Genomic DNA, 115,343 nt, shown 5'->3' on the forward strand with positions numbered 1-115,343 from the left:
GGATGGCCTTTTTGCGTTTAAGCACCTCAGGAATTTGTAGGTCGGGTAGGGCAAAACCACCCCCCGGTAAGTCAGATCGCACTCCACTCCACTATAAACTGCGCAATCCCTTCTACATCATTTAAATCCAGCATCGGAACTTCAAGCGGCAATACAACATCACTGGCCACCGCAATCACATGCTCATCCAGCGTTAATTCGCTGAAATCATGCCCGGCATCGCTTCTGAACAGCAGGATCTTAGGCACGGCCTCATGCTTAAATCCCTCAACCAGCACCAGATCCAGCGTGGCATGATCCATCCTGCTGACCAGATAAGCGAGATCCAGCGGCGCCTCATCCGGCGTTTCTGTCATCAGCGCCCAGCGTTGAGTACTTGCCACCATCGTTTGCGCTGCACCCGCTTTACGCAATGCATAGCTATCTTTGCCCGGTCTATCGACATCCATATTATGATGGGTGTGCTTAATCAATCCTGGACGGATACCTCTGGCACAAAGCGCAGGAATGAGCTTTTTCAGCAGCGTGGTTTTTCCGGTCCCACTCCAGGCGGAAATGGCGACAACAGGTATCATCTTTTCTCCTGCATCACCTGCAAATCGTCAGGCGTATTCACGTTCACAAAAGCTGATTTTAAATCGCTAAAATCAACGGGATGACCACCAGACTCGCGCATAAAAGCCATCACCCTGCGCTCTCCCGCACTCAGATAGGCCTGCAGAGCTGGCGCCAGGGATCGGTGCATCAATGCGATAGCAGGATGATCACGCTCGCCGTCATGTACCCAAACCACAGGAGCCGTACCCCGAAGCAGCAACAAACGTTCGACAAGACAGGACGGAATAAACGGGGTATCGCAGGGACAGAAGATGAACCACTCTCCGCGAGACTGTTGCATGACCGAAAGCATCCCGGCCAGCGGTCCCGGGTAATCCTCAAGGATATCCTGGTAAACGGCGTACCCGCTGAGCTGGTAAGTGTCGATATGCCGGTTAGCACTGATGGCCATTGTCGACACCTGGCCTGCAAGCGTGTCAGTGACACATTGCCATAAGGGTTTGCCGTTCAGGCGTTGAAGCCCCTTATCTTTTCCCCCCATTCGCGTTGCTCTGCCACCTGCCAGAACGACCCCAATGATTTCCTGGCTAAGATTCACGAATATCGCCTCTTTTATTGTGGGATTGACCCTGCTAACGTGTCACTCTAAATGAAAGGAGCACCACCATGAAATGTAAACGTCTGAATGAAGTTATTGAACTCCTCCAGCCCGCCTGGCAAAAAGAGCCAGAGCTAAATCTGATGCAATTTTTACAGAAACTGGCGAAAGAGTCAGGTTTTGACGGCGAACTGGCAGACCTTTCTGACGATATCCTGATCTACCAACTTAAAATGCGTGACTCTGCCAAAGATGCTGTTATTCCTGGTATTCAGAAGGATTATGAGGAAGATTTTAAGACCGCATTACTGCGCGCCCGAGGCGTAATTAAAGAGTAAAAGCTTGTAAGCGGCGGCACCGAAATCGTCACAAGATGATATCCTGAATCATTCGTATAATTTCCGGATGATCGGATGAACGACCAGGCTTTTACTTTCCAGACATTACACCCGGACACCATTATGGATGCCCTGTTTGAACAGGGTATTCGGGTGGATTCCGGGCTAACACCGTTAAACAGCTATGAAAACCGCGTCTATCAATTTCAGGACGAGGATCGTCAGCGCTTCGTCGTAAAGTTCTATCGTCCTGAACGCTGGTCCGCAGAACAAATTCAGGAAGAGCATCAGTTTGCTCACGATCTGCTGGATGACGATGTTCCCGTTGCCGCGCCGCTAAAATTCAATAATCAAACGCTCCTCACGCACGAAGGGTTTTACTACGCTGTATTCCCGAGCCTGGGTGGCCGCCAGTTTGAAGCGGATAATATCGATCAGATGGAGTGGGTTGCCCGCTATCTTGGGCGCATACACCAGACGGGACGCAAAAAAGTCTTTATTGCCCGCCCGACTATCGGAATTCAGGAATACCTTCTTGAGCCACGCGAAATATTCGAAACGTCTGCCATGATCCCCACTGCGTTAAAGGATGATTTCCTCAACGCCACCGATAAGCTCATTGCAGCTGTTAAAACCTGCTGGCGTGACGATATTTCCGTCCTGCGCCTGCATGGCGATTGTCATGCAGGAAATATCCTCTGGCGTGATGGCCCGCTGTTTGTCGATCTCGATGATGCGCGTATGGGGCCCGCGGTTCAGGACCTGTGGATGCTGCTCAATGGCGACAAAGCCGAGCAACGCATGCAGCTTGAAACGATCATTGAAGCTTATGAAGAATTTAGCCCGTTTAATTCAGACGAAATTGCCCTGATTGAGCCTTTACGTGCGATGCGTTTTGTTTATTATCTCGCATGGTTAATCAGGCGTTGGGACGATCCCGCATTTCCCCGGAATTTCCCGTGGCTTACCGGAGAGGATTACTGGCGTAGCCAGATATCTACATTTACTGAGCAGGTCAAGGTTCTTCAGGAACCCCCTCTGCAATTAACGCCGATGTATTAATTGGACACACCCAGGAGAGAGTTAATCATGAAAAAAATTTGGCTGGCGCTGGCAGGTATGATTCTGGCATTTAGCGCTTCTGCTGCGCAGTTTACCGACGGCAAACAGTACACCACGCTGGACAAACCGGTCGCTGGCGAGCCACAGGTTCTGGAGTTTTTCTCGTTCTACTGCCCACACTGCTATCAGTTCGAGCAGGTGCTGCATGTTTCGGATAGCGTGAAGAAAAAGCTGCCAGAAGGCACCAAAATGACCAAGTACCACGTCGAGTTCCTGGGCCCATTGGGTAAAGACCTGACCCAGGCGTGGGCGGTTGCGATGGCACTGGGCGTGGAAGATAAGATCACTGCGCCAATGTTTGAAGCCGTACAGAAAACCCAGACCGTTCAGACCACTGCGGATATCCGCAAAGTGTTCGTTGATGCCGGCGTGAAAGGTGAAGAGTATGACGCTGCATGGAACAGCTTTGTGGTGAAATCTCTGGTTGCTCAGCAGGAAAAAGCGGCTGCTGACCTCCAGCTTCAGGGCGTTCCGGCGATGTTTGTTAACGGCAAATACCAGCTGAACATGCAGGGCATGGACACCAGCAGCATGGATATCTTCGTACAGCAGTATGCTGATACCGTGAAATACCTGGTTGAGAAGAAGTAATTTCGCTGATGTAAAAACGCCGGTCACTGACCGGCGTTTTTGTATAAAGATTTAATATTGTCTATCTGTTCGTCTTTCTCTTTCCAGAGCGTATTAAGCCACTGCTGGAAACGACGCTTGAAACTCTTATCGTTAACGTAATCACCGTGCAGCCCGGCATCTATCGGGACCAGATCGACACGCACAACAATGCGCGTCAGTTTGCCGCTGAGCATATCGTAGAACGGCGTCTTATCGTTTTCCGGATAGCAGAGCGTGACGTTCAGGAGTTTATCGAACTGCGATCCCAGCACGTTAAGCGCCATCGCAATACCCGCAGCCTTTGGCGGCAGCAAGTGCTGGTAAGGAGAGCGGGTTTGTTGGTGCTTCTCCTCCGTAAATCGGGAGCCTTCAACAAAGTTTACGATGGTCGTAGGATGCGCGCGAAACTTTTCGCAGGAACGGCGTGTGGTCTCCACATCTTTGCCGCGACGCTCGGGATGACGAATCAAATAGCTGCGCGAATAGCGTTTCATAAACGGCATATCAAGCGCCCAGCAGGCCAGCCCGATAAAAGGCACCCAGGCGAGCTGCTGTTTCAGAAAGTATTTGTTCATCGGGATGTGTTTTCGAAAAAGTACGCATAACACCACGATGTCCGCCCAGCTGTGGTGATTGCAAATCAGCAGATACCAGTTCTTCTTGTTAAGACTCTCCAGCCCTTTGATATCCCACTTCAGATGCGGGTTCAGGCACAGCAGGATCGCCAGTCCTTCGCACCAGCAGTACATCATGAAATTACAAAATGCGGACACGGCTCGCCACACCACAGAGACAGGCAACAGCAGTTTAACGATCCCGGCGATAATGATCGGTACAGAGCAGGCGACAGTCACCAGGATAGTTAAAATGATGCTTAACAGTAATGTTATTGCAGCAAGCAATCTCGACATGATGAGCTTTTTCAAATGGTTAGCTGTAATTGAGCGGTCGGCTATGCAACGCCGGGCGCTGATTTTACCAGAAAACAGACAAATTAATGGCGATTTGACGTGATGATTTCGCCGCTTTTACCCTGTCGCAGAAGATTTCTCTGTGATTCCGCGGTTAACAAGGCTTATATCCACATAGACTAAATTGCCATCAGGTGACCATATAGAGAAGATCTAATACGATAACAGCATGATAATTAAGATCTAAAAATTAACTCATATGTATTTTTTACGTCTGTTATTCATATGAAGTGAAAATATGCACAAACTTATCCACAGTTTGATTTTTGCGAGCGATCCTCACGATCGCAAAATCTTTTCCTGTATCTGGCGCTAATACCTGATGTTTTCATCCTTCTGTGGCATCCTTTACCCATAAATTGATTAAAGGCACGGACATTATGGTTCAGATCCCAGAAAACCCTCTTATTCTCGTCGATGGCTCTTCTTACCTGTATCGGGCATACCATGCGTTTCCTCCTCTGACCAATAGCGCAGGGGAACCTACCGGCGCAATGTACGGCGTGCTGAACATGCTGCGCAGCCTGATCCTTCAGTATCAGCCAACCCATGCGGCTGTGGTCTTTGATGCGAAAGGTAAAACTTTCCGCGATGAGCTGTTTGAGCATTACAAATCTCACCGTCCGCCAATGCCTGACGATCTGCGCGCGCAGATTGAGCCGCTGCATACCATGGTAAAAGCGATGGGGCTGCCGCTGCTGGCCGTCTCTGGCGTTGAGGCTGATGACGTTATCGGCACGCTAGCGCGTGAAGCAGAAAAGATGGGTCGTCCTGTGCTGATCAGCACCGGTGATAAAGATATGGCGCAACTGGTGACGCCAGGCATCACCCTGATTAACACCATGACCAACACCATTCTGGGGCCAGAAGAAGTGGTCACAAAGTATGGCGTGCCGCCTGAGCTGATTATCGACTTCCTCGCGTTGATGGGCGATTCCTCGGATAACATCCCGGGTGTCCCTGGTGTCGGTGAAAAAACCGCGCAGGCGCTGCTCCAGGGGCTGGGTGGTCTGGATACGCTCTACGCGGAGCCAGACAAAATCGCCGGGCTCTCCTTCCGTGGCGCAAAAACCATGGCCGGAAAACTGGAAGAGAACAAAGAGGTGGCTTATCTCTCCTATAAGCTGGCCACAATCAAAACCGATGTCGAACTGGAGCTGGGCTGTGAGCAGCTAGAAGTGCAACAGCCTTCCGCTGACGATCTGCTGAGCCTGTTTAAGAAATACGAATTCAAGCGCTGGACCGCTGACGTGGAAGCCGGTAAATGGCTGCAGGCGAAAGGGGCTAAACCTGCTGCAAAGCCGAAGGAGACAATCGTCGTTGACGCAGAAGAGCAGGCGGAAGAAGAAGCCGTGGCGCTTTCCTTCGACAACTACGAAACCATTCTTGAAGAGTCACGGCTGATCGCCTGGATCGAGAAACTGAAAAAGGCGCCCGTCTTCGCCTTTGATACCGAAACAGACAGCCTCGATAACATCTCTGCCAATATGGTTGGCCTGTCATTTGCGACAGAGCCGGGTATTGCCGCCTACGTTCCCGTGGCGCACGATTACCTGGATGCGCCGGAGCAAATTTCCCGTGAACGCGTGCTTGAGCTGCTGAAGCCAATCCTGGAAGACGAAAAGGCGCTCAAGGTCGGGCAAAACCTCAAGTACGACCGCGGCATTCTGCAAAATTACGGCATTGAACTGCGCGGGATTGCCTTCGACACCATGCTTGAATCCTACATTCTGGACAGCGTCGCGGGCCGCCATGATATGGATTCCTTATCTGACCGCTGGCTCAAGCACAAAACGATCACCTTTGAAGAAATTGCCGGTAAAGGGAAAAATCAGCTCACCTTTAACCAGATTGCTCTGGAAGAAGCGGGGCGCTACGCGGCGGAAGATGCAGATGTCACGCTGCAGCTGCACCTGAAGATGTGGCCAAAACTGCAGAAGCATGAAGGTCCGCTGAACGTGTTCCAGCATATCGAGATGCCGCTGGTGCCCGTGCTGTCACGCATTGAACGCAACGGCGTGAAGATTGACCCAACGGTGCTGCATAACCACTCCGGGGAGCTGGCGCAGCGTCTGACCGAGCTCGAGCAAAAAGCGCATGAGCTTGCAGGCGAGCCGTTTAACCTCTCTTCACCGAAGCAGCTGCAAACCATTCTGTTTGAAAAGCAGGGCATCAAGCCGCTGAAGAAGACCCCTGGCGGCGCGCCGTCAACCTCTGAAGAGGTGCTGGAAGAGCTGGCGCTGGATTACCCGCTGCCAAAAGTGATTCTGCAGTACCGTGGCCTCGCGAAGCTGAAGTCTACCTACACCGACAAGCTTCCGCTGATGATCAACCCGAAAACGGGTCGTGTGCACACGTCGTACCATCAGGCTGTCGCGGCGACCGGTCGTCTCTCGTCAACCGATCCCAACCTGCAGAACATCCCGGTACGTAACGAAGAAGGCCGCCGTATTCGCCAGGCTTTCATCGCACCAGAGGATTATCTGATTGTCTCTGCTGACTACTCGCAAATTGAGCTGCGCATTATGGCGCATCTGTCCCGCGACAAAGGCCTGCTGACTGCATTTGCAGAAGGGAAGGACATCCACCGGGCAACCGCGGCGGAAGTCTTCGGCTTGCCGCTGGAGAGCGTGACCAACGAACAGCGCCGCAGTGCTAAGGCGATCAACTTCGGTCTTATTTACGGCATGAGCGCATTTGGTCTTTCGCGCCAGCTCAACATTCCGCGTAAAGAGTCGCAGAAGTATATGGATCTCTACTTCGAGCGTTATCCGGGCGTGCTGGAATATATGGAACGCACCCGCGCGCAGGCGAAGGAAAAAGGTTACGTCGAAACCCTGGATGGCCGCCGTCTCTACTTACCGGACATCAAATCCAGCAACGCGGCGCGTCGCGCTGGCGCAGAGCGTGCGGCGATCAACGCCCCGATGCAGGGTACCGCGGCGGACATTATTAAGCGTGCAATGATCGCCGTTGATGCCTGGCTGGAAGAAGAGAAGCCTCGCGTGAAAATGATCATGCAGGTACACGATGAACTGGTATTTGAAGTGCATAAAGACGACCTCGACGCCGTGTCGAAGAAGGTCCACGAACTGATGGAAAGCAGCATGACGCTTGACGTGCCGTTGCTGGTGGAAGTAGGAAGTGGCGAAAACTGGGATCAGGCTCACTAAGGGTTCTTCGCATAACGCGCTTTTTATGTAAGTTTGCAACATAACAACGCGCGTTTTGTGACAATCATTAGAATTCCCTATGTAAAGAATGAAAAAAAACTACAAAAAGTGCTTTTTCTGCAGCACAAAAAGGGGTAGAGTTGTCGGCGTAGGGTACAGAGGTAAGATGTTCTATCTTTCAGACCTTTTACTTCACGTAATCGGATTTGGCTGAATATTTTAGCCGCCCCAGTCAGTAATGACTGGGGCGTTTTTTATTGCGGCAAAGAAAAATTCAGGCAAAAAAAACGCGACTATCGCCGCGCTCGGTATTACTCTTCTTCCGCTTCCGTCGCGGGTTCCAGCTCGCTAAACCAGGTATCGAGCTTCTGACGCAGCTTGTCCACGCCCTGCTTTTTCAGCGAGGAGAACGGCTCAACCTGCACATCACCGTTGAACGCAAGCACCGCTTCGCGAACCATATTCACCTGCGCTTTGCGCGCGCCGCTCGCCAGCTTATCGGCTTTCGTCAGCAGCACCAGCACGGCGATATCGCTTGCTACCGCCCAGTCGATCATCTGCTGATCCAGATCTTTCAGGGGATGGCGAATATCCATCAGCACCACCAGACCTTTCAGGCACAGGCGTTTTTCCAGGTATTCACCCAGCGCACGTTGCCACTTGATTTTCATCTCTTCCGGTACCTGCGCGTAACCGTAGCCTGGTAAGTCGACCAGGCGTTTGCCCTCTGCGACTTCAAACAGGTTGATCAGCTGGGTACGGCCAGGTGTTTTTGAGGTGCGCGCCAGGCTCTTCTGATTGGTCAGCGTATTCAGGGCGCTGGATTTCCCCGCATTGGAGCGGCCAGCAAATGCCACTTCAATACCGGTATCAGAAGGAAGGTGGCGAATATCGGGCGCACTGGTGACAAAATGCGTCTGTTGGTAGTTCCAGGTAGTCACGTTGTCGTCTCCAAAATCGTAATCTGAAGGGGATTATACCCGAATGCAGGCAAAAGGCTTTTCTGATTGCTATGAGCTGTAGGCGAATGCCACAACCGGTGTGAGAGATCGGCCAGGGATGCTATGGGAGATTTCAGAGAATTCGCAGGCGTCAAAAAAGGCAAACTGTTTTAAATCATAATCTTATTTCCGGGTAATTGTCTGAAAAACTCTTTTTGTACCGTTTCGTTGCTTGTTAGTTTAACGGAACAAGGTAAAGTGTGCGTCAGGGCGAGGAAGCCAACAGGAAATCGACTTAAGGATTAGGGTCAGGAGCGCCAGGAGGCGAAGACGCAGGATTGTCAGGATGACCAGCGCCTGGAGGCGTTTTAAAAGGAAATGGAACCGTATCACGGACGGTATTAGCCAAGGGATAAACAGGGTTTGTTGTTGGCAAACACGGAAAGTCTGACCCGCTAAGGGTTGTGAGTCAGGAAAAAAGGCGACAGATTGCTCTGTCGCCTTTTTTCTTTGCTTGCTTTCTGCTAGATTTCGCCGCAATTCTATACTGAAGAAAACGACTTAAAGATAAAACATCATGAAAAAACCAACCTCCGCTGCGGGCGCGAAACGCCCTGCAAAAGCACGCCGCAAAACGCGCGAAGAACTGAACCAGGAAGCGCGCGACCGCAAACGCGACAAAAAACATCGCGGTCACGCTGCGGGTAGCCGTGCCAACGGTGGTGGTGCAGCGGGTGCTTCTGCAAAAGGCAAACAGCAGAAAGATCCTCGTATCGGCAGTAAAACTCCCATTCCACTGGGCGTGACAGACACCCCGGTCACTAAGCAGCATAAACCAAAGAGCGAGAAACCTATGCTTTCACCGCAGGCTGAGCTGGATTTGCTGGAGAACGATGAGCGCCTGGACGCGCTGCTGGAACGTCTTGAAGAGGGTGAAACCCTGACCGCTGAAGAGCAGTCATGGGTGGATGCCAAACTGGATCGTATCGATGAACTGATGCAGAAGCTGGGCCTGTCATACGACGATGACGAAGAGGAAGAAGAAGACGAGAAGCAGGAAGATATGATGCGTCTTCTGAAGGGTGGAAACTAACATTTGCACCCGGCAGGCACGATAGTCCTGCTTATAACCCTTCCGGTTATATGTTATCTGGTGTGGTTATTCGTTAAACTACGGCGGTTGTCGCGGCGACAGAAGTGGCTGCGCACCCGAATGATGGCCCGCGATGGGGCCAGAACGGGCCGCCGTATACGAACGCGACACCAACGGAAGGAGTGAGCATGTCAGCACCAACTATCGACTGGGATTTGGCCCTAATCCAGAAATATAACTATTCCGGGCCGCGTTATACGTCATACCCCACCGCGCTGGAGTTCTCCGATGCCTTCGGCGAGGCTGATTTCCAGCAGGCTGTCGCACGCTATCCTGAGCGTCCGCTGTCGCTCTACGTCCATATTCCGTTCTGCCATAAGCTTTGCTACTTCTGCGGCTGCAATAAAATCGTTACCCGTCAGCAGCACAAAGCCGACCAGTATCTTGACGCGCTCGAACAAGAAATTGTCCATCGCGCGCCGCTGTTTACTGGCCGTCACGTCAGCCAGCTGCACTGGGGCGGCGGGACGCCAACCTATCTGAATAAAGCGCAAATAAGCCGCCTGATGACCCTGCTGCGCGGCAATTTCAGTTTTAACGCCGACGCTGAAATCTCAATCGAAGTCGATCCGCGTGAAATTGAGCTGGATGTACTGGATCTCTTACGCGCCGAAGGCTTCAATCGTCTGAGCATGGGCGTGCAGGATTTCAATAAAGAGGTTCAGCGTCTGGTGAACCGCGAGCAGGACGAAGAATTTATCTTTGCCTTACTCAATCACGCGCGTGAGATTGGTTTCACCTCGACCAATATTGACCTGATATACGGCCTGCCAAAGCAAACGCCGGAAAGCTTCGCCTTCACCCTGAAGCGCGTGGCCGAACTCAACCCGGACCGCCTGAGCGTCTTTAACTATGCGCATCTGCCGACGCTCTTTGCCGCTCAGCGCAAAATCAAAGATGCCGATCTTCCTTCTGCCCAGCAGAAGCTGGATATCCTGCAGGAAACCATCGCCTCGCTGACCGAAACCGGCTATCAGTTTATCGGAATGGATCACTTTGCTCGTCCGGATGACGAGCTGGCGATTGCTCAGCGTGAAGGCGTTCTGCACCGTAACTTCCAGGGCTACACAACCCAGGGCGATACCGATTTGCTGGGGATGGGCGTCTCCGCTATCAGCATGATTGGCGACTCTTACGCGCAGAACCAGAAAGAGCTGAAGCTTTACTACCAGCAGGTTGATGAAACGGGCAACGCGCTGTGGCGCGGCATTGCGTTAACGCGCGACGACTGCATCCGTCGCGATGTCATTAAGGCGCTCATCTGCAACTTCCGTCTCGATTTCAGCGACGTTGAGTCGCAGTGGGATCTGCACTTCAGCGATTATTTTGCGGAAGACCTGAAGCTGATTGCACCGCTGGCGAAAGACGGGCTGGTGGATGTGTCGGAGAGCGCGATTGAGGTCACGCCGAAAGGGCGTCTGTTGATTCGTAATATCTGCATGTGCTTTGACGCGTATCTGCGTCAGAAAGCGCGACTGCAGCAGTTCTCGCGGGTGATTTAAGGCGCATTGCCAAAAGCACTAAACGTAGGCCGGGTAAGGCGAAGCCGCCACCCGGCTTTTACGTTCAACTCGCTAGCTAAACAGCCCAACCAGCGCCGCACACAACATAGCCGCAACGGCTGTTTGTGGCGTGTGGCTTTCAGCGGCTCCGCTAGAGATCATATTCACAATTGTTTCCAGCATGATGTTCACCCCCAATTTCCGGGCACGATCATACAAAACTCATCGGAACAGTAAAGCGCAAAATAACGGCAATTTGCGCTCAATTAATAACCTTTACACAGCGGCGTGCGATCACTCCATTCCCAGCTCTTTAAGCTTGCGCGTCAGGGTATTACGTCCCCATCCCAGCAGGCGAGCGGCTTCCTGCTTATGACCCTGCGTATGACGAAGCGCGGTAGTTAACAGCGTACGCTCCATCTCCGGCTGAGCTTCAGACAGCAGGTTTTGATGACCGGAACGCAGCGCGCGGTCGGCCCATTGCGCCAGCAGCGTCGCCCAACTGTCCGGCAGCGCGTGCCCGGTACTGCTTTCAGGCGCGGTCGCTTCAAACAGCTCGGCCGGTAAATCCTGAATCAGCACTTCCTGCCCGGCTGCCATCACGGTTAACCAGCGGCAGGTGTTTTCCAGCTGACGCACGTTGCCCGGCCATGCCAGACGCGTCAGAGCGGCATCGGTTTCCGGGTGAAGCTGCTTGGCTTCCACACCCAGCTCGCGGGCGGCCACCTGCAGGAAATGACGTGCCAGGCGGGGAATATCTTCCCGACGCTCACGCAGCGGCGGCAGATGAACGCGGATTACGTTCAGACGGTGGAATAAATCCTCACGGAATTTTCCTTCCTGAACGCGTTGCTCCAGGTTCTGGTGGGTCGCGGCGATAATACGCACGTCCACCTTCACCGGCGCATAGCCGCCCACGCGATAAAACTGCCCGTCGGCCAGCACGCGCAGCAGGCGTGTCTGGACATCCAGCGGCATATCGCCGATCTCATCCAGGAACAGCGTACCGCCGTCAGCCTGTTCAAACCGCCCCTGGCGAATGGTATTGGCGCCGGTAAATGCCCCTTTTTCATGGCCGAAGAGTTCGGACTCAATCAAATCCTTCGGGATCGCCGCCATATTCAGGGCGATGAACGGCGCTTTTGCCCGCGGGCTGTGGCGGTGCAATGCATGCGCCACAAGCTCTTTACCGGTTCCCGACTCACCGTTAATCAATACGCTGATGGACGAGCGGGACAAACGGCCAATAATGCGAAACACGTCCTGCATCGCCGGTGCTTCACCGATGATGTCTGTCGTTGGCCCAAAATCGGGTGCGTGGCGCGGCTGTTGCTGCTCCTGATAATGGCTAATCGCGCGCTCAACCAGCGCCACCGCTTCGTCGATATCAAACGGTTTGGGCAGGTAATCAAACGCCCCTTGCTGATAGGCGCTTACTGCGGCATCCAGATCGGAGTGCGCGGTCATTATGATGACCGGAAGCATAGGGTGGCGTTGTTTGATCTGCTTTAACAGCGCCAGCCCGTCCATGCCCGGCATACGAATATCCGAAAGCAGAACATCTGGCGTTTTGGTGGTGAGTGCGTCGAGCACTTCGCTGCCGCTCTCAAACGTCGTGCAGCTTAATCCTGCCCCTGTGAGCGCGCGTTCAAGCACCCAACGGATGGAGCTATCGTCATCGACTACCCAGACTATCCCTCGTTGCATAAACGTCACCTTTATTTTTTAATCGGCAGGAAAACCGAAAACTCGGTATGTCCCGGCCAACTGGTAAATTCAATTTTCCCGGAGTGTTGATCGATCAAACTGCGGGCAATGGATAAGCCCAGGCCGGTTCCGCCTTCGCGACCGCTTACCATCGGGTAGAACAGGGTGTCCTGCAAATGCGATGGAATGCCGGGCCCGTTATCCTCAACGTCGATTCGGGCGGCCAGCCGGTAGCGCACGCCGTGTAACGTGAGCTGGAAGGCGGTGCGGGTGCGTAAAATAATCTCACCGCCTTCAGGCCCCAGCGCCTGCAGGGCATTACGCACAATATTCAACAGGACCTGCTCAATCTGGTCCGGGTCATGGGCCAGTTCCGGCAGGCTTGGGTCGTAATCACGTACTAGCGTGACGTTCTCTGGCAGCTCCATTGAGACGAGCTTCACCACCCGCTCAGCCACTTTATGGATGCTTTCTGTGACGTGCATTCCCGGCTGCTGCGGCCCGAGAAGACGGTCTACCAGATTCCGCAGACGGTCCGCCTGCTCAATGATGACGTTGGTATACTCCGCCAGCGCGGGATCGGGCAGCGCCTTGGTCAGAAGCTGCGCCGCGCCGCGTAATCCACCCAGCGGGTTTTTGATTTCATGCGCCAGACCGCGCACCAGATCACGGGCGGCAATCTGCTGCGCATGCTGAAGCTGCTCCTGGCTCAGTCGACGCTGATTATCCATCGGCGCCATTTCCAGCAGGATCAGACCTTCGGGAAGACGTTGCGCGGTTAACGACAGAATGTGCGAGCGCCCGTCGATCACCAGCGTGACTTCGTTATCGGTAAACCCCTGGCCAGCCTGCAAACTTTCCTGCATCAGGCCAATATTCAGCGAAAAATAGCTCAGGAGTTCAGGAAGCGGGGTGCCGAACAGTTTACGTGCGCTTTGGGCGAGCAGCTGCTGCGCGGCCGGGTTGGCGTAATGAACGGCCAGCTCGTCATCGACCAGCAATATGCTGTTAATCAAAGAATTGAGGATCTGCCCAGCATCGGGCAGCGTGCCAGTTGCCATTCAGCAGTCTCCTGGAGTCGTTTGCACTAATTTAGTGCAGTATAGCGTTTTCGGCGTAAAAAGCGCGTGAGATCAGGTTGTTGGTGGAGAAAAAAGCCCATCCGGAGATGGGCTAAAAGTTTCCACGGCAACTACCCCCGGCGTTTATCACGCCGGGTAAAACAACTTTTATTAAACGCTGTAGTACAGTTCGAACTCAACCGGGTGTGGAGTCATACGCACGCGGTCGTTCTCTTCCATACGCAGGGCGATGTAGGCATCGATAGCGTCGTCAGTGAATACGCCACCTGCAGTCAGGAACTCGCGGTCTGCGTCCAGCGCCTGCAGGGCTTCTTCCAGAGAGCCAGCAACCTGTGGGATCTCTTTCGCTTCTTCTGGCGGCAGGTCGTACAGGTTTTTGTCCATCGCTTCGCCCGGGTGGATCTTGTTCTTGATACCGTCCAGACCGGCCATCAGCAGTGCTGCGAAGCACAGGTATGGGTTAGCCGCTGGGTCCGGGAAGCGAACTTCGATACGACGCGCTTTAGGAGAAGCCACCACCGGGATACGGATAGAAGCAGAACGGTTACGTGCAGAGTAGGCCAGCATCACTGGCGCTTCGTAGCCCGGGACCAGACGCTTGTAGGAGTTCGTAGTTGGGTTCGCCAGGGCGTTGATTGCTTTAGCGTGTTTGATAACACCACCGATGTAATACAGCGCCTGCTCGGACAGACCGGCATATTTGTCGCCAGAGAACAGGTTGGTACCGTTCTTGGACAGAGACATGTGGCAGTGCATACCGGAACCGTTATCGCCAAACATTGGTTTTGGCATGAAGGTCGCGGTTTTACCGAAACGGTGCGCAACGTTGTGCACAACGTATTTGTAGATCTGAATTTCGTCCGCTTTTTTGGTCATGGTGTTGAAGCGGGTTGCCACTTCGTTCTGACCAGCAGTCGCCACTTCGTGGTGGTGAGCTTCAACAACCAGGCCCATCTCTTCCATCACCAGACACATGGTGGAACGGATGTCCTGTGCAGAGTCGACCGGAGGAACCGGGAAGTAACCGCCTTTCACGCCAGGACGGTGACCTTTGTTACCGCCTTCGTATTTGGTGGAAGAGTTCCATGCACCTTCGATGTCGTCGATAGCCACGTGGGAGCCAGAAATAGAGGCACCGAAACGGATGTCATCGAACAGGAAGAATTCTGGCTCTGGCCCGAACAGAACGGTGTCTGCGATGCCGGTAGAACGCAGGTACTCTTCAGCGCGTTTCGCGATAGAACGCGGGTCGCGGTCGTAGCCCTGCAGCGTGCCTGGCTCGAGGATGTCGCAACGGATGATCAGGGTTGGTTCTTCGAAGAACGGATCAATGACCGCAGTGGTCGCGTCTGGCATCAGAACCATGTCGGATTCGTTAATGCCTTTCCAGCCACCAATGGAGGAGCCGTCAAACATTTTGCCTTCTTCAAAGAATTCGGCGTTCACCTGATGAGCAGGGATTGTGACGTGCTGTTCTTTACCTTTGGTATCGGTGAAGCGCAGATCAACAAACTTCACTTCATGTTCGTTCAGCATCGTCAAAACGTGTTCAGCGGACATACTTAACTCTCCAGATTGGTCATTGTCGTCGTGGTAACGAGGTCTTCAATTTCTGTTTGTACTGGCTGGTGCCATGTATTTTTTATAAAGCGAAATCTGTGCCAACTTTTAAATCACCCCAAAAAGGCGTTATCATGCGCACCATAGTGCAAAAGGGCTGCACCACAATGGATTTGTTGCACCAGTATAGTGCTTCAATGTGAACATTGAGCACCATATTGGTGCAATTTACGTTAAAGTGCCCTTTTACCGCTCCGTGAAAGCGATCACAAAGCATCTCTGCAATACTTGTTTGCGGGGGATGTTTGTGATCCTGTTTTGTAGTGCGATTAATCCGTGTACAATAACGCGCTATTTCTAAATGCCTGAGGCAAAGTTGTGATCGAAAATTTGCGTAACATCGCCATCATCGCGCACGTAGACCATGGTAAAACTACCCTGGTTGACAAGCTGCTGCAGCAATCCGGTACGTTTGATGCGCGTGCCGAAACCCAAGAACGCGTGATGGACTCCAACGATTTGGAGAAAGAGCGTGGGATTACCATCCTCGCGAAAAACACCGCGATTAAATGGAATGACTACCGTATCAACATCGTTGATACCCCAGGGCACGCCGACTTCGGTGGTGAAGTTGAACGTGTAATGTCCATGGTAGACTCCGTTCTGCTGGTCGTTGACGCAATGGATGGCCCAATGCCACAGACGCGCTTCGTGACCAAAAAAGCTTTTGCCCATGGTCTGAAGCCAATCGTTGTTATCAACAAAGTTGACCGCCCTGGCGCGCGTCCTGACTGGGTTGTTGACCAGGTCTTCGACCTGTTCGTTAACCTCGATGCGACCGACGAGCAGCTGGACTTCCCTATCGTTTACGCATCTGCGCTGAACGGTATCGCAGGCCTGGACCACGAAGACATGGCTGAAGACATGACCCCGCTGTATCAGGCGATTGTTGACCGTGTTCCTGCGCCAAACGTCGATCTCGACGGTACCCTGCAGATGCAGATCTCTCAGCTCGACTACAACAACTACGTTGGCGTAATCGGCATTGGTCGTATCAAGCGCGGTAAAGTGAAGCCGAACCAGCAGGTCACTATCATCGATAGCGAAGGCAAAACCCGTAACGGTAAAGTCGGTAAAGTACTGACTCACCTGGGTCTTGAGCGTATCGAGAGTGACGTTGCGGAAGCGGGCGACATCATCGCTATCACCGGTCTGGGTGAACTGAACATCTCCGACACCATCTGCGATCCGCAGAACGTCGAAGCGCTGCCAGCCCTGTCCGTTGATGAACCAACCGTATCCATGTTCTTCAACGTCAACACCTCTCCGTTCTGTGGTAAAGAAGGTAAATTCGTTACCTCTCGTCAGATCCTTGACCGCCTGAACAAAGAGCTGGTGCACAACGTTGCGCTGCGCGTTGAAGAAACCGAAGATGCTGATGCATTCCGCGTTTCTGGTCGTGGTGAGCTGCACCTGTCTGTTCTGATTGAGAACATGCGTCGTGAAGGTTTCGAAATGGCGGTTTCCCGTCCGAAAGTAATCTTCCGCGAGATCGATGGCCGTAAACAAGAGCCATTCGAAAACGTAACGCTGGACGTTGAAGAGCAGCATCAGGGTTCTGTGATGCAGGCTCTGGGTGAGCGTAAAGGCGACCTGAAAAACATGAATCCAGATGGCAAAGGCCGCGTACGTCTCGACTACGTGATCCCAAGCCGTGGCCTGATCGGCTTCCGTTCTGAGTTCATGACCATGACCTCCGGTACCGGCCTGCTGTACTCCACCTTCAGCCACTACGACGACGTTCGTCCGGGCGAAGTGGGCCAGCGTAACAACGGCGTACTGATCTCCAACGGTCAGGGTAAAGCTGTTGCGTTTGCGCTGTTCGGTCTGCAGGATCGCGGTAAGCTGTTCCTGGGTCACGGTGCTGAAGTTTATGAAGGCCAGATCATCGGTATTCACAGTCGTTCTAACGACCTGACCGTAAACTGCCTGACCGGTAAGAAACTGACCAACATGCGTGCGTCCGGTACTGACGAAGCAACGGTTCTGGTTCCACCGATCAAGATGACTCTGGAGCAGGCTCTGGAATTCATCGATGATGACGAACTGGTAGAAGTGACTCCACAGTCAATTCGTATCCGTAAACGTCACCTGACCGAGAACGATCGTAAACGTGCTATGCGCGGTGCGAAAGAAGAGTAATACAGGTTAGCGTTAACGCTGTCCTGTATGTAAAAAGCCGCTGAGCGATCAGCGGCTTTTTTATTAGAACGAATACCGTAACCCTAAACGGATCCGGTACTGCTCCCGGTTGTAATCATTCCATCGGTCCAGCCACTGCAGTTCGAGGTACGGCAGCCAGTTTCTGTCGATCTTGTAGCTGAATTTATTGGTAATTTCCCAGTGATGGTCTTTGCCATTTTTGCTGTGGTAATCATTCACCCGCTGGAAAAAGTGCGGTTCAAAGGTGTAGAAAAACGCATCCGTCACTTTGAAATTCCAGTAGTTGGCAAATTCGTGCGTGTCGTTTTTATCCATCTGCCCGTTATAGTCCGGCGTATCGTAATTGTTATGGTTATAGCGATAGCGGAACGTCAGATTAAACCAGTCCGTAAATTTGTAGTTGGTATCTAAATAAACTGCGCCACCGGACCCTGCGCTGCTGTCGTTAATCAACCCACCGGGCTGGAAGGTGAGTTCGTCGGTCGGCTTAAAGAGCGGATACCACCCCTCGATTTCGTTATAGCTGTGCTTCAGCTCATCCCATTTGCCCACGTTATAGGCGTTGGTGAACATCAGTCCCGCGCCCATATCAAAGTTAAATCCTGCACGCAGGATCACCTCGTGCAGCTCTGAGGCCGTATTGTAGGCTTCGCGCGTTTCGACATAGGCCCCGGCAAATACCGGGCAGGACACAGACGACACGATCAGTACAGTAATGATTCTTTTCATAATTTGTCCATGTATCAGGTACAGAAAGGCCCCCCTCCTGATTAACAGGAAGGACATATTGGCCGGATTTATTGTTATAAAGTGACTGCTGACGCTTTATTATTGGTGGTTATCTCAGGGGTATTCGCGGTTTGTTTTTTCCGTTTTCCAATCTCCTCGATAATAAAGGCGAAGCGCGCTTCGTTGAGTTTATAAAACAACCCCATGGTCATGGCGGCGACGATCGCCAGGCCGCACGGCCAGAGGAAAATCAGCTGACGCAACCCAAGCAGTGTGCCCGCGCTCTGCACCGCATGAGGAACGTAGCCAATCTGGGTCAGCATAATACCGGGCAGGAAACCGGCGAGCGCGGCGGAGATTTTGCGCGAGAAGGTATAGCCGGTATACACCGACCCTTCGGCGCGAATGCCGGTTTTCCACTCGCCGTAATCAACGGTATCGGGTACCAGCGCCCAGTTAAGGCTGTTCACAAACGCCGTGCCGAAGAAGGCCATGCAGGAAAACAGCACGAACAGCAGGGAACTGGCCCCCCAGAAGAAGTTCAGCACGTCTCCCACCGCCCACAGCGCCAGCCCGCCCAGATAGACCGGTTTCTTGCCAAAGCGCTTCACCGCGCCGGGCACCAGAAACACGCCAATCAGAATGCAGCCCATGCTGAAAAAACCCATCCACGACAGCAGATGCAGATCGTTCAGCACGTACTGGGTGTAATAGACCTGAATCGCCAGCTTGATGTTAAACGCGGCGAGGGTACACAGGTTGGCAACGCACAGCACCAGCAGCGGCGGATTGCGGAAAATTGCACAGAACGATTTCAGAATGCCGGGCTTATGGTGATCGGGCGTAACCTCCACATAGCGCTCTTTCACCCCGCTGTAGCACCACCACATGCAGAACAGGCCGCCGGTGACGAATGCAATCGCGGCCACCAGATAGCCTAAAGAGGGCTGGTGGACGAACAGCGCCTGAATGGGCATAAAGCCGACGGTACAAAGCAACAGCCCCACCGTTGCGCCGCCCTGACGCCAGGCCGCAAGCTGTGCGCGCTCGTTCGGGTTTTTGGTGATGGCCGGGACCATCGCACCGTAGGCGCAGTTCATCAGGCTATAGCAGAGGCCAAACATCATGAAGAGGACGGTGGCGAGCGCCGTTTTCACCGTCAGGTTAAAGTCGTTGGCCATAAACTGCGCCGTCGCGACCAGCGCCACCGGCATGGAGGCGTAAAGAATAAATGGCCGGAACTTCCCCCTCGGACCGATGTTACGCCGGGAGTCGAGCATCACGCCGGTCAGCATGTCGGTAAACGCGGTAAAGAACTTTGCCACCAGGAAAATGATGCCGCCATAAAACGCCGGCATGCCCAGTTCATCGGTGTAAAACTTCAGCAGATACAGCGTGCCAATACACAGCATCAGGTTCGAGCCAAAATCGCCCATCCCGTAGGCGCACTTCTCTCGCAGGCTCAATTTCAGGGTTAACGGATCAGTATTATGCGTCATGGTCGATCCTCAGAACGCCCCGCAGGGCGCTCTATCACGTCATTTATGCCGTACGTTTGCGCAGTTCGATCTCTTCGACGATGCGCACATACATCTTCTCGTTGAGGTTGTAGAAGCAGCCCATCGCCACGATGGTGATAACCGCCAGCAGGCTCGGGTAGATAAATATCAGCTGCCGCAGCCCTTCAACCGTGCCGGCGGATTGCACCACGTTGGGCACATAGCCGATCTGCGTGAGCATGATCCCCGGGAAGAAGCCCGCCAGCGCCTGGGATACCTTCCGGAAGAAGGTAAAGCCGGTATAGACCGTCCCCTCGGAGCGCACGCCGGTGCGCCACTCGCCGTATTCCACGGTATCGGACACCAGCGCCCAGTTCAGGCTGTTAACAAACGCGGAACCAAAGAACGCCAGGCAGGAGAACGCCACAAAGCTCACCGATCCGCCTCCGAAGAAGTAGTTGAGCAGATCGCCCGCCACCCAAATCATCAGCCCGCTGATGTAGACCTTTTTCTTGCCGAAACGCCGCACCGCGCCGGGCATCATAAAGACGCCGATAAAAATACAGCCCATGCTGAAGAAGCCCATGTATGACAGCAGGATCGGGTCGTTCAGCACGTACTGCGTGTAGTAGACCTGAATGGCAAGTTTGACGTTAAAGGCACCCAGCGTGCACAGGTTCGCGATGCACAGGATAAACAATGGGCGGTTCCCGGCGATGGCGCGAAACGACTGCAGCAGGCCCGGTTTTTGCGCCGGGTTTGCAGGCTGTGTCTCGACATAACGCTCCGTCACGCCCTTATAGCACCACCACATAAAGAACAGCCCGAACAGCGAGAAGAGGGTGGCGGCAAAGATATAGCCAAGCTGGTCATTGCCCTCAATGAGATTCATCACCGGTACAAAGCCCACGGTACACAACAGCAGGCCAAGCGTTGCGCCGCCCTGACGCCAGGCTGCCAGCGAGGCGCGCTCGTCCGGGTTTTTGGTAATGGCGGGCACCATCGCGCCGTAGGAGCAGTTCATCATGCTGAAGAACAGGCCGTACAGCATGAACAGCACCGTCGCCATCACCGTTTTACCGGTGATTTCAAATGGCGTGCCGACGAAGTTGGCAATCGCCAGTAAGGTCACCGGGAAGGCCGCGTACAGTACGAACGGGCGGAATTTCCCTTTCGGGCCGATCCTGCGCCGGGAGTCGAGCATGATCCCGGTGCCCATGTCGGTGAAGGCGGTAAAGAACTTCGCAATCAGGAAGATAATCCCGCCGTAGGTGCCCGGCAGCCCCAGCACGTCGGTGTAAAACTTCAGCAAATAGAGCGTGCCGATATCCAGCAGGATGTTAGAGCCGAGGTCGCCCATCCCGTAGGCGAGTTTTTCTTTAAACGGCAGTCGTAGGGTTGCCGGATCGGAAGTATGTTGACTCATTATTATTCTCCGTCTGCCCGCAGGTTTCCCTGCGGGCGAGCCTTATCAGATATGACGTAAGGTGCTAAACAGATCTGCCCATTCGCTGTGCTGGCGATAGAACACCGGCGGCTTGCCGAGCGGGGCATCAACGGTCACGTCACCGCCCTGGCAGGTTTCCCCGTTCCACGCATTCACCCAGCTGTCCTGTGGCAGATAGAGCGTCCAGTCGCGGCGTCCCTCTTCATAAACCGGTGCCACCAGCAGATCGCGGCCAAACAGATACTGGTATTTCAGCGAGTAGGCGCGCGCGTCGTCCTCGTAGTGCAGGAACAGCGGGCGCATCACCGGCAGGCCGCTTTTCGCGTTCTGCGCGACCGCGGCTTTGATGTACGGCTTCAGGGTGGTGAAGACGGTGGTCATGCGCGCGAAGTGCGCGATGGTTTCCGCGTCGCCGTCGAACTGCCAGTTATCGCCGGGACGGTTGCCCTCATGGGTACGCATCATCGGCGTAAAGGCGCTGAAGTCGCACCAGCGCAGCAGCAGTTCCTTGCTGCGCTTCATCTCGAACAGGGTGGTATAGCCGCCGATGTCGCTGTGGTGCAGGCCGTGCCCGGTCATCGCCAGCGACAGCGCCGCCGGTACGACAGACGCCAGACCGTCGTCCAGGCTCCAGTCAACGTTTTGATCGCCCGCCCACATCATCACCGAGTGCTTCTGGCTGCCGGTGTAGCCCGCACGCATGAAGAACAGGATCTCCCCGAGCTTGCCGGTTTCCTGAAGCGCTTCGTAATTACATTTAGCCCACAGGGCAGGCCAGGCGTTATGCATGATTTCTGCGCTGACGCCGTTGTGCAGGAAGGTATTGGGCGGCAGATATTCCCCGAAATCGGCCATCCAGCCGCCGCAGCCCAGCGCGATCAGGTTCTTTTTGATGACCTCTTTGTACCAGTCGTAGGCTGCCGGGTTGGTTAGGTCGATAACGCCCGCGTAGAACTCGCCGAACTCGACGTGGTAGTCCTTGCCGTCGGCGTTTTTGGTCAGATAGCCGCGCGTTGCCGCCTCTTCGCAGAGATCTTTATCGCTGGCGACGTACGGGTTGATATAGGAGAGGAACTGCACGCCTTCCTGTTTCCACTTCGCAATCCGCTCATCAAGCTGCGGATAAAGTTCGCTGTTCCACTTCCAGTTCCACATCACGCGTTTGCCAAAGGAGGTCATCCGGATGCCGGACCAGTCCTGCGCCCAGATGCCGTTTACCTTCACGCCGCCCTCGCGCATGGCGTCGAGCTTTTGCTGACACACCTCGGTGCCGCCCTGAATGCCCAGCGTCACGCCGTCGTAAACCCAGTCCGGTAGTTCAGGCTGACGCCCCAGCAGGCCGGTCAGTTTTTCCAGCAGATCGACGTAGGTTTCCGCACATTCGAAGCGCAATGTGGCGTTATCTTCCCAGAACGCCAGCTCGTGGAAGTCCGGCGCGCTGAAGTCGAAGTTCATATAACAGCTGTTATCCACGTGGCAGTAGTACTTCTGGGTGCTCACGAAGGTAGGCTGCGGGAAGAAGGTCCAGTAGTAGTCGCCGCCCGCGTTCTCTTTGCAGTCGGCCTGCCAGGTCACGTAGGTTTGCTTATTGCGACCCACGCCCTGCTCGCTGGTCCACAGCGGGAACGGCTTGCCGCGCAGATCGAAATACGAGAACTGCTCGCCGCAGCCGTAGATATGATCTTGTGGCTGAGCCGCCAGCCGCAGCCAGATGCGGTTATGGCCGGGAGCATCGTTTTTAAGCTTCAGCTCCAGACGGCCTTCGCCATCCACGCCCACCAGCAGCGTTGCGCTCACCGCGTCGCCGCGGGTAAAGCGGATCGCCCAGCCCGCGCTTTGCTGCGTGACGGTCGCGTCCGTCAGGGCAATCTTTTCGTTGAGCTTGTCTTTGATGCTGAAGTTGCCGCGAAACATCTCGATATCCGCCTCGCCTGCGCCGATCCACAGGCAAGGGGCATCCGCGGTGTGGGATAAAATCAGACGGTCCTGCCAGTGCAGGGTGAAACCACTTTCGTTATTTTTCAGGTCAATATTGTGTAGGGTACGCATAAAAACTCCGTCTTTATTATTTGGCCAGGCTATCCAGTAATCCGGCGGCTACGGCTGGGGCTAAGCCCGGCGTCAGCGGCAGGCGGGGGATCGCCAGACAGTGCAGCAGGTGGTAAATATCCTGCTTGCCGTCCCAGACTTTGGTGGTCACTTCGTTATTGGTGTCCAGCTCCTGCCACCAGGAACCGTTTTCGTAATCCATCAGGTACTTGATGCAGTAATCCCACCATTTCTGATACCAGGCTTCGTACTGCGCCTCACCGGTGACGGTGTAGAGGGCATAAGCCGTGCCCATCGCCTCGACGATCGGCCAGCGCACGCGTTCGCGCACGATAGGCTTACCGTCCCAGCCCACGGAGTAGACAAACCCGTCGGCCCCGTCGGGTGCCCAGGCGTCGCGGATAGTGGCGTGAAACAGGCCTTTCGCATCTTCCAGCAGCCACTCCGGCGGGGTTTCAAAGCGGGCTTCCAGCGCGGCGCGCAGGTGCAGCATCAGGCGGCCCCACTCAATCCAGTGCCCCGGCGTACCGCCGTAGGCGCGGAAGCGGTGGGCGGGATTATCGATGTTGTAATCGCGGATCGGGTTCCAGTTCGTATCAAAATGCTCGTTAACGCGATACTCTCCTTTGCGCGCCACGTCGTGAATAATCACCGAGGCGATGCGCAGGGCGCGGTCGAGCCATTTGCGGTCGTGGGTCACGTCGTAGACGATCAGGAAGGCTTCCACGGCGTGCATGTTGGCGTTACCGCCGCGGTAATCTTCCGTTTTGCTGAAGGCTTCATCCCAGGACTCCAGGCACATCTGCTCCTGTTCGCTCCAGAAGTAACGCTCAATCACCTCGATGGCATCGTCCAGCAGCCTGCGTGCCTGCGGGTGGCCCGTGGTCACGGCGCTCGCTGCGCCCAGCAGGACGAAGAAGTGCTGATAGCCCTGCTTGGACGCATCAATCACGCCTTCATCGTTAACGCAGGCGTACCAGCCGCCGTGCTGTTTGTCGCGCAGCGGACCGTTCAGGGCATTAATGCCGTGCTCAACCAGGGCGTACGCGCCGGGGCGCCCCATGTTCGCCGCCACCGCGTACACGTGCAGCATGCGGGCGGTGATCCACAGATGGGTGCCCATATCGCTGCGCACCTGCCCGTTATTGCCCAGCCAGCCAAAGCCGGTTGGTACGGCGGCGTTTTTACCGAAATCGAGAATGCGGTCGGTCTCTTGTTCGAGCCAGCGGTTATGGCTCAGGGTGTTAAACCATTTCATGTTCGGGTCCTTTCTTAACGGCGAGCCATCATTTCGTCGACGATCTCACCCAGACGCTGCAGTTTGGGTACAGAAATATCGCGGAGCATCAGCCCGGTGTCCGGCAGGCCAATCACCGATGACCAGACGGCGCGACCGGCTAAAAAGCCCGATGCCCCCGCCTGCATGGCGACGCTTACGGCGCGCGGGAATAACTTATCGTCCACGCCGGAGGAGAGGATCACCCACGGCATGGCGATGTTCTCGTTTAGCCTTTGCGAGGCGGCCAGCAGTTCCTGCTGCGTGCCTTTGCCAAACAGCGGCATCTCCACTTTGTAGAGGTCGGCGCCGCTGTCGCCCAGCTCTTTGGCCGCGTCGATAATCGCCTGATCGCGGTTAAACGCTGCACCGCGACGGGGAGGACGTACTACCGGCTCGATAATGCTCAGCAGCCCGTTATCGTGGCACAGCGTGTTGAACGCCTTCACCATCTCCAGGCGCTGCTGCGGATCTTCATCGCTGCGCCAAAGCACCAGCAGCTTCAGCGCTTTGCCGCCATCGCGTTTGACGGCCTGCGCGTCGATGTTTTTGTCAATCACCACGCTGTCGACCGGGATGCCGTTCCCCGGGATAAACTCGTCGGCAGCCACAATCATTGCGCAGCTTTTGGCCACAGCATGCTGTTCCACAATCTGGCGATAGCAGAACTGCTGGTCGACGAGAATGGCAGAGGCGTACGGCGACAAAATTTTTGCCGCCTTGACCTTAAAATCCGTCAGGTGCTGGTCGGTTACCGGTACCGGCGCACCTGCGGCGGCAAACATCAGGCGCATCGCTTCGCGCTGATCCACTGCCAGCATCGCAAAACCGCCGGAAGGTCGGGTGATATCTTTCAGGGTGTACATCGTCATTCCTCAGTCCTTTCGTATCAGTGTGATTTTTTCAGCCCGGCAGATGCGCGAACCTGTTCAAGAATGGCCGTCCAGTCTTCGCGCCCGCGCCCGGCGGCGCGAGCCTGGTTGTAAACCTCGCGGGACGCCGCGCCCAGCGGCATCGGGACGTGGAGCTGGTTAGCCACGTCCAGGGCGATCCCCAGATCTTTATGCGCAAGATCGATCATGAAGGCGGGTGAAAGATCCCCTTTCAGCACCTTGTTTGGCCATGAGGTGGTGAAGTGCCCTTTACCCGCAGGCGTTCCGCTCATCACCTTCAGCGCCACGTCAAAGGAGAGGCCAAGCGCTTCACACAGCACGGCCGCCTCGGCGGAAAGGGCGTTCAGGGCGATGCTCATGTAGTTATTGATAAGCTTCACGCGGATGCCCATGCCCGGCCCGCCGGCGTTAATCAGCTCATTGCCCATCGCCATTAATACGGGGGTGGCGCGCTCAACCTGCTGCGCGGTGCCGCCTGCCAGCAGGAGCAGCGTGCCGGCGATGGCATGGTCGGACGTGCGTCCCACGGGCACGTCCATCAGGCTGAAGCCGCGTTCAGCCATGTCGCGGATCAGCGCGTCGGTTTGCAGCGGGTGAATGGTGGACATGTCAATCACCAGCGCGTCGCGAGATAACCCTTCGCACACGCCGTGCTCGCCGAACAGGACGCTGCGTACCAGGTCGCCGTTTGGCAGCATGGTGATGACGAATTCGGCGTCCGTGGCTGCCTGTGCGGGTGTAGCCGCCGCCCGTGCGCCGCTCTCTACCAGCGCCTGAACTGCCTGCGGGTTCACGTCAAACACGTTAAGCTGGTGGCCTTGCTTTAACAGATTCTTCGCCATTGGCGCGCCCATCTGCCCTAAACCGATAAATGCGATTGCTGGCATGCCTCTCTCCTGTCACATCATGTCAATTTTTGTGCGTTTATGTTGTCTGTTTTTGATCGTATTTGTAATTTATAGTCAAAAAATTGACACGAGTCACTTTTTAAACATTTGGTGAAATTAAAATGAAGGCATCAGAAATCGCAGAAGGAATCACCATGACTCGCATCGTTTGTGTCGGCATTACCGTGCTGGATCGCATCTGGTATCTCGATGATTTACCGAAGGAAGGAGGGAAATATGTCGCAAAGGACTATACGGAAGTGGGGGGCGGCCCGGCGGCAACGGCGGCTGTGGCGGCGGCAAAGCTGGGCGCGGAAGTGGATTTTATTGGCCGGGTGGGCGACGACGATACCGGCAGACGACTGCTGGCGGAGCTGGAATCCCTGGGGGTGAAGACCCGCTACACGCGCGTGTTTAAAGATGCGCGTTCGTCACAGTCTGCGGTCCTGGTTGACGGCTGCGGGGAGCGCGTGATTGCGAACTACCCCAGCCCCGATCTCCCTGCCGCGGCAGACTGGCTGCGTGAAATTGACTTCTCGCAATGGGATATCGTGTTAGCGGACGTGCGCTGGCATGACGGAGCAAAACAGGCATTTACCCTGGCCCGTAAGCAAGGTGTGCCGACGTTGCTGGATGCGGATGTTACCCCGCAGGATATCGCGGAGCTGATTTCCTTAAGCGATCACGCGGCCTTCTCCGCGCCGGGATTGCGGCGTTTAACGCAGCTGGATGAAACTGAAGACGCGCTGAAAAAAGCACAAACGCTCACAAATGGACATGTGTATGTTACGCAGGGGCGAGAGGGTTGCTTCTGGCTGGAAAACGGCGCATTGCGTCATCAGCCCGGTTTTGAGGTGGACGTGGTGGATACCACCGGGGCGGGCGACGTTTTCCACGGCGCGCAGGCGTTCAGTCTGGGGCAACAATCGTCCACTGCAGACGCCGTCCGCTTTGCCAGCGCCGTCGCAGCGCTGAAATGCACGAAGCCCGGTGGGCGTGCAGGTATACCCGACTGTGATCAAACCCGCTCTTTTTTGTCACTTTTTGTATAAAATGCGGGGCGAGATGGTTTTCAGAGGACAGCCCATGAGTCTTACCGAACTGACTGGCAACCCGCGTCACGATCAGCTTCTGACGCTGATTGCCGATCGCGGCTATATGAACATTGATGAACTGGCGCAACTGCTGGATGTCTCCACGCAAACGGTGCGCCGGGATATCCGCAAGCTGAGCGAGCAGGGACTGATCACGCGTCATCATGGTGGGGCGGGCAGGGCATCCAGCGTGGTGAACACGGCGTTCGAGCAGCGTGAAGTCTCGCTTACCGAAGAGAAGCGGGCGATTGCCGAGGCCATTGCGGACTATATTCCCGATGGCTCAACTATATTTATCACTATTGGGACGACCGTGGAGCACGTGGCCCGGGCGTTGCTTAACCATAACCACCTGCGCATTATCACCAACAGTCTGCGGGTGGCACACATTCTGTATAAGAACCCACGCTTTGAAGTGATGGTGCCGGGCGGCACGCTGCGCCCGCATAATGGCGGGATTATCGGGCCTGCGGCGACGGCGTTCGTATCGGGATTCCGTGCGGATTACCTGGTCACCAGCGTCGGGGCGATCGAACACGACGGTGCGATGATGGAATTTGACGTCAATGAAGCCAGCGTGGTGAAAACCATGATGGCCCACTCTCGCCACATTCTGCTCGCGGCCGATCATACGAAATATCAAGCGTCTGCGGCGGTTGAAATTGGCAACGTGGCTCAGGCGACGGCGCTCTTCACCGACGAACTGCCCGGCTCGGCGCTGCAAAATCATCTCAAATCCAGCAAAGTTGAAATGGTTGAAGTGATTTCAACCGACGAACAGCATGTAGGTTAACGCCTCTTCTGGCCTGGTTTTCACGTTCGGGCCATTCCTTTCTTTAAGCTGAATCTGACGCATAGCCAAACTTTATCTTTCCCGCTACAGTTACCTCTCCACGGCGAGCAGGAGATAACCATGCTTTATATCTTTGATTTAGGAAACGTAATCGTCGATATCGATTTTAATCGCGTGCTGGGTGCGTGGAGCGACTTTAGCCGCGTTCCGCTGGCGACACTGAAGCAGAATTTCGCGATGGGCGAGACCTTCCATCAGCATGAACGCGGCGAGATCGGTGATGAAGAATTCGCTGAACGTTTCTGTCAGGAGATGGATCTACCGTTGAGCTACGAGCAGTTTTCGCACGGCTGGCAGGCGGTATTTGTCGCCATCCGACCTGAAGTGATCGACATCATGCATAAGCTCCGCGAGCAGGGCCATCGGGTCGTTGTGTTGTCCAATACCAACCGTCTGCACACCACGTTCTGGCCTGAGGAATACCCTGAAGTTAAGGCGGCGGCCGACAAGATCTATCTTTCGCAGGAGATGGGTATGCGTAAGCCTGAAGCGCGAATTTATCAGGCTGTTCTGCAGTCAGAGGGATTCACCGCGGCCGATGCGGTCTTTTTCGACGACAACGCCGATAATATAGAGGGAGCTAACCAGTTAGGTATAACGTCAATTCAGGTGACCGGAAAAGAGACGATACCAAACTACTTTGCGAAGCAGCTATGCTAAAAACCGTTCATCAAAAAGCCACGCATCATACTCGCCCGCTGAGGGCATGGCTGAAACTGCTCTGGCACCGTATTGATGAGGACAACATGACCACGCTGGCGGGTAACCTCGCCTACGTGTCGTTGCTCTCATTAGTGCCGCTGGTGGCGGTCATTTTTGCCCTGTTTTCCGCCTTTCCGATGTTTGCGGACGTCAGCCTGCAGCTTCGCCATTTTGTCTTCGCGAATTTCATTCCTGCAACCGGGGATGTCATCCAGAACTACATTGAGCAGTTTGTTGCCAACTCCAATAAGATGACGGCAGTGGGGGCATGCGGTCTTATCGTTACCGCGCTGCTGTTGATGTACGCCATTGATAATGCGCTGAACACTATCTGGCGGAGTAAAAAAGCGCGGCCAAAGGTCTATTCCTTTGCCGTGTACTGGATGATTCTCACGCTGGGGCCGCTGCTGGCCGGGGCGAGCCTGGCGATCAGTTCGTATCTTCTCTCCTTGCGCTGGGCGAGTGAGTTAAACGGCGTAATTGATAATGCGCTTCGCATCTTCCCGCTGATCCTGTCGTGGCTCTCGTTCTGGCTGCTCTATAGCGTCGTGCCGACCACGCGCGTGCCTAACCGCGATGCGGTTGTGGGGGCGCTGGTGGCGGCGTTGCTTTTTGAGCTCGGTAAAAAAGGGTTTGCCCTCTACATCACCATGTTTCCGTCCTATCAGCTGATTTACGGCGTGCTGGCGGTGATCCCCATTTTGTTTGTCTGGGTCTACTGGACCTGGTGTATCGTCTTGCTTGGTGCCGAAATAACTGTCACTCTCGGTGTGTACCGCGAACTTAAAAAAGCAGCAGAAGCTGAAAAACAATTAGAAGCAGACCAACCATGATTGCATTGATACAGCGCGTAACCCGTGCCAGCGTCACCGTGGAGGGAGAGGTGACGGGTGAAATTGGCCCAGGACTTTTGGTGTTGTTAGGTGTCGAAAAGGATGACGACGAACAAAAAGCCAACCGCTTGTGTGAGCGCGTGCTGGGCTACCGTATTTTCAGCGATGCGGAAGGCAAGATGAACCTGAACGTTCAGCAGGCGGGCGGCAGCGTGCTGGTGGTTTCCCAGTTTACGCTGGCAGCGGATACCGAGCGCGGCATGCGCCCGAGCTTCTCTAAAGGCGCCGCGCCGGATCGTGCGGAAGCACTTTACGAGTACTTTGTTGAGCGTTGTCGCCAGCAGGAAATGAATACGCAAACCGGACGATTCGCTGCAGATATGCAGGTTTCGCTGGTGAACGATGGCCCCGTCACATTCTGGCTCCAGGTATGAGCCAACTGGCGGCGTGGCCGCGGGTAACAAGAGAGAGTACAGCTATGTATCACCTTCGAGTACCGCAAACGGAAGAAGAGTTAGACGCTTATTACCAGTTCCGCTGGGAAATGCTGCGCAAGCCACTGCATCAGCCAAAAGGATCTGAGCGCGACGCCTGGGATGCGATGGCCCACCATCAGATGGTGATGGACGAAGAGGGTAACCTCGTCGCCGTCGGGCGCTTGTATATCAACGCCGATAACGAAGCGTCGATTCGCTTTATGGCGGTTCATCCCTCCGTTCAGGACAAAGGTCTGGGAACGCTAATGGCGATGACCCTTGAGTCCGTCGCCCGTCAGGAAGGCGTTAAGCGCGTTACCTGTAGCGCCCGAGAAGATGCCGTAGAATTTTTCGCCAAGCTCGGCTTTGTGAATCAAGGGGAAATCACAACCCCGCAAACCACGCCGATTCGTCATTTTTTGATGATCAAACCCATCGCCACGCTGGATGATATTCTTCATCGCGCCGACTGGTGTGGACAGCTGCAGCAGGCCTGGTATCAGCACATTCCGCTCAGCGAAAAAATGGGCGTGCGCATTCAGCAGTACACCGGACAAAAATTTATTACCACCATGCCGGAAACCGGTAATCAGAACCCACACCACACCCTGTTTGCCGGAAGTCTGTTTTCCCTCGCGACGCTCACCGGGTGGGGTCTCATCTGGCTAATGCTTCGCGAGCGTCATCTGGGGGGCACGATCATTCTCGCCGATGCCCACATTCGCTATAGCGCACCGATAAGCGGCAAGCCGAGTGCCGTGGCCGATCTGGGGTCACTGGGTGGCGATCTTGACCGTCTGGCACGCGGTCGCAAGGCGCGCGTACAAATGCAGGTTGAACTGTTTGGCGATAAAACACCGGGGGCGGTGTTTGAAGGCACCTACATTGTTCTTCCAGCGAAGCCCTTCGGTGCGTATGAAGAGGGTGGGAACGAGGAGGAGTAATCTCCTGTTTACGCTCCCCGGGCGTGCTGAATCCGCCCGGCGATATCCCGCATAACATCTCGCGCTGATTGGCTGACGCCGCCAAGCTGAAAGAAGCCATGGATGACGCCCAGCCAGCGCTGAGCAGTACATTTCACACCCTGCTCAGTCAGATGCTGATACAACATTTCTCCCTCATCGCACAGCGGATCGTACTCTGCGGTAATGATGTGCACTGGCGGGAGTCCGTAGAAATCATCGCGCCACAGCGGGCTGGTTTCCGGATGCTGGCGGTCAGTCTCTGCGAGATACATTTCATACCCGCTGAGCAGGGTATCGCGGGTGATAATATAATCCGTGCCATTAAGGGCGTAGCTTTCAAAACTGGCCGTGGCGTCGAGCATGGGGTAGATAAGAATAAGCTGTACAGGCTGCCAGAGCCCTTTAGCCTTAAGCCGCAGCGCCGTTACCAGCGCAAGATGCCCTCCTGCACTGTCCCCACAGAGGGTGAGCCGGTTCTTATCCACGCCTAATTTGTCCGCATACTGCCAGACCAGATCTGCACCTCTTTCCGCATCGTCATGTGCGGCGGGGAAGGTATGCTCCGGCGCCAGCCTGTATTGAATCGCAACCACCCGGCAATTGCCGTAGCAGGCTAACTGACGGAGCTGGTTGTCATGGGTATCAAAGCCGCCGCTGATAAAGCATCCGCCGTGGTAGTAGATGGCAGCAGGCAATAGTTCAGGCGCATTAAGAGGTGAAAATACACGAATGGTAAGGCCCTCAAGCACTAGCGTCTCCACCTGAACGCGCGTTTCTGTCTTCCCGGCAAGCCCCGTGCTGGCAATGTACCCTGCTCGTCGTACCTCAATGGTCTGTCGACGTGACGAAGGCCGGCCCGCAGCGATAAACCCCTGAACCAGCTGCGCAATACCCTGTTCCAGTGCCATGAAAATTCCCTTTAACTGTATGGATATACAGCTTTATAACCTGGTTTAATTCAAAAGAAAACAAGAATATTGTCGAGGACAAAAAACCGGAAAGCGGCCCGCAAAGGTGAGTCATGTTTTTATTATCTGCTTCAGCCACACCTGTAAAGCGCATGCCTTGTCTGGAAATTAATCAGGGATGAAATAGTCAGGGGGGATATGAGTTCTTTGGCGGGCCCTGATATGGGCAGAATACTTATCGGTTTATCTGATGTCGTGATTCTACGGCTGGATAATCTCAAGCACGAAAGACTATTCGGGCATTACTGGAGTCGTTTCACCTCACCAACTGTAGGCCGGGCAAGCTTACGCCGCCCGGCACTGTCAGAGGGAATTACTCCCCTTCACCCGGGAACAGGAACGGGTTGATCGAGCTGCGGGCAAAGCCCTCCTGCTCCATCTTAGCGTCCAGAATCAGCGAGGCGAGATCGTCGGCCACCGCTTCGACTTTCGGGTCCTTTTCCTGATAGAGAATCTTCAGGTAGGTGCCGCAGTCGCCGCAGCTTTCGGCTTTCACCGCCGCGTCTTCATTTTCCAGCGACCAGTAGTTCAGATCGCGGGTCTGCTCGCAGTTGCTGCACTTGATGCGCACCACGTGCCACTCGGTTTCACACAGGTTGCAGTGCAGGTAGCGCAGCCCCTGAGTCGTGCCGATTTGCACCATGCTCGATACCGGCATGGAGCCGCAGACCGGGCAGAACTGGCGCGCCTCGCCGTATTCGGCGCGGGCTTTACCGGGGATCAGGCTTGCCATTTGCGCCCAGTAGAGCGACAGCGCAGCCCAGATAAACGGCGCTTTATCGCTGCTGACCAGAGCGAAGTCGGAGGCAAACAGCGCGCTCGCCATCTCTTCCAGCTCCAGGTCAGAGGCTTTTTCCAGATTCTCAATGACCGCCAGCGCGGTACCGCTCATCTCCGGCTTCAGCTCGGCAATCAGCGAATGCAGCAGCTTTTGCCAGTGCTTGTCGCGCGGCAGGACGTGAATGTCCAGCGGCGGCTTGCCCTGCGCGTTGGCTTCTTTGATGCGCGCGGTCAGATCCATTTGCAGCGGGTGGTCGTACAGCACCACTTCCTGCGCGTGGGCAACCAGCGCGGCAAAGCGCAGAAAATCGCCCAGCGGGTTGTTCTCTGCCAGCTCGCGCAGACGCTCTGCGCGGCGGTTGTAGAGGTTCTTGAGTCTGGGGAATAACAACGGCGGAATATAATCCGCCGTGCGTTTCTCGCTCGACCCCAGCTCATCTTGCGGGATTATGCGAATACTCATTCAGATGACTTTTCCTGTTTCTGGCGGACTTCACGGTACCAGCGTGGGTGATGTTTCTTCGCCCACGTGCTGGTTACCCATCCTTCCACCATCGCGGTAATGGTGCCTTTCACCCAAAGGGCGGCGTAGATATGCACCATGATAACCACAATTAACGCCACTGCGGCAAATGAATGCAGCATCAGCGCAAATCGGATCACCGGGATTGAGAAAGCAGGCGCAAAGTACGGACGCCAGATGATCACGCCGCTCACCAGCAACAGGACCAGGAAGATAATCGCCGCCCAGAATACGCATTTCTGGCCGAAATTATAACGCCCGGTATCACCCACTTCCTCGTTGACGACGATCTTACGAATATTCTTCGCCCAAAAGATATCATCCCGATTGATTAGGTTATGGTGCCAGTAGCGGAAAAACATGATGATAAACGAGGCAAACATCACCACTCCCACGAACGGGTGAAGGATGCGCGCCAGCTGTGGCGTACCCAGTACCTGCATCAGCCAGTTGAAGGACGGGAAGAAGAACCCCAGCCCGCTTATCGCCGCCAGCATGAAGCAGAAGGCGGTGACCCAGTGGTTGATGCGTTCCGGCGCGGTGTAGCGCACGATGGTGTCACGTTTTCTCATTTGCGCACCTCGTCTTTCTCTTCATGCAGGTTGTCGTCTTCCTCTTCCGCGCGGTTCGGACCAACGCCGACGTAGTGGAAGATGCTCGCTGCGAAGGTGGCAGCAAAACCGACCGCTGCCAGCGGTTTCCAGATGCCTTTCCAGAACTTCACGGTGGCGCTGATTTCCGGGTTCTCCGGCAGGCCGTGGTACAGATTCGGCTTGTCGGCGTGGTGCAGCACATACATCACGTGCGTACCGCCAACTCCGGCCGGATCGTACAGGCCTGCGTTGTCGTAACCACGGGTTTTCAGCTCGCCCACGCGCTCTGCTGCCAGCGTTTTCATATCCTCTTTGGAGCCAAAGTGGATAGCGCCGGTTGGGCAGGTCTTCACGCACGCTGGCTCCTGGCCGACGGTGACGCGGTCAACGCACAGCGTGCATTTGTAGACGCGGTTGTCTTCAGGGTTCAGGCGCGGTACGTCGAACGGACAGCCCGCGATGCAGTAGCCGCAGCCGATGCACTGTTCGGACTGGAAGTCGACGATGCCGTTGGCATACTGAATGATAGCCCCTTCTGACGGACATGCCTTAAGGCAGCCAGGATCCGCACAGTGCATACAGCCGTCTTTGCGGATAAGCCATTCCAGTTTGTCGTTCTGCTCAACTTCCGAGAAACGCATCACCGTCCAGGACTTGGCGGTCAGGTCCGCCGGGTTGTCATACACCCCGACGTTGTGACCCACTTCGTCACGCAGGTCGTTCCACTCTGAACACGCCACCTGACAGGCTTTGCAGCCGATACAGGTGGTTACGTCGATAAGCTTCGCCACTTCCTGCTGGTGGTCCCGCGCCTGAGGCGCGGGCGTGAAACCGTTAGTCGCGGAACGACGGATAATGTCTTGAGATTGATAAGCCATAAGTCGTCTCCGTTACACCTTTTCCACGTTCACGAGGAAGGCCTTAAACTCCGGCGTCTGCGTGTTCGCATCGCCGACGAACGGCGTCAGGGTGTTCGCAATGAACCCTTTCTTCGCCACGCCCTCGTAACCCCAGTGAATTGGGATGCCGATGGTATCCACCTGCTGTCCGTGAACGTTCAGAGTGCGGATACGCTTGGTCACCACCGCCTTGGCCTTGATATAGCCGCGATTAGAGGAGACCTTCACGGTATCGCCATGGGCGATGCCGAGCTTGCCCGCCAGCTTCTCGCCGATCTCCACGAACTGTTCCGGCTGCGCGATGGCGTTAAGCAGCGCGTGCTTGGTCCAGTAGTGGAAGTGCTCGGTCAGACGGTAGGTGGTACCCACGTACGGGAACTTGTCCTTTTTACCCAGCGCTTCGAAATCGCCCTTAAAGATACGGGCTGCCGGGTTAGAGACCACGTTCGGGTGCAGCGGGTTGGTACCCAGCGGCGTCTCAAAGGGCTCGTAGTGTTCCGGGAACGGACCTTCCGCCATCTTATCGATAGCAAACAGACGTCCCATCCCTTCAGGCTGCATGATAAATGGCCCAACGTCGCTGCCCGGTGCGGCAGTGCTGTAGTCCGGAATATCCACGCCGCCCCATTTCGCACCGTCCCACTTCAGAAGCTGACGCTTCGGATCCCACGGGTTGCCCTGCGGGTCAGCGGACGCGCGGTTATAGAGGATGCGGCGGTTGAGCGGCCACGCCCATGCCCAGCCCAGCGTATTGCCAAGGCCCGACGGGTCGGCGTTATCGCGGTTGGCCATCTGGTTGCCTTTTGGCGTCCAGCTACCGGCGAAGATCCAGCAGCCGCTTGACGTGGTACCGTCATCGCGCAGGTGCGCGAAGGTGCTGAGCTGATCGCCTTTCTTCGCCAGCACGGTACCGGTGGCCGGGTCGATAACGTCCGCCAGCGCCTTACCGTTGCTCTCCATCGCCACTTCTTCCGGCGCTGGGTTTTCCGGCGTCGAGTAGTTCCAGGTCATGTTCAGCACCGGTTCCGGGTTCGCGCCGCCTTCTTCCGCATACATCTTACGCAGGCGTAAGAAGATACCGGCCAGGATCTCGCCGTCGTTCATGGCGATGCCCGGGGCGTCCGCGCCTTTCCAGTGCCACTGCAGCCAGCGTCCGGAGTTGACGATAGAACCGTTCTCTTCCGCGAAGCAGGTCGACGGCAGACGGAACACTTCGGTCTGAATCTTCGACGGATCGACGTCGTTCGATTCACCGTGGTTCTGCCAGAAAGTTGAAGTCTCGGTATTGAGCGGGTCAATCGTCACCAGGAACTTCAGCTTCGACAGAGACTCAACAACCTTGTTCTTGTTCGGGAACGAGGCAACCGGGTTAAAGCCCTGGCACAGATAGCCGTTCACTTTGCCCTGATGCATCATCTCGAAATACTGCAGAACGTCGTAACCCTTGTCCCACTTCGGCAGCCAGTCAAAGCCCCAGCTGTTTTCAGCCGTCGCTTTGTCGCCGAAGAAGGCTTTCATCATTGAGACGAAGAACTTCGGATAGTTGCCCCAGTAGTTTACCTGGCCTTCGAGCAGCGGTTTAGGCGTGCTGGCCGTCAGGTAGGTTTGCAGATCGGTCTGTTTCTCGCTTGGCAGGTTCATGTAACCCGGCAGGCTTTGAGACAGCAGGCCGAGGTCGGTCAGCCCCTGAATGTTGGAGTGACCGCGCAGGGCGTTCACGCCGCCGCCTGCCATCCCCATGTTGCCGAGCAGGAGCTGAACCATCGCCATGGTACGGATGTTCTGCGCGCCGATGGAGTGCTGCGTCCAGCCGAGGGCGTACAGGAACGACGCGGTTTTGTCCTTCGCGCTGGTCTCGGCGATAAGCTCGCACACCTTCAGGAAGTCCGCCTTTGGCGTACCGCAGATGTTTTCGACAACCTCCGGCGTGTAGCGAGAAACGTGCTCTTTCAGCAGGTTCCACACGCAGCGCGGATGTTGCAGGGTGGTGTCGCGCTTCGCAAAGCCTTTTTCATCCAGCTCGTAGTTCCAGCTGGTTTTGTCGTATTTGCGTTTTTCGGCGTCGTAACCGCTGAACAGGCCATCTTCGAAGTGGTAATCCTCACGCACGATCAGGCTGGCGTTGGTATAGGCTTCGGTGTATTCGCGGTTATATTTTTCGTTGGTCATCAGGTACAGCAATACGCCTGACAGGAAAGTGATGTCAGTACCTGAACGAATAGGGGTGTAGAAATCCGCCACTGACGCAGTTCGCGTAAAGCGGGGATCGATCACAATCAGTTTCGCACCGTTGTGGATTTTGGCTTCCATCGCCCAGCGGAACCCGACAGGGTGCGCTTCAGCGGCGTTACCGCCCATCACCACAATGAGGTTGGCGTTCTTGATGTCGACCCAGTGGTTGGTCATCGCACCGCGACCAAATGTTGGAGCAAGACTTGCTACCGTTGGTCCGTGTCAGACACGCGCCTGGTTGTCGACCGCGAGCATACCGAGTGCGCGCGTAAATTTCTGGGTTAAATAACCGGTTTCGTTGCTGGAAGCAGAGGCACACAGCATCCCGGTGGAGAGCCAGCGGTTGACCGTAACGCCGTCGGCGTTCTTCTCAACAAAGTTGGCATCGCGGTCTTCTTTAATGTGTTTTGCGATGCGGTCGAACGCCTCTTCCCAGCTGATTTGCTGCCATTTGTCGGAGCCTGGCGCGCGATATTCCGGGAACTTGAGGCGGCTTTCGGAGTGGATAAAGTCCACCAGACCGGCCCCTTTCGGGCACAATGCGCCGCGGTTGACCGGATGATCCGGGTCGCCTTCGATATGGAAAATAGACGCTTTGGCGTTTTTAGCACCGTCGCCGAGGCTATACATCAACAGCCCGCAACCGACAGAGCAGTACGTACAGGTATTACGGGTTTCACGGGTGCGCAGCAGTTTATACTGCCGCGTTTCCGCCAGCGCTACGCCGGGCGCAAAGCCCAGTGCCGCTGCCGTGGTGCCTGCCATACCGCCAGCGCAGATCTTAAAGAACTGCCTTCTGCTGACCTGCATGGGTCACTCCTTGTTTCGACATTGCTTACATATGTAGTTTTAACTTCGCGGTTGAGAATTGACCGCAAAGGAGAAAAATTTGCGTTAATCCCTCAATTCCACGAGGGATATCATCAGAATACCACAATGTCGGTACAGCTGTTCTAATGGCGTTAATACAAAGTGAACGTATTATCACCCTGTTGACTATAAAGTGTGATATTAATCACATTATTAACCCCGCATGTTAAAGGGGTGTAGCATGCGTTTTGTTGTACCTCTCACAAGTGAGTAGGTAAACTTGATGCTGAAAAGTTGATCCATACTATGCGTAAGCCCTGTTGTTTGTGATGCAATAGCAGGCTCACCTCCGTGGTTGTTCAGGAATACCGCTGTGTCTAAACAAAACCGTGCTCCCCTCTCGTCACCCCTGCCTGCGGGCATTGTGGAACTGTCGGTACACAGACCGCCCCACATTACCCATGCCACGCCGGATTTTCTGGCGGAAGAGGTGCCCGTTGCGCTCGTTTACAACGGCATCTCCCATGTGGTGATGATGGCTTCGCCGAAAGATCTCGAGCTGTTCGCCATCGGTTTTTCCCTCTCGGAAGGCATCATTGACCATCCGCAGGAGATCTACGGCATGGACGTGGTGCAGGCTTGCAACGGCCTTGAAGTGCAAATCGAACTCTCCAGCCGCCGCTTTATGGGGCTGAAAGAGCGCCGCCGCGCGCTGGCCGGGCGTACCGGCTGCGGCGTTTGTGGCGTTGAGCAGCTCAATGATATTGGCAAACCCGTTGCGCCACTGCCGTTTACTCAGACCTTTAATCTGGCTCACCTCGACCATGCGCTCAAGCACCTGAACGATGTACAGCCCATCGGCCAGCTGAGCGGCTGCACGCACGCGGCGGCATGGGTGTTGCCGTCGGGCGATATTGCCGGGGGCCACGAGGACGTGGGCCGCCACGTGGCGCTGGACAAGCTGCTCGGTCGCCGTGCGCGTGAAAGTGACGTGTGGAAGCAGGGGGCGGCACTCGTTTCCAGCCGCGCCAGCTATGAGATGGTGCAAAAATCCGCGATGTGCGGTGTGGAAATTCTGTTTGCGGTATCGGCGGCGACCACGCTGGCAGTGGAGGTGGCGGAGCGCTGCAACCTGACGCTGGTGGGCTTCTGCAAGCCGGGAAGGGCGACCGTTTATACCCATCCTCAGCGATTAATAGTTGATCAATAATTTTGAATGATAATAGCAAATCCTTCCGCTTTTAGTTGTTCATGATGAGGTCTAGTATTTATCTCATCAAGGCACGGTGCCTTACCTAAACAACTTAATGAAAGGGTTTATATTATGAAAAGCATCAAAACTTTTGTCGCTGTAATCGCTCTGGCTACTTCTTTCGGTTCTTTCGCTGCTCAGACCGTGACCGCAACCGCGTCAACCATTGACGGCGCAGAAGCGAAAATCGCGGCTCAGGCTCAGGAAGCCGGCGCGTCATCTTACAAAATTACCCAGGCGTTCTCAGGTAACCGCGTACACATGACTGCTGAACTGACTAAATAAGCTGTCACACCGTCGAAAGAGCGCCCCCGGGGCGCTTTTTTAGTTTATGCCCGCCACGCGCAGCAGCGCGGTTACCACTGCCGCCGCCACGATCACCACAATTAACGGCACCTTTCGCCAGGCCAGAAATACCGCAAACGCCACGCCCAGCACGCGCGCCATTCCGGCAAAGTGGTCACCTTCATAAAACGTGGTCGCCAGCGCCACGGAAAACAGCAATACCGTTGCCGCATCTGAAAGCAGCGCCTGTGAACGCTCTGACAATGCCAGCCTGCTGCCCAGTTTCGCCCCGCCAAGACGCATCAGATACGTTCCCGCAGACAAAATGGCGATGCCGAGAATAAAAAACGTCATATTTCCCATTATTTTTTCCTCGCAGCGAGACCCAGTAAGGAGAGCAGCACCGGTAATCCCACCGGGGCAAACGGCACGGCGGCCAGTGAAAGCGCGGCGCCGCTGCAGGCGCGGATCAGCGTGGTACGGTTTTTAAACGCGGGAACCACCAGCGCCAGCAATATGGCCGGGAATACCGCATCCAGGCCAATGGTTTCCGGATCCGGCAGCAGCTTTCCGACCATGGCGCCCAGCAGGGCCCCCAGCGGCCAGACAATCGCCACGCCTAAACCACATAGCCAGTACGCCGCTTTGCGCTGTTCGGGCGTTTTTTGCGACAGGCCAAACACCACGCTTTCGTCATTCATGATGTGGCAGCCCAACAGGCTCAGGCCACGTTTGCCGACCAGCTCACGCACCGTCACGCCAAACGGCACGTGCCGCGCGTTCACCAGCAACCCCGCGGCTGCGGCCGCCAGCGGGTTACCGCCGCTTGCCACGATGCCAATAAACATAAACTCTGACGCGCCCGCGAGTACGGTGATGGAGAGTACAAACGGTACCCAGACCGGGAAACCGTAGGCCATCGCCAGGGAGCCGTATGACATCCCGACCACGCCGACCGCGAGGCAGACCAGGATGATTGCTTTTATGGTGTCGCCTTTCAGGCAAGAGAGATGATGCTTCATACAATTTTAGCCATATCGAACGTGTATCCATTATAATGAACGCAACGAAACTGATTTTCAAGACGAACGATTCGTTCGTTTTATAGAACAAGAGGCCGTAATATGACGCAGCCGATCAGCCTGATCGCCAAAAGTCTGGTGCGAGAACGCCTGCGAACCGGGCTTTCACTGGCGGAAATTGCCCGCCGTGCCGGGATCGCAAAATCCACCCTTTCCCAGCTGGAGTCCGGCAACGGTAACCCTAGCCTGGAAACGCTGTGGTCGCTCTGCGTGGCGCTGGATATTCCTTTCGCCCGCCTGCTGGAGCCGCAGTTGCCGACCACGCAGGTGATCCGCCGTGGTGAAGGGACGAAAGTGGTGGCTGGACAGGCTAATTATGAAGCCATTTTACTGGCGGCATGCCCTCCGGGCGCGCGACGCGACGTATACCTCCTGCTTACCCAGCCGGGCGCAGACCGCATTTCCCAGCCGCATCCGCCGGGGTCCGTTGAACATATTATTGTGACGCAGGGGCGCGCGTTAGTCGGCCTGATCGACGCGGCGGAAGAACTCGGCCCGGGAGATTACATCTGTTATCCCGCCGATCTGCCGCATATCTTTAAGGCGCTGGAGCCGGATACGCACGCGCTGCTGGTGGCGGAACAAAACTAACAGAGATAAGGAAAATCATGTCGCTTAAAGCCATTGCTAAAGAACTGGGGCTGTCAGTCACCACCGTCAGCCGCGCCCTCAACGGATATGACGACGTCTCCGCCGAGACGCGCGCACGCGTGGAAGCAGAGGCTCAGCGCCGTGGTTACCGACCAAACACCTTTGCCCGCCGCCTGAAGATGGGCAAAATTGACGCCGTCGGGCTGGTGTTTCCCGTACATCCTGTTCCGCTCAATAACAGCGTATTTATGGACATGGTCGGCGAAATTAGCCATGAACTGGCGCGACATGAGATCGACTTATTGCTCATCGCCGACGACGATCTGGCGGATAAGCACAGCTATATGCGCATGGTGCAAAGCCGACGCGTCGACGCGCTGATCGTGGCGCATACGCTGGATCACGATCCGCGTCTTGTGCAGCTTCAGGCCGCCGGTTTTCCTTTCCTGGCACTTGGGCGCAGCCACCTCCCGCAGCCGTACGCGTGGTTTGACTTCGATAACTATGCCGGTACCTGGCAGGCGACCCGCTGGCTGATCGAGAAGGGCCATCAGCGTATCGCGCTACTTGGCGAAAGCAACAATCAGGCGTTTATCACACAGCGCCGTCAGGGTTATCTCGACGCCCTGCGGGAAGCCGGGCTTTCCAGCGAATGGCTGCGCGCCATGCCGCCTTCGCGCCGCGTCGGGTATGCCACCACGAAAGAGCTACTTGCCCTGCCGCAGCCGCCCACGGCCATCATCACCGACTGCAACACCCACGGCGACGGCGCGGCGATGGCGCTGGCGCAGATGGGGCGTTTATCCGGGGACAACGCCGTCTCGCTGGTGGTTTATGACGGCCTTCCGCAGGACAGCATCGTTGATATTGAGGTGGCGTCGGTGATCCAGTCCACCCGCCAGGGCGTCGGGAAACAGATTGCCGATATGGTGCGCCAGCTGATTAACGGCGACGATATTGAACAGCTTCAGGTGCTCTGGCAGCCTGAATTCTCTCCGGGCCAGACGGCCTAAATACCGCAAAATTTTAAACCCGATCACAGAACCGAAACGTTTTGGTTTGTATCCGAAACGTTTCGGATCAACACTCAGATCATCCCGATGACAGGAGATATCTGATGCAAGATCCCGTTTTACGACTCGAAACCACGACGGTAGACGTGGTGATCAAAACCCATCCGTTCGCCGAAATTCTCTACTGGGGGCCTCACCTTCAGCACTTTTCGCCGCAGGATGTTGCTACGCTCGCGCGTCCTGTTGCCAACGGCAGGCTTGACGTCGACTCCCCGGTCACGCTGATGGCCGAGCTGGGACATGGTCTGTTTGGTTCGCCTGGCATTGAGGGGCATCGCCAGGGGCTGGACGGTTCCCCGGTGTTCAAAACCACGCAGGTGCAGCAGGACGTAAACACCCTGACGATTACCGCCGAAGATGAGCATGCGGGCTTGCGCCTGACCAGCGAGCTGGTGCTGGATGCCAGCGGCGTGCTGGTGGTTCGTCACGGTTTAACGAACCTGAAAGCGATCCCCTGGCAGGTTGACCGTTTCGCCGTCACGCTGCCGGTGGCCGAGCGCGCACAGGAGGTGATGGCCTTCCACGGTCGCTGGATCAGGGAGTTTCAGCCGCACCGCGTTAAGCTTGAACACGACAGCTTCGTGATTGAAAACCGTCGGGGTAAAACCTCCCACGAGCACTTCCCGGCGCTAATTGCCGGTACGCCGTCGTTCAGCGAAATGCAGGGTGACGTCTGGGGCGTGCATCTGGGCTGGAGCGGTAATCACCGCCTGCGCGCGGAAGCGAAAACCGACGGTCGTCGCTATCTCCAGGCCGAAGCGCTCTACCTGCCGGGTGAAATGGCGGTTGAGGAGGGCGATACGCTCTGGACGCCGCGCCTGTATGCCAGCTACTCCACGCAGGGCCTGAACGGCATGAGCCAGCCGTTCCACCGCTACCTGCGCAACAACGTCATCCGCTTCCCGGAAAACAAACCGCGCCCGGTGCACCTCAATACCTGGGAAGGGATCTACTTCAACCACGATCCGGATTACATCAAGCGCATGGCCGACGAGGCTGCCGCGCTGGGCGTGGAGCGCTTCATCATCGATGACGGCTGGTTCAAAGGCCGCAATGACGACCATGCCGCGCTGGGTGACTGGTATCTGGACGAGAAAAAATACCCGAACGGCCTGACGCCGGTGATCGACCACGTCAAACGGCTCGGCATGGAGTTTGGCATTTGGGTTGAGCCGGAGATGATCAACCCGGATTCAGATTTGTACCGCGCGCATCCTGACTGGGTACTGGCGCTGCCGGGCTATCCCCGGGCGACCGGACGACACCAGCTGGTGCTCAATCTCAACATCCCGGAGGCCTTTGCTTACCTGGTGGAGCGCATGAGCTGGCTGCTGGGCGAGCATGCGGTCGACTACGTAAAGTGGGACATGAACCGCGAGCTGGTGCAGCCTGGACACAACGGTAAAGCCGCCGCCGATACCCAGACCCGTCAGTTTTACCGCCTGCTGGACGTGCTGGGTGAGCGCTTCCCGCACATTGAGTTTGAATCCTGCTCCTCCGGCGGCGGTCGCATTGATTATGAGGTACTGACCCGCAGCCACCGCTTCTGGGCGTCTGACAACAACGACGCGCTGGAGCGCAGCACCATCCAGCGCGGCATGAGTTATTTCTTCCCGCCGGAGGTGATGGGCGCGCATATCGGTCATCATCAATGCCACGCTACCTTCCGCCAGCACGGCATCGCCTTCCGCGGGCTGACGGCCCTGTTTGGCCATATGGGGCTGGAGCTGGATCCGCTCACCGTGGACGCACAGGAGCGCGAAGGCTATCGCCATTACGCCGCGCTGCACAAGCAGTGGCGGGATGTCATTCATCGCGGCACCCAGTGGCGAATTGATATGCCGGACGCCACCACGCTGGCGCAGGGTATTGTAAGCGAAGATAAGGCACAGGGGCTGTTTATGGTCAGCCAGCTCGCGATGCCGGACTACAGCCTAATGATGCCGCTGCGCATGGCGGGGCTGGAGGCCAGCGCGCGGTACCGCGTCACGCTGCTCGATCACCCGAATATTCAGATTACGGGCGAGGGAGGGCACACCATGCGCAAGCTACCGGCGTGGATGGAAACGCCGCAAACGGTGAGCGGCGAGTGGCTGATGCAGGCGGGCATTGCGCTGCCGATTCTGGATCCGGAAACCGCCATTCTGATTGGCGTTGAACGCGTGTAAGGGTGACGGGCCGGGCAGCCGGCCCTCCGTTGAGGATAAAAATAATGAACACAACAACCTGTACCCACAAAGACAACCCTAACTTCTGGATCTTTGGGCTGTTCTTCTTTCTCTACTTCTTCATCATGGCCACCTGCTTTCCGTTCCTGCCGATTTGGCTGTCGGACATCATCGGCCTGAATAAAACCCATACCGGGATTGTCTTCTCCTGCATCTCGCTGTCGGCTATCGCCTTCCAGCCAGTGCTGGGCGTGATTTCGGACAAGCTGGGGCTGAAAAAACACCTTCTGTGGATCATCGCGGTGCTGCTGTTTCTGTTCGCGCCGTTCTTCCTGTACGTCTTCGCGCCGCTGCTGAAAGCCAATATCTGGCTGGGTGCGCTGAGCGGCGGGCTGTATATCGGTTTTGTATTTTCGGCCGGATCGGGGGCGATTGAGGCCTATATTGAGCGCGTGAGCCGCAACAGCTTCTTTGAGTACGGCAAGGCGCGGATGTTTGGCTGCCTCGGCTGGGGCTTGTGCGCCTCAACGGGCGGGATCCTGTTCGGCATCGATCCGTCGTATGTTTTCTGGATGGGATCGGGAGCGGCATTGCTGCTGATGCTGTTGCTGGTGGTGGCGAAGCCAAAGCCCAACCAGACGGCGCAGGTCATGGATGCACTGGGCGCGAACCAGCCGCAAATCACTGCGAAAACGGTCTTTAGCCTGTTCCGTCAGCGCAGGATGTGGATGTTTATTCTGTACGTGATTGGCGTAGCCTGCGTCTATGACGTATTTGACCAGCAGTTTGCCACCTTCTTTAAAACCTTCTTCGCCACGCCGCAGGAAGGTACTCGCGCCTTTGGTTTCGCTACCACGGCGGGGGAAATCTGCAACGCGATCATCATGTTTTGTTCGCCGTGGATCATTAACCGCATCGGCGCGAAAAACACGCTGCTGATCGCCGGGGTGATTATGGCGACGCGCATCATTGGCTCGTCATTTGCCACCACCGCTGTAGAAGTGATTGCCCTGAAGATGCTGCACGCGCTGGAGGTGCCGTTCCTGCTGGTGGGGGCATTCAAGTACATCACCGGGGTGTTTGATACCCGACTGTCAGCGACTATCTATCTGATCGGCTTCCAGTTCGCCAAGCAGTCGGCGGCCATTTTCCTCTCCGCTTTTGCCGGGAATATGTATGACCGGATCGGCTTCCAGGAGACGTATCTGATGCTGGGCTGTTTCGTGCTGGCGATTACGGTGGTGTCGGCGTTTACGCTGAGCAGCAGGCAGGAGATCGCTGCCGCCGCGGGGGCAGCAGCGTTAACACATCAGTCCAGGTAAAAGACCTCTTTCAGCTCGGTACTCACCGGGCTGTTATCCGGGTTCGACGGCATGACGTCGCCCATATGTTTCCACCAGCGCTGGCAGACGTCGGTACTGGCTACCGCGCTCCAGCGCTCCTCCGATTCAATCTCTACGGTCGCAAACAGCAGGTTGCGGGCTTTGTCGAGATAAATGGCGTAATGGTGTGCGCCGTGGTCTTTCAACACCTTTTCCAGCTCCGGCCAAATCGGATTGTGGCGGCGCGCGTACTCCTTGTGCGCGTCCGGGTTTACCTGCATCACAAAGGCTTTGCGGATCATAGTGCCTCCAGATAGAGCTCGCGAACTTCCTCACGGCTGGCGGCGCGCGGATTGCATGGCGCACACGGATCGGCGAGCGCTTTATCCAGCCAGCCTTCAATATCGGCTTTGGTCACGCCGAGCTGGCTAAAGCCCGCAGGGATGCCGACGCGAGCGCTCAGGTTGCGAATCGCCTGAATGGCGGACATGCTGGCGGCTTCAACGCTCATGCCGCGAGTATCGATGCCCATCGCCTGCGCCACGCGGGCGAAGTGGGCAACTGCGTTCGGGCGGTTAAAGCTTTCGACGATCGGCAGCAGGATGGCGTTGCATACGCCGTGCGGCAGGTTGTGTGTCGCGCCCGGCTGGTGCGCCAGGGCATGCACAAGTCCGAGACCCGCACTGTTAAACGCCATGCCCGCCAGATACTGGCCAAACGCCATCTGCTCGCGCGCCTCAAGGTTATGACCGTCTTCGACCGCTTCCGGCAGCCAGAGGTTGATCAGGCGAATCGCTTCCAGCGCGTTGGCGTCGGTCAGCGGGTGCGCGCCAACGGACACGTAGGCTTCAATGGCGTGGGTCAGGGCATCCATACCGGTTGCGGCGGTCACGGAGGCCGGAATATCCAGCATCACGCTGGCATCGTCCACGGCGATGTCCGGGATGATGTTCGGGTCAATAATCACCTCTTTCACCTGACGAGCGGAGTCGATGATCACCGCATTGCTGGTCATCTCCGCCGCCGTACCTGCGGTGGTGTTAATTGCCACCAGCGGCACGCCCGCGTTTTTCACCTTGCCGACGCCGGCATAATCGGTGGATGGGCCGGGGTTGGCGGTGAGGATCTTAATGGCTTTGGCGGTATCAATCGGGCTGCCGCCGCCGAAGGCAATCACGTAATCACACTCCGCGTCCCGGTATGCCGCAAATCCTTTTTGCACCAGCGCTTCCGTCGGGTTCGGGAACACCTCGTCGAACAGGTGATACGACATCTGATGGGTGTCCAGCGCGGCAAAAAGGCTGTCGAGCAGGCCCAGCTTTACCAGCTGGCCGTCGGTGACAATCAGCGCTTTTCCCCACTGCTTGTTCGCCACCAGGTTAACCATATCGCCGATTGCGCCCGCGCCGTGCAGACTGATTTTTGGAAGTGCCAACATAAAACTCATGATAATTCTCCTTAACTATCGCCCGTACCGTCCGGTCAGCGAGGGTTTATGCATATATTTCCAGCACTGACCGGAGCGGGGTTACGCCGAAGCGCTTGCCGAGCGCAATAAGCTCTTCGCGGGTAATGGTCTGCTTCATACCGCCCATGGAATAAACCTTTACCAGCACTTCCGCGGATTTCTCGGCGGTGTCGATCAGGCCGAAGGTTTCATCCAGCGTCGGACCGCTGCCGAAGACGCCGTGGAATGGCCACAGCACCAGCGAATGTTTTTGCATATCTTTGGCGGTTGCCTGGCCGATTTCGTCGGTACCCGGCACCATCCACGGCAGAATGCCGACCCCGTCCGGGAAGACCACCAGACACTCGGTGCTGCCTTCCCACAGCTTGCGGGTGATGAAGTCAGAGCTGTTTTCCAGCACGTAGGTCAGGGCGATCAGGTTGGTGGCGTGGCAGTGCATGATCACGCGGTCTTTGCCATTAGTCGCCCTGATGCGCTCGCAGTGGGAGAGGAAGTGCGCCGGCAGTTCAGACGTGGGTACCGCCTCATCGGTCAGGCCCCACAGAATGTGGTAGCCCGCGCCGTCGCTGTCCACTTTCACCACGCCGAGGTTGGCCTGTGGATCAAGCTGAACGTTGCGGAAGAACTTGCCGGAACCGGTGACGATAAACGGCGTGTTGGCCAGCAGCGGCATCGGCTGGCTCAGCGCGATATAGCGCGGCTTCTGGTGGAAATCGGCCGCGAACGGTTCAATATCCGCGTCGTCCAGACGCAGCGTCAGGTTGCCGCCGTTGCGCTCGTCCCAGCCTTTCAGCCAGGCGTCGGAGGTGGCTTTGATCATGCCCTGGACGAACCAGGAAGTGGTGATGGTCTGCATAGTCTTCATTTTCCAGTTATCGCGGTGAGGTTGAACCCTCTCCCTGTGGGAGAGGGTTAGGGTGAGGGCAAAATTACCCGCGCTGACTCAACACGTCGTTCTCGTATGCCCGCACGTTGTCCAGCCACTGGCTGCCCGCCGGGGCGTCGTTACGCTGGCAGTACATCTCCCACACCGCCTGCCACGGCAGGGATTTCTGCTCTTCCAGCAGCGCCAGACGCGCGGTGTAGTTGCCGTTAGCCTCCAGCTGTTTCAGCGCGGCGACAGGCTCCAGCAGCGCGCGCAGCAGGGCTTTCTTCATATTGCGGGTGCCGATAACCCATGCAGCGATGCGGTTTATGGAGGCATCGAAGAAGTCGAGGCCGATGTGTACGCGGTCAAAGAGGTCATGGCGGATGATTTCGCTGGCAATCGCCTGGGTTTCGTCATCCAGCAGCACCACGTGATCGCTGTCCCAGCGCACCGGACGGCTGACGTGCAGCAGCAGGCGCGGCACGTAGAGCATGGCGGCGGAGATTTTGTCGGAGATCACCTCGGTCGGGTGGAAGTGGCCGGCATCCAGACACAGCGCGGTCTGGCGGCTGGTGGCGTAACCCATGTAGAACTCGTTCGAGCCCACGGTGTAGCTCTCGGCGCCAATGCCGAACAGCTTGCTCTCTACGGCGTCGATGTGGTGCGCCGGGTCCAGCTTCTCACTGATGGCCTCATCCAGCGCGGCCAGCAGGCGCTGGCGCGGGGCCAGACGGTCGACGGTGATATCCTTCATGCCGTCCGGGATCCAGATGTTCATCACCGACGGCGTGCCGAGCTGTTCGCCGAAATACGCCGAAACGCGGCGGCTGGCCTTCACGTGGTCGATCCAGAACTGGCGGATGTCGTCGTCCGCGTGGGCGAGGGTAAAACCGTCCGCGCTCAGCGGATGTGAGAAACAGGACGGATTAAAGTCCAGCCCCAGCTGGTTGGCTTTGGCCCACTCCACCCAGTTCTTAAAGTGTTCCGGTTTGATTTCGTTGCGCGCCACCGGCTCGTCGGATTCGAGGTAAATCGCATGCAGGTTCAGGCGTTTTGGCCCCGGGATCAGGCTCAGTGCCAGCTCCAGGTCGGCGCGCAGTTCGGTCGCGTTACGCGCTTTGCCGGGGTAGTTACCGGTGGCCTGAATACCACCCGTCAGCGAACCGCCTGGGTTCTCGAAACCGGCGACGTCATCGCCCTGCCAGCAGTGCATGGATACGGGCAGACGGTCGAGCTGGCGCAGCGCCTCTTCGACATCCACGCCGACGGCGGCGAAACGCTGTTTAGCCAGACCCCAGGCTTGTTCTAATTGAGTTGTCATGCGCAAAGCTCCTTAGTCAGTCGGTTTTGCTGAAACTGCGCCCGAAAGCGAGCAATTTCACGGCAGGGATTGGGGGTGAAGGTGGTCAGGCTGGCGTTAGCCGCCACCACCGAACGGAAGTCGTCAACGCTGGAAAGTTCGTCCAGGGTCATCAGCTGAATGCCGATATTCCCGAGCGTGGAGGCCTCCACGGGACCCGCCACCACGGTGATGCCGCAGGCATCGGCGCAGAGCTGGTTCAGCAGCTGGTTCTGGCAGCCGCCGCCCACGATATGCAGCTGACTGAACGGTTTTCCGCGAAGGCTCGCCAGCTCGCTGAGGATGTCGGCATACAGCAGGGCGAGGCTGTCAAAAATGCAGCGCGCCAGTTCTGAAGGACTCGACGGCACCGGCTGCCCGACCTCGACGCAGGCGGCCTGAATTTCGGCGCTCATGTGTGCCGGGTTGATAAAGCGGTCATCGTTCGGGTTGATCAGGAACGTACAGGCCTTCAGCTTCTTGGTTTCGGCGATAAGCGCGGGTAGGTCGTTAATGTTCTGCTCTTTCAGCACCCGCTGGAGCAGCCACAGCCCCATGATGTTTTTCAGTACGCGGTAGCGGCCTTCGGCACCGCCTTCGTTGGTAATGTTTGCCGCCATCGCGGCATCGCTGGCGTACGGAGTTTTGCTCTCAAAGCCCATCAGCGACCAGGTGCCGGACGAGAGGTAAGCCGCGTCTTTGCTTGCAAGTGGGGACGCTATTACCGCGCTGGCGGTATCGTGGCTGGCGACGGCAACGACAGGGATTGCGTTCCCCTGAGGGCAAATCCAGTGACCGATCACGTTACCCGGGTGGGTTGGTGTGCCGAACCAGGAAGGCGACGCCCCCGTCCAGGCCAGCAGATGTTCATCCCAGCTATCCGAGTTGATGTTGACCAGCTGCGTGGTGGTGGCGTTGGTATATTCCCAGTTCATGTTGCCGGTCAGGCGATAGCTCAGGTAGTCCGGGATCAGCAGAGCATGGGCCACGTCCGCGACCAGCTCCGGCTGTTGCTCGACCAAAGCACGCAGCTGATAAAGTGTGTTAAACGGCAAAAACTGAATGCCGCTGCGCCCGTAGATGTTGTCCTTGCCAAGCTGGGCGATAGCGTGCGCCATCAGGCCGTCGGTGCGGCTGTCGCGATAAGACACCGGCAAGCCGACGCGCTCGCCATGGCTATCAAGCAGAACGTAGTCCACGCCCCATGTATCAATGCCGATGCTGTCGATGCGAATGCCGTCGTTGCAGACGTTGTTCAGTCCGGTACGGATCTCCGCCTCCAGGGCATCAATATCCCAGGTATCAAAACCGTCCTGCTTTTGCAGGCAGTTGGCGAAACGGTGCATTTCGCGAAGTGAAAGCGTGTGCTGCTCACGGTCCCAGCTCGCGAGCATTACGCGGCCGCTGGATGCCCCTAAATCGACAGCTACACAATGGCGAAAAGTCATGGTCGGGTCCTTTCTTAAGTCATTAGCGGTGAGTGTAAAAAAGGGAAGAAAAAGTCACCTTCTCGCCACTGACAGGCCAAATCTCGCGCTGGCAAGAAAGCAAAGGTGAATGTGAGGACGTTCACAGTTTCCAGCAGTGACGGGATGCTCAGGCAGTGTGACGCTGAGCGCATTTCCCGATCTTTCCCCCTGTTTCTTGAATAATGGACAGCTTTTGCAAGGTTTACTGCCAAAAATTGAAGGTGAGTGAGGGAGGCCTTAATTACTATTTTGAGAACATTTTTCATTGGTGGGAGCCGTTATGACCGTACTGCACTGCGTGGATTTTTTTCCTTCAGGAGGTTCGCCTGTCACGATTGAGCCACGGCTTCCTCAGGCAGCGTTTCCGGAGCATCATCATGATTTTCACGAAATTGTGATTGTTGAGCGCGGGACGGGTATTCATGTTTTCAATGGCCAGCCCTATACCATCAGCGGTGGTACGGTTTGCTTCGTGCGCGACCACGACAGGCACCTGTATGAACATACCGACAACCTGTATCTGACGAATGTGCTTTACCGTTCCCCGGACGCGTTCCAGTTTCTTTCGGGGCTGAGCCAGCTGTTGCCCCAGGAGCAAGACGGACACTATCCGTCGCACTGGCGGGTGAATCAGTCCATCCTGCAGCAGGTGCGTCAGCTGGTGAGCCAGATGGAGAAGAGCGAAGACGGGCAGGAGACGCACGCGATTGCCACGCGCGAACTGCTGTTTATGCAGCTTCTGGTGCTGCTGCGCCGCAGCAGCCTGGTGGAAGGGCTGGAAGATAACAACGCGCGCCTGAACCATCTGCTGGCCTGGCTGGAAGATCATTTCGCCGAGGATATCTGCTGGGAAACGCTTGCGGATGATTTTTCACTGTCTCTGCGCACCCTGCATCGCCAGCTTAAACAGCACACCGGGCTGACGCCGCAACGCTACCTTAACCGTCTGCGCCTGATCAAAGCGCGTCATCTTTTACGTCATACCGACGATAGCGTCACGGATATTGCCTATTGCTGCGGTTTTGGCGACAGCAATCACTTTTCAACGCTGTTTCGCCGGGAATTTAACTGGTCTCCGCGCGATATTCGCCAGGGAAAAGACGCGATGCTTCAGTAACGCGAGGGCAGTCACCGTTTTATTTCCGCAAAAAAGCTAATAGTGTCAGGTTATTCGGCGTAGAGGTCGTGGTGTGGCTGCTCAGTTAATTCTTCGCAAAGATGATTTTTTTGCCTCCGCGAGTCAGGCCGTCACGGTGGCCGATCGCTACCCGCAGGACGTCTTTGCCGAACATACCCACGAGTTTTGCGAGCTGGTGCTGGTTTGGCGCGGTAACGGCCTGCACATCCTCAACGACCGTCCCTACCGCATCACGCGCGGAGACCTGTTCTACATTCGCGCGGATGATAAACACTCCTACGCCTCGGTTAACGACCTGGTGCTGCAAAACGTTATTTACTGTCCTGACAGGCTCAAGCTTAACGTGGACTGGGCCGCGAGCATTCCGGGCTTTCTTGATGCTAAGGGTTCTCCGCACTGGCGCTTAAGCAGTAGCGGCATGGCTCAGGTACGGCAGGTTATTTCTCAACTGGAGCAGGAGAGCCAGAAGAACGACCCCGTTGCTAATCAGCTGGTGGAGTTGCTTTTCGCCCAGCTGGTGATGACGTTGAAGCGCCATCGTTACGCTACTGATAACCCCTGCGCCACAACGCAGGAAGCGCTGCTGGATAAGCTCATCACCCGGCTTGCGGGCAGCCTGAATAAAAACTTTGTACTGGAGAAATTCTGCGAGCAGGAACAGTGCAGCGAGCGCGCGTTGCGCCAGCATTTCCGCACTCTGACAGGGATGACGGTGAACCACTATCTGCGCCAGCTGCGCATCTGCCATGCACAATATCTCCTCCAGCATACGGAGTGGATGGTCAGTGATGTGGCGATGCGCTGCGGCTTTGAGGACAGTAACTACTTTTCAGTGGTGTTTAACCGCGAGGTGGGGATGACGCCGATACAGTGGCGTCATCGCAGTCGAAAGGGGGCGTAATCAGTTTGCCATGCCGAGGCCGACGATATTGGCAGCGATAATAATCACCACGCAGCCGAGGCTCAGTACGCCAACCGGACGACGTCCGGCGTTCGTCCACTCTTTCAGCACCAGCCCAACCAGCCCGCCGCAAAGTACGTAGAAACTCATGTGCAGCATCCAGCTTATATAGTCGTATTGCGCCGGAATGCTGGCGTGGCCCCAGGCGTAGAAAAAGAACTGCAAATACCACATCAGGCCGCCCAGAGCGGAGAGCAGCACGTTGGTGATGATGAGCGATGTTGCCAGCGAGAAATCGGTTTTTACCGACAGGTTTTTTACTTTTGCCAGACGAATGAAGCAGAAGCCCAGGTTAACCATCGCGCCGCCACCCATAATCACGACATAGCTTGGTAGCGCAACGTACAGCGGATCGACGCCCAGCGCGGCAGCCGCTTCGTGCATCGGTTTGGCGGCGTTCATCGCGAACGACATGCCGGCCGAGAAAATGCCGCACATCACCGCCAGCAGCAGACCTTTCTTCAGGTTAAAATCTTCAGCTTTAATCCCCAGCTTACGCTCTTTCAACTGCCCCGCGCGAGTCACAATTCCTACGCCAATGACCGCCACCAGCACGCCCAGGAGCGTCATCCGCCCACCCTGAGTATTAATAAGCACGTCGAAGTTGCCGTTGAGAATAGGCGTCATCAGGGTACCGACGATCAGCGTGATGCCAATCGCGATACCAATCCCCATAGACATGCCGAGATAGCGCATGGTGAGGCCATAGTTGATGTTGCCGACGCCCCACATCGCGCCGAACAGGAACACCGGCAGCAGGGTGGCAGCGCTGAATGAGGAGAAGTAGTCCCAGAAATCGGGCAGCAGCATGGCGCTAATGGTCCAGGGCAAAATCAGCCAGGACACGATACCGCCAACGGACCACATAGTTTCCCATGACCAGCCTCTCACTTTTTTAAAAGGAGCATAGAAACAGGCTGCACTGGCAGCGCCTATCAAATGCCAGAAGATACCCATCGTAATCGCATGATTCATTTTTACACCCTCATCGTTTTTATCGTCAGTGGCTTCCCACCGACTTGAGGAGTGTAAAAATTAGGCGGTTTGGGGACCTTCAGAAGGTTGCCGCACATGCGTTCTGGATGGCAATCAGCACGTTAACCACGTGAGCAGACTCACAATATCGCGATTAATCGGAAAATGAATAACCTTATAAAAACTACGGCATTGATAATCATTTTCAATATCATTTAATTAACTATAATGAACCAACTGCTTACGCGGCATTAACAGCTGTGCCGCCCGACAATAATGGAGAGGATTATGAGTTATACACTGCCATCCCTGCCGTATGCCTACGACGCACTGGAACCGCATTTCGACAAGCAGACGATGGAAATCCATCACACTAAACACCACCAGACCTATGTGAACAACGCGAACGCCGCGCTGGAAAGCCTGCCAGAGTTCGCTAACCTGTCTGCTGAAGAGCTGATCACCAAGCTGGACCAGCTGCCAGCGGACAAGAAAACCGTTCTGCGTAACAACGCTGGCGGCCACGCTAACCACAGCCTGTTCTGGAAAGGCCTGAAGACCGGTACCACCCTTCAGGGCGACCTGAAAGCGGCTATCGAGCGCGACTTCGGTTCCGTTGACAACTTCAAAGCGGAATTCGAAAAAGCCGCTGCAACCCGTTTCGGCTCTGGCTGGGCGTGGCTGGTTCTGAAAGGCGACAAGCTGGCGGTAGTGTCTACTGCTAACCAGGACTCCCCGCTGATGGGTGAAGCAATCTCTGGCGCATCCGGCTTCCCAATCCTGGGCCTGGACGTGTGGGAACACGCTTACTACCTGAAATTCCAGAACCGTCGCCCGGACTACATCAAAGCCTTCTGGGACGTGGTGAACTGGGACGAAGCAGCAGCGCGTTTCGCCGCTAAAAAATAAGGTTGCATAGACGCCTGTGAGAAGCGAGTCTTATGACTCGCTTTTTTTGTATCTGCGTAATGGAGGCAGCAATGCATTACCCGGTGAACGTGTTTACAGGCAAGGTAAGGGAGTACGACGGCAGCCGCCCGAGTGCCATCGCCAAAATTCAGGTCGACGGTGAGCTGACGTTAACCGACCTCGGGCTTGCGGGTGACGAGCAGGCCGAAAAGAAAATCCACGGCGGGCCCGATCGCGCGCTGTGCCACTACCCGCGTGAACACTATCAGCACTGGAAAACCGAATTCCCCGAGCAGGCGGATCTCTTCGTCGCCCCCGCGTTTGGCGAGAATCTCTCCACCGAAGGGCTCACCGAAAAGAACGTGTTTATCGGTGATATCTACCGCTGGGGCGATGCCCTGATTCAGGTGACGCAGCCGCGCTCGCCGTGCTTCAAGCTCAACTACCACTTCGGTATTCAGGATATGTCGGCCCAGCTGCAAAAAGCGGGTAAAACCGGCTGGCTGTATCGCGTGGTGCTGGCTGGGAAGGTTTCAGCGGACGCGCCGCTTGAGCTGGCGTCGCGCCTGAGCGATGTGTCTGTTTATGACGCCTGCGCTATTGCCTGGCATATGCCGTTTGACGACGAACAATATCACCGCCTGCTGTCGGCGGCGGGGCTATCGACCAGCTGGACGAGAACGATGCAGAAGCGGCGTTTAAGCAGCAAGATCGAGGATAATTCGCGGAGATTGTGGGGGAAATAGTCCTCCGCAGAAAGTAGGCCGGGTAAGGCGAAGCCGCCACCCGGCACTAACACCTACGAACGCTTATACAACGGTAGCCAAAGCGTTAACCGTAGCCCACCCAGCGGGCTGTCGTCGGCTTTCACCCAGCCGCGGTGCTGCTGCATGGCGGTTTCAACAATCGCCAGACCCAGTCCCGTGCCGCCCGATTCCCGGTCGCGCGCCTCATCGGTACGATAGAACGGACGGAAAATCTGCTCGCGGTCTTCCGGGCTCACGCCTGGGCCGTCATCATCGACAATGACGGTGATCCCGTCTTTATCCACCGAGAACGCCACCTCAATCTTCGTATGCGAGTAGCGAAGAGCGTTACGCACGATGTTCTCCAGCGCGCTTTCCAGCGTGTTGGGGTTACCGTACAGCGGCCACGGGCCCGGCGGGAAGTTGACGGTAAAGGATTTACCCATCTGTTCCGCTTCGAACGCCGCGTTGTCCAGCACCTCGTGCCAGAGGTGATTCGCTTTCACCGTTTCGCTGACCAGCGCGTTTTTCTGCTGATTGCGCGACATGACCAGCAGGTCGTTGATCATGCTGTCCAGGCGGTGCGCTTCTGTTTCAATACGCTCGAGCTCTTTGCTCTCACCGCTGCGGCGGCGCAGCAGCGCGGTGCCAAGCTGCAAGCGCGTAAGCGGGGTACGCAGCTCGTGCGAGATATCCGACAGCAGACGTTGCTGAGCGGTCATCATGCGGTCGAGCGCGCTCACCATCTGGTTAAAACTGGTTCCGGCGGCAAGGAACTCCTGCGGACCTGCTTCCAGTTCAGGGTGCTGTCGCAGGTTACCCTGCGCCACTTCATCGGCGGCATTTTTCAGCTTGCGCGCTGGTTTTGCCAGGCTCCACGCCAGCCATAACAGCAGCGGCGAGCTGACCAGCATGGTGACAATCAGCAGCAGGAGAGGGCGGTCAAACAGCAGGTTGATAAAATCAGACTGGGAGTTGCTCGCTGGACGGATCAGGTAGAGCTGATAATTATCCTCTCCGTCTCTGACGGAGAAAGGCCCCACCATCTCTACGCGGCCATATTTCTTCTTCTGGGGATGATCGGCATTATCCGCCTGGCCAATGAAGTTGCGGATGATCTGCATTTCATTGCGATCGGCCCCAATCACGCGGCCTTCGCTGGTCACCAGCAGCAGGCGTTGTCCGGGCGGCGCCCACTTGTCGATAGCGCGAAACAGCCTGCGCCACCACATTAAATCGTTCGGCGGATCGTTTGCCAGCTCGGCTTCCACGTGCTGCTCGATCATCACGCCCTGACGTTGCTCGCTGTCGAGAAGCTCCGTCATCTGGCGTGAGTCGAGTTTTGGCAACATCAGTACGAGCATTAAAACCAGTGCCAGCGTCAGCCAGAAGATGGCGAAGATGCGGGCGGTTAAGCTTCCTATCATGAAGCAGAAACCATCAGATAACCGCGACCACGCAGGGTTTTAAACCATGGGTGACCGTCTTTACGCTCCGGCAGCTTACGGCGCAGGTTAGAGATGTGCATGTCGATGGCGCGGTCAAACGGGGTGAGGCGTTTGCCCAGCACTTCCTGGCTTAGATGTTCACGCGAAACCACCTGGCCGAGGTGCTGCGCCAGCAGATACAGCAGGGTGAACTCCGTGCCGGTCAGTTCCAGCGTCTGGCCATCAAAGCTTGCTTCCTGACGGCCCGGGTTCAGGCTCAGGGAGTCGACTTCAAGGGTGGGTGAGCTGTTGTCGGTATTTTGCTGCTGCTCGCTCCAGTGGGAACGACGCAGGATAGCGCGAATACGGGCAACCAGTTCACGGTCGTTAAACGGCTTGGGTAAATAGTCATCCGCGCCCAGCTCAAGGCCGAGTACGCGGTCAAGTTCGCTGCCGCGTGCGGTCAGCATGATTACGGGAGTCTGGTGTGTCTGGCGAAGCTCTTTCAACGTATCAATACCGTTTTTCTTCGGCATCATCACGTCAAGCAAAAGTAAATCGATGCTGTCGTCAAGGAGACTCAGCGCCTGCTCGCCATCATGGGCAACCAGGACGTTGAAACCTTCCATGTCGAGCAACTCCTTTAAAAGGGATGTGAGCTCTCGGTCATCATCAACTAACAGGATTTTATTCATTGTTTAAATACCTCCGAGGCAGAAATTACGACATCAAGGCTGTCTAATCCATGACTTTACGTTGTTTTACACCCCCTGACGCATGTTTGCAGCCTGAATCGTAGACTGTCTCTCGTTGAATCGCGACACGAAAGATTTTGGGAGCAAGTGATGCGCAAAGTTACCGCTGCCGTCATGGCCTCAACGCTGGCGTTCAGTGCGTTTAGCCAGGCTGCTGAAGCTATCATCAGCGATAACAGTCCCTTACAAGAGGGCGCAACGCAGAACAGCAGCCAAAGCCATATGTTTGACGGCATAAGTTTAACCGAACATCAGCGTCAACAGATGCGAGATCTGATGCAGAGGGCACGACACGACCAGCCCCCTGTTAATGTTAGCGAAATGGAGACAATGCATCGCCTTGTCACCGCAGAAAATTTTGACGAAAGCGCTGTTCGCGCTCAGGCCGAAAAAATGGCACAGGAACAGGTTGCCCGCCAGGTAGAGTTGGCGAAGGTCCGCAACCAGATGTTCCACCTGCTAACGCCCGAGCAGCAAGCGGTTTTGAATGCCAGACATCAGCAGCGAATGGACCAGCTGCGTGAGGTTGCACGGATGCAGCGAAGCTCAGAAACGACGTTTTTCAGTAGCAATAGCAGTACCCGTAGTAACCAGTAAACCCTGTTTTCCTTGCCATAGACACCATCCCTGTCTTCCCCCACATGATGTGGGGGTTTTTTTTGCCCCGCATCCGCGCTGTTAACCGTTTATTCATCCTTAGACTCCCCATGCTTCCGTTATACTAGCGGCATGACATGACAGGAGCGTTTATGAATCAATCCTATGGAAGACTGGTAAGCCGGGCCGCCATTGCGGCGACCGTCATGGCCTCCAGCCTGTTACTGATTAAAATCTTTGCCTGGTGGTATACCGGCTCGGTCAGTATTCTGGCGGCGCTGGTGGACTCGCTGATGGACATTGCCGCCTCGTTGACCAACCTGCTGGTGGTGCGTTACTCGCTGCAGCCAGCGGATGAAGAGCACACATTTGGGCACGGCAAAGCGGAGTCGCTGGCCGCGCTGGCGCAAAGCATGTTCATTTCCGGCTCTGCGCTGTTCCTGTTTTTAACCGGCATTCAGCATCTCGTTTCGCCGACACCGATGAACGATCCCGGCGTGGGTGTAGTTGTGACGATCGTTGCGCTTATATGCACACTTGTTCTGGTAACGTTCCAGCGCTGGGTTGTTCGCAAAACGCAAAGTCAGGCTGTATGGGCGGATATGCTTCATTATCAATCTGATGTTATGATGAATGGGGCTATTCTTATTGCGCTCGGTCTGGCCTGGTATGGCTGGCATCGCGCCGATGCGTTATTTGCGTTAGGGATTGGTATCTATATTTTATATAGCGCCCTGCGGATGGGGTATGAAGCGGTGCAATCACTGCTTGACCGCGCCCTCCCGGACTCAGAACGTAATGAAATTTTTTCTATCGTGACCTCCTGGCCCGGCGTCAGCGGTGCACACGATCTTCGAACGCGGCAGTCAGGACCGACCCGCTTTATTCAGATTCATATTGAAATGGAAGACAACCTGCCACTGGTTCAGGCTCACGTTATTGCTGAGCAGGTCGAGCAGGCGATTTTGCAGCGTTTTCCTGGTTCAGACGTCATCATTCACCAGGATCCCTGCTCGGTTGTACCCGGTCATGTTGGGCTTTCGTAATTCGTTGTAAAAGAGTGAGCCAGGCCAGCATTTTGTGTATAAATTACCGCCGTTTGGTCTGACCTGAATCAATTCAGCTGGAAGGGATTGATATACTATTTGCAGTATTCGTTGGTCGATAAGTTTCTTCCGGCAACAGATTTCAATTTTGCATTCCTAAGTTCAGAGGTAGTCATGATTAAGAAAATCGGTGTGTTGACAAGCGGCGGTGATGCGCCGGGCATGAACGCGGCAATTCGTGGTGTTGTCCGTGCAGCGCTGACGGAAGGCCTGGAAGTTTTTGGCGTTTATGACGGTTATCTGGGCCTGTATGAAGATCGTATGGTTCAGCTCGACCGTTACAGCGTGTCTGACATGATCAACCGTGGCGGTACTTTCCTCGGTTCCGCGCGCTTCCCGGAATTCCGTGATGAACACGTTCGTGAAGTGGCTATCGAAAACATGAAGAAACGCGGCCTGGACGCCCTGGTGGTTATCGGCGGTGACGGCTCCTACATGGGTGCAAAACGTCTGACCGAAATGGGCTTCCCGTGCATCGGTCTGCCGGGCACCATCGACAACGACATCAAGGGTACTGACTACACTATTGGCTTCTTTACTGCGCTGGGTACCGTTGTTGAAGCGATTGACCGTCTGCGTGACACCTCTTCTTCTCACCAGCGTATCTCTATCGTTGAAGTGATGGGCCGTTACTGCGGCGACCTGACGCTGGCGGCAGCCATTGCGGGCGGTTGCGAATTTATCGTCGTGCCAGAAGTCGAATTTAGTCGTGAAGATCTGGTGGCTGAAATCAAAGCGGGCATCGCGAAGGGTAAAAAACACGCGATCGTGGCTATCACAGAGCACATCTGCGACGTTGACGAGCTGGCGAAGTACATCGAAGCCGAAACCAAACGCGAAACCCGCGCGACCGTACTGGGTCACATCCAGCGCGGCGGCTCCCCAGGCCCTTACGACCGTATTCTGGCGTCCCGTATGGGCGCGTACGCTATCGATCTGCTGCTGCAGGGCCACGGCGGCCGCTGCGTCGGTATTCAGAACGAAAAACTGGTTCACCACGACATCATCGACGCGATTGAAAATATGAAGCGTCCGTTCAAAGGTGACTGGCTGGACTGCGCGAAAAAACTGTACTGATCGGCTCTGTTGCCCGGTGGCGGCAAGGTAAATGCAAAACGGTAATCCTTGGGTTACCGTTTTTTATGGTTGCTCCCTCTCCCGTGGGAGAGGGTTGGAGTGAGGGCATCAGGCCGCTCATCCACTTCTTTTATTCCACTACGTTATAGCCAATCTTTTTTTATTCTTTAATCCTCGATTCGCTTTCTGGCACGCTGCATTCATCAAAACACTACACAAGAGAGCTGGGCGATGAATAAATGGGGCGTGGGTTTAACATTATTGCTGGCATCGACCAGCGTTCTGGCTAAGGATATCCAGTTACTGAACGTGTCATACGACCCGACGCGTGAACTGTACGAGCAATACAACAAAGCGTTTGCGGCACACTGGAAGCAGGAAACCGGCGACAACGTGGTGGTTCGCCAGTCGCATGGCGGCTCCGGCAAGCAGGCGACGTCCGTGATAAACGGTATTGAAGCCGACGTGGTGACCCTGGCGCTGGCCTACGATGTTGACGCGATCGCCGAGCGCGGCCGCATCGACAAAAACTGGATCAAACGCCTGCCGGATAACTCCGCACCCTACACCTCGACCATCGTCTTCCTGGTGCGTAAAGGAAACCCGAAACAAATTAAAGACTGGAACGACCTGATCAAACCGGGTGTTTCTGTAATTACCCCGAACCCGAAAAGCTCCGGCGGCGCTCGCTGGAACTACCTCGGCGCGTGGGGTTATGCACTGCATCACAACAATGGCGACCAGGCCAAAGCGCAGGAATTTGTGAAGGCGCTGTATAAAAACGTTGAGGTGCTGGACTCCGGCGCGCGTGGCGCCACCAACACCTTCGTCGAGCGCGGGATTGGCGACGTGCTGATTGCCTGGGAAAACGAAGCTCTGCTGGCGACCCACGAGCTGGGTAAAGACAAATTCGAGATCGTGACCCCGAGCGAATCGATTCTGGCTGAGCCGACCGTTTCCGTGGTCGATAAAGTGGTTGAGAAGAAAGATACCAAAGCGGTGGCGGAAGCCTACCTGAAGTATCTGTACTCGCCAGAAGGCCAGGAAATTGCGGCGAAAAACTTCTATCGTCCACGCGATGCGGCGGTCGCCAAGAAATACGAAGGGGAGTTCCCTAAACTGAAGCTATTCACTATTGACGATGTGTTCGGCGGCTGGACGAAAGCGCAGAAAGAGCACTTCTCCAACGGCGGTACCTTCGACCAAATTAGCCAGCGCTAACCATTAGCCTGTGACACGGTGACCCGGCGTGAGAAATCCGCCGGGTTTTTTATTTGGTCATCATTTTGCGTTACTCTTTTGCCTCTATTGAAAACAGGGAACGCGTTGTGAAAAAAATTATCTTATTGCTCCTCATTGTCATCGCCCTTGCCGCTGGCGGCGTGTACTGGATGAAGGCGGGTAATCCGAATGCGTTGCGCCATATCGTTCTCGACCAGTGTGTGCCGAATCAGATCCAGAACCGTAACCCGGCACCCTGTGCGCAGGTGAAAACGGATGCAGGCTATGTGGTATTTAAAGATCGTAACGGGCCGCTGCAATACCTGCTGATGCCAACATATCGCATCAACGGTACCGAGAGCCCGCTGCTGACCGACGCTCATACGCCGAACTTTTTCTGGCTGGCGTGGCAGTCGCGCAGCTTTATGACCCTGAAGCGTGGATCCGAGGTGCCTGATAGCGCCATTTCGCTGACGATTAACTCGCCGACTGGCCGCACGCAGAACCATTTTCATATTCATATCTCCTGCCTGCGCCCGGACGTGCGCGAGAAGCTCAACGCGGCACAGGGAGAAATCAGCACCCAGTGGCTGCCTCTTCCGGGGGGGCTGGAAGGACATGAATATCTTGCTCGTCGCGTGACGGAGAATGAACTGGTCCAGCGCAGCCCGTTTATGATGCTGGCGGAAGAGTTGCCGGAAGCGCGCGACCATATGGGGCGTTTCGCGCTGGCAATGGCGCAGCAGTCGGATGGCTCTTTTGTTTTGCTGGCGACCGAGCGTAACCTGCTCACGCTTAACCGCGCGTCTGCGGAGGAACTACAGGATCATCAATGCGCTATCCTGAAGTAACCCCACCATAAATCGCGTTTACTCGGGCTGCCTGTCACCGTAGACTTGCTGAAAAATTCTACAGGAGACAGGTATGTCGCTCTGGTTAACGTATCCTCTGCTGCTGCCCTCACTGATTGTTGGCGTCACCATCGTGCTGTGGGCGACGTCGCTATTGCCGGAATTTATCACCGCGCTGCTGTTCTTCACGGCGGCGATGACCGCCAGAATCGCCCCGCCGGAGGTCATCTTCGGCGGTTTTGCCTCGTCTGCTTTCTGGCTGGTATTCAGCGGCTTTGTGCTTGGCGTGGCGATCCGTAAAACCGGACTGGCGGACAGGGCCGCCCGGGCGCTGTCGGCAAAGCTCACCGACTCCTGGGTGTTGATGGTGGCGAGCGTGGTGCTGCTGAGCTACGCGCTGGCGTTTGTGATGCCGTCGAACATGGGACGTATTGCGCTGCTGATGCCGATTGTCGCGGCGATGGCAAAACGCGCCGGTATCGCCGACGGCTCCCGCGCCTGGTTCGGGCTGGCGCTGGCCGTGGGGTTCGGGACTTTCCAGCTTTCGGCGACGATCCTGCCTGCCAACGTCCCTAATCTGGTGATGAGCGGTGCGGCGGAAGGCTCGTACGGCATCCATCTGAACTATGTCCCGTATCTGCTGCTGCACACGCCGGTGCTCGGTATTCTCAAAGGCCTGATTCTGATTGGCCTCATCTGCTGGCTATTTCCCGGTAGCCCAAAACCGCCGAAGGAACAGGCGCCGTCAGAGCCTATGGGGCGGGATGAAAAGCGTCTTGCCTGGCTGCTGGCGGTGGTGCTGGGGATGTGGGTCACGGAGAGCTGGCACGGCGTTGGGCCGGCGTGGACGGGGCTGGCGGCATCGATCATCGTCATGCTGCCGCGCGTTGGCTTTATCACCGGGGAAGAATTTTCAGCGGGCGTGAACATGCGCACCTGTATTTACGTCGCGGGGATTCTTGGGCTTGCGATCGTGGTGACGCAAACCGGTATCGGAACGGCCGTGGGCGAGGCGTTGCTTCGCATTATGCCGCTGGATGCAGACAGACCGTTCACCAGCTTCCTGGCGTTGACCGGGATCACCACCGCGCTCAACTTCATTATGACCGCCAACGGCGTTCCTGCGCTGTATACCACCCTGGCGCAAAGCTTCTCGGATGCGACCGGCTTCCCGCTGCTGTCGGTGATCATGATTCAGGTGCTCGGCTATTCCACGCCGCTGCTGCCGTATCAGGCGTCGCCGATCGTGGTGGCGATGGGGCTAGGAAAGGTGCCTGCCAGGGCGGGGATGGTGCTCTGTCTGGCGCTGGCGATAGCGACCTATCTGGTGCTGCTGCCGCTGGATTACCTGTGGTTTAGTTTGCTGGGGAAAGTGTAGTTCGGTGCGAGCGGTTTCCCCTCACCCCAACCCTCTCCCAAAGGGAGAGGGAGGAGAAGAGCGGCGGGTAAGCGCAAGCGCCACCCGCCGCAAAGGCAATTACGCCTGTTTAGCCGCTTCTGCTGCCTTAACGATCACCGCGAAAGCGTCAGCTTTCAGGGATGCACCGCCAACCAGCGCGCCATCGATGTCTGGCTGGGTGAACAGCTCAGCAGCGTTGGAGGCGTTTACGGAACCGCCGTACTGAATAATCACTTGCTCAGCGACCTTCGCGTCGGCTTTAGCAATGTGGTCACGAATGAATTTGTGAACCGCCTGAGCCTGCGCAGGGGTTGCAGATTTGCCGGTACCGATCGCCCAGACTGGCTCGTATGCGATTACCGCGCCTTCGAACGCTGCCGCGCCCTGAGTTTTCAGTACTGCGTCGATCTGACGTGCGCACACTTCTTCGGTTTTGCCCGCTTCGTTTTCCGCTTCGGTTTCACCGATGCACAGAACCGGGATTAGACCCTGCTCTTTCAGCACGGCGAATTTCTTCGCGATGAACTCGTCGGATTCTTTGTGATAGGTGCGACGCTCGGAGTGGCCGATGATGATGTATTTTGCGCCGATATCTTTCAGCATTTCAGCGGAGGTTTCACCGGTGAACGCGCCAGACAGGTTAACGTCAACGTTCTGCGCGCCCAGAATGATGTGGCTGCCGTCAGCGGCATGTTTAGCCAGATCCAGGTACATATCCGGCGGAGCGATAGCAACCGCGCAGCCCGTCACGCCAGCCAGCTCTTTACGCAGGTTCGCAACCAGTTCGTTTACCATGTGGCGGCTGCCGTTCAGTTTCCAGTTACCCATCACTAAAGGATGTCGCATTTCAATTCTCCACGCTAAATAAGCGAATTAAGGAATATGGCCACCCTGTCGGGCAGCATGGTCTGTGAATCAGTATAGAGATTTTCCCTCGAAAGGCTTTGCTTTTTGTCATTAATTCGCCCCGCCGAGAGTGTCAGATAGTGCCAGCTTAATCGGTTCAACAGCGAAGGTCAGTCCTTTTTCGCCGTTGTCCGCCACAACATAGCGGATCGCGCCTTCGGTATCGGCGTAGTAACGCTTGTTTTTCCCGGCGGTAAGGAGTTTTTGCAGCTTTTGCTGGCTTTGCTTTTTCGTCAGCGCAGGGGTAAAGGCCTGCAATACCGCGCTCATATACTCCAGCGCTTTCGCCTTAGCGGCTTTCTGCTCTGGCCCCTGTATCGGCAGCCAGGTGATTTGCATGCTTTTGATTTTTAACGTACCGCGCTCCAGCGCCGTGGAAGCATACAAATTCTCATTTATCTTGCTTGCCGCACGGGTCAGTGTGGGGGTATCTCGTGAGCCATCAATAGCGCGAAACTCATCCAGCGGCAGCGTGGGGTTGGTCTGATTGAAGGTTTCACGAAACTGGCTGATGGACTGATCGAACGACGGCGCGCCCGCCAGCAGATAGGGTGCTGTGGTCGGGGCTGTGGTTTCGGCGGCGTGCAGGGGATAACCCGCGCTGAGCAGCGCTAAACACAGGAAAAGAGAACGTGCCGAACTTTTCATCAACATTGCCCCTGGCCGTAAGTGCTCATGATTAAAACGATATCTGGTCGGCTTGTCAAAAGGTCACAACTCCAGGGTAAAATGCGCGCTATACGATAATAAGGAACCTTACATGACCATACAGCAGTGGCTGTTTTCATTCAAAGGGCGTATTGGACGCCGTGATTTCTGGATCTGGATGGTGACGTGGGTTGTCGCCATGCTGCTTTTGTTTTTCGTTGCTTACAACGCCTGGCTGAGCACGCAAACGGCGGCCTTCGCGCTGGTCTGTCTGCTATGGCCAACGGCGGCGGTTGTCGTAAAACGGCTGCACGATCGCGGACGTTCCGGCGCGTGGGCTTTTCTGATTATTCTGGCCTGGATGCTGGTGGCGGGAAACTGGGCGATGCTTCCGTCCATCCTGCCGTGGGTTGTGGGCAGGCTGCTGCCGTCGGTCATCTTCGTGATGATGATTGTCGATCTGGGCGCGTTTATTGGCACCCAGAGCGAAAATAAATACGGTAAAGACACCGTCGAGGTGAAATACCGCTGATCACCAGTAGTGTTCGGCGGTCATATGGCCCGGCCGGCGGCGAAGATGTTTTGTCATCTGCCGGGTATCCTTCAGAAGCTGCTGCGTGTCACGCACCATCTGCGGGTTGCCGCACAGCATGACGTGGCTGGTTTCAGCGTTCAGCGGCAAACCCACCGCGTCTTCCAGGGCTCCACTCTCAATTAGCGCCGGCACGCGGCCGGTAAGCGCTCCTGCTACGGTTTCACGGCTGACCACCGTCTGAATCTTTAACTTCCCGCCGTACTGCTGTTCAAGAGCCTGCATCTGCGGCAAATAGCTCAGGTCCGCGGCGTAGCGCGCAGCGTGCACCAGCACGATGTTTTTAAAGCGCTCCAGATCTTTGCCGTACTGCAAAATAGAGAGATAAGGGCCGATGGCCGTACCGGTTGCCAGCATCCAGAGCGTGTCGCAGTCAGGGATCTCTTCGAGCACAAAGAAGCCTGCCGCTTCACTCACAATTTGCACCTCGTCGCCGGGCTTCAGGGCGGCAAGGCGCGGGCTGAGCTTACCGTCAGGAACGGTGACCAGATAGAACTCGAGATCCGGGTTATCAGGTGCGTTAACGTAAGAATAGGCGCGCTGCACGCGCTCGCCGTCGACGTCCAGCCCCAGCTTCGCAAATTGCCCGGCCTTAAACGGGTGAACGGGAGCATGTACGGTGAGACTAAATAGCGCATCGGTCCAGAACTGTACCTTTGTGACTTTACCTGTTACCCAGTCCGCCATGATCTTCTCCTGTGCTGTTTCTCTGTTCTATCTTCCGTACTTGTGGTGATAATTTCCAGCCCGTCAGGGCCGGAAAGCTCTATCGATCAAACGGTTTTACAGAATGTGCGTCTGCACGTCCGGGTCTTTGCGGTCAAGATAGTGGATAGACTGGATGCGGCGAATGGTGCGTGATTTACCGCGGATCAGCAGGGTTTCAGTGGTGGCCATATTGCCCTTGCGGGTGATGCCGTCCAGCAGATCGCCTTTGGTGATGCCGGTCGCCGAGAAGACAACGTTATCGCTACGCGCCATTTCGTCCAGAGCCAGCACTTTATTGGCCTCGATGCCCATCGCTTCGCAGCGCGCAAGCTCATTTTCCCCGATACGGCGGTTCTCTTCGCTGTCGCCTTTCACCTCATGGCGGGGCAGCAGACGGGCCTGCATATCGCCATCCAGCGCGCGGATCACTGCCGCGGAGACCACACCTTCCGGCGCGCCGCCGATGCCGTACAGCACGTCGACTTCGCTGTCCGGCATGCAGGTCAGGATCGAGGCGGCAACGTCGCCGTCAGGGATAGCAAACACGCGCACGCCGAGCTTTTGCATCTGCGCGATGGTGGCGTCGTGGCGCGGTTTCGCCAGAATGGTGACGGTGAGTTCGCTAAGGGGTTTGCCCAGGGCTTTGGCGATGTTTTGCAGGTTCTCTTCCAGCGGCAGGCTAAGGTCGATTGCGCCTTTCGCGCCTGGACCTACAATCAGCTTTTCCATGTACATGTCCGGCGCGTTCAGGAAGCAGCCCTTATCGCCGACGGCCAGCACCGCTAACGCATTGGCCTGACCCATCGCCGTCATGCGGGTGCCTTCGATCGGGTCGACGGCGATATCCACGGCATCGCCTTTGCCGGTACCGACTTTTTCACCGATGTAGAGCATCGGCGCTTCGTCGATCTCGCCTTCGCCGATCACGATGGTGCCGTCAATGTTGACCTGGTTAAGTACTATGCGCATGGCATGGACGGCAGCGCCGTCTGCGGTATTTTTGTCGCCACGGCCCAGCCATTTATAGCCTGCAAGGGCGGCCGCTTCGGTGACGCGGGAAAACTCGATAGCAAGTTCACGTTTCATGAGGTACTCGTGCAATCAAAAGGAATTGCACGAAGTTTATCACAGAGTGGGGAGGGGTGAGGGGGCCGGTGCGGTTGGAGCCCCTCACCCTAACCCTCTCCCCAAAGGGGCGAGGGGACTTAAAACACCCTCTCCCCTTTGGGGAGAGGGCGGGGTGAGGGGGATTACTCTTCGTGCTCTTCCCACGCCAGGGCGCGTTTCACCGCTTTTTTCCAGCCGCTGTAGCGGAAGTTACGCTCGGTGGTTTCGATGCCCGGGCGGAATTCGCGTTCGATAACCGCTTTTTCCTGCAGTTCGTCCAGGTTCTGCCAGAAGCCTACCGCCAGACCGGCGAGGTACGCCGCGCCCAGCGCCGTCACTTCACGCACTTCAGGGCGCTCAACGCGGGTGCCGAGAATGTCGGACTGGAACTGCATCAGGAAGTTATTCGCTACCGCACCGCCGTCCACGCGCAGGGCGTGCAGACGAATACCGGAGTCAGCCTGCATCGCTTCCAGCACGTCGCGCGTCTGGTAGGCGATGGATTCCAGGGTAGCGCGAATAATGTGGTTAGAGTTCACACCGCGCGTCAGCCCGAAAATTGCGCCGCGTGCATACGGGTCCCAGTACGGTGCGCCCAGACCGGTGAACGCAGGCACCACGTACACGCCGTTGGTGTCTTTCACTTTGGTCGCAAAGTACTCGGAGTCGAACGCATCGCTGATCAGCTTCATTTCGTCGCGCAGCCACTGAATGGATGCACCCGCCATGAACACCGCACCTTCCAGCGCATAGTTCACTTCGCCGCGCGGACCGCAGGCGATGGTGGTCAGCAGGCCGTTTTCTGATTTCACCGCCTTCTCGCCGGTGTTCATCAGCATAAAGCAGCCGGTGCCGTAGGTGTTCTTCGCCATCCCTTCCTTGACGCACAGCTGGCCGAACAGCGCCGCCTGCTGGTCACCGGCGATACCGGCGATAGGAATACGGGTGCCGCCTTTACCGCCGATGTTGGTCTGGCCATATACCTCAGAAGACTTGCGCACTTCAGGCAGCATCGCGCGTGGGATATCCAGCGCATCCAGCATCTTGTCATCCCACTCCAGGGTGTTGATGTTGAACAGCATGGTACGCGAGGCGTTGGTGTAGTCGGTGACGTGAACGCGTCCCTGGGTCATCTTCCAGATAAGCCAGGTATCGACGGTACCGAACAGCAGCTCGCCGCGTTTAGCACGCTCGCGTGAACCTTCTACGTGGTCGAGGATCCATTTCACTTTGGTGCCGGAGAAATACGGGTCAACCACCAGACCGGTAGCGCTGCGCACGTACTCTTCCATACCGTCGCGCTTCAGCTGTTCGCAGATCTCGGATGTACGGCGGCACTGCCAGACGATAGCGTTGTAAATGGGCTTACCGGTTTCACGTTCCCAGACAATCGTCGTTTCACGCTGGTTGGTAATACCAATCGCGGCAATCTCGTCGGAGCTGATATCGGCTTTCGCCAGCACTTCGACCAGCGTGGAGCTTTGTGACGCCCAAATCTCCATTGGGTCGTGTTCTACCCAGCCTGGACGAGGATAAATTTGCTCAAATTCGCGCTGTGACACGCTGACGATGTTCGCGTCATGATCCATTACGACAGCGCGGGAGCTGGTAGTGCCCTGGTCGAGCGCAACGATATATTTTTTTTCGGTCATGGTATGTGTCCCGTAGTCAGATTACAGCGAAGCTTTTTGTTGTGCGGTAGAAGTCGTTTCCTTCTCCTCTTCCACACAGGTGTCGCACGGTAAGTGGCGACCAATTAATTTACGGTAGCTAAACGCACCCAGCGCAGCCCCGACAACCGGCGCAAACAGCGGTACCAGGAAGTAAGGAATGTCTTTGCCACCGGTGAAGGCGACGTCGCCCCAGCCGGCGATAAAGGCGAAGGCTTTTGGTCCGATATCACGTGCTGGGTTCATCGCGAAGCCAGTCAGCGGGCCCATGGATGCGCCAATCACCGCAATCAGCAAACCAATCAGCAGGGGTGCCAGCGGGCCGCGCGGAATGCCGTTTCCGTCGTCGGTCAGCGCCAGGATAACGCCCATCAGAATAGCGGTAATCACCATTTCAACTGCGAAAGCCTGCACAAAATTGATATGCGGGTTAGGGTAGGTTGAGAAGATGCCTGCCAGATCCAGACTTTCGACGCTGCCGCGTACCATATGATGCGTCTGTTCGAAGTCGATGAAAAGATTGTAATAAAGCCCGTAAACTAACGCCGCTGCGCAAAACGCGCCGGCAAACTGAGAAAGAATGAAAGGAACAACTTTGCGTCCGTCGAAGCACGCGAACAGCCACAGTGCGATTGTCACCGCCGGGTTAAGATGTGCACCAGAAACCCCTGCAGTCAGGTAGATGGCCATCGCCACGCCCAGACCCCAGATGATACTGATTTCCCACTGACCAAAACTGGCACCCGCCACTTTCAGTGCAGCGACACAGCCCACTCCGAAGAATATCAACAACCCGGTACCAAGGAACTCGGCAATGCACTGGCCTTTTAAGGTTGATGTCTGACTCATAATCGGAATCCTGAAGAAATTGATGTTTATTGTTAGCATGGCCGCCCGTGACAGCCACGATGCCCTGTAGACATAGTGTTAATTTATCGTTAACGAGCAAAAACGAGAAATATCGAAATCAAAATGTGTGGTCTGTGTCAATAAAATGAGCGTTTTCGCGCCATAAAGCACATTTTTGCATCAGTACAGGAATGTGAGCTGAATCATTTCATTAACGAATCAGTTAACAATTTAGGGGTATATGACGCGAACACACCAGGACCAGACCTAAAAGTGTTGCAAACCGCGATCTGCGCGGTGTGTCGCTGGACACAGAGCGCCGCGCTCCATACAATCGACGGTATATGTCGTGCGCGTTTATGTTAAAGCGTCGCCTTGCAATTCAGGAGAGGTAGCATCATGTCTTTAGAAGTGTTTGAGAAACTGGAATCGAAAGTACAGCAGGCGATTGACACCATCACCCTGCTGCAGATGGAAATTGAAGAGCTGAAAGAAAAGAACAACAGCCTGGCGCAGGAAGTTCAGAACGCTCAGCACGGCCGCGAAGAACTGGAGCGCGAAAACAACCAGCTGCGCGAACAGCAGAACGGCTGGCAGGATCGCCTGCAGGCGCTGCTGGGACGTATGGAAGAAGTCTAATTTCTCTCGGGAAATACAGATGAAATAAGCCGGGTAAGGCGTCGCCGCCACCCGGCTTTTTTATGGTTGTAGCTGACTTCTTACTACTCGATATCCAGCGGATCTTCGGACAGGATAATGCCGGTATTATCGGCGTAGAGATGGTCGCCGGAGAAGAAGGTCACGCCGCCGAAGTTAACGCGCACGTCGCTTTCGCCAGTATTCGGTTCATGACCGATAAGCCCCTCAGTCCACATGGTCCTGCCCGCCATATTTGGCTTTCAGCCGGGCAACGACCCGGTCCATTGCTCCGCGCTCTTTTGCAAACGTGCGGGTATAACGCTCCTTGCCCTGCAAGCCCAGCATCGGTCGCCAGACCTGCGGTGGATTATGCTCAGCGCCTTTATTGACAGGGTCATTCTCGTCCGGCTGACAGGCCGCAGCTACCTCCGCAGGCCATTCCGGTATTTTGCAGGTCAGCATGACCAGCCAGCGCGGAAAACTGAGAACAAAAAAGAGAGGCAACTGCAGCGCATTCACCAGCAGACCGAGACGTCCGAACCACTGCTTGCTGAGGTAGAGCAGTCCGAACAGCCAGCCTTCTTTCTGTTTTTCAACCGGCGGGCACCAGGCAATGGAGTCCGCGAGGTCCGGGAGATACTCATCCCCTTCTTCCATATAGCAGCGGATAAATTCCCAGTACATGGTCAGGTCTTCGGGGTCCCAGGCCAGATTAATAGGAAGGGGGAAAGTTCGCGTGATCGTGTCCCCGTCATCTCCTATAACACACCCTATAATGGCCCATTCTGTAATGGTGAAATTCTTTCCATTGGTCAGAACAAAGCGAAAATCCTGCCACGGTATCGACAAAACATCTCCACCGGACTGGTAGACATACACCATCCCATTTTTACGGTTAAAGCGGATCGGGTAATAGGTACTGAAAAAAACTTCAGAGACCATTATCCGGCTTGCCCCCCAAGATAGCAGTAACATAACGATCCAGAGAATGATGGCAACAATCCATATGCCAATGCTATGAAAGCCAGTTTGTAACAGTGTAATTAGTGGCTGAAAAAACAAACCCAGGAACAGACAAAAAAAGAAAGCTCCCGCAAATGTCCAACCTCCACGCCATCTGTAATTCCGATCAACCAGCTCCAGGTACGTTGAGTTCAGCCGCACCACGCTGTCAAATCCGTAAATCCCTTTCACATCCGGGTCGCCCGTTTTCTGCGAATAAACCCGGGAGACGCCTTTATCACTGAGGCGGAGAAACATTTTATCGAACTGTTTGGACGGGTCGGCAGGGAATCGTTTAAAGGGATTAAACATGCGCGCTTCCTTGAGCCGTCAAAGCCATATAGCCCTCCTTTTCTATTTGTGCATCCGGGCAGATAGCCGGGATGTCACTCTCGCCCGGCGGCACCCGACGCCACTGTGTGCTGAGCAGCCAGGTCTGTATGTCGTTACGGGTATGGCTTAACAGCCAGGCTCCCGCCCCCAGAACCAGCAGCATCCCAACAAATATCCCTGTAGGTCCCAAGAAAAAGACCGCCAGTTCCGATCCGGCCAGAATGGTCCTCGTGATACCAAAGAATGAAAGAATAGCAACCGAGATCTCGCTACCGCCCCCGACAGTCATCATCCCGACACCGAGAGCATTTATCAGATGGGTGATACCGATATCTGTCTTTCCGCTATTAAGTCCCTTCCAACCGCTATCTATTTCAGTCCCGGTGTAAACCAAACCGCCAACATATCCTAACCTGTTAAAGAAACTCGATCCGACGACTTTCATTACTCCGTTTCTTATCGTGGACACTGCCGATGGTACTTCCAGCCTCATCAGTGGCGTCATCGCCAGCTTCAGCGCTTCCGCCGTTGACGCCACCGCCATGCTGGCATTGGCACCGAACACCGTCGCTGCTTTACTATCGGACGGCAGGCCGCTGTCTTTCATACCGTACCCCAGCAACATCCACTGAAAGTACGCTGAGAACACCGTCCCGCCAAACGTCATGCCTTTCGCCGCCATCTCCGTCGCCAGCGTGCCGGGTTTCATCCCGCTCAGTTGCGCCACCGATGAGCCCAGCGATTTCGGGAACAGCATTCGCGCCAGCTCGTCCTCCGTGAGCATTGCCGTACTGAGCTTCGCCAGCCGCTCTTTAACCGGCAGGGCGGCCATTGCCTTCGCTTCCTGCACGTCAATAATCCGCGGCAGAGATATTTTCTCCAGCGAGCTCTCCGGAAGCTCCTTCACCAGTCGGTCGGTCAGCTTTTGCATCGCGGTATATAATTGCCCGCCGCTGCGTCCACTCATTTCCAGCATCCCGGCCATTCCCCGGGTCATCGCCCCGACAAAGTTTTTCGTCCCCGGCACCACGCTGACGGCTGAGAACGCCTTACCCTGCATCGCCAGTATCCCGACAGCAAAGCGCACTGGCGTCCCTTTCACCATCAGATCCACCGATTTCATCATCGTGTCAGACCAGAGCATGCTGAGCTTTTCCAGCCCGGTCAGGATCGCACTGGCGTAGCTGCCGCTGTACTCCTTCGCGCCGTCCGCCAGACGGTCCCAGCTTATGCCCAGCCACCAGTCTGGTCCGCCGCTTTTCAGCTGTGCGTTCACCTCGGCAATCCAGCCATCATGATTAAAGAAGGCCGCTCGCTGAAGAAAGTTTTCCGGCGTCAGCGGAGCCTGATTCAGCTGCTGATCGATGTGGGTAATCACTCCGCCTTTGTCGTTCATTCCTGCCAGTACTTTCGCTACTGTCTGGATATAGCGTCCGCCGCTGTGCGCGCAGGTCGGATCAAAGTGCTGCACAAAGTAATTCGCCATCGCCGGTCCCTGCAGCCAGGCCAGATACATCCGGGTGATGGGAATGACTGAACTGTTGTCATACTCGGTCAGCCAGTCTTTCAGTGTCTGACTGAATGTCTGTGTCTTCGCCCGGTCGATGTATTTTTCGTAGCCGGTCTGCCATGCCTCATCCACCCGGTCCTTCCGGCTGGCCTCATTCAGGACATGCATCCGGTCGGCCATGTCCGGAGCCGGAAATCTCGGTCCTGCTGGCGTGTCCCTGCCGTAGCGCATCTGGCGCTCATAGCTTTCATCCCCGGCTTCTGCCCGCAGGTAAAAATAATTACGCATTGCCAGTTCGACGCTGCCGAGCATTGTCAGCAATGCAGTGCCACGGCTCAACTCCGGATCCGTGGCGATAGCCTGCTGCATCCGGTAGCGTGCCAGGGCTGAAATCTCCGTCGCCACCCCAACCGGGTCAGACAATATCAGAATCGCACCGCTGCCCGCGTTCAGATTATCTGCCGCCTGTCGTAAAGCGGCCGCAGAATGACTACTGACCGCTTTGAGGGGAGAGGGAGTCCAGGCTTTAAGGGTGCTGTTGCGCAGTCCTGGACTGTATTCAGCCACGCAGCTGGCGAGTTGACGGAAGGGCAGGGCCTGCTGGCCGCTGTGGCTGGCAAGCCAGGCATCCATATCAAATTTCTGCATATACTGGCGCCGCCAGGCGACATCTTCATGCTGTTTGCGTACCATCGGTGTCCACGACTCTTCAGACCACGCAAACCAGTACACCCCGTTAAGGATTCCGGCGGGCTTTACCGGCAGTGTCACCAGGGAAGCGGTTGCCAGTTCATCTGGTCGGGTAATACAGGGGGTAATGTCCCCGCTTTCCACGCGCGGCGGCACGGTGCCGTCCTCTGGAAGAGGATAAAAATAGCCGTCGCCGGTAGCATAATAGTTAATCCAGCGTTGTGAACGTTCCGCCCAGATGTATAAAAAGCCCTGCCTCAGCAGACGGGCGGTATAGTCTGCACCTCCTTCGGCCGTTACAGGTACGGTGATACTGCCAGATAAAGCCGGTAACGCGTCACCTTTTTCCATGATTGCCGGACGAACCGGCAGGACGGGTAAACCGACGCGCTGGCAGAACTTACATCCCTTTTCATTGCTCATGATGAATCCATTCTTCTTCTGTCAGGTAAGCCCGTCCGGTAAGCAGGAAAGGTAACCCTGAAATTGTGGCGGTTATTTACTCATAATACACCGTAAAGACGTTAACCTAAGCTAAATTTTCTTTATTTCGCAAGCAGTTAGTGCGCACCTGCTGTGCAGGGAAAGTACGATGTGATATGCAAAATATGTGGCAAACGACGGCGATTGAATGAACGGTTATTCTGGAGAGCCGAAACTATCAGGAGACGCTCCGGGGGAGTGTCATTGCAGTATAAAAAGAGGAGATATCTAAACCTGTGTTAACTTCACGGTTTGGGTGATGATAAAAACAAAGGCCATCCGATAAAAGATGGCCTGTTAAATTACTCGATATCCAGCGGATCTTCGGAAAGGATAATGCCGGTATTATCGGCGTAGAGATGGTCCCCGGAGAAGAAGGTCACGCCGCCGAAATTGACGCGCACGTCGCTTTCGCCGATTCCATCACCTGCCGCCCCTACCGGTATGGCCGCGATGGCCTGAATCCCGATATCCAGGTCTTCCAGATCGTCCACCTGACGCACGGAACCGTACACCACAAGGCCTTCCCACTCATTCTGAACGGCAATGCCGGCCAGTTCAGCATCAATTAATGCACGGCGCACGGAACCGCCGCCGTCGACCACAAGAACGCGGCCGCGGCCATTCTGTTCGAGCAGATCGTACAGCAACCCGTTGTCCTCGAAACATTTCACCGTGACGATTTGACCGCCAAACGACGACCTCCCACCAAAATTGGAGAACAGCGGTTCAACGACGTTGACATCTTCCTGGTAGATGTCACAAAGCTCGGAGGTATCGTATTTCATAGGTTTAACGCTCAGTTGCTGCGAATGTGTTCAGTATATCGTGCGAAATGCGTTGTTGGCAAAATCATCAATTGTTAATTGATATTTGTCAGCTAACGCAGCGTCTGGCTTAAAACAATCCCAATGACGAACAACAGGTTAGTCAGCAACGCGCCTTTTACCGTGCGTTCCAGCATTGGCGGCATGGCGGACGGGCTGAGTTCACGCATCACAAAGCGGGCCTGCTTAATCAGCAGCGGCGCGGCAAGCACAAACAGCCAGCCCCACAAGCTCTGCAAGGAAATCAGGTTAAACAGTGCCAGGCAAACCAGCGCGCCAATGAGCAGACAGGCGTGATAGCGGCGCGCATTGACCGGCCCAAGACGAACCGCCAGGGTGTTTTTGCCGTTCTCGCGATCGCTGTCGATGTCGCGCAGGTTGTTGATGTTGAGCACCGCCGTCGCCAGCAGACCGCAGGCGGTTGCGGGCAGGAACAGGGCAGGGATCACCGTATGCGCCTGCAGGTACCAGCTTCCCATCACGCTCAGCCAGCCGAAGAACATCAGTACGGAGATATCCCCAAGCCCAATATAACCGTAAGGACGCGTGCCGACGGTGTAGGTGATGGCCGCGATAATGGCCAGTAAACCCAGCACCAGGAAGCCAATGAAATCGCTGGTGGTCTTAGACGCCACCGTCACCAGCGCAAGGCCGGATACGCAGATCAGCGCTACGGTGATAATCAGCGCGCGTTTCATCTGCGCCTGGGTAATCACCCCTTTCTGCATTCCGCGCAGTGGCCCTATGCGGTCCGGCTTGTCGCTGCCTTTTACCGCGTCGCCGTAGTCGTTGGCGAGATTGGAGAGAATTTGCAGCAGGCCGGCGGTAATCAGTGCCAGCGCGGCGACCAGCGGATCAAAATAACCCTGCCACCAGGCAAGGGCGGTGCCAACGATAATCGCGGCAAAGGCCAGAGGAAGCGTTTTAGGGCGCAGACTTTCGAGCCACGCCTGAGTACGGCTGATGTCAGTCATAAGTATTTAGCCAATAAAAATGGGGGCATTAGCCCCCATTAAACGTGATGAGAATCCAGTAACCGCGATTATAGGATAAAACGGCTCAGATCTTCATCTGCCACTAACGCATCCAGATGTTTACTCACATATTCTGCGTCAATGGTAACGGTTTGACCGTTAAGGTCGCTCGCGTCGTAAGAGATATCTTCCACCAGGCGTTCCAGCACGGTATGCAGGCGACGCGCACCGATGTTCTCGGTGGTTTCGTTGACCTGCCATGCGGCCTGGGCAATACGCTTGATACCGTCTTCGGTGAACTCGAGGTTCACGCCTTCGGTCGCCATCAGCGCTTTGTACTGTACGGTAGCAGAGGCGTTCGGCTCGGTCAGAATACGTTCGAAATCTTCGGTGGTCAGCGCCTGCAGCTCAACGCGGATAGGCAGACGCCCCTGCAGTTCGGGGATCAGATCCGACGGGCTGGCAACCTGGAACGCCCCTGAAGCGATAAACAGGATGTGGTCCGTTTTCACCATGCCGTGCTTGGTGGAGACGGTACAGCCTTCAACCAGCGGCAGCAGGTCGCGCTGAACGCCTTCGCGGGACACGTCCGGGCCGGAGCTGTTGCCGCCGCGCTTACAAATTTTGTCGATTTCGTCGATAAACACGATACCGTGCTGCTCAACCGCGTCGATAGCGTCCTGCTTCAGCTCTTCCGGGTTTACCAGCTTCGCCGCTTCTTCTTCAATCAGCAGCTTCATCGCGTCTTTGATTTTCAGCTTACGCGCTTTCTGCTTCTGGCCGCCCAGGTTCTGGAACATGGACTGCAGCTGGCTGGTCATCTCTTCCATGCCCGGAGGCGCCATGATTTCCACACCCATTGGCGCGGCAGCGAGATCGATCTCAATCTCTTTGTCGTCCAGCTGGCCTTCACGCAGTTTTTTGCGGAATGCCTGACGCGCAGCGGACGGTTCCGCCTGCTGCTCTGCCTGGCCCCAGTTGTTTTTTGCCGGTGGGATCAGCACGTCGAGAATGCGCTCTTCGGCCATCTCTTCCGCGCGATAGCGGTTTTTCTCGATCGCCTGGACGCGCACCATCTTGATCGCCGAGTCGGTCAGATCGCGGATGATGGAGTCCACTTCTTTACCCACATAGCCCACTTCGGTGAACTTGGTGGCTTCAACTTTGATGAACGGCGCGTTAGCCAGCTTGGCCAGACGACGGGCAATTTCGGTTTTACCGACGCCGGTTGGACCGATCATCAGAATGTTTTTTGGCGTCACTTCGTGGCGCAGCTCTTCGTCAAGCTGCATACGACGCCAGCGGTTACGCAGAGCGATAGCCACGGAGCGCTTGGCGTTATCCTGGCCGATAATGTGTTTGTTCAGTTCGCTGACAATTTCGCGTGGGGTCATTTCAGACATGGGAGATCCTTACGCTTTGGAGGTCAATTCTTCGATGGTGTGGTTGTGGTTGGTATAAATGCAGATATCGCCTGCAATATCCAACGCCTTCACCGCGATATCACGCGCGTTCATGTCGGTATTTTCCAACAGCGCGCGGGCAGCAGCCTGGGCATAAGGGCCGCCAGAGCCGATGGCAATCAGGTCATTTTCCGGCTGAATCACGTCACCGTTACCGGTGATGATAAGCGATGCGGTTTCATCGGCGACCGCCAGCAGCGCTTCGAGCTTGCGCAGCATGCGGTCGGTACGCCAGTCTTTCGCCAGCTCAACGGCAGCTTTCACCAGATGACCCTGGTGCATTTCCAGTTTGCGTTCAAACAGTTCAAACAGCGTAAAGGCGTCCGCCGTGCCGCCTGCAAAACCGGCGATCACTTTGTCGTTGTAGAGGCGGCGCACTTTTTTCACGTTGCCTTTCATGACGGTATTACCCAGCGTGGCCTGGCCATCACCGGCGATTACCACATGGCCGTTACGGCGTACACTTACTATTGTTGTCACGAGCAGACCCCCTGGTTACAGAATCGGGAAACAGAAGCCCTGAGCCTGTGCTCAGGGCTGAATTAAATGATAGATGGGGGGGATTTTGGGGGTTTCAACCCCCGGAGGCGAGTCGAATGCAGTTTGTGTGACCGGCGATTTTCAACCGCGAAATGGTGCCATCGGCATTTTCTTTGCCTTTGACCGGACCAATCACCACGCGATTCCAGCCGTTATTGGTGGTAATACGCGAATCAAACCCTTCAAAGGCCAGCTGCGCGCGCACCGTTTCCGCCTGCTCGGCACCTTTGAACGAACCGCACTGCACCATCCAGCGGCGCTCGTCTTTTTTCTCAGCCGTCTGCTTCGGCGCTTCGGTCTCTTTGGTGACCGGCGCGGCCTGTTGCGTTTTCGGCTGCTGCGCGGTGGTATGCGCTGGCGTCTGGAGCAGATCCTGATACGGCTGAGCCGCCTGTTTCTGCGGCTGCGTTTTCGGCTGCTGCTGAACAGGCTGGGACTGCGCCGTACGCGTCTGCTGCTGGTATGGCTGTTCCGTTACCCGCGGCTGTGCTTTCGGCTGCTGCACCGGCTGGGTTTGCGCCCACTGCTGCTGCTGTTGTTGCTGCTGCTGGATTTGCTGTTGCGCCTGACGTCGCTGCAGCGTTTGCTGGCGCTGCGCCGGGGTCTGCTCATTCCAAGGCACTTCGTTCAGCTGCGTAGGCTGCTGGCGCATATCGGCCTGCATTTGGGCCAGCAGCTGGCGCTGTTCATCCGTCAGCTGATTCGCATTCTGCACTTCACCACCCGCAGAAGGTTCGGTTGGCGCACGCACCCCGGGCTGACGGCTTTCCAGCTCTTTGATATAGCGCCAGCGCTCTTCAGGCTTCGGAGGAAGGCCGTTTCCGGCAACTTTACTGGCCTGAAGCGCCTCAGACTCTTCTTTTTTATGGTGCGTGATAAAGTACAGGCCACCAATAAAGGCGACGACTACAGCCGCAGCAATAGCGACCATTGCTGGCGAGACAGCAGGCAGGTTACGTTGCTTTTTCCTTGAGCTACTCTTTTTGCGTCGCGAAGGTGCCGGCTGGCCGCGACGTACATAATCTCGTTGTGCCACTATCGTTTCGCTGTATTTATTCGTTCGTCAGTCCGCCATGTTACTTAAGCGGCGGGGCTTTGACCAGATAAGGGTATCCGAAAGACGTTTACTTTAAGTCAATGCCTGGGTAGTGCCGCGGACAATCAGTTCACAGTCCAGCAACCGCGAGCCGCTGCTAACTGTTTGACCGTGAAGCTGATCCAGCAGAAGAAGCATCGCTTCGCGGCCGATTTGGTAGCGCGGCTGAGCGACCGTTGAGAGCGGCGGATCGCAAAATTCTGAAAGCGAAATATTGTCGAATCCGATGATCGATAAATCTTTCGGTATCCGCAGGCCGCGGCGTTTGGCGTACGATAATGCGCCCAGCGCCATCACGTCGCTGTGACAAAATACGGCGGTTGGCGGCTCAGGCAGGTCCAGAAGTTTCTCCAGCGCTTGTCCACCCGCGGCGAAGGTAAAATCACCGCGCGCAATGTAGTGCGGATCGACGGTGACGCCGGTACGGCGCAGCGCCTGAACGTAGCCCTGTAAGCGATAGTGACACAGCGGCATCTCTTCAGGTCCGGCAATACAGCCAATACGCTTATGCCCCAGCTCCTGGAGATAGTTTACGGCGTTGAACGCGGCGGTGAGGTTATCAATGTGGACCGTCGGCAGCTCCAGCTCCGGCGCAAACTCGTTCGCCATCACCATCGGCGGTAAATTACGCTGCTCTTCAATGCTGGCATCAAAAGGCAGGCGAGAGCCAAGCAGCAGCATGCCGTCGATCTGCTTGGTGATAATGAGATCGATGAAGGTTTTTTCCTGCTGGTTCTGATGAGCGCAGTCGCCAATCAGCACCAGGTAACCCTGTTCCGCTGCGGTGACTTCAATACCGCGGATAATCTCGCTGAAGAAGGGGTCACAGATGTCCGGCACAATCACCAGGATGGTGCGCGACTCGTTGCGTTTGACGTTACGTCCCATTGCCTGCGGAAAATAGCCCACTTCAAGCGCAGCCTGCTCTACCCGGTTACGGGTCGCCTGGGAGACTTTATCCGGGTTCATTAATGCGCGGGATACCGTTGCCGTAGAGACTTGTGCTTTCTGGGCAACGTCTTTCATGGTCGCCGGTGCAACCTCTTTCCTGGACTTCAACGTCTTCTCCTCGCCTGAACACCGAACTTCTGACATCACCATTTTTACAGATAGTTAATGGAATCGGTTACAGAATTTTCATAAAAAGTGTGAGGAGCGTTAAATTTTTCGATCCGTCTTCAGCCTTCGATGGGATCGACGTCCAGTACCCACTTCACTTTTCGCGCTTCCGGCAGCGTGTTGATGAGCGCCAGCGTGCCGCTGACGATATGCTGCAGGCGAACGCGTGAGGGGTGCTGAAGTAAGATTTGCCAGCGAAAACGCCCCCCGCGCTTTGGTGCGAGTGCCGGCACAGGGCCCAGGAGCCACAGCTGATTATCCACCAGCGGGCTGGCCTGCAGGAGATTTCTCAGCTGCTGCAGGAAAAGCGGCGCCTGCTGGTTGTTATGATCTTCCGCGCGGATGATGACGTGGCTGGTCCACGGCGGCAGCTGCATGGTCTGGCGTTCGGCCAGCGCCTGCTCGGCAAAGGCGTCATAGCCTTTATGCAGCAGGGTTTGCAGCAGCGGATGCTCAGGGTGGTGCGTTTGCAACACCACTTCGCCCTGTTTACCGGCGCGACCGGCACGCCCTGCCACCTGGGTATAAAGCTGGGCGAAGCGCTCGGCTGAGCGGAAATCTGCCGAGAACAGCGCGCCGTCTACGTCCAGCAGGGCAACCAGCGTGACGTCCGGGAAGTGGTGGCCTTTGGCCAGCATCTGCGTACCAATCAGGATGCGTGCGCCACCGCGATGCACTTCCGCCAGCTGCTCTTCCAGCGCGCCCTTGCGGCTGGTGGTGTCCCGGTCGATACGAGAAATCGGCACGTCCGGGAAGAAGGGGCCAAGCGCCTGTTCCAGCTGTTCCGTCCCCAGACCGACCGGCACGATATGCGTTGAGCCACACGACGGGCACTGGCGCGGCACCGGGCGCTGGCTGTCGCAGTGGTGGCAGCGCAAATGCCGCTGGGCCTGATGGAAGGTGTAGTAGTGGTCGCAGCGCGGGCACTCGGCAATCCAGCCGCAGTCGTGGCACAGCAGGGCGGGCGCGAAACCGCGGCGGTTAAGGAACAGAATGACCTGGTTCCCCGCCTGCAGGTGCTGGCGCATGCGGGTAATCAATGCCGGCGCTAGCCCGGCCTGAACCTGCTGACCTTTCAGATCAAGCACGTGCTGAATGGCCGGGCGGGCATTCCCCGCCCGACGCGTCAGGCGCAGCATATGGTATTTACGCTGGCGCACGTTGTGCAGCGTTTCGAGCGCAGGCGTGGCGGAGCCGAGAATAATAGGAATCTGCTCACTGTGCGCGCGATAAACCGCCAGGTCGCGGGCGTGATAGCGCCAGCCTTCCTGCTGTTTATAGGAGCTGTCGTGCTCTTCGTCGATCACGATAACGCCAAGATTTTTAAACGGCGTAAACAGCGACGAGCGGGTGCCGATCACAATCGCCGCTTCGCCGTTTTTCGCTTTCAGCCAGGCGCTGAGGCGTTCGCTGTCGTTCAGGCCGGAGTGCAGCACCTCAACCGGCGCGTTAAAGCGCTCGCGGAATCGGGCGATGGTTTGCGGCGTCAGGCCAATTTCCGGCACCATCACCAGCGCCTGTTTGCCCTGCGCGAGCACGTTTTCCAGCACGCTCAGGTAGACTTCGGTCTTGCCGGAACCGGTGACCCCCGCCAGCAGCCAGGCAGAAAAATGATCGGAGGCGCTATGAATCGCGCCCACGGCGGTGGCCTGCTCGGTATTCAGACGCAGGCGATCCCCTGAAACGGAGAAACTCTCCCGCCAGTCGTAAAGAGCGGGGGCTTCGCTGGCCAGTTCGCTCAGCCCTTTCTTTCTTAAGGCCTGTAGCGCCGTTTCGCTGACCTCAAGCTCGTCGACCTGATGTCGCCAGATTTTTCCCTGACGCAGCGCCGCCAGCGCCTGCTGCTGTTTCTGCGATCGCTTCAGGCTGTTGATGTCCACCGCCTGGCCCTGCTCGGTGGCAAACCAGTACCACATCGGCGCATGGCTGGCGCTTTTGCCCTGGCGCAGCATAATCGGCAGGGCGTGGAACAGCACGTCGCCAATCGGGTGATGATAATAATCCGCCGCCCACAGCAGCAGTCGCCAGGTGCTGGTAGAGTAAACCGGCTCGCTGTCCAGCACCTCAACGACTGATTTCAGCTCATTAAGCGGTAGCTCGCTTTTATCGCTGACGGAGACGACGATCCCCACGCGCTGCTGTTTGCCAAACGGCACGGTCACGCGGCAGCCCGCTTTGGCGCTCATGCTGTCGGGCAGCAGATAGTCAAAGGTGCGGGGAAGCGGAACGGGCAGGGCAACGTGAGCGACGGGCATCGAATCTTCCTGACTTGAAAAGTGGCGCGTTAGTATACACATTAGTAAAAGCGGCGTGCGGATCAGTTTGCATACGTTGGTCAAATTCTGTATGATTCGCCGCCTTTGGTGTACTTTACGCCAAAGAACTTACAATCAACATCGCGTGGTGTCTGGCGTTAGGGCTGGAAGAGCGACGCGGCCTTAACTGAGGTTCTCCCATGAAAAAAGATATTCACCCGAAATACGAAATGATTACTGCAAACTGTTCTTGCGGTAACTCTATCCAGATCCGCTCTACCGTGGGTCACGATCTGAACCTGGACGTGTGCGGCAAATGCCACCCGTTCTACACTGGTAAGCAGCGTGACGTTGCAACCGGTGGCCGTGTTGACCGCTTCAACAAGCGTTTCAGCATCCCGGGCGCTAAATAAGTTTCCCGAAAAAAAGGCACCGCAAGGTGCCTTTTTTGTATCCGCTTCTCAGTATTCCCACGTATCCGGGTCAATACCCAGTTCACGCATGATCACCTTCGCCTCTTCCGGGATTTCATCACTGCGCTCTTTGCGCAGATCTTCATCGTTCGGCAACGGTTGACCGGTAAACGCATGCAGAAACGCTTCGCACAGCAGTTCGCTGTTGGTCGCGTGGCGCAGGTTGTTCACCTGACGACGCGTACGTTCATCGGTGAGGATCTTCAACACCTTCAGAGGAATGGAAACCGTAATTTTCTTTACTTGCTCACTCTTCTTACCGTGCTCAGCGTATGGGCTGATATATTCGCCGCTCCATTCAGCCATGAGATACCTTTAATCCTCTCAGTCATTTATTTAAAGGTGCAAAACCTGTAACCACCCGTTTTGAACCGCAATCTTGTCTAGTTTACCGTAGAGACGATACCGTGGCACGGATATTGCCGCTGCAGCGTGCACTAAAGCATATAATTTTAACGGCTATTAGCGCATTGCTCAATCTATACGCAAAGAAGTTTAGATGTCCAGATGTATTGACGTCCATACTTTCAATGTTTACTCTGGTGCCTGACTTTTCACCTCATTCGCCAGGAAGCCCTCACCATGACGCGTAAACAGGCCACTATTGCAGTGCGTAGCGGATTAAATGATGACGAGCAGTACGGCTGCGTTGTCCCGCCGATTCATCTTTCTAGTACCTATAACTTCACCGGATTTAATGAACCCCGCGCGCATGATTATTCGCGTCGTGGCAACCCTACGCGTGACGTGACCCAGCGCGCGCTGGCCGAGCTGGAAGGTGGCGCAGGTGCAGTATTAACCAATACGGGGATGTCCGCCATTCATCTGGTGACCACGGTGTTCCTGAAACCGGGCGATCTGCTGGTTGCGCCGCACGACTGCTACGGCGGCAGCTATCGCCTGTTTGACAGCCTGGCGAAACGCGGCTGCTATCGCGTGCTGTTTGTCGATCAAAACGACGAACAGGCGCTGAAACAGGCCCTGGCAGAGAGACCGAAGCTGGTTCTGGTGGAAAGTCCAAGCAATCCATTGTTGCGCGTTGTCGATATTGCGAAAATTTGTCAGCTCGCAAGGGATGCGGGAGCGATAAGTGTAGTGGATAATACGTTCCTCAGTCCGGCCCTTCAGAACCCGCTCGCACTGGGTGCCGATCTGGTATTGCATTCATGCACTAAATATCTGAACGGCCATTCTGATGTGGTGGCGGGCGTGGTGATTGCTAAAGATCCCGACGTTGTCACCGAACTGGCATGGTGGGCCAATAATATTGGCGTCACCGCGGGGGCCTTCGACAGCTATCTGCTGTTGCGCGGCATCCGCACGCTGTCGCCGCGCATGGACGTGGCGCAGCGCAATGCCCAGGCGATTGTCGATTTCCTGAAAACCCAGCCGCTGGTGAAAAAGCTTTATCACCCGTCGCTGCCGGAAAATCAGGGGCACGAGATTGCTGCGCGTCAGCAGAAAGGGTTTGGCGCGATGTTAAGTTTTGAACTGGACGGTGACGAGCAAACGCTGCGTCGCTTCCTGAGCGGGCTGTCATTGTTTACGCTGGCGGAATCCTTAGGTGGGGTTGAAAGCTTGATCTCCCACGCCGCGACCATGACGCACGCAGGTATGGCACCCGAAGCACGTGCCGCCGCCGGAATTTCTGAGACGCTGCTGCGTATCTCAACCGGCATTGAAGATTCTGAAGATTTAATTGCCGATCTGGAAAATGCCTTCCGGATCGCAGCCAAGGGGTAATCATGAGTGTGATAGCGCAGGCAGGGGCGAAGGGTCGTCAACTGCACAAGTTTGGTGGTAGTAGTCTTGCTGATGTGAAATGTTACCTGCGCGTTGCAGGCATCATGACGGAATATTCACAGCCGGGTGACATGATGGTTGTCTCGGCGGCGGGCAGCACCACCAACCAGTTGATTAGCTGGCTGAAACTGAGCCAGACCGATCGCCTTTCTGCGCATCAGGTGCAACAGTCCTTACGCCGCTACCAGAGCGAGCTGATTGCCGGCCTGCTGCCTGCGGACGTGGCGGACGGGCTGATCGGCGCCTTCACGCATGACCTTGAGCGTCTGGCTGCCCTGCTGGACAGCGGGATTACCGACGCGGTGTATGCCGAAGTGGTGGGCCACGGTGAAGTGTGGTCCGCGCGCCTGATGGCCGCCGTGCTGCAGCACCTGGGCGTGGAAGCGGCCTGGCTCGACGCGCGTGATTTTCTGCGCGCCGAACGCGCCGCGCAGCCGCAGGTGGATGAAGGGTTGTCCTACCCGCTGCTGCAACAGCTGCTGGTGCAGCACCCGGGCAAACGTATTGTCGTCACCGGCTTTATCAGCCGCAGCAACGCGGGCGAAACCGTGCTGCTGGGTCGTAACGGCTCCGACTACTCGGCAACGCAGATTGGTGCCCTGGCGGGCGTCTCCCGCGTCACCATTTGGAGCGACGTGGCCGGTGTGTACAGCGCGGATCCGCGCAAAGTAAAAGATGCCTGCCTGCTGCCGCTGCTGCGTCTCGACGAAGCCAGCGAGCTGGCGCGTCTGGCCGCGCCGGTACTGCACGCGCGCACGCTGCAGCCGGTTTCCGGCAGCGATATCGACCTCCAGCTGCGCTGCAGTTACACCCCGGATCAAGGCTCCACGCGCATTGAGCGCGTGCTGGCGTCCGGTACCGGGGCGCGTATTGTCACCAGCCACGACGACATCTGCCTGATTGAGTTCCAGGTGCCTGCGGGCCAGGACTTCAAGCTGGCGCATAAAGATATCGACACGATCCTGAAACGCGCCCAGGTGCGTCCGTTGGCCGTTGGCGTGCATAACGATCGTCAACTGCTGCAGTTCTGCTACACCGCTGAAGTGGCGGACAGCGCGCTGAAAATTCTGGATGAAGCTGGCCTGCCGGGCGAGCTTCGCCTGCGTCAGGGGCTGGCGCTGGTGGCGATGGTGGGCGCGGGCGTCACCCGTAACCCGCTGCACTGCCACCGCTTCTGGCAGCAGCTGAAAGGCCAGCCGGTGGAGTTCACCTGGCAGTCGGAGGAGGGCATCAGCCTGGTCGCCGTCCTGCGCAAAGGCCCAACCGAGAGCCTGATTCAGGGCCTGCACACCTCCCTGTTCCGCGCGGAAAAGCGCATCGGTCTGGTGCTGTTCGGGAAAGGCAACATCGGTTCCCGCTGGCTGGAGCTGTTCGCCCGCGAACAGGTGACGCTCTCGGCGCGTACCGGATTCGAATTCATTCTTGCGGGCGTGGTGGACAGCCGCCGCAGCCTGCTGAACTACGAAGGGCTGGACGCCAGCCGCGCGCTTGCCTTCTTTAATGATGAAGCCGTAGAGCAGGATGAAGAGTCGCTGTTCCTGTGGATGCGCGCGCATCCGTATGACGATCTGGTGGTGCTGGACGTTACCGCCAGCGAACAGCTTGCGGATCAGTATCTGGATTTCGCCAGCCACGGTTTCCACGTTATTAGTGCGAACAAGCTGGCGGGGGCGAGCAGCACCGATAAATACCGCCAGATCCACGACGCGTTTGAAAAAACGGGGCGCCACTGGCTTTATAACGCCACCGTTGGGGCTGGCCTGCCGGTTAACCACACCGTGCGTGACCTGATTGAAAGCGGCGACAGCATTCTGGCGCTGAGCGGTATCTTCTCCGGCACGCTCTCCTGGCTGTTCCTGCAGTTTGACGGCACCGTACCCTTCACCGACCTGGTGGATCAGGCGTGGCAGCAGGGCTTAACCGAGCCCGATCCGCGCGTTGACCTTTCCGGCAAAGACGTGATGCGTAAGCTGGTGATCCTGGCGCGTGAGGCCGGTTACGATATCGAACCGGATGCCGTACGCGTCGAATCGCTGGTGCCTGCCGGCTGTGAAGAAGGTTCTGTGGATCATTTCTTTGAAAATGGTGAAGAGCTTAACGAGCAGATGGTACAGCGTCTGGAGGCGGCGAACGAGATGGGGCTGGTGCTGCGCTACGTGGCGCGTTTCGAGGCCAACGGAAAAGCGCGAGTCGGCGTCGAGGCGGTGCGTCCTGAACATCCGCTGGCGGCGCTGCTGCCGTGCGATAACGTCTTCGCCATCGAAAGCCGCTGGTATCGCGATAACCCGCTGGTGATCCGTGGTCCTGGCGCGGGGCGCGATGTCACCGCTGGAGCCATTCAGTCCGACATCAACCGTCTGGCTAAGCTGCTGTAACTCCTCACCCTGGCCCTCTCCCCGGACCGTACAGTGGGAGAGGGCACCTGTCAGGACAGATTAAACCAACCGGTTTTTCGCATCCGCTATCGCCTGCGCCACCTGCTTAGGCGACACGCCGCCTTTCGCGGCACGTTTATCCAGGCAAGACTGCAGCGCAAGGATCGGATACACATCATCCCCGATAACCGCGCTGAACTTCTGTAGGTCGGCCAGCGCCAGATCTTCCAGCGGTTTACCCTGACGAATGGCTTCCACCACCGCTTCACCCACAATATGGTGCGCTTCACGGAAGGGTACGCCTTTCGCCACCAGATAATCCGCCAGTTCGGTAGAGTTCGCATAGCCCTGCTGAGCCGCTTCCTGGCAGCGCGGACGTTTCACCTGAATGCCGTCCAGCACCAGCGCGCCCATATGCAGACAGTCCAGCCAGGTGTCGAGCGCGTCGAACAGCCCTTCTTTGTCTTCCTGCATATCTTTGTTATACGCCAGCGGCAGCCCTTTCAGGGTCATCATCATGCCGGTCAGCGCGCCCTGCACGCGGCCACACTTGCCGCGGATCAGCTCCAGCGCGTCCGGGTTTTTCTTCTGCGGCATCAGGGATGAGCCTGAGGTCACGCGGTCGGACAGCTCGACGAAGCCCGCTTCGCCAGAGTTAAAGAAGATCAGGTCTTCGGCAAAGCGCGAAAGGTGCACCATTCCGATAGACGCATTGGAGAGCAGCTCCAGCACGTGGTCGCGGTCGGACACGCTGTCCAGGCTATTACGGGTGGCGGAGGCAAAGCCCAGCCAGCCTGCCAGCTGCTCACGGTCGATTTCATACGCCGTACCGGCCAGCGCGCCGCTGCCCAGCGGGCTGACGTCCAGACGTTTCAGGGTATCCTGCAGACGGCTTTCGTCACGCGCAAGCATCTCGACGTAGGCCAGACACCAGTGTGCGAAGGTCACCGGCTGCGCGCGCTGCAGGTGGGTATAACCCGGCATCACCGCGTCCTGGTTGTTCTGCGCGGTCTCCACCAGCGCGCTCTGTAGCTGACGGTTAGCCGCCAGCAGTTCGCCAACGGTATCTTTACACCACAGCTTCAGATCGGTGGCGACCTGGTCATTACGGCTGCGGCCGGTATGCAGCTTTTTACCCAGCTGGCCGACTTTGTCGATAAGCTTGCCTTCCACCCAGCTGTGAATATCTTCAGCATCGCTTTCGAGGATCTGCTGCGGGTTAAGACGCACCTCTTCCAGCAGATTGTTCAGCGCTTCTTCCAGCCGTAATTGTTCGTCTGCGGTCAGTACGCCCACCGTCACCAGCGCTTTGGACCAGGCCACAGAGCCGACAATATCCTGTTCGGCCAGGCGGTAGTCGAAGCGCAAAGAGTCGTTGAACTGTTTGAACCGCTGATCCGCTGCCTGTGTAAAACGCCCACCCCAAAGTGCCATAACATGATTCCTTTATTCGTTAGTTCTGCCGGGTGGCGCTTCGCTTACCCGGCCTACGGTCATTCAATAAAAACTTACGCTAAAATACGCGTGCCAATCGGCGTGCCGTTAAACAGCGCCGGCAGTTGTTCCGCGTGACGCCAGGAGGCGATATCCACCGGACGGCCCAGCGTGCGTGCGGCATCCAGCGCGGCGTTCACTTTGACGATCATGCCGTCGGTAATAATACCCTGAGCAATCAGCTGCTCGGCTTTCTCAGCCGTCATTTCCGCAATGCGCTGGCCTTTGCCGTCCAGAATGCCGCTCACGTCGGAAAGCAGGATCAGATCCGCGCCCAGCGTTGCCGCGAGCGCGGTCGCCGCCTGGTCAGCGTTGACGTTCATCAGCTCGCCCTCTTCGGTCACGCCGATAGAGCTCACCACCGGCAGGAAACCCCCTTCCAGCAGCGTGTTAATCAGCTTAGGCGAACCTGGCTGCGCCAGTCCAACGTGGCCGAGCTCTTCGTCGAGCTGGGTCACTTTTACGCTGTCGCCATCGCCCAGATAGAGGCCGACGGATGCGATGTGGTGTTTCTTCGCCCACGCCAGCAGCGTTTTGTTCGCCGTGCCCGCCAGCGCGCCGGTAATGATGTCAATCTGATCGGCAGGCGTGACGCGCAGGCCGTTCTTCTTTTTCACCGGCAGGTTGAGCCCTTTCATTAGCTCGTCCACCACGCAGCCGCCGCCGTGCACAATCACCAGCGGACGCTGGTGTGATTCGCGATAGTTCACCAGCGCGGTAAACAGACGCTCCAGCGCTTCTTCGCTGTCCAGCAGTACACCACCGAGTTTGATAATTAATGGGTTCATCATCACACCTTAAATAAGAGCCTGCGTTTCCGGGAAGCCGAAACGAATATTTGCACACTGCATTGCCTGTGCGGCAGCGCCTTTGAGTAAGTTATCTTCCGCGGCGACCACAATCAGATGCTCGCCCTGCACGGCAAAGCCGATGTCGCAGAACGGCAGGCCGACCACGTTTTTCAGCGCCGGCACGCCTTTGCCGTACAGGCGCACCAGCGGTTTGTCCGCATACGCCTGCGTGAAGGCCTCGTTCACCTGCTCTTTGGTCACGCCCGGCTTCAGGCGACAGGTAATGGTTTCGAGGATCCCGCGCGGGAAGCTGCCCAGGTGCGGCGTGAAAATCACCTCCGCGCCCAGATGCGTCGTGATTTCAGGGTGATGACGGTGATTAAACACGCCATACGGCTGAAGGCTCACTTCGCAGAAGCTGTTGGAGATAGCCGCCTTGCGGCCTGCGCCGCTCACGCCGCTGGTGGCGTTGATCACCGGCCACTGGCTCAGATCCAGCAGGCCCGCGTCGATCAGCGGCTTCAGGGAAAGCTGCGCCGCCGTCGGGTAGCAGCCCGGAACGGCAATCAGGTCCGCTTCTTTCAGTTTGTCTGCGCTCCACTCCGCCAGGCCGTACACCGCTTTTTCCAGCAGATCCGGATGCTGATGGGTGAAGCCGTAATATTTTTCGTAAAACGCACCGTCGTTCACGCGGAACGCGCCGGAAAGGTCGAAGACCACGCAGCCGGCCGCCAGGAACTGCGGCGCCAGGTCGTGGCTGACCTCGTGCGCGGTGGCTAAAAACACCACGTCGACGCCGTCGGTAAACTCGCTGATGTCAGACATGGGCTGCAGCGGCAGATCGACAATGCCCTTAAGCTGCGGATGCAAATCGGAAATTAACTTTCCTGCATCATTGCTTTGCGCTGACACGGTCAAAGCGGTTATGGTCATATGTGGATGGCGATTCACGTAGCTTACAAGCTCTGCGCCCGCATAACCGCTAGCGCCTACAATCAGCGTATTCAACATCGGGTTCCTTTATGCTCAACGTTAGTGTATTTTTATTCACATTTATTGCATGAATATTGATACTATCACGACCTAAGGTGTGTCAACAATGAAAATGAACTTACCGCCATTTATCGAGATCTACCGCGCCCTGATTGCCACACCGTCCATCAGCGCAACGGAAGAAGCGCTGGATCAGAGCAATGAGTCTTTAATCAATCTGCTGGCTGGTTGGTTTAGCGATCTTGGGTTTAACGTTGAGGTTCAGCCCGTCCCCGGAACCCGTCACAAATTTAACCTGCTCGCCAGCACCGGAACCGGTGCTGGCGGCCTGCTGTTGGCCGGTCATACCGATACGGTACCGTTTGACGACGGCCGCTGGACGCGCGATCCGTTCACCCTGACCGAGCACGACAACAAGCTCTACGGTCTGGGCACCGCCGACATGAAAGGCTTCTTCGCCTTTATCCTCGACGCGCTGCGTGACGTGGACGTGACGAAGCTGAAAAAACCGCTCTATATTCTGGCGACCGCCGATGAAGAGACCAGCATGGCGGGCGCGCGCTACTTCTCTGCAAACACGTCGATTCGCCCGGACTGCGCGATCATTGGCGAGCCGACTTCTCTGCAGCCGATCCGCGCGCACAAAGGCCATATTTCTACCGCCGTGCGCGTGCTGGGCCAGTCCGGCCACTCCAGCGATCCCGCGCGCGGGGTGAACGCCATTGAGCTGATGCATGACGCCATCGGCCGTATCATGACCCTGCGCGACGATCTGAAAGAGCGCTACCACTACGACGCGTTCACCGTGCCGTATCCGACCCTGAACCTCGGCAGCCTGCACGGCGGCGATGCCTCGAACCGCATCTGCGCCTGCTGCGAACTGCATATGGACATCCGCCCGCTGCCGGGCATGACCCTCAGCGATCTCGACGGCCTGCTGAATGAAGCTCTGGCTCCGGTGAGCGAGCGCTGGCCGGGCCGCCTGACGGTCTCCGAACTGCATCCGCCGATCCCGGGTTACGAATGCCCGCCGGACCATCAGCTGGTTGAGGTGGTGGAAAAGCTGCTCGGTGAGAAAACCGACGTGGTGAACTACTGCACCGAAGCGCCGTTTATTCAGACGCTTTGCCCTACGCTGGTCCTGGGCCCCGGCTCCATCAACCAGGCGCACCAGCCGGATGAATATCTGGAAACCCGCTTCATCAAGCCAACCCGCGAACTGATTACCCAGGTTGTGCATCACTTCTGCTGGCATTAAAACCGCACCGTACATCCCATAGGGGAGAGGACTGCGCGATGCGGTTTTTTCCCCTTTACCCAAAGGGGTGTACGGTCCTGGGGAGGCGATGTCTCACTCCCTACCACCCATCATGAACTTTCTTCATCTTTCCTGAGCAAACCTCACCGTTATTGTTGATTATTTATGTTGACGTCCCTCCGCTTTTCCGTCATTTTTACATCTGGACGTCTAAACGTATAGAAGTTCACAACACAACAAATAACGACATGCGATTGATAGAGGTAAGGTATGAGCTTTTTTCACGCCAACCAGCGGGAAGCACTGAATCAGAGCCTGGCCGAAGTAAACGGCCAGATTAACGTCTCTTTTGAATTTTTCCCGCCGCGCACCAGTGAAATGGAGCAAACCCTGTGGAGCTCTATCGATCGTCTTAGCAGCCTGAAGCCGAAGTTCGTTTCCGTGACTTATGGTGCTAACTCCGGCGAGCGTGACCGTACGCACAGCATTATTAAAGGCATCAAAGATCGTACCGGTCTGGAAGCGGCGCCGCATCTCACCTGTATCGACGCGACCCGCGACGAGCTGCGGGCCATCGCCCAGGATTACTGGAATAACGGCATTCGTCATATCGTCGCACTGCGCGGTGACCTGCCGCCGGGCAGCGGTAAGCCGGACATGTATGCCGCCGATCTGGTCGCGCTGCTGAAAGACGTGGCTGACTTTGATATCTCCGTTGCCGCTTATCCTGAGGTGCATCCGGAAGCGAAAAGCGCCCAGGCCGATCTGCTTAACCTGAAGCGTAAAGTGGACGCCGGCGCGAACCGCGCCATTACCCAGTTCTTCTTTGATGTGGAAAGCTACCTGCGTTTCCGTGACCGCTGCGTCTCCGCAGGCATCGACGTTGAAATTATTCCGGGTATTCTGCCGGTCTCTAACTTCAAACAGGCGAAGAAGTTTGCTGATATGACCAATGTTCGCATTCCGCTGTGGATGTCCAAAATGTACGAAGGGCTGGACGATGACCCGGAAACCCGCAAGCTGGTGGGGGCCAATATCGCGATGGACATGGTGAAAATTTTAAGCCGTGAAGGGGTGAAAGATTTCCACTTCTATACGCTGAACCGCGCGGAGATGAGCTACGCCATTTGCCATACGCTGGGCGTTCGTCCGGCGTAACAAGCACAAAGCCCTCGTTTTACGAGGGTTTTTTTGTCACGCGAATAGTTAAAAGGTATTAGCTATCGAATCTGTGGATTAATTCAACTATAACTTATTGCTAGTGGTGTATATCGTAACGGTAACACTGTAAAAGGGAGCATAGCGATGAGCACGTCAGACGAGACCAATAAAGCGGCATCGGTCGGCAAATGCCCGTTCCACCAGGGCGGCGTCGATCACAGCGCGGGGGCAGGTACAGGCAGCCGCGACTGGTGGCCAAAACAACTCCGCATCGATCTTCTTAACCAACATTCCAATCGTTCGAACCCGCTGGGTGAAGACTTCGACTACCGCAAAGAATTCAGCAAACTTGATTACTCCGCCCTTAAAGGCGACCTCAAAGCCCTTTTAACCGACTCTCAACCGTGGTGGCCTGCCGACTGGGGCAGCTATGCGGGCCTGTTTATCCGTATGGCCTGGCACGGCGCGGGTACCTATCGCTCCGTTGACGGACGCGGCGGTGCCGGACGCGGTCAACAGCGCTTTGCGCCGCTGAACTCCTGGCCGGATAACGTGAGCCTGGATAAGGCGCGCCGTCTGCTGTGGCCAGTCAAGCAAAAATACGGACAAAAAATTTCCTGGGCCGACCTGTTTATCCTCGCGGGTAACGTGGCGCTGGAGAACTCTGGCTTCCGTACGTTTGGTTTTGGTGCCGGGCGTGAAGACGTCTGGGAACCAGACCTGGACGTGAACTGGGGTGATGAAAAAGCCTGGCTGACCCACCGTGACCCGGAGGCGCTGGCCAAGCGTCCTCTGGCCGCCACCGAAATGGGCCTAATCTACGTTAACCCGGAAGGGCCAAACGCCAGCGGTGAACCTCTGTCTGCTGCAGCGGCAATTCGCGCGACCTTCGGCAACATGGGGATGAACGACGAAGAGACCGTTGCGCTGATCGCGGGCGGCCACACCCTCGGCAAAACCCACGGCGCGGGTGAAGCCACGCACGTCGGCACCGACCCGGAAGCCTCGCCGATTGAAGCGCAGGGCCTGGGCTGGGCCAGCACGCACGGCACGGGCGTTGGCGCAGATGCCATTACCTCCGGTCTGGAAGTCATCTGGTCGCAAACCCCGACCCAGTGGAGCAACTACTTCTTCGAGAACCTGTTCAAATACGAATGGGTGCAGACCCGCAGCCCGGCGGGAGCGATTCAGTTTGAAGCCGTGGATGCGCCGGAAATCATGCCTGACCCGTTCGACCCGTCGAAAAAACGCAAACCTACTATGCTGGTCACCGACCTGACGCTGCGTTTTGATCCGGAATTCGAGAAAATTTCCCGCCGCTTCCTGAACGATCCGCAGGCCTTCAACGAAGCCTTCGCGCGCGCGTGGTACAAGCTGACGCACCGCGATATGGGGCCAAAATCCCGTTACCTTGGCCCGGAAGTGCCGAAAGAAGATCTGATCTGGCAGGATCCGCTGCCGCAGGCGGTGTTCAATCCGTCGAAAGAAGACATTGAAAGCCTGAAGGCGGAAATCGCTGCCTCTGGCCTCTCCGTGAGCGAACTGATTTCCGTTGCCTGGGCATCAGCGTCGACCTTCCGCGGCGGCGACAAGCGTGGCGGCGCCAACGGCGCGCGTCTGGCACTGGCCCCTCAGCGCGACTGGGATGTGAACGCCGCAGCGGTTCGCGCGTTGCCGGCTCTGGAAGCTATCCAGCGCACCACCAACAAAGCCTCTCTGGCGGATATCATCGTGCTGGCGGGCGTGGTGGGCGTTGAGCAGGCGGCGAAAGCGGCAGGCGTTTACGTCAACGTTCCGTTCACGCCGGGCCGCGTCGATGCGCGTCAGGATCAGACGGATATCGAGATGTTTAACCTGCTCGAACCGATTGCCGACGGCTTCCGCAACTACCGTGCGCAGGTGGATGTGTCCACCACTGAGTCACTGCTGATCGACAAAGCCCAGCAGCTGACGCTGACCGCGCCTGAGCTGACGGTGCTGATCGGTGGCCTGCGCGTGCTGGGTGCCAACTTTGATGGCAGCAAGAATGGCGTGTTCACCGACCGCGAGGGCGTGCTGAGCAACGATTTCTTCGTGAACCTGCTGGACATGAACACCCAGTGGAAGGCGACCGACGAATCTAATGAACTGTTTGCCGGAAGCGATCGCGCCAGCGGTGAAGTGAAATACACCGCCACCCGCGCCGATCTGGTCTTCGGTTCTAACGCCGTTCTGCGCGCGCTGGCAGAGGTTTATGCCAGTGATGATGCGCATGAGAAGTTCGTCCGTGACTTCGTTGCCGCATGGGCGAAGGTGATGGATCTGGACCGGTTTGACCTGCAGTAACCCCTGTGCCGGGTAGCGCTGACGCTTACCCGGCTTACGGGCAAAAAAATCCCCGCTAATGCGGGGATTTTTATTCACGCTATTTACTCCCACTTCTGCAGGTACCGCTGCCCATACTGGTCGGCCACCAGCAGCGCCGCATACACCTGATCCGGCGTTACGCCGCCGGGCATGTTGTGGATAGTTTCCCCTTCGGCACAGGAGGCTTCCGCGATCAGACGCATTTTGGCCGGAATATCCTCTTTGATGTTTAGCTGCGCCAGCGTGATCGGCAGCCCAACGCTGTGACAAAGCGCGGCGACGGTCTCTATTTCTTCTACCGGCGCGTTTTCCAGCACCAGCTGCGTCAGCGTGCCAAACGCCACTTTTTCACCGTGATAGAAGTGGTGCGCATCCGGTACCGCCGTCATTCCGTTATGAATAGCGTGTGCTGCCGCCAGCCCGCCGCTTTCAAAGCCTACGCCGCTGAGATAGGTATTGGCTTCGATAATGCGTTCAAGAGCAGGCGTCACCACATGCTGTTCTGCCGCCAGCATCGCTTTTTCACCTTCTTCAATCAGCGTGTTGTAGCACAGCTCGGCCAGCGCGAGTGCTGCCTGCGTACATTTGCCGCCCGCCATGGTGGTCGCGCCGCTGCGCGAGCAGGCGCGTGCTTCAAACCACGTCGCCAGCGCATCGCCAATCCCGGCGGCCAGCAGGCGTGCCGGCGCGCCCGCTACCACTTTGGTATCGACGATAACCATGTTCGGGTTGTGCGGCAGCATCAGGTAGCGATCGAACTCACCGCTGTCGGTGTAAATGACGGAAAGGGCGCTGCACGGCGCATCGGTAGAGGCGATTGTTGGCGCAATAGCGACCGGCACATCCATAAAATGGGCCAGCGCTTTGGCGGTATCCAGCGTTTTACCGCCGCCGATACCCAACACCGCCAGACAGTCGGCGCTGTCGGCCAGTTTTTTCAGTCGGTCGATTTCATTTTGTGAACATTCGCCGCCAAACGGTACGATTTCGGCATGCAGTTCGGCCTTTTTAAAACTCTGACGCAGGGTCTCTTCGGCAAAACCCAGCACAAATTTATCGCCGACGACCAGCCAGCGGTTGGCCAGAGGCTTCAGATAGTCGCCGAGACGGGTAAGCACATCAGCGCCCTGGATATATTTTCCCGGCGATTGAATGATACGGTCCATAACAGTTCTCCCTTAGAGGTTGAGGTTACCAAACGCGTTTTTCCAGTCCTGCTCGAACTTCTCTATGGCTGACTCTACCGCTGGCGTGCCGAGCATTTGTTGCGCTACGTCTAAGGGAAGCGTGATTGCTTCACATCCGGCGAGCAGGCAGTCCAGCGCCTGCCGCGGCGTTTTGAAGCTGGCGGCCAGCACTTTGCTTTCCGGCGCGTGCAGTTCCAGCAGGGATTGCAGCTCCTGGACCATGCGAATGCCGTCACCGCCCTGCGCATCGACGCGGTTTACGTACGGCGCGACATATTTCGCGCCTGCCAGCGCGGCGAGCAAACCTTGTGCCGCGCTATAAACGGCGGTCCCCAGCGTGGTTATACCCTCTTTTTTCAATGCCTTAATCGCGATGAGCCCCTGAGCCGTCACCGGGATTTTCACCACGATGCCGGGGACGGCGTTACTCAAACGTTTTGCCTCCGCTACCATGCCTTCTGCATCGCGGCTCATGGTTTGAGCAAACAGCGTGCCTTCCGGTCCAGTGGCTTTTTGCAGGCGCGGGAGCACGTCCCAGATGGATTCATGGCTGGCGGCAATGATGCTCGGGTTGGTGGTAACGCCCGCAATAGGGAAGATGCGGGCCAGACGTTCAACTTCCGCCACGTTGGCGGTATCCAGATACAGTTCCATTACTCTTCCTCGTTTCAGAGTTCTAATTCGTGTTGCAGCAGGGAGGCGATGGCCTCTTCTGAGCTGGCGTTGACCAGCGCACTGCGGAAATCGTCATGCATGATGCGGCGGGCCAGGCGGGAGAAAATACGCATATGCTGATCGCCAGCGGCGTGTTTGTTCAGCGTAAGCATGATGATGAACTGTGCTTCTTCATCTCCCCACATGACGGGGGATTTCAGGCGCGCAACGCTGATGGTGGATTGCTCAATATGCTCAGACTTGCTGTGCGGGATAGCAAAGCTAAAGCCGAGCCCGGTGGAGAAGACGGCCTCGCGCGCCCACAGGTCGGCCTCCAGTTTGCGGGGGTAGCGGCAACGTCCGGCGAGCAGCAGGTTATCGGTCATTCCTTTCATAACCTCTTCTTTGCTGTTCCAGTCATTGTCCAGCGAAATGCAGCGAGGTGTGACCAGCGGCGTGTCCTGCTGATTCATGCGGAACTGCGCCAGCAGGTGTTCCACTTCAAGCGAAGTGCGACACGCCATGGCCTGGTTCAGCAGCTGGCGGCAGGCGCGGCTATCAAGCTGTGCCAGGCGCGCTTTGGTTGCCGGAATAGCGGGCGACCCCATGCTCAGCTCGTCCAGTCCCAGACCCACCAGCAACGGCAGCACTGAACCTTTTGCGCCCAGCTCTCCGCACAGGCCAATCCATTTCCCCTGGTGATGGACGGCCTGTACCGCATAATCCAGCGCCCTCAGGAAGGCCGGGTTCAGGCTGTTGTAGTGGCGTGTGACTTTGGCGTTGTCGCGGTCGACGGCCAGTAGATACTGCGTCAGGTCATTGCTGCCAATGCTAAAGAAATCAATTTCTTCGCAGCACTGATCGATGATGAACATCACCGAAGGTACTTCCAGCATGATGCCGAGCGGGATTTTTTCATCGAACGGAATGTGTTCATCCCGGAGCTGCTGTTTCGCTTCAGCAAGTTTCTCTTTCACCCACAGGATCTCTTCCATAGAAGAGATCATCGGGATCATGATCTTCAGGCTGCCGTGAGCAGAGGCGCGCAGGATCGCCCGAAGCTGAGTGGTGAAAAGGGCTGCATACTCTTCGTAAATACGTACGGCGCGGTAGCCGAGGAACGGGTTGTTTTCGGCCGGGATATTCAGGTACGCCACCGGTTTATCGCCGCCGATATCCATGGTGCGCACGATAATGCTGCGCCCGTTTGCGCTTTCCAGCGCCTGACAGAAAATGTTGTACAGCTCGTTTTCGCCGGGCGCGCTGGTACGGTCCATATACAGCATTTCGGTGCGAAACAGGCCAACGCCCTCGGCGCCTTTCCCGAATGCTGCCTGCGCTTCCACCGCGTGGGCGATGTTTGCGGCGATCTCAATGCGCAGGTCATCGGCGGTTCTGGCTTCCCGATCGAGCCAGATGCGCTGCTGCTCGCGTAGTGCCTGATGTACCCGTGCTTCCTGGCGGTAGTAGCGCGCCACCGCATCGCTGGCGTTGACCACGACCGCACCGGCATTGCCATCAATAAATACGGGCTTATTGCGCCACTGCAGCAGGCTTTCACTGTCGACGCCGACCAGCGTCGGAATATTAAAGGAACGTGCAAGAATAACGGTGTGCGAGGTTGTTCCGCCGCTTTTTAACAGCAGCCCCTTAAGCAAGGTTTTATCGAGCTCCAGGAACTGGCCGGGCGTAAGATCATCCGCCAGACAAACGGTCGGCTGCGTCAGCTGGCCCGGCGCGGGGAAGCGCTGTTCACCGTAGATTTGCTGCAGCAGCTGATAGCAAACATCGCGCACATCCAGCACGCGTTCCTGCAGATAGCTGCTGCTGGAACGAGAGAACGCATCGCAGAAATGGTTGGCTGTGGCGATTGTCGCTTGCGCGCAGCTTAGCCCCTGACTCACGCCCGCAAGCAGATGCTGGCGTAAAGCGGTATCTGTCGCCAGCGATCGATGTGCCTCAAGAATGGCGCTGGCGGTGCTGTCGCTGTCCAGCGCGCGCAGCTCAATGTTTTTCACCAGCAGGGTGAGGCCTTTATCCAGCGCTGACTGCTCTTCTTCCACGTTTTTCGCGTCGGGTAAATCCGTCAGTGCATTGAGATCCAGCGAGGTCTGCAAGGTTAACACGCCCCGGGCGCTGCCGCTGCAAACGGGCAGGGCGCGAAAAAGCGTTGGATTAAGGCGCGTGAGAGATTCTGGCAGCGGATCAAGCTCGGTATTAGGGGCTTTCGCAAGCGGCGCGTCGCAGTGGGGAAACTCTTCCCGGAGCCATTGTTCCAGCTGTTGATGGGCGCTCTGCTCATCTTCACCGTGGATCACCAGACGACAGGCGTCGCCTGCCAGCGTGTCGGTGCCAATAAGTGCCAGTGCGCTCTTGGCATTCCCTTTGCGGTCTGTGCGCAGGTTGTGCCACTCGATCTGTGAGATAAACGTATTGCACAGCGTCTCCACATGACTTGCCGGACGCGCGTGAACACCGTTGGGCAATTCACAGGTAAATTCCACTACCAGAGCCATACACACTCCTGAAACTCATCATCATTCATTGGGGAACAGCATACGAGTGTGTTGATGGCGCGCGCCATGTGACAAATCTGCCAAAAGCTGGACAAATGTAATATCAGCTGAAAAGTGAGATTTGACTCACAGGTTATGGTGGTTTGTCTTATGCGTAACGTCTATCCGAAATGTCGAGGCGGATCGCATTTTTATTTCGATATTACAAAAATCCAGTAAATGGCCTTTTTGTCTCCTGTCCACCGTCTTCCTGATTGCCTATTGTTTGCCACAACATCTTTATGGTTTTAGGCCAGGAGCGACATATGAAAGAGTTGGTGCATATTCTCAAGAACACGCGGCAGCATCTGATGACCGGGGTGTCGCACATGATCCCGTTCGTGGTCGCGGGCGGTATTTTGCTGGCGGTTTCGGTCATGCTGTACGGCAAGGGCGCGGTACCGGATGCCGCAACCGATCCTAACCTCAAACAGCTATTTGATATCGGCGTGGCGGGGTTAACGCTGATGGTGCCTTTCCTGGCCGCCTATATTGGCTATTCCATTGCCGAGCGCGCCGCGCTTGCTCCCTGCGCTATTGCCGCGTGGGTCGGTAACAGCTTCGGTGCCGGTTTCTTCGGCGCCATTATTGCCGGGATCCTCGGCGGGATTGTGGTCTGGTATCTGAAAAAACTGCCGGTCCCGAAAGTCCTGCGCTCCGTCATGCCTATCTTCATCATCCCTATCATCGGCACCTTTGTTACCGCAGGCATCATGATGTGGGGTCTGGGCGAACCTGTTGGTGCGTTGACGACGGGCTTAACCCAGTGGCTGCAAGGGATGCAGCAGGGCAGCATCGTTGTGTTGGCCGTCATCATGGGGTTGATGCTGGCCTTCGACATGGGCGGCCCGATTAATAAAGTCGCCTATGCCTTCATGCTGATCTGCGTTGCTCAGAGCGTCTACACCGTGGTGGCGATTGCGGCAGTCGGTATCTGTGTGCCACCGCTGGGATTAGGCCTGGCGACGCTGATTAACCGCAAGAATTTTACCGGTGAAGAGCGTGAAGCGGGTAAGGCTGCATTAGTGATGGGCTGCGTGGGGGTTACCGAAGGGGCCATTCCGTTCGCCGCTGCCGATCCTCTGCGCGTTATTCCCTCCATCATGCTGGGATCCGCGTGTGGCGCAGTGACGGCTGCCGTGATGGGGGCGCAATGTTATGCCGGCTGGGGCGGACTTATTGTTCTCCCTGTGGTGGAAGGCAAACTGGGCTACATCGCGGCGGTTGCCGTAGGGGCGGTGGTGACGGCCATTAGCGTCAACGTGCTGAAGAGTATTGCCCGCAAGAATGCAAAACAGGTCGAGGAAAAAGAGGACGACCTGGATCTGGATTTTGAAATTAACTGAGTGAGGAAGAGAACATGGCCCGAATTATCGCAGTAACAGCATGCCCGTCAGGCGTTGCCCATACCTACATGGCGGCCGAAGCGCTAGAAAGCGCAGCTAAGGCCAAAGGCTGGGAAGTGAAGGTTGAAACGCAGGGGTCGATTGGTCTTGAGAACGAGCTGAATGCTGAGGATATCGCCGCAGCGGATATGGTGATCCTGACCAAAGATATCGGCATTAAATTTGAAGAGCGCTTTGCCGGGAAAACCATCGTGCGCGTCAACATTAGCGACGCGGTAAAACGCGCCGACGCCATCATGAACAAGATTGATGCCCACCTGGCGCAAACCGCCTGACGCTCTCCCGCCCTTCGGGGCGGGCTCGTTTTCCGTTACAGGAGTTCCCTCATGACGAATCGTACCCAGCGTTTGAAAGACGCACTTTTTGCCAGTCCGCGTGAAATCTCGCTTGAGCGTGCTTTGCTCTATACCGCCAGCCATCAGCAGACGGAAGGCGAGCCGGTAATCCTCAGACGTGCAAAAGCCACGGCGTACATTCTTGACCATGTGAACATCGCGATTCGTGATGAGGAACTGATTGCCGGCAACCGGACCGTTAAACCGCGTGCAGGCATCATGTCTCCTGAGATGGATCCGTACTGGCTGCTTAAGGAGCTGGACCAGTTTGCCACGCGTCCGCAGGACCGCTTTGAAATCAGCGAAGAAGATAAGCAGATCTACCGTGACGTGCTGTATCCCTACTGGGAAAAACGGTCGATGAAGGATTTCATCAACAGCCAGATGACGGATGAGGTGAAAGCCGCTGTGGGGACGCAAATTTTCAGCGTCAACCAGACCGACAAAGGGCAGGGGCATATCATTATTGATTATCCGCGCCTGCTCAATAACGGCCTGGGTGCGCTGGTGGAGGAATTGCGCGAGCACTGCGCCCGCGATGCGCAGAACACGTTCTATGCCGCCGCACTGATTCTGCTGGAAGCTTCCCAGCGTCATATACTGCGCTATGCATCACTGGCTGAAGAGTTGGCTGAAAGCAGTGACGCAGCGCGGAGTGAAGAATTACGGAAGATTGCAGAAATCTCGCGCCATAACGCGCAGCATAAGCCGCAAACGTTCTGGCAGGCGTGTCAGCTCTTCTGGTACATGAACGTCATTTTGCAGTATGAATCCAACGCCAGCTCGCTCTCCATCGGGCGCTTTGACCAGTATATGCTGCCCTTTTATCAGGCCTCGCTCTCACAGGGCGAAGCGCCCGCTTTCCTGAAAGAGATTCTGGAATCGCTGTGGGTGAAGTGCAATGACGTGGTTCTTTTACGCTCGACCAGCAGCGCCCGCTATTTTGCCGGATTCCCGACCGGGTATACCGCACTATTGGGTGGCCTGACGGAGAGCGGGCGTAGCGCGGTGAACGTGCTTTCCTTCCTGTGTCTGGATGCTTACCAGAGCGTTCAGCTTCCTCAACCGAACCTCGGCGTACGGGTTAACGAGCTTATCGACCGGCCCTTCCTGCTGAAAACGGCGGAGACGATTCGCCTGGGCACCGGCATCCCGCAGATCTTTAACGATGAAGTGGTGGTGCCTGCCTTCCTCAATCGGGGGGTGTCGCTGGAAGATGCGCGCGACTACGCGGTGGTTGGCTGTGTAGAACTGTCGATTCCGGGTAAAACCTACGGTCTGCACGATATCGCGATGTTTAACCTGCTAAAGGTAATGGAAATCGCGATGCAGGAGAATGAAGGCAACGCAGCGCTGAGTTATGAAGGCCTGCTGGGGCATATTCGTGCCAAAATTAATCACTACATTGCTCTGATGGTCGAGGGGAGCAATATCTGCGATATCGGCCATCGTGACTGGGCTCCGGTGCCGTTGCTCTCTTCATTTATTAGCGATTGTCTGGATGCGGGAAAAGACATCACTGACGGTGGCGCACGCTATAACTTTTCCGGCGTGCAGGGCATCGGGATAGCGAATTTGAGCGACTCGCTGCACGCCCTGAAAGGGCTGGTGTTTGAACAGCAGCGCTTAAGTTTTGACGAGCTGTTAGCCGTGTTAAACGCTAACTTTGCCACGTCTGAGGGCAAAAAAATCCGCGCCCGGTTGATCAATCGCTTCGAAAAATACGGCAATGATGTCGATGATGTCGACAACATCAGCGCTGAACTGCTGCGTCACTACTGTAAAGAGGTCGAAAAATACCGGAACCCGCGCGGCGGGCAGTTCACGCCGGGTTCTTATACCGTATCGGCACACGTACCGCTGGGGGCGGTGGTGGGGGCAACGCCCGATGGGCGCTTTGCGGGAGAGCAACTGGCAGACGGTGGGCTATCGCCGATGCTGGGGCAAGATATGCAGGGTCCGACGGCGGTACTGAAATCGGTAAGCAAGCTGGATAACTATCTGTTATCTAACGGCACGCTGCTAAACGTTAAATTTACCCCTGCGACGCTGGAAGGCGATACCGGGCTGCAAAAGCTGGCGGATTTCCTTCGCGCTTTCACCCAGCTTAAGCTGCAGCATATCCAGTTTAACGTGGTGAACGCGGAAACATTGCGTGAAGCGCAACAGCGTCCACAGGATTTTGCCGGGCTGGTGGTGCGCGTTGCCGGCTACAGCGCCTTCTTTGTCGAGTTATCGAAGGAGATCCAGGATGACATTATCCGCCGCACAGCGCATCAGCTGTGACGTGGTTGAAACGCGCGTCGACGTGGCGCGTATTTTCAACATCCAGCGCTACTCACTGAACGACGGAAGCGGCATCCGCACGGTGGTTTTTTTTAAAGGCTGCCCTCACCGCTGTCCGTGGTGTGCGAATCCGGAGTCGATTTCGCCGAAAATCGAGACGGTGCGCTGGGAGAGCAAATGCCTGCACTGTGCTCCCTGCCTGCGGGACGCTGAGGAGTGTCCCTCCGGCGCGTTCGAGCACATCGGGCGCGATGTGACCCTGGATGGGCTGGAAAACGAGGTGATGAAAGACGATGTCTTCTTTCGTTCCTCGGGAGGCGGGGTGACGCTTTCGGGCGGGGAAGTGTTGCTGCAGGCGCCTTTCGCAACTCAGTTTCTCCAGAGGCTGCGTCGTTTCGGCGTGCATACGGCCATCGAAACGGCAGGCGATGCGCCTTTGTCCCGATTAATGCCGCTGGCTCACCAGTGTGATGAAGTGCTGTTTGATTTGAAGATCATGGACACGGCGCTGGCCCAATCCGTTTTGTCTATGAATCTCCCCAGGGTGCTGGATAATTTCCGTCAGCTGGTGGCTGACGGGATAAACGTGATTCCCCGCGTCCCGCTTATTCCTGGCTATACGCTTAACGAAACGAACATGGCGCGCGTGCTGGCTTTCCTGTTACCTTCAGGAATACGGCAGCTGCATTTATTGCCCTTCCATCAGTATGGGGAGCCAAAATACCGTCTGCTGGGACAGGTGTGGGGAATGCGGCAAGCGATCCCGCCGACAGAAGATGAGGTGTCAGCGATGCGTCAACTGGCCGAGTGCGAAGGTTTCAATGTTACCCTGGGAGGCTGAACATGACAGTGATAGCGGGACGTCATCTGGTGGCGGTGACCGCGTGCGTCAGTGGCGTCGCACATACCTATATGGCTGCCGAACGGCTGGAAAAGCTCTGCCAGCAGGAGAAGTGGAGCGTTAACATTGAGACGCAGGGAGCGCTGGGCGTTGAGAGTGAGCTTACGGAAGAGGACATCCGGCGTGCTGATGTCGTATTGCTCATTACTGATATCGAACTGGCGGGCAGTGAACGTTTTGAGCATACGCGCTACGTAAAGTGCGGTATTAACGCCTTTTTACGTGACCCACAAAAGGTGATGGGCGCGGTGCGTAAAATGCTATCCGCTCCGCAGCAAACTCAGATCATTCTGGACTAGCACCCTTCCCGGTGAGCTGGCTGTGATACTGGCGACGGTATTCTGACGGCGAACGCTCCGTGTTCTTGCGAAATAACCGACAGAAATAGTTGCTGTCGACAAATCCGCAGGCATGCGCCACCTCTTTCACTTTTAAATCATACCCTTTCAACAGCTGGCGCGCGTGTTCCAGCCGGGTATGCGTCAGGTATTCATTAAAACCCACTGCGCCCGTTTTCTGGAACAGATGCGACAGGTAGTTTGGAGAGATATAAAACGCCTGCGCGACGGATTCCCGGGTAAGGGGAGTGGCGTAGTGTTCGTCAATATAGACCCGAATCGCTTCAAACAGAGCCTGACTGCGGGAGGCGGTTTGGATCTGACTCCCCAGAAGGTCCACGCAGTGGCTAAGCAGGCTGGCGATAATCAGCCTCGCGGTTTGCTGCTCATGCGGTTGCATCTGGATTTCATGGAGCGTCTGTAAGAGTAGCGATCCAATACGCGGACCGCGGCGGGCAACGTGCTGCTTTGCCAGATTTCGAACGTCTTCACCGTCCCAATGCAAAAGGCTAAACCCAAGCTGCTGTTTGCCAAACAGGATACTCAGCGTGGTTGCGGGTGCTTGCCAATGTGGATTATTCCAGCCGCCAGCCGGGACGTATAAAACATCCCCCTGCTTTAAAACGCAGCCAGCCTGGTCTTTCATTGAACCTTCGATCGCGATCTCCAGACGTGGAAAATCGACCTGCAGGGCAAGTTCGGGGGCGGGGATCGCTGGGTTCGCAAAATGCACCTGACGCAGCGGCGTTGTGCCGTTGATCAGGTCAGTCAGGATGTGGGTAATCTCGTGGTGCATGGTGTGGATACCAGGGTATTGCTGGGCGGCGCTAACGCTTACCCGGCCTACGTATCGTAGGCCCGTGCAAGCGTAGCGCCGCCGGGCGTAAAGCATTAGCCGGTGTTACGCATACCTGCCGCAACGCCCGCAATCGTCACCATCAGCGCCTGTTCAACGCGCGGATCCGGCTCTTTCCCTTCTTCTTCTGCCAGACGTGAACGGTGCAGCAGCTCTGCCTGCAGGACGTTCAGCGGGTCGGTGTAGATGTTACGCAGCTGAATAGACTCGGCAATCCACGGCAGGTCCGCCATCAGATGTGAGTCGTTGGCGATGTCCAGTACCACTTTGATGTCGCCTTCCAGCAGTTCGCGCAGCTCTTTACCGAGCGCCCACAGCTCTGGTTTCACCAGACGCTGGTCGTAGTATTCCGCCAGCCACAGGTCAGCTTTCGAGAAGACCATCTCCAGCATGCCCAGACGGGTAGAGAAGAACGGCCAGTCGCGGCACATGGTTTCCAGTTCGTTCTGTTTACCGTCTTCCACCACTTTTTGCAGTGCGGCACCGGCACCCAGCCAGGCGGGCAGCATCAAACGGTTCTGCGTCCAGGCGAAGATCCACGGGATCGCGCGCAGAGACTCTACGCCACCGGTCGGGCGACGCTTCGCAGGACGTGAGCCCAGCGGCAGTTTACCCAGCTCCTGCTCAGGCGTGGCCGAGCGGAAGTAAGGAACGAAATCTTTGTTTTCACGCACGTAGCCGCGGTACAGATCGCAGGAGATATCAGACAGCTCGTCCATGATATGGCACCAGGATGCTTTCGGCTCCGGCGGCGGCAGCAGGTTTGCTTCCAGGATCGCGCTGGTGTAGAGCGACAGGCTGCTGATGGTCACTTCCGGCAGACCGTACTTGAAGCGGATCATCTCGCCCTGCTCGGTGACGCGCAGGCCGCCTTTGAGGCTTCCCGGCGGCTGCGACAGCAGCGCTGCGTGTGCAGGCGCGCCGCCACGGCCAATCGAGCCACCGCGTCCGTGGAACAGGGTCAGCTCAATACCGGCTTTCTCGCAGGTTTTGATCAGTGCGTCCTGCGCCTGATACTGCGCCCAGGATGCCGCCATCACGCCCGCATCTTTCGCGGAGTCGGAATAGCCAATCATCACCATCTGTTTGCCCTGAATAAAGCCGCGGTACCAGTCGATATTCAGCAGCTGGGTCATGACGTCGTTGGCGTTGTTCAGGTCGTCGAGGGTCTCAAACAGCGGGGCGACCGGCAGAGCGTAGTCGATTCCCGCTTCTTTCAGCAGAAGGTGAACGCCCAGTACATCTGACGGGGTCTTCGCCATGGAGATCACATAGGCGGCCACCGATCCTTTCGGCGCGTCCACGATCGCTTTACAGGTGTTGAGTACTTCGCGGGTTTCGTTGCTTGGCTCCCAGTTGCGCGGCAGCAGAGGGCGCTTCGAGTTCAGCTCGCGGATCAGGAAGGCCTGTTTGTCGGCTTCGGACCAGCTTTCATAGTCGCCGATGCCGAGATAGCGGGTCAGCTCGCCCAGCGCTTCGGTATGACGGGTACTTTCCTGACGTACGTCGATACGCACCAGCGGCACGCCAAAACACTTCACGCGGCGCAGGGTGTCGAGCAGTTCGCCGTTAGCGATGATGCCCATCCCGCAGGCCTGCAGTGATTTATAACAGGCATACAGCGGCTCCCAGAGCTGTTCGTTCTGGCTGAGCAGACCCTCTGGTTTTGGCAGGCGCTGACCTTTCAGACGCGCTTCCAGCCAGGCCTGAGTGGCCATCAGCTGACCACGCAGTTTCTTCATCAGGAAACGGTACGGCTCGCTGGCGCCTTCTTCGCCGGCGAGCGCGCGCAGTTCCGGCGTGGCTTCCACCATCGACAGCTCGGAGATCAGTACCTGAATGTCTTTCAGGAACAGATCGGTCGCTTTCCAGCGGCTCAGGAGCAGGACGTGACGGGTGATTTCCGCGGTCACGTTCGGGTTGCCGTCGCGGTCGCCGCCCATCCAGGAGGTGAAGCGGACCGGAACAAAGTCGACCGGCAGGCGGTAGCCGAGGTTCTCTTCCAGCTGTTCGTTCAGCTCGCGCAGGTAGTTAGGCACCCCTTCCCACAGGCTGTTTTCCACCACCGCAAATCCCCATTTCGCTTCGTCGACCGGGCTTGGACGATGCTTACGAATTTCATCGGTGTGCCAGGACTGGGCAATCAGCTGGCGCAGACGGCGCATCAGCTGGTTGCGTTCGTAGTCGGCAATGTCTTTGTTATCCAACTGCTTCAGACAGTTGTTCACTTCCACCATTTTGTGGATCAGGGTGCGACGGGTAATTTCAGTGGGGTGTGCGGTCAGCACCAGCTCCAGCGAAAGCGACTCCACCGCTTTTTTGATGGTGGCTTCGTTGAGGTCTGGCTGGTCTTTCAGTTTACGCAGGGTGCGGGCAATGACTTCCGGGTTGCTTGCCGCTTCGCCATTTGGCGAAATGCTGTGGTATTGCTCAGCGGTGTTAGCCAGGTTCAGGAACTGGCTGAATGCGCGTGCAACGGGCAGCAGCTCATCGTTTGAGAGGTTCTGCAAGGTGGTGAGCAGCTCCTGACGACTGGCCTCGTTACCGGCACGGGAAGATTTAGACAGCTTGCGGATGGTTTCAACGCGGTCGAGAATGTTCTCCCCCAACGCGTCTTTGATGGTATCTCCAAGCACTTTGCCGAGCATACTGACATTACTACGCAACGCGGAATATTGTTCGTTCATAAAAACCCAGTCACCCCATCATTTTTGTTTATGCCCAGGCGAAAATTTTCTGGACATTATTTTGTCATCTCCCCTTATAAAGCCACGTAAAACCCCCGTCGTCAATTGCTGCGAAAACGGTTCAGCAAACGAATAAATGAGGGCAATTTACGAAATTTAATTCCCATTGCGTCAGATAAGAGATGCTTATGAGAATGTACCGGGGAAAAGGGGTAAACACGAAAAATGGCAGCTTCGGTTGCCATTTTGCTTTTATCTGCGGGGTTTTTTACGCAAAAAAAAAAAGCGGACCACGGGGTCCGCAAAAGTTCACGTTGGCTTTAGTTGTTCGAGTTTTGAGAGAAACTCGCTGACGGAGCGGGGACGTCAAGGGTCAAACACGTGCCGCCTCGTCTATGTGGTGTATTATTCAACAGAATGCTTGATAGGGATAATCGTTCGTTGCTATGCTATCTATCGCCATGAACTATCGTGGCGACGGAGGATGAATAATGAATATTCGTGATCTTGAATACCTGGTAGCGTTAGCCGAGCATCGTCACTTTCGCCGCGCGGCAGACTCCTGCCACGTCAGCCAGCCCACGCTGAGCGGTCAGATCCGCAAGCTGGAAGACGAGCTGGGCGTGATGCTGCTGGAGCGCACCAGTCGTAAGGTTCTGTTCACACAGGCAGGTCTGCTGCTGGTGGATCAGGCGCGCACCGTGCTGCGCGAGGTCAAAGTGCTCAAGGAAATGGCAAGCCAGCAGGGGGAGGCGATGTCCGGCCCGCTGCATATTGGCCTGATCCCAACCGTTGGCCCGTACCTGTTGCCGCACATCATTCCGATGCTGCACCAGACGTTCCCGAAACTCGAAATGTACCTGCATGAAGCGCAGACCCATCAGCTGCTGGCGCAGTTAGACAGCGGCAAGCTCGACTGCGCCATTCTGGCGCTGGTGAAAGAGAGTGAAGCCTTTATTGAAGTGCCGCTGTTCGATGAGCCGATGATGCTGGCGATCTATGAAGATCACCCGTGGGCGAACCGCGATCGCGTACCGATGGCCGATCTGGCCGGTGAAAAGCTGCTGATGCTGGAAGATGGCCACTGCCTGCGCGATCAGGCGATGGGCTTTTGCTTTGAAGCGGGTGCGGATGAAGATACCCATTTCCGCGCAACCAGCCTGGAAACGCTGCGTAATATGGTCGCGGCGGGAAGCGGTATTACGCTGCTGCCTGCGCTGGCCGTGCCGCGCGAGCGTAAACGTGATGGCGTGGTTTATCTGCCGTGCATTAAGCCGGAGCCGCGTCGCACTATCGGCCTGGTGTATCGTCCGGGTTCACCGCTGCGCAGCCGCTATGAGCAGCTGGCAGAGGCCATCCGTGGTTCGATGGATGGCCATTTCGACAGCGCGTTAAAACAGGCGGTTTAAGCCGTTCAGCGCAGCTACCCGATAGGCTTCCGCCATGGTCGGGTAGTTAAAGGTGGTGTTAACGAAGTACTCAATGGTGTTACCACCGCCTTTCTGCTCCATTATCGCCTGGCCGATATGAATGATTTCCGCCGCGCGTTCACCAAAGCAGTGAATGCCGAGGATCTCTTTGGTCTCGCGATGGAACAAGATCTTCAGCGTTCCCACGCTCATCCCCACGATTTGCGCCCGCGCCAGATGTTTAAACTGGGCGCGTCCCACCTCGTAAGGCACCTTCATTGACGTCAGCTGCTGCTCGGTTTTCCCGACAGAACTGATTTCCGGGATGGTATAGATGCCCGTCGGAATATCTTCGATCAGGTGCGCCGTCGCTTCGCCTTTTACCAGCGCCTGTGCGGCAATGCGTCCCTGATCGTAAGCGGCTGAGGCCAGGCTTGGGTAGCCAATCACGTCGCCGACCGCGTAAACGTGTGGCAGGGCGGTCTGATACATGCTGTTGACCTTCAGCTGACCGCGACTGTCGGTTTCAAGCCCGATATTTTCCAGCTGCAGTGAATCGGTGTTGCCGGTACGACCGTTGGCGTACAGCAGGCAGTCTGCTTTCAGCTTCTTACCTGACTTCAGGTGCATGATCACCCCGTCGTCACAGCCCTCAATCTTCTCGTACTCTTCGTTGTGGCGAATCACCACGCCGCTGTTCCAGAAGTGGTAGGAGAGGGAGTCCGACATCTCCTGATCGAGGAACGCCAGGAGGCGGTCACGGGTGTTGATCAGGTCAACTTTGACGTCCATTCCACGGAAGATCGACGCATATTCGCAACCAATGACCCCTGCGCCATAGATAATGACGTGGCGAGGCTCATGGTGCAGGCTCAGAATCGAGTCGCTGTCGTAGACGCGCGGGTGCGAGAAGTCCACGTCGGCGGGATGGTAAGGGCGTGAGCCGCAGGCGATAACAAATTTTTCAGCCGTGATGGTTTCAACCGAACCGTCGTGGCATTCGAGTGCCAGGGTGTGTTCATCCACAAAATGCGCGTTGCCCTGCAAAATTTCACAGTGGTTACGCTCATAAAATCCCTGACGCATGCGTGTTTGCTGGTTAATAACGGTATCCGCGTGATTCAGGATGTCAGCAAAGGATGAACGAAGAAGTCGGGAGTGGTCGCTGTAAAGAGGGTTCTGGTTAAATTCGATAATGCGGCTAACGGCGTGGCGGAGGGCTTTCGAAGGGATGGTGCCCCAGTGGGTGCAACCGCCGCCGACATTATGGTAGCGCTCGATGACCGCTACTCTGGCTCCCTGTTTCACCAGACCCATAGCAGCACCTTCGCCGCCGGGGCCGGAACCAATAACTATTGCGTCGTAATCGTAGGAATGTGGCATGGTAAGGCTTACCTGTTCTTATACATAAAAGCAACAGAATCATAACATCATTGCCAGGGTAACCCAATTATCGTTGTGCTTTTTTCGGGCAGTGGAGCACAAACCGCACGTAAACAATCATTCACAAAGCCAGGCAAACAGATTAATTTTATTCTCTGGTATAGTGCCATCAGGCCTTTGGAAGGATTCAACTATCGTGATGGGCGTAAGAGCACAACAAAAAGAGAAAACCCGGCGTTCGCTGGTGGAAGCCGCATTCAGTCAACTGAGTGCTGAGCGAAGTTTTGCCAGTTTGAGCCTGCGCGAAGTCGCACGCGAGGCCGGGATTGCGCCAACGTCCTTCTATCGTCATTTCCGTGATGTGGATGAACTGGGCCTGACCATGGTCGACGAGAGCGGTCTGATGCTGCGCCAGCTGATGCGCCAGGCGCGTCAGCGTATCGCCAAAGGGGGCAGCGTGATCCGCACCTCCGTATCGACCTTTATGGAATTTATCGGCAATAACCCCAACGCGTTTCGTCTGCTTCTGCGCGAGCGTTCGGGCACATCGGCGGCGTTTCGTGCCGCCGTCGCGCGTGAAATCCAGCATTTCATCGCGGAACTTGCCGACTATCTTGAACTCGAAAACCATATGCCGCGCGCGTTTACTGAAGCACAGGCCGAGGCGATGGTGACGATTGTTTTCAGCGCGGGTGCCGAAGCGCTGGATGTCAGCATTGAACAACGCAAGCAGCTCGAAGAGCGGCTGGTATTGCAGCTCAGGATGATCTCCAAAGGCGCGTACTACTGGTATCGCCGTGAACAAGAGAAACTGGCACATCAAACCGAAGAGTGAAGGTGAGTAATGAAACAGTCAGGTCAGGATAAAGGGACGCTGTTGCTGGCATTGATCGCTGGCTTATCCATTAATGGTACGTTTGCCGCTATTTTTAGCTCAATCGTGCCGTTTTCGATTTTCCCGCTTATTGCGCTGGTGCTGACGGTTTACTGCCTGCATCAACGTTACCTGAACCGCACCATGCCGGTGGGGTTACCGGGGCTGGCCGCTGCCTGCTTTATTCTGGGCGTATTGCTGTATAGCACGGTGGTTCGCGCGGAATATCCGGATATCGGCTCTAACTTCTTCCCTGCCGTACTGTCTGTGGCGCTGGTGTTCTGGATTGGCTCCCGCATGCGTAGCCGTAAGAGCCAGTTATCAGAGTAAAGGGTTTCGTCATTGTAGGCCGGATAAGCGAAGCGCCATCCGGCTTTTTTGGCAGGTGGCGCTTCGCTTACCTGCCCTACAAGCCCCACATTACTTCGCCGTGAGCAGTACGCCGCACTCCATATGGTGCGTATACGGGAACTGATCGAACAGCGCCAGACGTTCAACCTTGTGCGTCTGGCCTAATGTTTCGAGGTTCTTGCACAGCGTCTCCGGGTTACAGGAGATGTACAAAATACGCGGGTACGCCTGCACCATCTTCTCGGTTTCGCTGTCCAGGCCACTGCGCGGCGGGTCGACAAAAATCGTCTCACACTGGTAGCTCTTGAGATCGATCCCTTCCAGGCGGTTAAACTGGCGTACGCCGTTCATGGCCTGCGTGAACTCTTCTGCGGCCATACGAATGATCTGCACGTTGTCGATATGGTTGGCGGCAATGTTGTACTGCGCGGCTACCACCGACGGCTTTGCGATTTCCGTTGCCAGCACGCGATCGAAGTTACGCGCCAGCGCCAGCGAGAAGTTGCCGTTACCGCAGTAGAGCTCAAGCAGATCGCCCGTTGACCCTTCCGTCGCCTTCAGCGCCCACTCCAGCATCTGCACGTTCATCGCAGCGTTCGGCTGGGTGAAGCTGTTCTCGACCTGACGATACACCATCTCTTTACCTGCCACCGGCAGGCGCTCGTCGATGTAGTCCTGATCCAGCATGATTTTGGTTTTGGTCGCGCGGCCAATCAGGTGAACGTTGATGTTCTGCGCGCGCAGCGCATCGCGCAGCGCTTCTGCCTGCTCGCGCCACTCGTCGTTAAGCGCTTTGTGATACAGCAGAGAGACAATCGCCTGATTGCTTTGCGTGGTCAGGTAGTCAATCTGGAACAGCTTGTTACGCAGTACCGGATTGTTGCGCACGCCGTCCATTATCAACGTCATCAACTGGTTAATGAGCTCGCTCGCCGCCGGAAAACTGTCCACGCGGATACGGGATTTCGTCTGCTGATCGAAAATGATGTGGTACAGGTCGTCGCCGTCGTGCCAGATGCGGAACTCGGCGCGCATGCGGTAGTGGCTGACGGGAGAGCGGAACACCTCGGGAACGGGCGCGTTGAAAGGCGTCATCATACTTTGCAGGCGGACGACTTTCTCTGCCAGCTGCGCGTCGTACTGTTCTGTCGGGAGGTGTTCTGGGGTCATGATGCGTCCTGAGTGATAAAGAATTACGCGGGGATTGTAGGCATTGTTCAGGGGATGTCCAGATTTAATGGGCAATAGCTGTCTGGACATCTATACGTGTCTAATTGTAGCATTCTGTTTCCGGTCTCTTGAGAGTGAAAAGGGAATCCAGTGTAAATCTGGAGCTGACGCGCAGCGGTAAAGTCTGGCGGGATGAGCGTTGTAGACACTGTGAAAATGGGAAGTCTTCATCCTTATATAGCCACCTAGCCCGAAGACCTGCCGGGATCACGTCGCATTTGGTTTCATCATCGCGTGCTATCGATGAGGCCTGCGGCATCCTTCTTATATTGTGGATGCTTTAACAATGATTAAAAAAGTATCGCTGTTGACGGCGTTGTCCGTCACGGCATTTTCGGGCTGGGCGCAGGATAGCGCCGACTCGTTGGTGGTGACGGCAAATCGTTTTGAACAACCTGAAAAAACTATTCTGGCTGCAACCTCCGTTGTTACGCGTGCCGATATTGACCGTTGGCAATCAACCTCAGTCCTGGATGTTATGCGTCGCCTGCCCGGCGTGGATACGGCGCAAAGTGGCGGGATGGGGCAACTCTCTTCTCTCTTTATACGCGGCACCAACTCCAGCCACGTCCTGATCCTTGTTGATGGGATCCGCCTTAACCAGGCGGGCGTCACGGGGTCATCCGATCTCAGCCAGTTCCCGATCTCCCTGGTGCAGC

At 56.4% G+C, this 115,343-nt stretch carries 103 protein-coding genes, 1 pseudogene and 1 riboswitch (1 of these 105 running past the window's edge); of the genes and pseudogenes, 47 read left to right on the forward strand and 57 right to left on the reverse strand.

From position 1 onward, the window contains the following. Positions 1–71: 71 nt before the first annotated feature. Both mobB and mobA read right to left on the reverse strand, forming a co-directional pair. On the reverse strand, positions 72–575 hold the full coding sequence (gene mobB, locus INF68_RS01660; RefSeq protein ID WP_126787031.1) for a molybdopterin-guanine dinucleotide biosynthesis protein MobB: 504 nt from the start codon (positions 573–575) through the stop codon (positions 72–74). Beyond that, entirely contained in the window at positions 572–1,156 is a 585-nt protein-coding gene (gene mobA, locus INF68_RS01665; RefSeq protein ID WP_126787030.1) for a molybdenum cofactor guanylyltransferase MobA, read from the reverse strand. The genes mobB and mobA overlap by 4 nt, the downstream gene beginning before the upstream one ends. 68 nt (positions 1,157–1,224) lie before the next feature. Between mobA and INF68_RS01670 the strand changes: the two genes are divergently transcribed. The 3 genes from INF68_RS01670 to dsbA all read left to right on the forward strand — a co-directional run bounded on the left by INF68_RS01670 (position 1,225) and on the right by dsbA (position 3,207). After that, positions 1,225–1,494, forward strand: coding sequence for a YihD family protein (locus tag INF68_RS01670; RefSeq protein WP_109846463.1), 270 nt, complete (start codon positions 1,225–1,227; stop codon positions 1,492–1,494). Between the two features lie 75 nt (positions 1,495–1,569). Beyond that, positions 1,570–2,556 (forward strand): serine/threonine protein kinase, encoded by a 987-nt coding sequence (locus tag INF68_RS01675; RefSeq protein ID WP_047743296.1) that lies wholly within the window; start codon positions 1,570–1,572, stop codon positions 2,554–2,556. Between the two features lie 27 nt (positions 2,557–2,583). Then, the gene (gene dsbA, locus INF68_RS01680; RefSeq protein WP_032662678.1) at positions 2,584–3,207 is read left to right on the forward strand and encodes a thiol:disulfide interchange protein DsbA; all 624 of its coding nucleotides are present in this window, start codon (positions 2,584–2,586) and stop codon (positions 3,205–3,207) included. Positions 3,208–3,230: 23 nt separating this feature from the next. Here the strand turns inward: dsbA and INF68_RS01685 are convergent, their stop codons facing one another. After that, positions 3,231–4,082 (reverse strand): acyltransferase, encoded by an 852-nt coding sequence (locus tag INF68_RS01685; RefSeq protein WP_370552408.1) that lies wholly within the window; start codon positions 4,080–4,082, stop codon positions 3,231–3,233. On the opposite strand from INF68_RS01685, the gene INF68_RS23455 reads away from it, so the two are divergent. Both INF68_RS23455 and polA read left to right on the forward strand, forming a co-directional pair. Further along, complete coding sequence (locus tag INF68_RS23455; protein WP_370552409.1) at positions 3,979–4,242, forward strand: hypothetical protein; 264 nt, start codon at positions 3,979–3,981, stop codon at positions 4,240–4,242. The genes INF68_RS01685 and INF68_RS23455 overlap by 104 nt on opposite strands. 337 nt (positions 4,243–4,579) lie before the next feature. After that, positions 4,580–7,372, forward strand: a complete 2,793-nt coding sequence (polA, locus tag INF68_RS01690) for a DNA polymerase I (RefSeq protein WP_126787028.1) — start codon at positions 4,580–4,582, stop codon at positions 7,370–7,372. A 311-nt stretch (positions 7,373–7,683) separates the two neighbouring features. Here polA and yihA read toward each other — a convergent pair whose 3' ends face one another. Beyond that, positions 7,684–8,313 carry a ribosome biogenesis GTP-binding protein YihA/YsxC gene (gene yihA / locus INF68_RS01695; protein ID WP_023309768.1) on the reverse strand — a complete coding sequence of 210 codons (630 nt, stop codon included), beginning with the start codon at positions 8,311–8,313 and terminating at the stop codon, positions 7,684–7,686. A gap of 577 nt (positions 8,314–8,890) precedes the next feature. On the opposite strand from yihA, the gene yihI reads away from it, so the two are divergent. Next, positions 8,891–9,406, forward strand: coding sequence for a Der GTPase-activating protein YihI (gene yihI / locus INF68_RS01700; RefSeq protein ID WP_109846458.1), 516 nt, complete (start codon positions 8,891–8,893; stop codon positions 9,404–9,406). A gap of 188 nt (positions 9,407–9,594) precedes the next feature. Beyond that, on the forward strand, positions 9,595–10,968 hold the full coding sequence (gene hemN, locus INF68_RS01705; RefSeq protein ID WP_126787027.1) for an oxygen-independent coproporphyrinogen III oxidase: 1,374 nt from the start codon (positions 9,595–9,597) through the stop codon (positions 10,966–10,968). Between the two features lie 72 nt (positions 10,969–11,040). On the opposite strand, the gene INF68_RS01710 is transcribed toward hemN, so the two are convergent. The 4 genes from INF68_RS01710 to glnA form a co-directional block, all read right to left on the reverse strand. Then, positions 11,041–11,151 carry a YshB family small membrane protein gene (locus tag INF68_RS01710; RefSeq protein ID WP_109846467.1) on the reverse strand — a complete coding sequence of 37 codons (111 nt, stop codon included), beginning with the start codon at positions 11,149–11,151 and terminating at the stop codon, positions 11,041–11,043. Between the two features lie 111 nt (positions 11,152–11,262). Continuing rightward, complete coding sequence (gene glnG, locus INF68_RS01715; RefSeq protein ID WP_023309765.1) at positions 11,263–12,675, reverse strand: nitrogen regulation protein NR(I); 1,413 nt, start codon at positions 12,673–12,675, stop codon at positions 11,263–11,265. Between the two features lie 11 nt (positions 12,676–12,686). Then, on the reverse strand, positions 12,687–13,736 hold the full coding sequence (glnL, locus tag INF68_RS01720; RefSeq protein ID WP_008501857.1) for a nitrogen regulation protein NR(II): 1,050 nt from the start codon (positions 13,734–13,736) through the stop codon (positions 12,687–12,689). 171 nt (positions 13,737–13,907) lie between these two features. Beyond that, on the reverse strand, positions 13,908–15,317 hold the full coding sequence (glnA, locus tag INF68_RS01725; RefSeq protein WP_023309763.1) for a glutamate--ammonia ligase: 1,410 nt from the start codon (positions 15,315–15,317) through the stop codon (positions 13,908–13,910). Between the two features lie 378 nt (positions 15,318–15,695). Here glnA and typA point away from each other — a divergent pair, with 378 nt between their 5' ends. Next, the gene (gene typA / locus INF68_RS01730; RefSeq protein WP_023309762.1) at positions 15,696–17,519 is read left to right on the forward strand and encodes a ribosome-dependent GTPase TypA; all 1,824 of its coding nucleotides are present in this window, start codon (positions 15,696–15,698) and stop codon (positions 17,517–17,519) included. Between the two features lie 63 nt (positions 17,520–17,582). Here typA and ompL read toward each other — a convergent pair whose 3' ends face one another. The 7 genes from ompL to yihU all read right to left on the reverse strand — a co-directional run bounded on the left by ompL (position 17,583) and on the right by yihU (position 26,320). After that, a complete protein-coding gene (gene ompL, locus INF68_RS01735) occupies positions 17,583–18,269 on the reverse strand; it encodes a porin OmpL (protein WP_126787026.1) in 687 nt (228 codons plus the stop codon). Positions 18,270–18,343: 74 nt separating this feature from the next. Then, positions 18,344–19,768 (reverse strand): MFS transporter, encoded by a 1,425-nt coding sequence (locus tag INF68_RS01740; protein WP_126787025.1) that lies wholly within the window; start codon positions 19,766–19,768, stop codon positions 18,344–18,346. A 43-nt stretch (positions 19,769–19,811) separates the two neighbouring features. Continuing rightward, positions 19,812–21,194: an MFS transporter gene (locus tag INF68_RS01745; protein WP_126787024.1), complete on the reverse strand. Its 1,383-nt coding sequence runs from the start codon at positions 21,192–21,194 to the stop codon at positions 19,812–19,814. 45 nt (positions 21,195–21,239) lie between these two features. Then, positions 21,240–23,264, reverse strand: a complete 2,025-nt coding sequence (locus tag INF68_RS01750) for an alpha-glucosidase (protein ID WP_126787023.1) — start codon at positions 23,262–23,264, stop codon at positions 21,240–21,242. A gap of 16 nt (positions 23,265–23,280) precedes the next feature. Further along, complete coding sequence (yihS, locus tag INF68_RS01755) at positions 23,281–24,522, reverse strand: sulfoquinovose isomerase (RefSeq protein WP_126787022.1); 1,242 nt, start codon at positions 24,520–24,522, stop codon at positions 23,281–23,283. A gap of 14 nt (positions 24,523–24,536) precedes the next feature. Next, positions 24,537–25,412, reverse strand: a complete 876-nt coding sequence (gene yihT, locus INF68_RS01760; protein WP_126787021.1) for a sulfofructosephosphate aldolase — start codon at positions 25,410–25,412, stop codon at positions 24,537–24,539. Between the two features lie 17 nt (positions 25,413–25,429). Continuing rightward, complete coding sequence (yihU, locus tag INF68_RS01765) at positions 25,430–26,320, reverse strand: sulfolactaldehyde 3-reductase (RefSeq protein WP_126787020.1); 891 nt, start codon at positions 26,318–26,320, stop codon at positions 25,430–25,432. Between the two features lie 155 nt (positions 26,321–26,475). Here yihU and INF68_RS01770 point away from each other — a divergent pair, with 155 nt between their 5' ends. The 6 genes from INF68_RS01770 to fabY all read left to right on the forward strand — a co-directional run bounded on the left by INF68_RS01770 (position 26,476) and on the right by fabY (position 31,222). After that, a complete protein-coding gene (locus INF68_RS01770; RefSeq protein ID WP_193525246.1) occupies positions 26,476–27,372 on the forward strand; it encodes a sugar kinase in 897 nt (298 codons plus the stop codon). A gap of 34 nt (positions 27,373–27,406) precedes the next feature. Then, positions 27,407–28,207, forward strand: coding sequence for a DeoR/GlpR family DNA-binding transcription regulator (locus tag INF68_RS01775; protein ID WP_126787019.1), 801 nt, complete (start codon positions 27,407–27,409; stop codon positions 28,205–28,207). Positions 28,208–28,327: 120 nt separating this feature from the next. Further along, positions 28,328–28,927 carry a glucose-1-phosphatase gene (gene yihX / locus INF68_RS01780; RefSeq protein WP_126787018.1) on the forward strand — a complete coding sequence of 200 codons (600 nt, stop codon included), beginning with the start codon at positions 28,328–28,330 and terminating at the stop codon, positions 28,925–28,927. Then, the gene (locus INF68_RS01785; RefSeq protein WP_109846453.1) at positions 28,921–29,802 is read left to right on the forward strand and encodes a virulence factor BrkB family protein; all 882 of its coding nucleotides are present in this window, start codon (positions 28,921–28,923) and stop codon (positions 29,800–29,802) included. Before yihX ends, INF68_RS01785 begins: the two co-directional genes overlap by 7 nt. Continuing rightward, positions 29,799–30,236: a D-aminoacyl-tRNA deacylase gene (gene dtd / locus INF68_RS01790; protein ID WP_008501836.1), complete on the forward strand. Its 438-nt coding sequence runs from the start codon at positions 29,799–29,801 to the stop codon at positions 30,234–30,236. Before INF68_RS01785 ends, dtd begins: the two co-directional genes overlap by 4 nt. A 44-nt stretch (positions 30,237–30,280) precedes the next feature. Then, positions 30,281–31,222, forward strand: a complete 942-nt coding sequence (gene fabY / locus INF68_RS01795; protein ID WP_023309755.1) for a fatty acid biosynthesis protein FabY — start codon at positions 30,281–30,283, stop codon at positions 31,220–31,222. An 8-nt stretch (positions 31,223–31,230) separates the two neighbouring features. Here fabY and INF68_RS01800 read toward each other — a convergent pair whose 3' ends face one another. From INF68_RS01800 to fdnG, 5 genes are all read right to left on the reverse strand, one after another. Then, a complete protein-coding gene (locus INF68_RS01800; protein WP_126787017.1) occupies positions 31,231–32,151 on the reverse strand; it encodes an alpha/beta hydrolase in 921 nt (306 codons plus the stop codon). Positions 32,152–32,524: 373 nt separating this feature from the next. Beyond that, entirely contained in the window at positions 32,525–33,454 is a 930-nt protein-coding gene (fdhE, locus tag INF68_RS01805; RefSeq protein WP_109846449.1) for a formate dehydrogenase accessory protein FdhE, read from the reverse strand. After that, positions 33,451–34,086, reverse strand: coding sequence for a formate dehydrogenase cytochrome b556 subunit (fdoI, locus tag INF68_RS01810; protein WP_010436852.1), 636 nt, complete (start codon positions 34,084–34,086; stop codon positions 33,451–33,453). Before fdoI ends, fdhE begins: the two co-directional genes overlap by 4 nt. Continuing rightward, on the reverse strand, positions 34,083–34,985 hold the full coding sequence (fdxH, locus tag INF68_RS01815) for a formate dehydrogenase subunit beta (protein WP_008501831.1): 903 nt from the start codon (positions 34,983–34,985) through the stop codon (positions 34,083–34,085). The genes fdoI and fdxH overlap by 4 nt, the downstream gene beginning before the upstream one ends. A 12-nt stretch (positions 34,986–34,997) precedes the next feature. Then, positions 34,998–38,048: a formate dehydrogenase-N subunit alpha gene (fdnG, locus tag INF68_RS01820; protein WP_094935278.1), complete on the reverse strand. Its 3,051-nt coding sequence runs from the start codon at positions 38,046–38,048 to the stop codon at positions 34,998–35,000. A gap of 373 nt (positions 38,049–38,421) precedes the next feature. On the opposite strand from fdnG, the gene fdhD reads away from it, so the two are divergent. Beyond that, a complete protein-coding gene (gene fdhD, locus INF68_RS01825) occupies positions 38,422–39,258 on the forward strand; it encodes a formate dehydrogenase accessory sulfurtransferase FdhD (RefSeq protein WP_126787015.1) in 837 nt (278 codons plus the stop codon). Positions 39,259–39,372: 114 nt separating this feature from the next. Then, entirely contained in the window at positions 39,373–39,585 is a 213-nt protein-coding gene (locus tag INF68_RS01830; RefSeq protein ID WP_023309747.1) for a DUF1471 domain-containing protein, read from the forward strand. A 39-nt stretch (positions 39,586–39,624) separates the two neighbouring features. Here the strand turns inward: INF68_RS01830 and INF68_RS01835 are convergent, their stop codons facing one another. After that, positions 39,625–39,948, reverse strand: coding sequence for an AzlD domain-containing protein (locus INF68_RS01835; protein WP_109846445.1), 324 nt, complete (start codon positions 39,946–39,948; stop codon positions 39,625–39,627). Beyond that, positions 39,948–40,607 carry an AzlC family ABC transporter permease gene (locus tag INF68_RS01840; RefSeq protein ID WP_023309745.1) on the reverse strand — a complete coding sequence of 220 codons (660 nt, stop codon included), beginning with the start codon at positions 40,605–40,607 and terminating at the stop codon, positions 39,948–39,950. Before INF68_RS01840 ends, INF68_RS01835 begins: the two co-directional genes overlap by 1 nt. Positions 40,608–40,709: 102 nt before the next feature. On the opposite strand from INF68_RS01840, the gene INF68_RS01845 reads away from it, so the two are divergent. The 4 genes from INF68_RS01845 to INF68_RS01860 all read left to right on the forward strand — a co-directional run bounded on the left by INF68_RS01845 (position 40,710) and on the right by INF68_RS01860 (position 45,821). Further along, positions 40,710–41,258, forward strand: a complete 549-nt coding sequence (locus INF68_RS01845) for a helix-turn-helix domain-containing protein (RefSeq protein WP_126787014.1) — start codon at positions 40,710–40,712, stop codon at positions 41,256–41,258. Between the two features lie 17 nt (positions 41,259–41,275). After that, complete coding sequence (locus INF68_RS01850; RefSeq protein WP_109846444.1) at positions 41,276–42,271, forward strand: LacI family DNA-binding transcriptional regulator; 996 nt, start codon at positions 41,276–41,278, stop codon at positions 42,269–42,271. Between the two features lie 104 nt (positions 42,272–42,375). Next, positions 42,376–44,499 (forward strand): alpha-galactosidase, encoded by a 2,124-nt coding sequence (locus INF68_RS01855; RefSeq protein ID WP_126787013.1) that lies wholly within the window; start codon positions 42,376–42,378, stop codon positions 44,497–44,499. 44 nt (positions 44,500–44,543) lie between these two features. After that, positions 44,544–45,821 carry an MFS transporter gene (locus tag INF68_RS01860; RefSeq protein ID WP_126787012.1) on the forward strand — a complete coding sequence of 426 codons (1,278 nt, stop codon included), beginning with the start codon at positions 44,544–44,546 and terminating at the stop codon, positions 45,819–45,821. On the opposite strand, the gene rhaM is transcribed toward INF68_RS01860, so the two are convergent. The 5 genes from rhaM to rhaB all read right to left on the reverse strand — a co-directional run bounded on the left by rhaM (position 45,809) and on the right by rhaB (position 50,944). Beyond that, positions 45,809–46,123 (reverse strand): L-rhamnose mutarotase, encoded by a 315-nt coding sequence (rhaM, locus tag INF68_RS01865; RefSeq protein WP_126787011.1) that lies wholly within the window; start codon positions 46,121–46,123, stop codon positions 45,809–45,811. The two genes, INF68_RS01860 and rhaM, sit on opposite strands and share 13 nt — an antisense overlap. Further along, entirely contained in the window at positions 46,120–47,268 is a 1,149-nt protein-coding gene (gene fucO, locus INF68_RS01870; RefSeq protein WP_126787010.1) for a lactaldehyde reductase, read from the reverse strand. The genes rhaM and fucO overlap by 4 nt, the downstream gene beginning before the upstream one ends. A gap of 46 nt (positions 47,269–47,314) precedes the next feature. Further along, positions 47,315–48,145: a rhamnulose-1-phosphate aldolase gene (gene rhaD, locus INF68_RS01875; protein ID WP_126787009.1), complete on the reverse strand. Its 831-nt coding sequence runs from the start codon at positions 48,143–48,145 to the stop codon at positions 47,315–47,317. A 73-nt stretch (positions 48,146–48,218) separates the two neighbouring features. Then, entirely contained in the window at positions 48,219–49,478 is a 1,260-nt protein-coding gene (gene rhaA / locus INF68_RS01880) for an L-rhamnose isomerase (protein ID WP_126787008.1), read from the reverse strand. Next, complete coding sequence (gene rhaB, locus INF68_RS01885) at positions 49,475–50,944, reverse strand: rhamnulokinase (protein ID WP_109846436.1); 1,470 nt, start codon at positions 50,942–50,944, stop codon at positions 49,475–49,477. Before rhaB ends, rhaA begins: the two co-directional genes overlap by 4 nt. 301 nt (positions 50,945–51,245) lie before the next feature. Here rhaB and rhaS point away from each other — a divergent pair, with 301 nt between their 5' ends. Together rhaS and rhaR are read left to right on the forward strand one after the other, a co-directional pair. Further along, entirely contained in the window at positions 51,246–52,082 is an 837-nt protein-coding gene (rhaS, locus tag INF68_RS01890) for an HTH-type transcriptional activator RhaS (RefSeq protein WP_193525247.1), read from the forward strand. 73 nt (positions 52,083–52,155) lie between these two features. Further along, positions 52,156–53,004, forward strand: coding sequence for an HTH-type transcriptional activator RhaR (gene rhaR / locus INF68_RS01895; RefSeq protein ID WP_126787006.1), 849 nt, complete (start codon positions 52,156–52,158; stop codon positions 53,002–53,004). Here the strand turns inward: rhaR and rhaT are convergent, their stop codons facing one another. Then, positions 53,005–54,039, reverse strand: coding sequence for an L-rhamnose/proton symporter RhaT (gene rhaT, locus INF68_RS01900; RefSeq protein WP_109846433.1), 1,035 nt, complete (start codon positions 54,037–54,039; stop codon positions 53,005–53,007). A 288-nt stretch (positions 54,040–54,327) separates the two neighbouring features. On the opposite strand from rhaT, the gene sodA reads away from it, so the two are divergent. Beyond that, positions 54,328–54,948: a superoxide dismutase [Mn] gene (sodA, locus tag INF68_RS01905; RefSeq protein ID WP_004203668.1), complete on the forward strand. Its 621-nt coding sequence runs from the start codon at positions 54,328–54,330 to the stop codon at positions 54,946–54,948. A gap of 71 nt (positions 54,949–55,019) precedes the next feature. Further along, positions 55,020–55,694 carry a 6-hydroxyaminopurine reductase gene (gene yiiM / locus INF68_RS01910; protein WP_109846432.1) on the forward strand — a complete coding sequence of 225 codons (675 nt, stop codon included), beginning with the start codon at positions 55,020–55,022 and terminating at the stop codon, positions 55,692–55,694. Positions 55,695–55,747: 53 nt separating this feature from the next. Here yiiM and cpxA read toward each other — a convergent pair whose 3' ends face one another. After that, entirely contained in the window at positions 55,748–57,121 is a 1,374-nt protein-coding gene (cpxA, locus tag INF68_RS01915; RefSeq protein ID WP_023309731.1) for an envelope stress sensor histidine kinase CpxA, read from the reverse strand. After that, entirely contained in the window at positions 57,118–57,816 is a 699-nt protein-coding gene (gene cpxR / locus INF68_RS01920; protein ID WP_006179159.1) for an envelope stress response regulator transcription factor CpxR, read from the reverse strand. Before cpxR ends, cpxA begins: the two co-directional genes overlap by 4 nt. A 150-nt stretch (positions 57,817–57,966) precedes the next feature. Here cpxR and cpxP point away from each other — a divergent pair, with 150 nt between their 5' ends. The 6 genes from cpxP (at position 57,967) to INF68_RS01950 (ending at position 64,106) form a co-directional block, all read left to right on the forward strand. Next, positions 57,967–58,473, forward strand: a complete 507-nt coding sequence (gene cpxP / locus INF68_RS01925) for a cell-envelope stress modulator CpxP (RefSeq protein ID WP_063439135.1) — start codon at positions 57,967–57,969, stop codon at positions 58,471–58,473. A gap of 152 nt (positions 58,474–58,625) precedes the next feature. Beyond that, positions 58,626–59,519, forward strand: coding sequence for a CDF family cation-efflux transporter FieF (fieF, locus tag INF68_RS01930; RefSeq protein ID WP_193525248.1), 894 nt, complete (start codon positions 58,626–58,628; stop codon positions 59,517–59,519). Between the two features lie 174 nt (positions 59,520–59,693). After that, positions 59,694–60,656, forward strand: coding sequence for a 6-phosphofructokinase (gene pfkA, locus INF68_RS01935; protein WP_023309696.1), 963 nt, complete (start codon positions 59,694–59,696; stop codon positions 60,654–60,656). 231 nt (positions 60,657–60,887) lie between these two features. Beyond that, positions 60,888–61,877: a sulfate ABC transporter substrate-binding protein gene (locus INF68_RS01940; protein WP_023309695.1), complete on the forward strand. Its 990-nt coding sequence runs from the start codon at positions 60,888–60,890 to the stop codon at positions 61,875–61,877. A gap of 107 nt (positions 61,878–61,984) precedes the next feature. Continuing rightward, on the forward strand, positions 61,985–62,728 hold the full coding sequence (locus INF68_RS01945) for a CDP-diacylglycerol diphosphatase (protein ID WP_063439136.1): 744 nt from the start codon (positions 61,985–61,987) through the stop codon (positions 62,726–62,728). Between the two features lie 73 nt (positions 62,729–62,801). Further along, complete coding sequence (locus INF68_RS01950) at positions 62,802–64,106, forward strand: SLC13 family permease (protein WP_109846431.1); 1,305 nt, start codon at positions 62,802–62,804, stop codon at positions 64,104–64,106. A gap of 99 nt (positions 64,107–64,205) precedes the next feature. Here INF68_RS01950 and tpiA read toward each other — a convergent pair whose 3' ends face one another. Both tpiA and INF68_RS01960 read right to left on the reverse strand, forming a co-directional pair. Next, the gene (gene tpiA / locus INF68_RS01955) at positions 64,206–64,973 is read right to left on the reverse strand and encodes a triose-phosphate isomerase (protein WP_014172206.1); all 768 of its coding nucleotides are present in this window, start codon (positions 64,971–64,973) and stop codon (positions 64,206–64,208) included. Positions 64,974–65,084: 111 nt separating this feature from the next. After that, the gene (locus INF68_RS01960) at positions 65,085–65,681 is read right to left on the reverse strand and encodes a DUF1454 family protein (protein WP_023309692.1); all 597 of its coding nucleotides are present in this window, start codon (positions 65,679–65,681) and stop codon (positions 65,085–65,087) included. A 112-nt stretch (positions 65,682–65,793) separates the two neighbouring features. Between INF68_RS01960 and INF68_RS01965 the strand changes: the two genes are divergently transcribed. Then, positions 65,794–66,213: a DUF805 domain-containing protein gene (locus tag INF68_RS01965; RefSeq protein WP_023293600.1), complete on the forward strand. Its 420-nt coding sequence runs from the start codon at positions 65,794–65,796 to the stop codon at positions 66,211–66,213. Here the strand turns inward: INF68_RS01965 and fpr are convergent, their stop codons facing one another. From fpr to INF68_RS01985, 4 genes are all read right to left on the reverse strand, one after another. Then, a complete protein-coding gene (gene fpr / locus INF68_RS01970; protein WP_029739198.1) occupies positions 66,214–66,960 on the reverse strand; it encodes a ferredoxin--NADP(+) reductase in 747 nt (248 codons plus the stop codon). Between the two features lie 96 nt (positions 66,961–67,056). Next, positions 67,057–68,067, reverse strand: coding sequence for a class II fructose-bisphosphatase (glpX, locus tag INF68_RS01975; RefSeq protein ID WP_045355537.1), 1,011 nt, complete (start codon positions 68,065–68,067; stop codon positions 67,057–67,059). Positions 68,068–68,231: 164 nt separating this feature from the next. Beyond that, on the reverse strand, positions 68,232–69,740 hold the full coding sequence (gene glpK / locus INF68_RS01980) for a glycerol kinase GlpK (protein WP_023309688.1): 1,509 nt from the start codon (positions 69,738–69,740) through the stop codon (positions 68,232–68,234). Positions 69,741–69,761: 21 nt separating this feature from the next. Then, entirely contained in the window at positions 69,762–70,607 is an 846-nt protein-coding gene (locus INF68_RS01985) for an MIP/aquaporin family protein (RefSeq protein WP_014885705.1), read from the reverse strand. 399 nt (positions 70,608–71,006) lie between these two features. On the opposite strand from INF68_RS01985, the gene zapB reads away from it, so the two are divergent. Next, complete coding sequence (gene zapB / locus INF68_RS01990; RefSeq protein WP_010436935.1) at positions 71,007–71,246, forward strand: septal ring assembly protein ZapB; 240 nt, start codon at positions 71,007–71,009, stop codon at positions 71,244–71,246. An 83-nt stretch (positions 71,247–71,329) separates the two neighbouring features. On the opposite strand, the pseudogene INF68_RS01995 reads toward zapB, so the two are convergent. From INF68_RS01995 to priA, 10 genes and pseudogenes are all read right to left on the reverse strand, one after another. Next, positions 71,330–71,443 (reverse strand): annotated as a pseudogene (locus INF68_RS01995) (hypothetical protein); the annotation flags it as partial. A gap of 28 nt (positions 71,444–71,471) precedes the next feature. Beyond that, on the reverse strand, positions 71,472–72,560 hold the full coding sequence (locus INF68_RS02000; RefSeq protein ID WP_126786988.1) for a DUF6708 domain-containing protein: 1,089 nt from the start codon (positions 72,558–72,560) through the stop codon (positions 71,472–71,474). Continuing rightward, a complete protein-coding gene (locus INF68_RS02005) occupies positions 72,553–75,204 on the reverse strand; it encodes a T6SS effector BTH_I2691 family protein (RefSeq protein WP_126786987.1) in 2,652 nt (883 codons plus the stop codon). The genes INF68_RS02000 and INF68_RS02005 overlap by 8 nt, the downstream gene beginning before the upstream one ends. Positions 75,205–75,566: 362 nt before the next feature. Further along, positions 75,567–76,052, reverse strand: a complete 486-nt coding sequence (rraA, locus tag INF68_RS02010) for a ribonuclease E activity regulator RraA (RefSeq protein ID WP_023309687.1) — start codon at positions 76,050–76,052, stop codon at positions 75,567–75,569. 92 nt (positions 76,053–76,144) lie between these two features. Continuing rightward, entirely contained in the window at positions 76,145–77,065 is a 921-nt protein-coding gene (menA, locus tag INF68_RS02015; protein WP_126786986.1) for a 1,4-dihydroxy-2-naphthoate polyprenyltransferase, read from the reverse strand. A gap of 68 nt (positions 77,066–77,133) precedes the next feature. Then, positions 77,134–78,468, reverse strand: a complete 1,335-nt coding sequence (gene hslU / locus INF68_RS02020; RefSeq protein ID WP_023309685.1) for an HslU--HslV peptidase ATPase subunit — start codon at positions 78,466–78,468, stop codon at positions 77,134–77,136. 9 nt (positions 78,469–78,477) lie between these two features. Then, positions 78,478–79,008 carry an ATP-dependent protease subunit HslV gene (hslV, locus tag INF68_RS02025; RefSeq protein WP_008501802.1) on the reverse strand — a complete coding sequence of 177 codons (531 nt, stop codon included), beginning with the start codon at positions 79,006–79,008 and terminating at the stop codon, positions 78,478–78,480. 94 nt (positions 79,009–79,102) lie between these two features. Next, positions 79,103–80,104, reverse strand: coding sequence for a cell division protein FtsN (ftsN, locus tag INF68_RS02030; RefSeq protein WP_126786985.1), 1,002 nt, complete (start codon positions 80,102–80,104; stop codon positions 79,103–79,105). A 93-nt stretch (positions 80,105–80,197) separates the two neighbouring features. Next, positions 80,198–81,223, reverse strand: coding sequence for a DNA-binding transcriptional regulator CytR (cytR, locus tag INF68_RS02035; RefSeq protein WP_023309683.1), 1,026 nt, complete (start codon positions 81,221–81,223; stop codon positions 80,198–80,200). Positions 81,224–81,342: 119 nt separating this feature from the next. After that, on the reverse strand, positions 81,343–83,538 hold the full coding sequence (gene priA / locus INF68_RS02040) for a primosomal protein N' (RefSeq protein WP_109846426.1): 2,196 nt from the start codon (positions 83,536–83,538) through the stop codon (positions 81,343–81,345). 200 nt (positions 83,539–83,738) lie between these two features. On the opposite strand from priA, the gene rpmE reads away from it, so the two are divergent. Next, positions 83,739–83,951 (forward strand): 50S ribosomal protein L31, encoded by a 213-nt coding sequence (gene rpmE / locus INF68_RS02045; RefSeq protein ID WP_003862040.1) that lies wholly within the window; start codon positions 83,739–83,741, stop codon positions 83,949–83,951. Positions 83,952–83,999: 48 nt separating this feature from the next. Here rpmE and metJ read toward each other — a convergent pair whose 3' ends face one another. Then, positions 84,000–84,317 carry a met regulon transcriptional regulator MetJ gene (gene metJ / locus INF68_RS02050; protein ID WP_007369220.1) on the reverse strand — a complete coding sequence of 106 codons (318 nt, stop codon included), beginning with the start codon at positions 84,315–84,317 and terminating at the stop codon, positions 84,000–84,002. A 276-nt stretch (positions 84,318–84,593) separates the two neighbouring features. Here metJ and metB point away from each other — a divergent pair, with 276 nt between their 5' ends. Together metB and INF68_RS02060 are read left to right on the forward strand one after the other, a co-directional pair. Further along, positions 84,594–85,754 (forward strand): cystathionine gamma-synthase, encoded by a 1,161-nt coding sequence (gene metB / locus INF68_RS02055; RefSeq protein WP_045404245.1) that lies wholly within the window; start codon positions 84,594–84,596, stop codon positions 85,752–85,754. A 2-nt stretch (positions 85,755–85,756) separates the two neighbouring features. Continuing rightward, complete coding sequence (locus INF68_RS02060; protein WP_029739191.1) at positions 85,757–88,189, forward strand: bifunctional aspartate kinase/homoserine dehydrogenase II; 2,433 nt, start codon at positions 85,757–85,759, stop codon at positions 88,187–88,189. Between the two features lie 60 nt (positions 88,190–88,249). Here INF68_RS02060 and argH read toward each other — a convergent pair whose 3' ends face one another. The 3 genes from argH to argC form a co-directional block, all read right to left on the reverse strand. After that, positions 88,250–89,623 carry an argininosuccinate lyase gene (gene argH, locus INF68_RS02065; RefSeq protein WP_023309680.1) on the reverse strand — a complete coding sequence of 458 codons (1,374 nt, stop codon included), beginning with the start codon at positions 89,621–89,623 and terminating at the stop codon, positions 88,250–88,252. A 74-nt stretch (positions 89,624–89,697) separates the two neighbouring features. Further along, entirely contained in the window at positions 89,698–90,474 is a 777-nt protein-coding gene (gene argB, locus INF68_RS02070) for an acetylglutamate kinase (protein WP_090420882.1), read from the reverse strand. A gap of 6 nt (positions 90,475–90,480) precedes the next feature. Further along, positions 90,481–91,485, reverse strand: coding sequence for an N-acetyl-gamma-glutamyl-phosphate reductase (gene argC / locus INF68_RS02075; protein ID WP_126786983.1), 1,005 nt, complete (start codon positions 91,483–91,485; stop codon positions 90,481–90,483). Positions 91,486–91,573: 88 nt separating this feature from the next. Here argC and argE point away from each other — a divergent pair, with 88 nt between their 5' ends. The 3 genes from argE (at position 91,574) to katG (ending at position 96,211) form a co-directional block, all read left to right on the forward strand. Next, positions 91,574–92,725 (forward strand): acetylornithine deacetylase, encoded by a 1,152-nt coding sequence (argE, locus tag INF68_RS02080; RefSeq protein ID WP_126786982.1) that lies wholly within the window; start codon positions 91,574–91,576, stop codon positions 92,723–92,725. 270 nt (positions 92,726–92,995) lie between these two features. Next, positions 92,996–93,883 carry a methylenetetrahydrofolate reductase gene (metF, locus tag INF68_RS02085; protein WP_023309676.1) on the forward strand — a complete coding sequence of 296 codons (888 nt, stop codon included), beginning with the start codon at positions 92,996–92,998 and terminating at the stop codon, positions 93,881–93,883. A 147-nt stretch (positions 93,884–94,030) separates the two neighbouring features. Beyond that, the gene (gene katG, locus INF68_RS02090) at positions 94,031–96,211 is read left to right on the forward strand and encodes a catalase/peroxidase HPI (protein WP_126786981.1); all 2,181 of its coding nucleotides are present in this window, start codon (positions 94,031–94,033) and stop codon (positions 96,209–96,211) included. An 83-nt stretch (positions 96,212–96,294) separates the two neighbouring features. Here the strand turns inward: katG and INF68_RS02095 are convergent, their stop codons facing one another. The 3 genes from INF68_RS02095 to ptsP are packed head-to-tail and all read right to left on the reverse strand — an operon-like array spanning position 96,295 to position 100,589. Beyond that, positions 96,295–97,398 (reverse strand): glycerol dehydrogenase, encoded by a 1,104-nt coding sequence (locus tag INF68_RS02095; protein WP_126786980.1) that lies wholly within the window; start codon positions 97,396–97,398, stop codon positions 96,295–96,297. A 12-nt stretch (positions 97,399–97,410) separates the two neighbouring features. After that, the gene (gene fsa, locus INF68_RS02100; protein WP_126786979.1) at positions 97,411–98,073 is read right to left on the reverse strand and encodes a fructose-6-phosphate aldolase; all 663 of its coding nucleotides are present in this window, start codon (positions 98,071–98,073) and stop codon (positions 97,411–97,413) included. 14 nt (positions 98,074–98,087) lie between these two features. Then, complete coding sequence (ptsP, locus tag INF68_RS02105) at positions 98,088–100,589, reverse strand: phosphoenolpyruvate--protein phosphotransferase (protein ID WP_126786978.1); 2,502 nt, start codon at positions 100,587–100,589, stop codon at positions 98,088–98,090. A 305-nt stretch (positions 100,590–100,894) separates the two neighbouring features. Between ptsP and INF68_RS02110 the strand changes: the two genes are divergently transcribed. Genes INF68_RS02110 through INF68_RS02130 form a run of 5 tightly spaced genes read left to right on the forward strand, consistent with a single transcriptional unit; the run spans position 100,895 to position 105,855 of the window. Beyond that, positions 100,895–101,974, forward strand: coding sequence for a PTS fructose transporter subunit EIIC (locus tag INF68_RS02110; protein ID WP_126786977.1), 1,080 nt, complete (start codon positions 100,895–100,897; stop codon positions 101,972–101,974). Between the two features lie 14 nt (positions 101,975–101,988). Further along, on the forward strand, positions 101,989–102,309 hold the full coding sequence (locus tag INF68_RS02115) for a PTS fructose-like transporter subunit IIB (RefSeq protein WP_023309670.1): 321 nt from the start codon (positions 101,989–101,991) through the stop codon (positions 102,307–102,309). 51 nt (positions 102,310–102,360) lie between these two features. After that, entirely contained in the window at positions 102,361–104,655 is a 2,295-nt protein-coding gene (locus INF68_RS02120; protein WP_126786976.1) for a formate C-acetyltransferase, read from the forward strand. After that, positions 104,621–105,496 (forward strand): [formate-C-acetyltransferase]-activating enzyme, encoded by an 876-nt coding sequence (locus tag INF68_RS02125; protein WP_126786975.1) that lies wholly within the window; start codon positions 104,621–104,623, stop codon positions 105,494–105,496. The genes INF68_RS02120 and INF68_RS02125 overlap by 35 nt, the downstream gene beginning before the upstream one ends. A 2-nt stretch (positions 105,497–105,498) precedes the next feature. Then, positions 105,499–105,855: a PTS fructose-like transporter subunit IIB gene (locus tag INF68_RS02130; protein ID WP_023309667.1), complete on the forward strand. Its 357-nt coding sequence runs from the start codon at positions 105,499–105,501 to the stop codon at positions 105,853–105,855. Here INF68_RS02130 and INF68_RS02135 read toward each other — a convergent pair. Further along, complete coding sequence (locus INF68_RS02135; protein WP_126786974.1) at positions 105,842–106,690, reverse strand: AraC family transcriptional regulator; 849 nt, start codon at positions 106,688–106,690, stop codon at positions 105,842–105,844. The genes INF68_RS02130 and INF68_RS02135 overlap by 14 nt on opposite strands. Positions 106,691–106,785: 95 nt before the next feature. After that, positions 106,786–109,437, reverse strand: a complete 2,652-nt coding sequence (gene ppc / locus INF68_RS02140) for a phosphoenolpyruvate carboxylase (protein WP_023309665.1) — start codon at positions 109,435–109,437, stop codon at positions 106,786–106,788. Between the two features lie 491 nt (positions 109,438–109,928). On the opposite strand from ppc, the gene oxyR reads away from it, so the two are divergent. Further along, positions 109,929–110,846, forward strand: coding sequence for a DNA-binding transcriptional regulator OxyR (oxyR, locus tag INF68_RS02145; RefSeq protein WP_023309664.1), 918 nt, complete (start codon positions 109,929–109,931; stop codon positions 110,844–110,846). Here the strand turns inward: oxyR and sthA are convergent. Beyond that, positions 110,829–112,229: a Si-specific NAD(P)(+) transhydrogenase gene (gene sthA / locus INF68_RS02150; protein WP_008501785.1), complete on the reverse strand. Its 1,401-nt coding sequence runs from the start codon at positions 112,227–112,229 to the stop codon at positions 110,829–110,831. The genes oxyR and sthA overlap by 18 nt on opposite strands. Before the next feature lie 196 nt (positions 112,230–112,425). Between sthA and fabR the strand changes: the two genes are divergently transcribed. Together fabR and INF68_RS02160 are read left to right on the forward strand one after the other, a co-directional pair. Beyond that, positions 112,426–113,064 (forward strand): HTH-type transcriptional repressor FabR, encoded by a 639-nt coding sequence (gene fabR / locus INF68_RS02155; RefSeq protein ID WP_008501784.1) that lies wholly within the window; start codon positions 112,426–112,428, stop codon positions 113,062–113,064. A 9-nt stretch (positions 113,065–113,073) separates the two neighbouring features. Continuing rightward, on the forward strand, positions 113,074–113,433 hold the full coding sequence (locus INF68_RS02160; RefSeq protein ID WP_045355521.1) for a YijD family membrane protein: 360 nt from the start codon (positions 113,074–113,076) through the stop codon (positions 113,431–113,433). Positions 113,434–113,523: 90 nt separating this feature from the next. On the opposite strand, the gene trmA is transcribed toward INF68_RS02160, so the two are convergent. Continuing rightward, a complete protein-coding gene (gene trmA / locus INF68_RS02165; RefSeq protein WP_126786972.1) occupies positions 113,524–114,624 on the reverse strand; it encodes a tRNA (uridine(54)-C5)-methyltransferase TrmA in 1,101 nt (366 codons plus the stop codon). Between the two features lie 104 nt (positions 114,625–114,728). Continuing rightward, positions 114,729–114,905, forward strand: a riboswitch (cobalamin riboswitch). A gap of 65 nt (positions 114,906–114,970) precedes the next feature. Here trmA and btuB point away from each other — a divergent pair. Then, on the forward strand, positions 114,971–115,343 hold the 5' portion of the coding sequence (gene btuB / locus INF68_RS02170) for a TonB-dependent vitamin B12 receptor BtuB (RefSeq protein WP_126786971.1). Its footprint extends 1,475 nt past the window's final position; only the first 373 of its 1,848 coding nucleotides appear in the window; it begins with the start codon at positions 114,971–114,973; its stop codon lies off the right edge, out of view.

The organism is Enterobacter cloacae complex sp. P16RS2 (assembly GCF_014982155.1).
Classification (GTDB): domain Bacteria; phylum Pseudomonadota; class Gammaproteobacteria; order Enterobacterales; family Enterobacteriaceae; genus Enterobacter; species Enterobacter cloacae_M.

Excerpts from the sequence above, each read along its gene's own strand:
- mobB (WP_126787031.1), bottom strand. The coding sequence starts at position 575 with ATGATACCTGTTGTCGCCATTTCCGCCTGGAGTGGGACCGGAAAAACC.
- INF68_RS01670 (WP_109846463.1), top strand. The coding sequence starts at position 1,225 with ATGAAATGTAAACGTCTGAATGAAGTTATTGAACTCCTCCAGCCCGCC.
- INF68_RS01675 (WP_047743296.1), top strand. The coding sequence starts at position 1,570 with ATGAACGACCAGGCTTTTACTTTCCAGACATTACACCCGGACACCATT.
- dsbA (WP_032662678.1), top strand. The coding sequence starts at position 2,584 with ATGAAAAAAATTTGGCTGGCGCTGGCAGGTATGATTCTGGCATTTAGC.
- INF68_RS23455 (WP_370552409.1), top strand. The coding sequence starts at position 3,979 with ATGAAATTACAAAATGCGGACACGGCTCGCCACACCACAGAGACAGGC.
- polA (WP_126787028.1), top strand. The coding sequence starts at position 4,580 with ATGGTTCAGATCCCAGAAAACCCTCTTATTCTCGTCGATGGCTCTTCT.
- yihI (WP_109846458.1), top strand. The coding sequence starts at position 8,891 with ATGAAAAAACCAACCTCCGCTGCGGGCGCGAAACGCCCTGCAAAAGCA.
- hemN (WP_126787027.1), top strand. The coding sequence starts at position 9,595 with ATGTCAGCACCAACTATCGACTGGGATTTGGCCCTAATCCAGAAATAT.
- INF68_RS01710 (WP_109846467.1), bottom strand. The coding sequence starts at position 11,151 with ATGCTGGAAACAATTGTGAATATGATCTCTAGCGGAGCCGCTGAAAGC.
- glnG (WP_023309765.1), bottom strand. The coding sequence starts at position 12,675 with ATGCAACGAGGGATAGTCTGGGTAGTCGATGACGATAGCTCCATCCGT.
- glnL (WP_008501857.1), bottom strand. The coding sequence starts at position 13,736 with ATGGCAACTGGCACGCTGCCCGATGCTGGGCAGATCCTCAATTCTTTG.
- glnA (WP_023309763.1), bottom strand. The coding sequence starts at position 15,317 with ATGTCCGCTGAACACGTTTTGACGATGCTGAACGAACATGAAGTGAAG.
- ompL (WP_126787026.1), bottom strand. The coding sequence starts at position 18,269 with ATGAAAAGAATCATTACTGTACTGATCGTGTCGTCTGTGTCCTGCCCG.
- INF68_RS01740 (WP_126787025.1), bottom strand. The coding sequence starts at position 19,768 with ATGACGCATAATACTGATCCGTTAACCCTGAAATTGAGCCTGCGAGAG.
- INF68_RS01745 (WP_126787024.1), bottom strand. The coding sequence starts at position 21,194 with ATGAGTCAACATACTTCCGATCCGGCAACCCTACGACTGCCGTTTAAA.
- INF68_RS01750 (WP_126787023.1), bottom strand. The coding sequence starts at position 23,264 with ATGCGTACCCTACACAATATTGACCTGAAAAATAACGAAAGTGGTTTC.
- yihS (WP_126787022.1), bottom strand. The coding sequence starts at position 24,522 with ATGAAATGGTTTAACACCCTGAGCCATAACCGCTGGCTCGAACAAGAG.
- yihT (WP_126787021.1), bottom strand. The coding sequence starts at position 25,412 with ATGACGATGTACACCCTGAAAGATATCACCCGACCTTCCGGCGGTTTT.
- yihU (WP_126787020.1), bottom strand. The coding sequence starts at position 26,320 with ATGCCAGCAATCGCATTTATCGGTTTAGGGCAGATGGGCGCGCCAATG.
- INF68_RS01770 (WP_193525246.1), top strand. The coding sequence starts at position 26,476 with ATGACTCGCATCGTTTGTGTCGGCATTACCGTGCTGGATCGCATCTGG.
- INF68_RS01775 (WP_126787019.1), top strand. The coding sequence starts at position 27,407 with ATGAGTCTTACCGAACTGACTGGCAACCCGCGTCACGATCAGCTTCTG.
- yihX (WP_126787018.1), top strand. The coding sequence starts at position 28,328 with ATGCTTTATATCTTTGATTTAGGAAACGTAATCGTCGATATCGATTTT.
- INF68_RS01785 (WP_109846453.1), top strand. The coding sequence starts at position 28,921 with ATGCTAAAAACCGTTCATCAAAAAGCCACGCATCATACTCGCCCGCTG.
- dtd (WP_008501836.1), top strand. The coding sequence starts at position 29,799 with ATGATTGCATTGATACAGCGCGTAACCCGTGCCAGCGTCACCGTGGAG.
- fabY (WP_023309755.1), top strand. The coding sequence starts at position 30,281 with ATGTATCACCTTCGAGTACCGCAAACGGAAGAAGAGTTAGACGCTTAT.
- INF68_RS01800 (WP_126787017.1), bottom strand. The coding sequence starts at position 32,151 with ATGGCACTGGAACAGGGTATTGCGCAGCTGGTTCAGGGGTTTATCGCT.
- fdhE (WP_109846449.1), bottom strand. The coding sequence starts at position 33,454 with ATGAGTATTCGCATAATCCCGCAAGATGAGCTGGGGTCGAGCGAGAAA.
- fdoI (WP_010436852.1), bottom strand. The coding sequence starts at position 34,086 with ATGAGAAAACGTGACACCATCGTGCGCTACACCGCGCCGGAACGCATC.
- fdxH (WP_008501831.1), bottom strand. The coding sequence starts at position 34,985 with ATGGCTTATCAATCTCAAGACATTATCCGTCGTTCCGCGACTAACGGT.
- INF68_RS01830 (WP_023309747.1), top strand. The coding sequence starts at position 39,373 with ATGAAAAGCATCAAAACTTTTGTCGCTGTAATCGCTCTGGCTACTTCT.
- INF68_RS01835 (WP_109846445.1), bottom strand. The coding sequence starts at position 39,948 with ATGGGAAATATGACGTTTTTTATTCTCGGCATCGCCATTTTGTCTGCG.
- INF68_RS01840 (WP_023309745.1), bottom strand. The coding sequence starts at position 40,607 with ATGAAGCATCATCTCTCTTGCCTGAAAGGCGACACCATAAAAGCAATC.
- INF68_RS01845 (WP_126787014.1), top strand. The coding sequence starts at position 40,710 with ATGACGCAGCCGATCAGCCTGATCGCCAAAAGTCTGGTGCGAGAACGC.
- INF68_RS01850 (WP_109846444.1), top strand. The coding sequence starts at position 41,276 with ATGTCGCTTAAAGCCATTGCTAAAGAACTGGGGCTGTCAGTCACCACC.
- INF68_RS01855 (WP_126787013.1), top strand. The coding sequence starts at position 42,376 with ATGCAAGATCCCGTTTTACGACTCGAAACCACGACGGTAGACGTGGTG.
- INF68_RS01860 (WP_126787012.1), top strand. The coding sequence starts at position 44,544 with ATGAACACAACAACCTGTACCCACAAAGACAACCCTAACTTCTGGATC.
- rhaM (WP_126787011.1), bottom strand. The coding sequence starts at position 46,123 with ATGATCCGCAAAGCCTTTGTGATGCAGGTAAACCCGGACGCGCACAAG.
- fucO (WP_126787010.1), bottom strand. The coding sequence starts at position 47,268 with ATGAGTTTTATGTTGGCACTTCCAAAAATCAGTCTGCACGGCGCGGGC.
- rhaD (WP_126787009.1), bottom strand. The coding sequence starts at position 48,145 with ATGCAGACCATCACCACTTCCTGGTTCGTCCAGGGCATGATCAAAGCC.
- rhaA (WP_126787008.1), bottom strand. The coding sequence starts at position 49,478 with ATGACAACTCAATTAGAACAAGCCTGGGGTCTGGCTAAACAGCGTTTC.
- rhaB (WP_109846436.1), bottom strand. The coding sequence starts at position 50,944 with ATGACTTTTCGCCATTGTGTAGCTGTCGATTTAGGGGCATCCAGCGGC.
- rhaS (WP_193525247.1), top strand. The coding sequence starts at position 51,246 with ATGACCGTACTGCACTGCGTGGATTTTTTTCCTTCAGGAGGTTCGCCT.
- rhaT (WP_109846433.1), bottom strand. The coding sequence starts at position 54,039 with ATGAATCATGCGATTACGATGGGTATCTTCTGGCATTTGATAGGCGCT.
- sodA (WP_004203668.1), top strand. The coding sequence starts at position 54,328 with ATGAGTTATACACTGCCATCCCTGCCGTATGCCTACGACGCACTGGAA.
- yiiM (WP_109846432.1), top strand. The coding sequence starts at position 55,020 with ATGCATTACCCGGTGAACGTGTTTACAGGCAAGGTAAGGGAGTACGAC.
- cpxA (WP_023309731.1), bottom strand. The coding sequence starts at position 57,121 with ATGATAGGAAGCTTAACCGCCCGCATCTTCGCCATCTTCTGGCTGACG.
- cpxR (WP_006179159.1), bottom strand. The coding sequence starts at position 57,816 with ATGAATAAAATCCTGTTAGTTGATGATGACCGAGAGCTCACATCCCTT.
- cpxP (WP_063439135.1), top strand. The coding sequence starts at position 57,967 with ATGCGCAAAGTTACCGCTGCCGTCATGGCCTCAACGCTGGCGTTCAGT.
- fieF (WP_193525248.1), top strand. The coding sequence starts at position 58,626 with ATGAATCAATCCTATGGAAGACTGGTAAGCCGGGCCGCCATTGCGGCG.
- pfkA (WP_023309696.1), top strand. The coding sequence starts at position 59,694 with ATGATTAAGAAAATCGGTGTGTTGACAAGCGGCGGTGATGCGCCGGGC.
- INF68_RS01940 (WP_023309695.1), top strand. The coding sequence starts at position 60,888 with ATGAATAAATGGGGCGTGGGTTTAACATTATTGCTGGCATCGACCAGC.
- INF68_RS01950 (WP_109846431.1), top strand. The coding sequence starts at position 62,802 with ATGTCGCTCTGGTTAACGTATCCTCTGCTGCTGCCCTCACTGATTGTT.
- tpiA (WP_014172206.1), bottom strand. The coding sequence starts at position 64,973 with ATGCGACATCCTTTAGTGATGGGTAACTGGAAACTGAACGGCAGCCGC.
- INF68_RS01960 (WP_023309692.1), bottom strand. The coding sequence starts at position 65,681 with ATGAAAAGTTCGGCACGTTCTCTTTTCCTGTGTTTAGCGCTGCTCAGC.
- INF68_RS01965 (WP_023293600.1), top strand. The coding sequence starts at position 65,794 with ATGACCATACAGCAGTGGCTGTTTTCATTCAAAGGGCGTATTGGACGC.
- fpr (WP_029739198.1), bottom strand. The coding sequence starts at position 66,960 with ATGGCGGACTGGGTAACAGGTAAAGTCACAAAGGTACAGTTCTGGACC.
- glpX (WP_045355537.1), bottom strand. The coding sequence starts at position 68,067 with ATGAAACGTGAACTTGCTATCGAGTTTTCCCGCGTCACCGAAGCGGCC.
- glpK (WP_023309688.1), bottom strand. The coding sequence starts at position 69,740 with ATGACCGAAAAAAAATATATCGTTGCGCTCGACCAGGGCACTACCAGC.
- INF68_RS01985 (WP_014885705.1), bottom strand. The coding sequence starts at position 70,607 with ATGAGTCAGACATCAACCTTAAAAGGCCAGTGCATTGCCGAGTTCCTT.
- zapB (WP_010436935.1), top strand. The coding sequence starts at position 71,007 with ATGTCTTTAGAAGTGTTTGAGAAACTGGAATCGAAAGTACAGCAGGCG.
- INF68_RS02000 (WP_126786988.1), bottom strand. The coding sequence starts at position 72,560 with ATGTTTAATCCCTTTAAACGATTCCCTGCCGACCCGTCCAAACAGTTC.
- INF68_RS02005 (WP_126786987.1), bottom strand. The coding sequence starts at position 75,204 with ATGAGCAATGAAAAGGGATGTAAGTTCTGCCAGCGCGTCGGTTTACCC.
- rraA (WP_023309687.1), bottom strand. The coding sequence starts at position 76,052 with ATGAAATACGATACCTCCGAGCTTTGTGACATCTACCAGGAAGATGTC.
- menA (WP_126786986.1), bottom strand. The coding sequence starts at position 77,065 with ATGACTGACATCAGCCGTACTCAGGCGTGGCTCGAAAGTCTGCGCCCT.
- hslU (WP_023309685.1), bottom strand. The coding sequence starts at position 78,468 with ATGTCTGAAATGACCCCACGCGAAATTGTCAGCGAACTGAACAAACAC.
- priA (WP_109846426.1), bottom strand. The coding sequence starts at position 83,538 with ATGCCCGTCGCTCACGTTGCCCTGCCCGTTCCGCTTCCCCGCACCTTT.
- rpmE (WP_003862040.1), top strand. The coding sequence starts at position 83,739 with ATGAAAAAAGATATTCACCCGAAATACGAAATGATTACTGCAAACTGT.
- metJ (WP_007369220.1), bottom strand. The coding sequence starts at position 84,317 with ATGGCTGAATGGAGCGGCGAATATATCAGCCCATACGCTGAGCACGGT.
- metB (WP_045404245.1), top strand. The coding sequence starts at position 84,594 with ATGACGCGTAAACAGGCCACTATTGCAGTGCGTAGCGGATTAAATGAT.
- INF68_RS02060 (WP_029739191.1), top strand. The coding sequence starts at position 85,757 with ATGAGTGTGATAGCGCAGGCAGGGGCGAAGGGTCGTCAACTGCACAAG.
- argH (WP_023309680.1), bottom strand. The coding sequence starts at position 89,623 with ATGGCACTTTGGGGTGGGCGTTTTACACAGGCAGCGGATCAGCGGTTC.
- argB (WP_090420882.1), bottom strand. The coding sequence starts at position 90,474 with ATGATGAACCCATTAATTATCAAACTCGGTGGTGTACTGCTGGACAGC.
- argC (WP_126786983.1), bottom strand. The coding sequence starts at position 91,485 with ATGTTGAATACGCTGATTGTAGGCGCTAGCGGTTATGCGGGCGCAGAG.
- argE (WP_126786982.1), top strand. The coding sequence starts at position 91,574 with ATGAAAATGAACTTACCGCCATTTATCGAGATCTACCGCGCCCTGATT.
- metF (WP_023309676.1), top strand. The coding sequence starts at position 92,996 with ATGAGCTTTTTTCACGCCAACCAGCGGGAAGCACTGAATCAGAGCCTG.
- katG (WP_126786981.1), top strand. The coding sequence starts at position 94,031 with ATGAGCACGTCAGACGAGACCAATAAAGCGGCATCGGTCGGCAAATGC.
- INF68_RS02095 (WP_126786980.1), bottom strand. The coding sequence starts at position 97,398 with ATGGACCGTATCATTCAATCGCCGGGAAAATATATCCAGGGCGCTGAT.
- fsa (WP_126786979.1), bottom strand. The coding sequence starts at position 98,073 with ATGGAACTGTATCTGGATACCGCCAACGTGGCGGAAGTTGAACGTCTG.
- ptsP (WP_126786978.1), bottom strand. The coding sequence starts at position 100,589 with ATGGCTCTGGTAGTGGAATTTACCTGTGAATTGCCCAACGGTGTTCAC.
- INF68_RS02110 (WP_126786977.1), top strand. The coding sequence starts at position 100,895 with ATGAAAGAGTTGGTGCATATTCTCAAGAACACGCGGCAGCATCTGATG.
- INF68_RS02115 (WP_023309670.1), top strand. The coding sequence starts at position 101,989 with ATGGCCCGAATTATCGCAGTAACAGCATGCCCGTCAGGCGTTGCCCAT.
- INF68_RS02120 (WP_126786976.1), top strand. The coding sequence starts at position 102,361 with ATGACGAATCGTACCCAGCGTTTGAAAGACGCACTTTTTGCCAGTCCG.
- INF68_RS02125 (WP_126786975.1), top strand. The coding sequence starts at position 104,621 with ATGACATTATCCGCCGCACAGCGCATCAGCTGTGACGTGGTTGAAACG.
- INF68_RS02130 (WP_023309667.1), top strand. The coding sequence starts at position 105,499 with ATGACAGTGATAGCGGGACGTCATCTGGTGGCGGTGACCGCGTGCGTC.
- INF68_RS02135 (WP_126786974.1), bottom strand. The coding sequence starts at position 106,690 with ATGCACCACGAGATTACCCACATCCTGACTGACCTGATCAACGGCACA.
- ppc (WP_023309665.1), bottom strand. The coding sequence starts at position 109,437 with ATGAACGAACAATATTCCGCGTTGCGTAGTAATGTCAGTATGCTCGGC.
- oxyR (WP_023309664.1), top strand. The coding sequence starts at position 109,929 with ATGAATATTCGTGATCTTGAATACCTGGTAGCGTTAGCCGAGCATCGT.
- sthA (WP_008501785.1), bottom strand. The coding sequence starts at position 112,229 with ATGCCACATTCCTACGATTACGACGCAATAGTTATTGGTTCCGGCCCC.
- INF68_RS02160 (WP_045355521.1), top strand. The coding sequence starts at position 113,074 with ATGAAACAGTCAGGTCAGGATAAAGGGACGCTGTTGCTGGCATTGATC.
- trmA (WP_126786972.1), bottom strand. The coding sequence starts at position 114,624 with ATGACCCCAGAACACCTCCCGACAGAACAGTACGACGCGCAGCTGGCA.